Origin of the sequence: Mycoplasmopsis pullorum (assembly GCF_001900245.1) — a bacterium.
GTDB lineage: Bacteria > Bacillota_I > Bacilli_A > Mycoplasmatales > Metamycoplasmataceae > Mycoplasmopsis > Mycoplasmopsis pullorum.
This window is the reverse complement of sequence record NZ_CP017813.1, coordinates 807,398-922,740: the sequence shown is the minus strand read 5'-3', so window position 1 is coordinate 922,740 and position 115,343 is coordinate 807,398. Positions and strand designations below refer to the sequence as shown.

General features: G+C 27.7%; 80 protein-coding genes and 1 pseudogene (1 of these 81 cut by a window edge). 38 read left to right on the top strand and 43 right to left on the bottom strand.

Translation table 4 applies throughout. The annotated features are described in order from the left end of the window. Window positions 1-567 precede the first annotated feature (567 nt). The 3 genes from BLA55_RS03755 to BLA55_RS03745 all read left to right on the top strand — a co-directional run bounded on the left by BLA55_RS03755 (window position 568) and on the right by BLA55_RS03745 (window position 3,348). Window positions 568-1,821 carry a hypothetical protein gene (locus BLA55_RS03755; protein ID WP_073372743.1) on the top strand — a complete coding sequence of 418 codons (1,254 nt, stop codon included), beginning with the start codon at window positions 568-570 and terminating at the stop codon, window positions 1,819-1,821. Between the two features lie 374 nt (window positions 1,822-2,195). Further along, entirely contained in the window at window positions 2,196-2,405 is a 210-nt protein-coding gene (locus BLA55_RS03750) for a hypothetical protein (protein ID WP_073372742.1), read from the top strand. Next, entirely contained in the window at window positions 2,386-3,348 is a 963-nt protein-coding gene (locus tag BLA55_RS03745) for a hypothetical protein (protein ID WP_073372741.1), read from the top strand. Before BLA55_RS03750 ends, BLA55_RS03745 begins: the two co-directional genes overlap by 20 nt. A gap of 39 nt (window positions 3,349-3,387) precedes the next feature. On the opposite strand, the gene BLA55_RS03740 is transcribed toward BLA55_RS03745, so the two are convergent. The 11 genes from BLA55_RS03740 to BLA55_RS03690 form a co-directional block, all read right to left on the bottom strand. Further along, on the bottom strand, window positions 3,388-6,216 hold the full coding sequence (locus BLA55_RS03740) for a UvrD-helicase domain-containing protein (protein ID WP_073372740.1): 2,829 nt from the start codon (window positions 6,214-6,216) through the stop codon (window positions 3,388-3,390). Window positions 6,217-6,348: 132 nt separating this feature from the next. Further along, complete coding sequence (locus tag BLA55_RS03735) at window positions 6,349-8,154, bottom strand: hypothetical protein (protein ID WP_073372739.1); 1,806 nt, start codon at window positions 8,152-8,154, stop codon at window positions 6,349-6,351. A gap of 139 nt (window positions 8,155-8,293) precedes the next feature. Continuing rightward, complete coding sequence (locus tag BLA55_RS03730; RefSeq protein WP_157089930.1) at window positions 8,294-8,599, bottom strand: hypothetical protein; 306 nt, start codon at window positions 8,597-8,599, stop codon at window positions 8,294-8,296. 114 nt (window positions 8,600-8,713) lie between these two features. Then, entirely contained in the window at window positions 8,714-10,015 is a 1,302-nt protein-coding gene (locus BLA55_RS03725; protein ID WP_073372737.1) for an aldehyde dehydrogenase family protein, read from the bottom strand. Window positions 10,016-10,025: 10 nt separating this feature from the next. After that, on the bottom strand, window positions 10,026-10,376 hold the full coding sequence (locus tag BLA55_RS03720) for a hypothetical protein (RefSeq protein ID WP_073372736.1): 351 nt from the start codon (window positions 10,374-10,376) through the stop codon (window positions 10,026-10,028). Next, window positions 10,363-11,058, bottom strand: coding sequence for a 16S rRNA (uracil(1498)-N(3))-methyltransferase (locus BLA55_RS03715; RefSeq protein WP_073372735.1), 696 nt, complete (start codon window positions 11,056-11,058; stop codon window positions 10,363-10,365). The genes BLA55_RS03720 and BLA55_RS03715 overlap by 14 nt, the downstream gene beginning before the upstream one ends. A 120-nt stretch (window positions 11,059-11,178) precedes the next feature. Beyond that, window positions 11,179-11,547, bottom strand: coding sequence for an ArsR/SmtB family transcription factor (locus BLA55_RS03710; RefSeq protein WP_073372734.1), 369 nt, complete (start codon window positions 11,545-11,547; stop codon window positions 11,179-11,181). Next, window positions 11,547-14,936, bottom strand: coding sequence for a DEAD/DEAH box helicase (locus BLA55_RS03705; RefSeq protein WP_073372733.1), 3,390 nt, complete (start codon window positions 14,934-14,936; stop codon window positions 11,547-11,549). The genes BLA55_RS03710 and BLA55_RS03705 overlap by 1 nt, the downstream gene beginning before the upstream one ends. Beyond that, on the bottom strand, window positions 14,929-15,222 hold the full coding sequence (locus BLA55_RS03700) for a hypothetical protein (protein ID WP_157089929.1): 294 nt from the start codon (window positions 15,220-15,222) through the stop codon (window positions 14,929-14,931). The genes BLA55_RS03705 and BLA55_RS03700 overlap by 8 nt, the downstream gene beginning before the upstream one ends. Before the next feature lie 397 nt (window positions 15,223-15,619). Then, window positions 15,620-16,759, bottom strand: a complete 1,140-nt coding sequence (locus BLA55_RS03695; protein ID WP_073372731.1) for a hypothetical protein — start codon at window positions 16,757-16,759, stop codon at window positions 15,620-15,622. 396 nt (window positions 16,760-17,155) lie between these two features. Beyond that, the gene (locus BLA55_RS03690; RefSeq protein ID WP_073372730.1) at window positions 17,156-24,595 is read right to left on the bottom strand and encodes an MGA_1079 family surface serine endopeptidase; all 7,440 of its coding nucleotides are present in this window, start codon (window positions 24,593-24,595) and stop codon (window positions 17,156-17,158) included. A gap of 171 nt (window positions 24,596-24,766) precedes the next feature. Between BLA55_RS03690 and BLA55_RS03685 the strand changes: the two genes are divergently transcribed. From BLA55_RS03685 to BLA55_RS04530, 8 genes are all read left to right on the top strand, one after another. Continuing rightward, window positions 24,767-25,924, top strand: coding sequence for an MnuA family membrane nuclease (locus BLA55_RS03685; RefSeq protein WP_073372729.1), 1,158 nt, complete (start codon window positions 24,767-24,769; stop codon window positions 25,922-25,924). A gap of 152 nt (window positions 25,925-26,076) precedes the next feature. Continuing rightward, window positions 26,077-29,274, top strand: coding sequence for a type I restriction endonuclease subunit R (locus BLA55_RS03680; RefSeq protein ID WP_073372728.1), 3,198 nt, complete (start codon window positions 26,077-26,079; stop codon window positions 29,272-29,274). A 71-nt stretch (window positions 29,275-29,345) separates the two neighbouring features. Then, window positions 29,346-30,908: a type I restriction-modification system subunit M gene (locus BLA55_RS03675; RefSeq protein ID WP_073372727.1), complete on the top strand. Its 1,563-nt coding sequence runs from the start codon at window positions 29,346-29,348 to the stop codon at window positions 30,906-30,908. Beyond that, window positions 30,908-32,170: a restriction endonuclease subunit S gene (locus tag BLA55_RS03670; RefSeq protein WP_084107691.1), complete on the top strand. Its 1,263-nt coding sequence runs from the start codon at window positions 30,908-30,910 to the stop codon at window positions 32,168-32,170. The genes BLA55_RS03675 and BLA55_RS03670 overlap by 1 nt, the downstream gene beginning before the upstream one ends. After that, on the top strand, window positions 32,167-32,802 hold the full coding sequence (locus BLA55_RS04365; protein ID WP_220096406.1) for a restriction endonuclease subunit S: 636 nt from the start codon (window positions 32,167-32,169) through the stop codon (window positions 32,800-32,802). Before BLA55_RS03670 ends, BLA55_RS04365 begins: the two co-directional genes overlap by 4 nt. 71 nt (window positions 32,803-32,873) lie before the next feature. Beyond that, on the top strand, window positions 32,874-34,436 hold the full coding sequence (locus tag BLA55_RS03655) for a type I restriction-modification system subunit M (protein WP_073372725.1): 1,563 nt from the start codon (window positions 32,874-32,876) through the stop codon (window positions 34,434-34,436). Then, complete coding sequence (locus BLA55_RS03650; protein WP_073372724.1) at window positions 34,436-35,674, top strand: restriction endonuclease subunit S; 1,239 nt, start codon at window positions 34,436-34,438, stop codon at window positions 35,672-35,674. The genes BLA55_RS03655 and BLA55_RS03650 overlap by 1 nt, the downstream gene beginning before the upstream one ends. Then, a complete protein-coding gene (locus BLA55_RS04530; protein ID WP_084107673.1) occupies window positions 35,667-36,257 on the top strand; it encodes a restriction endonuclease subunit S in 591 nt (196 codons plus the stop codon). The genes BLA55_RS03650 and BLA55_RS04530 overlap by 8 nt, the downstream gene beginning before the upstream one ends. Before the next feature lie 256 nt (window positions 36,258-36,513). Here BLA55_RS04530 and BLA55_RS04205 read toward each other — a convergent pair whose 3' ends face one another. After that, a complete protein-coding gene (locus tag BLA55_RS04205; protein WP_084107671.1) occupies window positions 36,514-38,955 on the bottom strand; it encodes a PfkB family carbohydrate kinase in 2,442 nt (813 codons plus the stop codon). 176 nt (window positions 38,956-39,131) lie between these two features. Here BLA55_RS04205 and BLA55_RS03615 point away from each other — a divergent pair, with 176 nt between their 5' ends. The 3 genes from BLA55_RS03615 (at window position 39,132) to BLA55_RS03605 (ending at window position 51,652) form a co-directional block, all read left to right on the top strand. After that, entirely contained in the window at window positions 39,132-40,727 is a 1,596-nt protein-coding gene (locus BLA55_RS03615) for a PTS transporter subunit EIIC (protein ID WP_073372722.1), read from the top strand. A 257-nt stretch (window positions 40,728-40,984) separates the two neighbouring features. Further along, window positions 40,985-46,213, top strand: a complete 5,229-nt coding sequence (locus tag BLA55_RS03610; protein ID WP_073372721.1) for a GA module-containing protein — start codon at window positions 40,985-40,987, stop codon at window positions 46,211-46,213. Window positions 46,214-46,429: 216 nt separating this feature from the next. Next, window positions 46,430-51,652 carry a GA module-containing protein gene (locus BLA55_RS03605; protein ID WP_073372720.1) on the top strand — a complete coding sequence of 1,741 codons (5,223 nt, stop codon included), beginning with the start codon at window positions 46,430-46,432 and terminating at the stop codon, window positions 51,650-51,652. A 151-nt stretch (window positions 51,653-51,803) separates the two neighbouring features. On the opposite strand, the gene BLA55_RS03600 is transcribed toward BLA55_RS03605, so the two are convergent. Genes BLA55_RS03600 through BLA55_RS03575 form a run of 6 tightly spaced genes read right to left on the bottom strand, consistent with a single transcriptional unit; the run spans window position 51,804 to window position 57,349 of the window. Beyond that, complete coding sequence (locus BLA55_RS03600; RefSeq protein WP_073372719.1) at window positions 51,804-52,862, bottom strand: DUF3137 domain-containing protein; 1,059 nt, start codon at window positions 52,860-52,862, stop codon at window positions 51,804-51,806. Between the two features lie 25 nt (window positions 52,863-52,887). Beyond that, entirely contained in the window at window positions 52,888-53,229 is a 342-nt protein-coding gene (gene rbfA, locus BLA55_RS03595; protein WP_073372718.1) for a 30S ribosome-binding factor RbfA, read from the bottom strand. A 9-nt stretch (window positions 53,230-53,238) separates the two neighbouring features. Next, window positions 53,239-54,303: a hypothetical protein gene (locus BLA55_RS03590; RefSeq protein WP_073372717.1), complete on the bottom strand. Its 1,065-nt coding sequence runs from the start codon at window positions 54,301-54,303 to the stop codon at window positions 53,239-53,241. A 16-nt stretch (window positions 54,304-54,319) separates the two neighbouring features. Beyond that, window positions 54,320-55,375, bottom strand: a complete 1,056-nt coding sequence (locus BLA55_RS03585; protein WP_073372716.1) for a hypothetical protein — start codon at window positions 55,373-55,375, stop codon at window positions 54,320-54,322. Between the two features lie 55 nt (window positions 55,376-55,430). Then, window positions 55,431-56,375: a hypothetical protein gene (locus tag BLA55_RS03580; protein ID WP_073372715.1), complete on the bottom strand. Its 945-nt coding sequence runs from the start codon at window positions 56,373-56,375 to the stop codon at window positions 55,431-55,433. Window positions 56,376-56,413: 38 nt separating this feature from the next. Next, complete coding sequence (locus BLA55_RS03575; protein ID WP_073372714.1) at window positions 56,414-57,349, bottom strand: RluA family pseudouridine synthase; 936 nt, start codon at window positions 57,347-57,349, stop codon at window positions 56,414-56,416. 231 nt (window positions 57,350-57,580) lie between these two features. Between BLA55_RS03575 and BLA55_RS03570 the strand changes: the two genes are divergently transcribed. The 5 genes from BLA55_RS03570 to BLA55_RS03550 all read left to right on the top strand — a co-directional run bounded on the left by BLA55_RS03570 (window position 57,581) and on the right by BLA55_RS03550 (window position 63,221). Beyond that, window positions 57,581-57,844 (top strand): HPr family phosphocarrier protein, encoded by a 264-nt coding sequence (locus BLA55_RS03570; RefSeq protein WP_073372713.1) that lies wholly within the window; start codon window positions 57,581-57,583, stop codon window positions 57,842-57,844. 49 nt (window positions 57,845-57,893) lie between these two features. Further along, window positions 57,894-58,838, top strand: a complete 945-nt coding sequence (locus BLA55_RS03565) for an ABC transporter permease subunit (protein WP_157089927.1) — start codon at window positions 57,894-57,896, stop codon at window positions 58,836-58,838. Next, window positions 58,813-59,907, top strand: coding sequence for an ABC transporter permease subunit (locus tag BLA55_RS03560; RefSeq protein WP_073372711.1), 1,095 nt, complete (start codon window positions 58,813-58,815; stop codon window positions 59,905-59,907). The genes BLA55_RS03565 and BLA55_RS03560 overlap by 26 nt, the downstream gene beginning before the upstream one ends. Window positions 59,908-59,916: 9 nt before the next feature. Then, window positions 59,917-62,064: an OppA family ABC transporter substrate-binding lipoprotein gene (locus BLA55_RS03555; RefSeq protein WP_073372710.1), complete on the top strand. Its 2,148-nt coding sequence runs from the start codon at window positions 59,917-59,919 to the stop codon at window positions 62,062-62,064. Between the two features lie 71 nt (window positions 62,065-62,135). Continuing rightward, on the top strand, window positions 62,136-63,221 hold the full coding sequence (locus BLA55_RS03550; protein ID WP_073372709.1) for a M20/M25/M40 family metallo-hydrolase: 1,086 nt from the start codon (window positions 62,136-62,138) through the stop codon (window positions 63,219-63,221). A gap of 32 nt (window positions 63,222-63,253) precedes the next feature. Here the strand turns inward: BLA55_RS03550 and BLA55_RS03545 are convergent, their stop codons facing one another. Then, the gene (locus BLA55_RS03545; RefSeq protein WP_073372708.1) at window positions 63,254-65,881 is read right to left on the bottom strand and encodes an MIP family Ig-specific serine endopeptidase; all 2,628 of its coding nucleotides are present in this window, start codon (window positions 65,879-65,881) and stop codon (window positions 63,254-63,256) included. 305 nt (window positions 65,882-66,186) lie between these two features. Here BLA55_RS03545 and BLA55_RS04420 point away from each other — a divergent pair, with 305 nt between their 5' ends. The 3 genes from BLA55_RS04420 (at window position 66,187) to BLA55_RS03530 (ending at window position 71,280) form a co-directional block, all read left to right on the top strand. Further along, window positions 66,187-68,847 carry a lectin like domain-containing protein gene (locus BLA55_RS04420; RefSeq protein ID WP_235631831.1) on the top strand — a complete coding sequence of 887 codons (2,661 nt, stop codon included), beginning with the start codon at window positions 66,187-66,189 and terminating at the stop codon, window positions 68,845-68,847. 346 nt (window positions 68,848-69,193) lie between these two features. After that, window positions 69,194-70,258 carry a hypothetical protein gene (locus BLA55_RS03535; protein WP_073372707.1) on the top strand — a complete coding sequence of 355 codons (1,065 nt, stop codon included), beginning with the start codon at window positions 69,194-69,196 and terminating at the stop codon, window positions 70,256-70,258. Beyond that, a complete protein-coding gene (locus BLA55_RS03530) occupies window positions 70,222-71,280 on the top strand; it encodes a transglutaminase-like domain-containing protein (RefSeq protein ID WP_073372706.1) in 1,059 nt (352 codons plus the stop codon). Before BLA55_RS03535 ends, BLA55_RS03530 begins: the two co-directional genes overlap by 37 nt. Before the next feature lie 326 nt (window positions 71,281-71,606). On the opposite strand, the pseudogene BLA55_RS04585 reads toward BLA55_RS03530, so the two are convergent. From BLA55_RS04585 to BLA55_RS03450, 16 genes and pseudogenes are all read right to left on the bottom strand, one after another. Next, window positions 71,607-71,868, bottom strand: a pseudogene (locus BLA55_RS04585) (IS1634 family transposase); the annotation flags it as partial. A gap of 141 nt (window positions 71,869-72,009) precedes the next feature. After that, a complete protein-coding gene (locus BLA55_RS03520; protein ID WP_073372705.1) occupies window positions 72,010-73,056 on the bottom strand; it encodes a Fic family protein in 1,047 nt (348 codons plus the stop codon). A gap of 370 nt (window positions 73,057-73,426) precedes the next feature. Then, window positions 73,427-73,600, bottom strand: a complete 174-nt coding sequence (locus BLA55_RS04300; RefSeq protein WP_157089925.1) for a hypothetical protein — start codon at window positions 73,598-73,600, stop codon at window positions 73,427-73,429. Window positions 73,601-73,608: 8 nt separating this feature from the next. Next, the gene (locus BLA55_RS03515; protein WP_073372704.1) at window positions 73,609-74,085 is read right to left on the bottom strand and encodes a hypothetical protein; all 477 of its coding nucleotides are present in this window, start codon (window positions 74,083-74,085) and stop codon (window positions 73,609-73,611) included. 18 nt (window positions 74,086-74,103) lie between these two features. After that, window positions 74,104-74,565: a hypothetical protein gene (locus BLA55_RS03510; RefSeq protein ID WP_073372703.1), complete on the bottom strand. Its 462-nt coding sequence runs from the start codon at window positions 74,563-74,565 to the stop codon at window positions 74,104-74,106. A 118-nt stretch (window positions 74,566-74,683) separates the two neighbouring features. Beyond that, window positions 74,684-75,037 (bottom strand): ribonuclease H family protein, encoded by a 354-nt coding sequence (locus BLA55_RS03505; protein ID WP_073372702.1) that lies wholly within the window; start codon window positions 75,035-75,037, stop codon window positions 74,684-74,686. Window positions 75,038-75,054: 17 nt separating this feature from the next. Continuing rightward, window positions 75,055-75,324 carry a hypothetical protein gene (locus BLA55_RS03500; protein ID WP_073372701.1) on the bottom strand — a complete coding sequence of 90 codons (270 nt, stop codon included), beginning with the start codon at window positions 75,322-75,324 and terminating at the stop codon, window positions 75,055-75,057. Between the two features lie 49 nt (window positions 75,325-75,373). Then, the gene (locus tag BLA55_RS04200; RefSeq protein WP_084107667.1) at window positions 75,374-76,303 is read right to left on the bottom strand and encodes an adenine-specific methyltransferase EcoRI family protein; all 930 of its coding nucleotides are present in this window, start codon (window positions 76,301-76,303) and stop codon (window positions 75,374-75,376) included. 9 nt (window positions 76,304-76,312) lie between these two features. After that, the gene (locus BLA55_RS03485; protein ID WP_073372700.1) at window positions 76,313-76,819 is read right to left on the bottom strand and encodes a hypothetical protein; all 507 of its coding nucleotides are present in this window, start codon (window positions 76,817-76,819) and stop codon (window positions 76,313-76,315) included. Window positions 76,820-76,856: 37 nt separating this feature from the next. Further along, window positions 76,857-77,579, bottom strand: a complete 723-nt coding sequence (locus BLA55_RS03480) for a hypothetical protein (protein WP_073372699.1) — start codon at window positions 77,577-77,579, stop codon at window positions 76,857-76,859. 504 nt (window positions 77,580-78,083) lie between these two features. Beyond that, complete coding sequence (locus BLA55_RS03475; protein WP_073372698.1) at window positions 78,084-78,983, bottom strand: hypothetical protein; 900 nt, start codon at window positions 78,981-78,983, stop codon at window positions 78,084-78,086. After that, window positions 78,970-79,596 (bottom strand): hypothetical protein, encoded by a 627-nt coding sequence (locus tag BLA55_RS03470; protein ID WP_073372697.1) that lies wholly within the window; start codon window positions 79,594-79,596, stop codon window positions 78,970-78,972. The genes BLA55_RS03475 and BLA55_RS03470 overlap by 14 nt, the downstream gene beginning before the upstream one ends. A 330-nt stretch (window positions 79,597-79,926) precedes the next feature. After that, a complete protein-coding gene (locus BLA55_RS03465) occupies window positions 79,927-83,037 on the bottom strand; it encodes a hypothetical protein (protein WP_073372696.1) in 3,111 nt (1,036 codons plus the stop codon). Between the two features lie 191 nt (window positions 83,038-83,228). After that, window positions 83,229-84,740, bottom strand: coding sequence for a hypothetical protein (locus tag BLA55_RS03460; RefSeq protein ID WP_073372695.1), 1,512 nt, complete (start codon window positions 84,738-84,740; stop codon window positions 83,229-83,231). 49 nt (window positions 84,741-84,789) lie between these two features. Further along, entirely contained in the window at window positions 84,790-87,993 is a 3,204-nt protein-coding gene (locus tag BLA55_RS03455) for a coiled-coil domain-containing protein (RefSeq protein ID WP_073372694.1), read from the bottom strand. A gap of 439 nt (window positions 87,994-88,432) precedes the next feature. Continuing rightward, a complete protein-coding gene (locus BLA55_RS03450) occupies window positions 88,433-89,260 on the bottom strand; it encodes a DNA-methyltransferase (RefSeq protein WP_198763818.1) in 828 nt (275 codons plus the stop codon). A 1,588-nt stretch (window positions 89,261-90,848) separates the two neighbouring features. On the opposite strand from BLA55_RS03450, the gene BLA55_RS03445 reads away from it, so the two are divergent. The 15 genes from BLA55_RS03445 to argH all read left to right on the top strand — a co-directional run bounded on the left by BLA55_RS03445 (window position 90,849) and on the right by argH (window position 108,360). Then, on the top strand, window positions 90,849-91,169 hold the full coding sequence (locus BLA55_RS03445; protein ID WP_157089924.1) for a hypothetical protein: 321 nt from the start codon (window positions 90,849-90,851) through the stop codon (window positions 91,167-91,169). A 28-nt stretch (window positions 91,170-91,197) separates the two neighbouring features. Continuing rightward, on the top strand, window positions 91,198-92,091 hold the full coding sequence (locus tag BLA55_RS03440) for a hypothetical protein (RefSeq protein WP_073372692.1): 894 nt from the start codon (window positions 91,198-91,200) through the stop codon (window positions 92,089-92,091). Between the two features lie 270 nt (window positions 92,092-92,361). Further along, entirely contained in the window at window positions 92,362-92,541 is a 180-nt protein-coding gene (locus BLA55_RS03435) for a hypothetical protein (RefSeq protein ID WP_073372691.1), read from the top strand. Between the two features lie 197 nt (window positions 92,542-92,738). Then, window positions 92,739-93,080, top strand: coding sequence for a hypothetical protein (locus tag BLA55_RS03430; RefSeq protein WP_073372690.1), 342 nt, complete (start codon window positions 92,739-92,741; stop codon window positions 93,078-93,080). A 184-nt stretch (window positions 93,081-93,264) separates the two neighbouring features. Continuing rightward, window positions 93,265-95,172: an Mbov_0396 family ICE element transmembrane protein gene (locus BLA55_RS03425; RefSeq protein WP_073372689.1), complete on the top strand. Its 1,908-nt coding sequence runs from the start codon at window positions 93,265-93,267 to the stop codon at window positions 95,170-95,172. 15 nt (window positions 95,173-95,187) lie between these two features. Next, window positions 95,188-95,652 carry a hypothetical protein gene (locus BLA55_RS03420; protein ID WP_073372688.1) on the top strand — a complete coding sequence of 155 codons (465 nt, stop codon included), beginning with the start codon at window positions 95,188-95,190 and terminating at the stop codon, window positions 95,650-95,652. Window positions 95,653-95,671: 19 nt separating this feature from the next. Next, window positions 95,672-96,151 carry a hypothetical protein gene (locus BLA55_RS03415; RefSeq protein ID WP_073372687.1) on the top strand — a complete coding sequence of 160 codons (480 nt, stop codon included), beginning with the start codon at window positions 95,672-95,674 and terminating at the stop codon, window positions 96,149-96,151. Between the two features lie 19 nt (window positions 96,152-96,170). Further along, a complete protein-coding gene (locus tag BLA55_RS03410; RefSeq protein WP_073372686.1) occupies window positions 96,171-96,473 on the top strand; it encodes a hypothetical protein in 303 nt (100 codons plus the stop codon). Continuing rightward, entirely contained in the window at window positions 96,460-98,889 is a 2,430-nt protein-coding gene (locus BLA55_RS03405) for a helicase HerA domain-containing protein (protein ID WP_073372685.1), read from the top strand. The genes BLA55_RS03410 and BLA55_RS03405 overlap by 14 nt, the downstream gene beginning before the upstream one ends. Window positions 98,890-98,904: 15 nt before the next feature. Further along, the gene (locus BLA55_RS03400) at window positions 98,905-99,861 is read left to right on the top strand and encodes an MSC_0882 family membrane protein (protein WP_073372684.1); all 957 of its coding nucleotides are present in this window, start codon (window positions 98,905-98,907) and stop codon (window positions 99,859-99,861) included. Between the two features lie 67 nt (window positions 99,862-99,928). Beyond that, window positions 99,929-103,174, top strand: coding sequence for an AAA domain-containing protein (locus tag BLA55_RS03395; RefSeq protein WP_073372683.1), 3,246 nt, complete (start codon window positions 99,929-99,931; stop codon window positions 103,172-103,174). A 64-nt stretch (window positions 103,175-103,238) separates the two neighbouring features. Then, the gene (locus BLA55_RS03390; protein ID WP_073372682.1) at window positions 103,239-103,739 is read left to right on the top strand and encodes a hypothetical protein; all 501 of its coding nucleotides are present in this window, start codon (window positions 103,239-103,241) and stop codon (window positions 103,737-103,739) included. A 251-nt stretch (window positions 103,740-103,990) separates the two neighbouring features. Then, a complete protein-coding gene (locus BLA55_RS03385) occupies window positions 103,991-105,085 on the top strand; it encodes a hypothetical protein (RefSeq protein WP_073372681.1) in 1,095 nt (364 codons plus the stop codon). 642 nt (window positions 105,086-105,727) lie between these two features. Continuing rightward, window positions 105,728-106,966 (top strand): argininosuccinate synthase, encoded by a 1,239-nt coding sequence (locus BLA55_RS03380; RefSeq protein WP_073372680.1) that lies wholly within the window; start codon window positions 105,728-105,730, stop codon window positions 106,964-106,966. Further along, window positions 106,966-108,360, top strand: coding sequence for an argininosuccinate lyase (gene argH / locus BLA55_RS03375; protein WP_073372679.1), 1,395 nt, complete (start codon window positions 106,966-106,968; stop codon window positions 108,358-108,360). The genes BLA55_RS03380 and argH overlap by 1 nt, the downstream gene beginning before the upstream one ends. Window positions 108,361-108,400: 40 nt before the next feature. Here argH and BLA55_RS03370 read toward each other — a convergent pair whose 3' ends face one another. The 7 genes from BLA55_RS03370 to BLA55_RS03340 all read right to left on the bottom strand — a co-directional run bounded on the left by BLA55_RS03370 (window position 108,401) and on the right by BLA55_RS03340 (window position 113,215). Continuing rightward, window positions 108,401-109,945: a PTS sugar transporter subunit IIC gene (locus BLA55_RS03370; protein ID WP_073372678.1), complete on the bottom strand. Its 1,545-nt coding sequence runs from the start codon at window positions 109,943-109,945 to the stop codon at window positions 108,401-108,403. An 81-nt stretch (window positions 109,946-110,026) separates the two neighbouring features. Beyond that, window positions 110,027-110,299: a PTS sugar transporter subunit IIB gene (locus tag BLA55_RS03365; protein WP_073372677.1), complete on the bottom strand. Its 273-nt coding sequence runs from the start codon at window positions 110,297-110,299 to the stop codon at window positions 110,027-110,029. A 21-nt stretch (window positions 110,300-110,320) separates the two neighbouring features. After that, window positions 110,321-110,767, bottom strand: a complete 447-nt coding sequence (locus BLA55_RS03360) for a PTS sugar transporter subunit IIA (RefSeq protein WP_073372676.1) — start codon at window positions 110,765-110,767, stop codon at window positions 110,321-110,323. 14 nt (window positions 110,768-110,781) lie between these two features. Further along, window positions 110,782-111,180 carry a hypothetical protein gene (locus BLA55_RS03355; RefSeq protein WP_073372675.1) on the bottom strand — a complete coding sequence of 133 codons (399 nt, stop codon included), beginning with the start codon at window positions 111,178-111,180 and terminating at the stop codon, window positions 110,782-110,784. Beyond that, window positions 111,173-111,853, bottom strand: a complete 681-nt coding sequence (locus BLA55_RS03350) for a hypothetical protein (RefSeq protein ID WP_073372674.1) — start codon at window positions 111,851-111,853, stop codon at window positions 111,173-111,175. The genes BLA55_RS03355 and BLA55_RS03350 overlap by 8 nt, the downstream gene beginning before the upstream one ends. Further along, a complete protein-coding gene (locus BLA55_RS03345; protein WP_073372673.1) occupies window positions 111,853-112,572 on the bottom strand; it encodes a hypothetical protein in 720 nt (239 codons plus the stop codon). Before BLA55_RS03345 ends, BLA55_RS03350 begins: the two co-directional genes overlap by 1 nt. Then, the gene (locus tag BLA55_RS03340) at window positions 112,559-113,215 is read right to left on the bottom strand and encodes a hypothetical protein (RefSeq protein ID WP_073372672.1); all 657 of its coding nucleotides are present in this window, start codon (window positions 113,213-113,215) and stop codon (window positions 112,559-112,561) included. The genes BLA55_RS03345 and BLA55_RS03340 overlap by 14 nt, the downstream gene beginning before the upstream one ends. 314 nt (window positions 113,216-113,529) lie before the next feature. On the opposite strand from BLA55_RS03340, the gene BLA55_RS03335 reads away from it, so the two are divergent. Continuing rightward, window positions 113,530-114,381 (top strand): class I mannose-6-phosphate isomerase, encoded by an 852-nt coding sequence (locus BLA55_RS03335; protein ID WP_073372671.1) that lies wholly within the window; start codon window positions 113,530-113,532, stop codon window positions 114,379-114,381. 82 nt (window positions 114,382-114,463) lie between these two features. On the opposite strand, the gene BLA55_RS03330 is transcribed toward BLA55_RS03335, so the two are convergent. Next, window positions 114,464-115,343 carry the 3' portion of an SPFH domain-containing protein gene (locus tag BLA55_RS03330; RefSeq protein WP_073372670.1) on the bottom strand. 41 nt of this gene lie beyond the right edge of the window, so only the last 880 of its 921 coding nucleotides appear in the window; its start codon lies beyond the right edge, outside the window; it ends in the stop codon at window positions 114,464-114,466.

Sequence of the window (115,343 nt, the reverse complement as noted above, 5' to 3'; positions counted from 1 at the left end):
GATGTAAACCAATTTTGTTGGACGCAATAGTGATTGACAACTTGATGAGATATACAAAAATCTATTTACTCATCAGATATAGATTATTTAGCTTGACCAAGATGATGATAAAATGAAAAGACTTCACACAAATGAAGTCTTTTTTAATTTTAAATTATTCAAAATCATCAGCAATTTTTGTTTTTGACTTAGATTGATTTGATGTAAAAATAACTATCACAACCATAAAAACGAATGAGCGATAAGCACAAATAATAAATAATATTAGTGTTTTATAGTGTATATGAAAAATTTTCATATTAGTTCAATTTTTTAGCAATATTTTTTTGGTTTTTGACTTTTAATACTCGTTATATATATATATATATATATAATTAAAATGAAAGGTAAATCAAAATAAAATTATTGATTTTGTTTTTGAGTTTTTCGCATATACCAAACCTTTCTAAAATTACGAAAAAGTAAGTTTATTAAAACGAATATGCAATTCATTCAATCTTTAACTAAATAAAAGGAGAATATTATGAAAAAATACTTTTATTAACTCTTGCTTCTTCACCTATTTTTATGATACCTATTTGTGTCGCACAAAAATGTACTAAAAAAGAAGAACCTGTTTCAGAGAAATCTAAAGAAGATGTTAAACCTGAAAAACCAAAAAATGATAAGCCAGATACTCCAAAAGAACCTGTTTCAGAAACACCTAAGGAAGAAGTCAAACCAGATACTCCAAAAGAACCTGTTTCAGAAACACCTAAAGAAGCAGAACCAGACAGTCCAAAAGAACCTGTTGAAAATCAACCAAATTCTACACAAGATTCTGAACCAGAAAATAAATGAAATCCTTCAAAATCAAAAGATAATAAGAATCAAAAGATTAAAAATAAATTGTTCGAAAAACTTATTAAAACTCTAGAAAAACGTTATCCAGAAAGTTATGATTGATCTAAAGCTAGTGAAGTTGAAATTGCAAAATATCTAGTAAGTAAAGTTTTCTATGATCAACAAAAATATTCAAGTACTCATGGAAAATTAAGTCTCAGTTTAGAAACAAGAATTTCAAAATTATTAAATGGTGCTGATGTAAGTTTTAGCAATCGTGTATACAACGTAACAATGGTAAACAAAATATCACTTAGAATTGATAAAGTTTTTGAATTCTTAAGACAAATAAAACAAATGAAAGGTAAGAAACTTCATTTTTACTTTGAATATTCTGGTACACTCCTAAGTACAAATAATCAATTCGATTGAAAACAAAATATTACTTTAATGATTTATTTTGAAAATACAGAATTACCAAAAATTTCATCATTCAATGAAGCAGAACAATTATTTAAAGAATCAAATCTTTCACATATGGAATATGACACCAAAGTTGAAAATAATACATTATATGAACAACCATACGAAATGGTAGTTTTCACTTTTAATAGTCCAAGTGAATATAAAAATGCACTTATAGAATTAAATTCTCTTTTTGTTAGTTTAGGTGTCAGAAGAAAGATTCCTTACAGATTTAAAATTTGATCTAAAAAACTAGATTTTGAAAGTGAAAATTCTATCTCTATTACCGACACATCAAAAATGTCTTGATATAATGCTAAATGATCGATTGGTATTAACATTAGTTTTTTTGAAGGTATTAAATTAAAGGACATATCAGTAGCTTTTTCACTTCGAAAATACCAATATGTTGATAAATTTATCCAAACTAATTTCATTTGAGATATTAAGGGAACATTTGTTTTAAATCTATACAAAAAATCTATTTACTCATCAGATGTAGATTACTGAGCTTGACCAAAATCATGATGATAAAACAAAAAGACTTCACCATAAATGAAGTCTTTTTTAATTTTTGATTTAGATTATTTTATCGTTGAAAAAATAAAATTTGACCATTCATTTCAAGACGCAAATAAATAAGGCATACAAAAATTTTATTCTCAATAGGATATATGAAAAAAATTTCATATTAGTTAAATTTTCTTTGCAATATACTTTGGTTTTTAACTTTTAAGGTTCATTTAAAATATAATTAAAGTGAAAGGTGAATAAAATAAAATTCTTTTGTTAATTGTTTTATGATTCATTTTATCATATACTAAAACCTTTCTAAAATTATAAAAAGTAAACTTATTACAACAAATATTCAATTCATTCAAGTCTTAGTTGAATGAAAGGAGAAAAGTATGAAAAAAATACTTTTATTAACTATTGCTTCGTCTTGCTTTTTCATGTTACCAAGTTGTGTTACAGAAAAATGTGCTAAGAAGGAAGAATTTTCTGAGGAACCACCAAAGTTCTCAGATGATTTTCCTACATGACCACCCTTTATCGATCGGCCATGGTATGAATGAAATCCTGAAAAACCAAAAGATAATGAGAAATCAAAAAAATAAAAATACCAGCTATCTAGAAAAACGTTATCCAAAAGAATATGATTGATCTAATGCTAATGAAATAGAAATAGTAAAATACCTAATTGGTAAAAATTATCATGATCAACAAGAATATTCAGTAGATAACTTTGGAAAGTTAAATACTAGTTTAGTAACAAGAATAAATAATTTATTAAATGTTTCTAATATAAGCTTTAGCAATCATGTTTATAACACAACTATGTTACACAAAACAATACTCCGAATTGATAAAGTTTTTGAACATTTAAGACAAATAAATGAAATTTATAAGGAACAAATTAAAGATAAAAAAATTCATTTTTATTTAGATTATTATCGGCCACATCAAAATAAACACAGAGAATATGATTACACAAAATTTATTAGTTTAACAATTTATGTCGAAAATTCAGGATTACCAAAAATTTCATCATTTAAAGAAGCAGAACAATTATTTAAAGAATTAGATCTTTCACATATGGAATATGATACCAAAACTGAAAATGATACATTATATGAACAACCATATGAAATGTTAATTTTCACTTTTAATAATCCTAATGAATATAAAAATGCACTGCAAGAATTAAATTCACTTTTCTCAAATTCAGGAATTACAAAAAAGGTTCCATTTAGATTTAAAATCTGATCGGAAAAATTAGATTTTCAAAGTGAAAAATCTGACTCTATAACTGATACTTTAAAAATGTCTTGATATGACGCTAAATGATCAATTGGTGTTAATGCGAGATTTCTTAAAGATATTCCTTTAAGTAATTGATTATTAGTTTTTCCTTTTGAAAAGTGTCCTCACATTGACGAATTTATTCAAACTAATTTTATTTGACTTTATCATGATGGAACATTTCTTACTGATTTGTACAAAAAATCAATTTACTCATCAGATGTAGATTACTGAGCTTGACCAAAATCATGATGATAAAACAAAAAGACTTCACCACAAATGAAGTCTTTTTTATTGCTAAATGTTTCAAAAATCATTGAGTAATTTCGGATTTTCTTGAATTAACTGATCAATTTCATCAAAATCAATAAAAAGAGTGATGAGTTGGTATAATGCTTGCACATCAGCTAAAGCGTTATGAGCATCATATTCAATACCAAAATAACTACACAATTTTGGTTGACTATAAGAAGCAAGATTCGGTTTTAACTTTTTAAGTAATTTGATACTATCTAAAAATACAAAATTTAATATTTCTAAATCATATTTTTTGAGGGCTTTTTTTAATACTCGCATATCAAAAGGAGCATTGTGAGCAATAATGATATATTCACCATTAAAATATTTTTTGATTTTATCTCACTGTTCTAAAAAATGCGGTGCATCGATTAAATTGCTTGGATCAACATTGACATATTCTCAAAACAATTCTAAATTCATATCATTATCAATTTCAAAATATAAATTTTGAGTTTCAATGATTTGATTATTTTGAATAACTAAAAAAGCTAGTTGAATTGGAATTTGATCATAATGTAGCGTTTCAAAATCTAAAATGACATATTTATTTGATTTTTTTTGTTCAATTATTAAATTCGAACTAGTAAAATTAATTGAATTTAAAAAATCCTTATCAACTAGGTCAATTAATTCTATTTTTTGTTTTAATTGTGTATCTTTTTCAATATTACTGATTTGAGATGTCAAATTATTACTTAAAAGATTTAAGTGTTTAAAATAGCAAACATAGTCGAAAAATTCCGCGTCACTGAGTGAATTTTTTGGATTCAAATTTAAGAACGATCGAAATAGAATATCAACTATTTCATAGGTAGATTCATCATTAATGACTAATTCATAAGCGACATTTTTACGCACATTATAGACGACAAATTTATAATCTTTATATTTTTCATAGTCATTTTTCAGCATCAAAAATCGATAGGTTATCAGTTGATAAAAATGATCAATTTTAGTTTCGTTGGTGAATTTAAACTCATAAACTATTTTATTGACATGATCAATTGCATCAACATCACCAACTAAGGTAAAATCATATTTTTTCTCATGATAAGAAAATCGAACTTCAAAATCACAATTTTCAATTTCTAATATATTATCTAATAAACTATTTAATAAAACAAATTCATTAAAATTTAATCAATTACACCTATCATAGGTGATTAAATTTAATTGAACGATATTCCCAGATTTTAAAATCATATAAATCATCGTAATATAAAGCAAAGATTGAATATCTCTTGATGATTGTAATTTAGCTAAAGCAAATTCGATATTCTCCAAAATGTTTGAATCAAAATTAATTTTTTGTTTTGGATTTTTCGAAAAAAGACGCATTTTTAAATAACTTTGAAAATGTTGAACAAAAAGATTAATATCTTTCTTGATTAAATACAAAATTGAAATTAATGTTCCATTAATATTTGACACATCTTCTTTGATACTCTTATTGAGTTTTTTCAAATAAATAAACGAATTAATGCTATTGAGTGATTTAGCATTTATTTTAGTCTTATCAGTTTCAAAACTTTGAATTGAAAATTTACTTTTGATTAAATTATCAATCTTAAAATCTAAAAATTTAATAATTTCAGTACAATGTGACGATTCTTTGCTTGAATTTTCTTGCTCATCATTCAATTTTAGAATCTTTTCTAGGCTCAAGCGATTATGAAAAGTCACATAAGGATGCTCAAGTAAAGTTTTTTTGTCAATTCATTGCATAAACTGATATTGATCATCGTGAACTAATCATAATTCTGTTTTTGCACGAGTTGCCGAAACATAAGTAACATTCATTAATTCGAACTTATTCGCATCAACTGCAAAATGTTCATAGTAACTTTCGTCAAAATTAAGCAAAAAGACAACTTCACGCTCAAGTCCTTTGGTTTGATGAAATGTCGAAATTACTAATTTATTCTTAATTAATTCCAAATCAACTAATTTATCAGTCTCATTTGAACTAGTAAAAATCGCGATTTCCTTATTTCCATAGAGAATTTCGTTAATTTCAATAATTTTCTTTATTAAGAGATTAATATAATTAGTTTTAGTCGTTGGAGTTAAAACAAAAATATTTTCTTCACCATATTCATGAATTTTTTTACAAATTTTGCTTGCTAATGCAGTTATTCCTTCGTTTTTATGATTGTTATTCCGCACTAGTAAGTAATTAATTGATGAGTAAGAATTAAGTCGACCAGATTTAATTAACTGTTTTTTAAAAAAGATATCATTAAGAAAAGAAGCGATTTGACTACTTAAACGATAACTTTTACTTAAAGATAGGAATTTTCACTCATGTTGATTAACGAATAATTTATCTGCATGAGTCAAAAACCGTGAATCTGCACCTAAAAATTGATAAATACACTGTCTTTCATCACCAAGAATTAAAATTTGATAATTTTTGTTTTGATTATCGTTCATTATTTTTAATAAGAAATGATAATAAATCGGTGTTAAATCTTGAGCTTCATCAATTACGATCAAATCATAATCAATGTTATTGCTAGTTTTATTTTTAGTTAATAATTCAACTAAACCATCATCAGTATTAGCTTGAACGTTATAAATATTTTGAGCAAACGAGTGAAAGGTGAAAATATCAATGTTAAACAATTTATTCGAAATAATTTTTTCCTGCGTTTCGTCTTTTAATTGTCGATTATAAGTAAAAAACAAAATCTTTTTGTCACTTAATAACTTACTAATTAATAAAACTGTGGTAGTCTTACCACTTCCAGCAACAGCACTAACTTTAACATTAAATCCTTGTTTGAGTGCTTGATTGATTAAAAATTGTTCATGTGAAATTTCCATACTTACTATATTATACGGTTAAAAGTAATTTTTGGTGTCGAAAATAAATCTGCTTGACTCAGCAAATTTGAACTTTGCACATTCGCTGATTTATCCGTATAAGCAAAATAAAAAAGTCTCCGAATGGAAACTTTATTTTGTACGCTTTAAGAATTCACGCATATCAATTCATTCTTTTGATGTTGGAAAATCTTTTGAGTAAGTAAAATAGTAATAAACATTACGCATTTCTTGTTTATTTGCTTCAAAAGCTTTATCAGGATCTTTATAGTGAATGTCACGTTTAACAATGTTGAATGTGTTCGATAAAGGGAAGTTTTGGATATCAACAAATCATTTGACTTTATCATTATCTCAATTAAATGATTCCCTTAAGAAAGTCATTGTCGAAAGTAAGACAGTAGTTGTTCCTTGTATTCCGTAAAGTTGAGTTTTTGAATTTCCTTGTTCATCAAATAAGATTGATTTATTATTCTTGATATTTTCATAATCAACTAGAAGCATGTTTTCTCAAGCAATTCCTGAATTTAATAAAATTGCATCATTTGCATTTTCACCAAGCAAGTAATTTAAGTAAGTTTTTGAATCTTCAAGATTATAAACAGGATGAAGTTTGAAGAAATAGTTATATTCTGATTTTGGATATAACTCTTGAATTTTTGCGAAGAATTCATGAATTTCATCTAATGCATATTTTTGTGTTTCGAATCTTCATTGACCCTCTTCAGTTTTTCTAAACAATGATGATCCCATGAAAATGAGATTTTTCTTGTTTGAATCATAGTTTTGTGATCCTTCAATAATAAAGTCTAAGAAACTACGTTCATATAAATTATTGACTTTTAAATAAGTATCATTGATAATTGAATCAGGTAAACCAAGATATTCATAGATTGTTTTAGGATTTAGTGGATATGCATTGATGTTTAATTTTGCTCAGCTCATATTATTTTCATCGAATTTATCATTCATTTCAATAATATAGTTTTTGTTTAAGTTGTAAATTTTAATTTTGTCATCTAAACCATAAAAGAAATGGTAATTAATTTTTAAATCTAAACCTTCGCTAGTTTTAAATTCGTTTCAATATTTTAATAATTCTTCACGTGTGTAGTGAGTTTTTTGATTTTTACTTCATGAAATATAATTATCTCTAATAAATTTATAAGGTTGTGCGTTTCCATCACTTAAAATAGTGATTTTATTTGCATGCTTGATGATTCAATTTCTTAATTCATCTCGCATTCCGATAAACGAAATATCTGGAATAAAAAAGTCAAAAAGTTGCACACCTGCATCTAAATATGGTTTTAAATATAAAAGTAGTTCGTTTAAACTTCTAGGAAAAACGTTGTATGGATTTTCTTGATCAGAAATGTATTTAGTATCTTCAAGAATTAAAATCCGTCCTTTATCAATATCAACTTCTTTATTTTCTTTAACAATATCACCATATTGTGTTAAAAGAGTATTAAAGTCAAAACGATTATTTTTTTGTAATCGCTTAGCATAATTTCATACTGACGCATCAACTAAATAAAGATTATCATTGTATTTGTAGTCTAAATTTTTACTTAATTCTAGTTGAGAAATTATTGAAATTAAACCTGAAATGAAAACTTGTGCAGCATTACGATTTATAAAAACTGATGGAATGTCATTTTGAGCTGATTCAACAATGTCATTGAAAAAACTGTAATATAAACTGTCTGCATTTTGTTTTCAAGTTAAATTTAAACTTGTGCTATTTACTTGTAATTTTTCCTTAGAAATAGGATCATTTACATAAGGAAGTTTGATCTCATCTTTTGGCTCGCTTGGTTTTTCAGGTTCAACCGGTTTATCTGGTTTTGTTTGTGATTGATTGTAGCAACCAGTTGCTGATGGTACTAAAATGCTTGTAGAAAGCAATGATAAAGTGATGAATAATTTCTTCATACCAAAATTTTAGTTTTTTTTTTTTTTTTTTTGTAAAAAAACATAAAAAAACTCGAAACATGGAATGTCCATATTTCGAGTCCTAGTTTAAATTGAAAATAATTCCAGTTTACTAGAGCGTAATGATTCATTTTGTTTTTTATTTTCTTGTTAATTTCAAAATAACAGCAGATGCTCCACTTAGAATTGTGAATCCAGTTGAAGCTCCGATTAAATAAACTCAGATTTTTAATTTTTGAACGGTCGCAACATAAACTTGTCTTAAATCTTGAGAACTTAAATTAAATCCATAATCTTGATTTTCAATAGAACGAATTTTATCACTTGTGAATGTTAATGTTTGAAATTCGATAATTCAAATCGTAGTAAAAAATAAGAATAAGAATAATGAAGTTAAACTTATTGCGACAAGAATTTTAATTAATTTTGTATTTTTTGTTTGCATATCATAATAATTATATAAATTTTTTAGTTTACTTTTTTTTTTTTTTAGCAAATAACCAGCATTTTTGTTCTTAATAAACCACTTTTTTAACTTTTTAGTTAAATTTAGTCAAAATTACAAATCTGAAAATTCATTAAATTTTAAGATTAATTTCAAAATTTTAGTTTTTCATGTTTTATAAGGATGAATTTTAAAAGTTTTATAAGGATCAAAATAAGTTTTTACATATGAACTTTTGACGCTAAAAATTTCATATGAAGCCTTACCACGGTAACGACCAAAACCACTTTGTTTGTAACCTCCAAAACTTAAACTATTATCATCTAAAATTGAAATAGTTGAATTAATCATGTAGTTTCCAGCTTTAAATTGTTTAAAGAAATTTCAATCATTTTTATTATTAGAAAATAAATAAAAAGCAAGTGGATTTGGATTTTGATTATAAACGTGTTCAAATTCAGAAATTTCTTTATAAATATACATTGGAGCAACTGGTGCAAAAATTTCTTCGTGATAAATTTCGTCAGTTAAATCATTCGTTTGGACAATTTGAGGTTTAATTTTTAATAAATTAAAATCAGCTTTTCCATCTTCTAAATAACTCATCACACGTGTAAGAGTATGTTCGTTTACTAAATGAGCAACATTGTTTCAATCTTCTTCACTTTGGAAAAAGTCATCGATTTTTTTATTCAATTTTAGTGAAAAAGTTTGTGCGACCTTTGCATCGATAAAAATATAATCCGGAGCAACACAAGTTTGTCCACCATTAAGCATTTTTCCGTAGAAAAATTGTTCAACTGCTAAATCAATATTAGCATATTGTGTCACGATAAAAGGTGATTTTCCACCTAATTCAAAGCAGTATTCAATATCATGTTTGTCGATTAATTTTTTCAAATTGCTTGCTGTTTTTGAGCTTCCGGTAAAAAATAGAAAATCAATTTTATGTGATTCAAACATATCTGCAAAGGTGTAACTATCATCAACTTTAATATATTGCTCTTGTGGATCTAATTCATTTAAAATCTTTTCAATAACTTTTTTCGATTCTAAAACAAATGGATGTAATTTTACTACGTTAGTATTTCCTGCAGCAATCGAACCAGCAAGCGGAATAAACAATAAATTGATTGGATAGTTTCATGAATTCATAATTAGCACGTTACCACGCGGACTATAAACATAACCTTTTTTTGAAAAAATTGGTAATTTTGCTAATTTTACGTCTTTATATTTTCATGTATGTTTAATCAAATAATTTATTTCACGTACAACTGGATAAATTTCACTAAAAAGTGTTTCATGTTCCGCTTTATTTAAATCTTTTTGCAAAGCAACTGTAATTTCATCTTGATATTTAATAATTATTTTTTTTAAATTCTTTAATAATTTAATTCTAATTTGATAGTCCATTTTGATTCCTTTATAAGTTGTTTGAATAATCTTTAACTACAAAAACTGTAATTAGTATTGCGACACTTACTATTAAAATCACTAAAAAAGTAAAAAGTGGCATTAATTTTCGCAACGTTTCTTCAGATTTCATTTTGTCAAAAACTTTATTGTTCGCAACCAAATCTGAGTCCTTAATAACACGAGTGCTTAGTTCATTTAGTAATTTCTCACATGAGGTGATAAACTTTTGACGTTTAGCAATTTCGCCTTTTCGTTTAACTTTAACTAATTTGGTTTTTTCTTGGTCAATTGTATTTTTAACTTTAATGACAAATAAAGTACGAAATTCTGAATATGATACTTTTTTATTTTTCTCCATGATTTTCTCCTAATTGTGCAAGTAAATAAATTGAAGCAGTTTCAGCACGTAAAATTCTACTTCCTAAACTCACAACATGATATCCATTTTCATGTGCTTTTTCGACTTCAGATTCAGAAAATCCACCTTCAGGACCGACTAAAATAATAATTTTTTGGTTTTTTGCTAATTTGGTCAAATTTAGATTCAAATAATTATTTTTCTCATGTGCAATAATTTTTAAATCAGCTTGAGTTTTTAAAAAATCACTGTATTTATTAATTTGCATAAGTGTTGGAACCTTGTTACGAAATGATTGTTGTGCTGAATTTAGTAGAATCTCCTCAAAACGAACTCTTTTGCGTTCAAATTTGAATTTTGCAAGTTCTGAATCAGTGTTTTCACTTCAAATTGGTACGATTTGGTCAACTCCTAATTCGGTCGCTTTTTCTAGCAATCACTCAAAACGGTCGAGTTTAATAATTGCTGCTGCTAAAATGATTTGATATGGTAATTCGTGGTTTTGATCAATTGAATCTAAAATTACTCCTTTACCATTTTCATAGCGACATAAGTAAAAATTATTCTCAAAAACTCCGACAAACTCTTTTTGTTCCAAACGTAGAACTTTAAAATGTTTTTGTGCTTTCTCATCAAAAAATAAAAAATTATCTTGTTTGTCTATAGCGAAAAATCTGTTCATTTTCTTATTATAGCAAACACGGTAAAATTCGAGTTAATTTCGACTAATTTACTTAACTTGCAAACACAAAAAACACAGAATCCAAATAATTCTGTGTTTAAGGTTTGATTTTATAGTTTTTTACTCATCATCACAACATTCATGAACGCAATTTTCATCATTTTTTGTAGCGTGAATTTCTAAAACAGCACAAGCACAAGTGAATTTATCATAACAGTGGTCTTGCACGATTAAACTTAAATATGAATTAAATTTTGTCCGAAAATTATCATTTAATTTGTAAAAAATTTCGTGACCATTTCGCACATAATCGACAATTTTTAGTCGACGTAATTCCATAAAGTGTTTGGAAATATTAGCTTGTTTTTTGTTTAGCAATTCGACAAATGTTTGAACATTACATTCATTTTTATCACATGAATATAAGTGAATAATTAAACGAATATTCGTTTCGTTAGAACAAATCTTAAAGAATTTTTCTAATTTCATTATTGTTTTTTGTTTGTTGTTTTACTTTTGTTTGATGATGAATTTTTGCTTTTGCTATTTGCTGAGCTTTTTTTCTTATTATTTGCTGAAGTTGTGGTTGTTTTTTTAGTTGTTTTAGCTTGAGTTTTAGCTTTTTCTTTTGCTAATTCAGCTTCTTTATCTTGATCATCTAGGAAAATTTTTCATTCTTTAGTCAAGGTTTCAGAATCTTTAACTTCGACATCTTCTAAAAATTCTTCTTTTTCGAATAAATCTTCAGGCTCTTCGTTTTCTGCAGCAAATTCAACACCTGAAAATTCTTGAATTTGACTAGCACTAAATCAATCTAGAATGGTTTTTTTATCACGTAATCAAATTACATCGTTTAAAATTTTGGTATCGTAGTGTTTTGATTTTAAGAATTTGAAATAATCCTTAAATAAAACATAAGCTTCATAATCATTTGCATAACTAAAGTTATCAAATAAGAAACATTTATATGGTTTGTTGTCGACTAAAACAACTAAATCAATATAAATTGTACCAACTGGATAATTTTCAACCATCTTAACATTCATATATGGTTTGATAATTTCTCCAATAACCGATTTTACCTCTGCAACTAAGTTTGAATTGATTTTTAAAGGAGCTTTTGGTTTGTAACGGTTAACTGAAGTTTTAAGTAGTTCACGACGTTCGTTGTTGGTTTTTTCTAAGAATAATAATCATTCTCTAAATAATTTAGTATCTGCAGAATTGTGATAGTTATTAATATCACTTGATTTAATAGTTTTAATGATTACCATCTTATCTTTAGCACGCGAAATTGCAACGTTTAACGCATTCATTCCGCCTGGACGTCCAACATAAGTTGAGTGAATTTTTGAGTTTTTATCATATGCGATTGTTGCAACGACTAAATCCGCTTCATCACCTTGAATATTTTCAATGTTTCGGATCATTAAGCGACCTTCTTCTAAAGCTTCTTCAAGATGTGAGTAGTTTTGATAAATTAAATTGGTAATATAGTCGCATTGTTTAGCGTTAAATGCTAATAAAATGATCTTTTTATATTTATTAAGGTTTAAATCAACAATGTCAATAGCTACTTCAGCTTCAACCACGTTACGGTTATCTTCTCAAGCACCATTTACTTCAATAACTTCGATCGCTTCGCTGTTTGCTTTGTGTGCTGAATCGATAACATCAAGCGATGATTCATAGAAATATTTACTTGAGAAAGTCATTAAGGCCGCGTGATTTGAACGGTAGTTTTTATCAAGCAAAATGCTATAAACACCAAGCGAGTGAGCATAATCTAAAAGTGATTCAACATTACCGAAAATTGAATCATCGGTAGTTCTAACTCTAAATCAATTTGATGGTTTCATTTGTTTTTCATCACCAGCTAAGACCTTAGTTTTTGCTAAATATAGAATTGGTAAACCTTTTTCGATGAAAATTTGTGATGACTCATCCATAATTGCATAGTCAAATTCTTCTTTATGTCAAGCACTTAAGTCGGTATCTGGTGTTGCAATAATAATCGGAAATAACTCTTTAATTAAAGAACTATAACGTTTAATAAATTTATATGGTTCTAAATTACCAATCCGCACCGATGCAGCAAATTCACTATATAATTTACGTTTTTCAGGACTAAAGTTATTAACTTTATTAAAGACTCTTTCTCCAACGATGTTTTTAATAATTTGAATGTCAGTTTTTTCGTCACTTTCCATTTCTGGTAATAACTCTAAAAATTCACGTAATCAAGCAATATCACTTGGATCAAGATTTCTGAATTTAATTACTAATTCAGCTAAACTACCTTTAAAATCGTTTAAGTTACGTTCAATTTGTAATGCGATAGTTCTTAAATTCTTGTAATTTTTAAAATAATGTCACAAGTTAACACGATTTGCACGCATAATTGATTTATAAATATTATTATTAATTGGTGTGTATGGATAAATAATATTAGCTGGTAAGGTCAAAATATAGTCAATATCGTCATTTGTTAACTTATCTAAATTATTATATAAGTAGAAATAAGCTTCTAAAATTTCACTATATTTTGGATTTTCAGCAATTTCAGCTACCTTATCAACTCAACGACGTTCATCATCACGTATAACTTTAATTGGTTTAATTGAGTATGATTCTTCAAAGTATTCTAAAAAGTTTAGATATTCCTTAATTGGTTTGTAAAAACTTTTTTTCCGCATATCTTTAGAGGTAAGAATAAATAAACAAAACATTCTTAAGTCGCTCATTCTCTTACGGATAACCTCTAAAGCAGCTTTCTTTTGCGAAGCAACTATCCCAGTTTTACCATAAACTAAAATATTAGCTAATAGGTTAACAATTGTTTGACTCTTACCTGTCCCAGGAGGCCCTCAAATGATGGTATTTTGTCCCAGTGCGGACACAATCGCTTTATCTTGTGAATAGTTGGTTGGAGTAATTTTAAATAGTCCCACACTCGGATCGAAGATGGTATTTTTGATCCGATATTTATAAATATTTTTATTGAATTCAATGTCAAAAATGTTGTCAATTTCGTTTTTTTCAATGATTTCTTTCATTCTGTTACGAGCGTATCCGCCTGATGGTAGGAAAATTCCGAGTGTAATCCCTGGATGGAAATTAAGTGTTAAGTTTTTAATATCTTCGCTACGAAATCTTTGGAATGGACCTTGAATTGATTGTGGAATTTTAAAAGTTTGACCTCAAATTTTAGCTAAATAGTGAACTAATTCACTAATGCTTTTAGTTGAATAATCAAAATCAAAATGAATGTTAAATCCGGCATTATTTAAAATAAAAATTAACTTTTCATTAACTTTAATATCACCGTTACTCAATAAGAAAGGACGACCATTTTCAAATTCGATTACCACTTCTTTAAAAAACATCGGTGCATAGAAAGTTTTATCATCAATTACTAATGAAACATATAAAAAACCTAAATGCAATGGTCAAATATTAATTTCGTCATTAATTTCACGTGCACGATTAAGTAAGAGTTTTCATTTTAAGGTTGATTTTTGAAAGTCTACACGAATCTTTTCGATAATCTTGCTTTTAGTTGCTTCAAAATTATTACGAAGTTGTACCTTTGCACCATCACTAATATCTTGGTCGTTCTCGTGCAATAAATGCAATACTTCTTCATAAGTTTGAGCAGTTTCCATTTGACTTAAAAGTTGAAGTAAATTGACTTCAAGTAGTGGAAATTTAAATCCTTTTGAACCATAAATAAAGCTAAAAGCGTTTTTACCAAAGAATTTATAAAAGTCGAAAAAGTACTTATTATTAATCGTGGTAAAAACTGTTGCATCATTTGGTGTAATTTCAAGTAAGTTATCTAAAATAACTTTGTAACGTCCTTCATCAGCATTAAACATTATTTTCTCCTTTTTGTTTTAACAACTCTTGCGCTAAAACTGGTGCATATTCATTTAAAACAAGTGAAATTTTGTTTGACATTACTACTACACCGGTAACATTTTTAAGTTTTTGTAATTCTTCAATTGCGACTTTAGATGCATCAGCAACAGTGATATTGGTACGAATGTGTGTGTTACTTATACTTAAAATTGATTCCTTCGGAATAATTGCATAAAATTGTTCCATTTTAAATGGTAATTTATTTGCAACATAAAATGAATTCTCAAGATTACTATTCTTCATTTTTGTTCATTTAATTCAAATTAAACCAAAAGTAATAATGGTTAAAAAAATCATTTTTATCTTATCTTTTAAAAGCATAAATTAATTATATTAAATATTAAATTAGTTTAATTGATTAAGTAAATTAAATTTCAGATTCAGCACAAATATACTCATTTAAAAGACAAAAGTGAATTTTTTGCTAAATTTAGTTGTTTTTGTTACTAATATGAAATTTTTTCATATACATCATAAAACACTAATATTTTTTTATTATTTACACTTATCACTCATTCGTTTTTATGTTCGCAATATTTATTTTTAAACCAAATGAATCTAAGTTAAAAACCAAAAATTACTGATGATTTTGAAGAATTTAAAATTAAAAAAGACTTCATTTGCGCGAAGTCTTTTCATTTTATCATCATGATCTTGGTCAAGCTCAATAATCAACATCTGATGAGTAAATAGATTTTTTGTATATTTCCTCAAGTTGTCAATCGCCATTGTATCAAACAAAATTAGTTTTAACTAATTCGTCAATGTGTGGACATTTTTGAAAGAAAGGAACGTATAATAACAACTTACTTCATTCAATATCTTTAAGAAATTTTCGATGAATTCCAATTGATCATTTAGCATTATATCAAGTCATTTTTTCAATATTTGTTATAGAATCAGAACTTTCTTTACGAAAATCTAATTTATTAGTTCAAATTTTAAATCTAAATGGAATTTTATCTTTGATACCAAGACTTACAAAAAATGAATTTAACTCATCGATAGCCACTTTATAATCACTAGGTTTAAAAGTAAAAATTGTCATTTCATATGGTTGTTCATACAATGTATTATTTTCAACTTTTGTATCATATGTCATATTAGAAAGGTTTAATAGTTTAAATAATTCTTCAGCATCTTTAAATGATGAGAATTTTGGTAATTCAGATTCTTCAATATTAATTGTTAAAGTAACATATTTTCGTCAGTCTTCAGTTATGTTTTTATTTGTATTTGCTTGATAATGCTCTAAATAAAAGAATATTTTTTTGTTTTGAATTTGATCATTGTAGATATCGTTTATTTTTCTTAAATGATTAAAAATTTCATCTCTTTTAAGTGTTATTCTGTGCAACAATTTTGTATTATATTCATTTACATTAAAACTAATATTAGAATTATTTAACAATTCTTTTATTCTCAATTGCAAGCTATCGCTTATTTTTCCAAATTCACTTGAATATCTTAAGTGATCTTGAAAATTCTTTGCAATTAAAAAATTAATAATTTCTTTTTCATTTGCATTGGATCAATCAAAATTTTCAGGATATTGTTGCTTTAAAGAATTATCATGTTCATTTTCATCTTTTTCATCCGAGTATTTATTATCAGATAAATCGGGATGTCATAAACCAACAAGATCAACAATAGGAGGTCAAATTGGATTTATAGGCTTTTTTTCTTCAATAGTTTTAACTTCTATTTTTTTGTTCATAACGCAATTTGTCGACATAGAAACAAAAGGTAAAATTAATGATAACAAAAATATTTTTTTCATACTATTCTCCTTTTATTTAGTTAAAGATTTAATGAATTGCATATTAGTTTTAATAAACTTACTTTTTCGTAATTTTAGAAAGGTTTGGTATATGCAAAAAACTCAAAAACAAAATCAAGAATTTTATTTTGATTACCTTTCACTTTAATTATATTTTAAATGAACCTTAAAAGTTAAAAATCAAAGTGAATTACAAAAAAATTTGACTAATATGAAAATTTTTTCATTTGTATCATTAATGGCAACACTAATCGAGAATTTCATATTTTATTCCTGTTATTTTATTAATTTGTCGAGCCATCACCAAATCACTTAAGGTAAATTCACCTAATTAGCCACAAAAATACAAAAAATCTCTACCAATTAGTGATAGAGATTAATTGTGAAGAATAAAATTTATTTTTGATTCATTTTTTTAGAATCAGTTAATCAATAAACGGGCTCAATTGTTGGATCTCAAGCATTTAATTTCATAATATTAGATGCTGCTGAGTTGATATTAGCAATATCTAAAATACTTTGGTCCTTTTCTACAGTTCCATAGTAGTTAAATTCTCATCATTTTTTATTTGATTTTTCAAAAATATTTGAGTATCCAAATCACGCAGTATATGATTTTCAACCTATTGCCGAGTTAACTAATGAACTATAGGTACCGTTTGCATCAACTACACCGGTACCACTGTTTCCACCACGCACGAAAATTGGAGTAAAGTTTTTGTTACGTTGATTTGAAGCACCAAAGAACTCACGATTGTCATTTATATTGCTACGGTTAACAATATAACCACCTTGATTCTTAGCAGGGAAACCAACAAAAAGATGTCCAGTATAATATTCAGCTTTAGTTTCTCAAGTACTGTTGTTACTTGAATTTAAGTGATCGACGCTATAGTGAATATTATCTTTACTATAGTCATTAATGTTAAGATTTGGTAATTTTAATAAATTAGTGTATCACAAGGCTGCTTCCAATTTTCCGCTCGCTTTAGCACTTTTAATGATTTGATCAACATCGATCAGGAAAATTGTACTGTCAAATTCTTTATTTGTGATTGTTGCGGAATTATCGATTTGATTCTTACCAGTTCAAAAGATAAATGCTTGTGTTTCAATTTCATATGGTGATTCAACCAACGGATAACCACTATCAACATTATTTGCAAAACCATTAGAAGTAATTGTTAATTTTAACTTGTGATTTCAAGCTTGCGGAATTGGATTTTCAACATAACCATTATTATTTATTACGTGGTTATTCGTAATAACATACATTCTTTTTTCATTTGGATCACTACTTGCTTTACCAAGCACAACGCTTGAACCATTACCATTAATTTCTAAAACACGGTTAAGTTGTTCTCTAACTTTCGGATTTTGGTAATTATGCATAATTTCCATGTTCAATTTATATCCTTCATGAAATTTATAAGGTAAGTTTTGGTTTGGATCATACTTAAATAATGCTTCATTATTGTAACGATCGTTATAAATAATAAGCGGTGTATTTTCTGATGTGTAACTCATATTTGCATAATCAAATTTATTGCTAATACTATTATTAAATGTTTCATTAGCTAGATCATTGATGTATTCAATTGTTGCTGTTGCACCATAAACTAAATCGAAAAAGACAGCTTTTTCTGGAGAGAATTTAACCGCATTATTAGGATCAAAATCAAATTTTTGCATTGTTTTATAGATGTTTTGACCAAATACTTTGTAAGTACCATTATTAATAATTTGATATTTGAATTTAATACCGTCTGCTGTTAATTCAAAGCTAATTTGGTATTCAATTTGTATTCCACCAACATTTTGAGTTACTCCATTTTGGACGATTTTGCCAGAAGTTTGTAGTTGCGTTCAATCAAGAGTAACATTTAAACCTTGATCATGATTTAAAATCCGGTTAATTCGATTCTCATCTAAATATGCAATGTTTGTGTGGAAATGCAAATTAATTTTGGCATTTGAAATATTTGAACGTTCAAGAAGTGGTGCATAATAGTCTTTTTTGAATAATCATTCGACACCATTTTGTTGCTCATTTAAGTCAAAAATTACATCTTTATAGTCGAATTCAACACGTCTACGGCGTAAAATTTTTGCATTATTTAAGAAAACTTTTTTCATTCCATATTGCACGCTAAGACGGTTTAAAAGTTGGCTGTAATTAAAATCTTGCGATGCATTTATCGAATCATTAAAATTACTAATTTCAAATCAAGTATCTGATTTGATTTGATCATTTTGAGTAAATTCGCTTGGTGAATATGCTAAACGTACAAAAACAGAATCAGGAAATTCATCTAATTTTAACGCGTTGCTTAATCTGTATTTTCCATTCGTTCCAAATAATTGTTTCATGGTTTTATCATGGTATTGAAGGTCAGACGAAACATTAATAAAATTATTAGCTAAAGTATTATTTGTTACCGTACTAAAGAAATCATCGCGACTCATTGAACGAACTAAGGTTTGATTAATTTGTAAATCATTGAGTGTAATGTTATTCAATAACGCTTCTTTATAGGCATCTAGAGCATAATCATTAACTAAATTTTGTAATTCAATGCGATGTTGTGTATTATAACGAATGTTTGTGTTTTGTTTATTAATGAATCCTAATTTAAACGAAAGTGTTCCCTTATTGGTGTCACTATAATTTGCTTGAACATCATAATAATAGATAAAGTAATTTGGTTTTAAATCGACTTCAATATCTACTGCAGATTCTTGGTCGTTAGGATCATGAATTGAATCTAACACTAACACTTCAGCAGCATTATTAACCGCACTCGGTGAGTTAAATCTCAATAAATAATTTAATTTATCGTAAGCTTTTTGTCGAGCGAGTAGAACCGGATCTAGTAAACGTTTACTATCACGAGTGAGATTGTATTCAAAATCGGTACTGTTGATTTGATTAATTTTAGTCATAATGTTAGGCTCAGGAGCTTCAAAAGAATTTCCTTGAAAATCTGCATCAGTGAATCATTCACCATTTGCCGGTCTAATATCACCACGGTCTAATTTGCGAGCACCATGTAGTGTATAAACAAATGTTTTCATGTCTTCCTGAAAGACACCATTTTTATATAGACCAAATTGTAAGTATGCAATTCCGTTTAAATCATCTGACTTAAATGTTTGCTGGTCACGTTTTTCTTCAGGAACTAGTCCAATTGAGTACTCACCATAACTTGGTAATTTGTATAAATTGTTAAATTCAGATCACACTTGTGAAGCAAGTAAGTGTGAATGTGTTTTGTCACTTACAAATTCAATATCTCTAAATATTTCACTAATTTGATTGTTTTTAATTAAATTGTATGCATATAGTGCATTAACTTCTTTTGGTGCTAAGAATGAATCTCACACAAAAGGAAATTCAATAGTTTTACCATCTTTGCTTAGTTTTAAGATGAACACTAAATATTGCAAGTTTTCAACTGGATTAGTTACAGTATTATAAATATAGAATTTGTTGGTATCACTTGCTGGAATAAAATCAGAAAATCCGACAAAATCTCATCCATCTAAGTCCACATCAAAGTTATCCAAAATAACTTCTTTGAATAATTCATGTTTTAAATCATCATTTGCTGCTAATCTTCTTAAATCTAAAGTAGAATATTTACTATTTGATTGAGCAATTCGATTTGCTTCAGATGCAAAATACGCTGCAATTCCATATTTATAATCTTCATTAATAGTAGCACGGTTTAAAAATTTTTCTTTTGGTGTAAATGTTACATTATAAGCATCTTGACCAAAGTAAACTTGAGTATTATTTTTGTTGTTTGGATCGCCTTCGTTGTTTTTAATTTGTGCATCTAAATTAACAAGAGTTTTAAGTATTTTTCCTTTATATGAGACTTGCACATTTGCTTTAAAACCAATTTGATAAACTTCACGCTCAACTCTTGCACTACTTGAATCATTTGCTCTGACGTTTCTTGGTGTTTTGCTAAAGGTATTTTCTAAAGAATTAAGATCAATTGAGTAATCAAAAAAACTTTCTAATTTCGAGTATTTTGGACGGAAAATTAACTTTTTCAACTCTTCATTTTGCAACATTTTTTGGTCGTGAATTAAATTGAGTAATTTGTAATTGATTTCGAATAATTGATCAAGATTTAGATAACTAATTTTATTAATTCGATTTTCAATATCATTTTGTGACACAAAATTTCTTTGATATTCAAAATCTAAGTCGTCTTTTGTGACTCTAAAAGTAATTACTGCTTCGTTTAAATTTTCTGGTGAAACTTGAATATTTTTAACTTCTAAATTCGCACCTTCTTGATTAGATAAGTCTAGATAATAATTTGCATTTTTAAGGTTTAAACTTAAAGCATAGACTTTAATATTTGGATTTTTCGCTAATGAAGTACTTAAATTTGGTGTGTAACTTCGATCTAATGCTTCTCTTAATTCTTGTTCACGATCAGCTAAAGTTTTTTCTTTAAAATCACTAATTTGGCCATTTTTTAGATTTGAATAAATTTCTTTATTTTCAACACTGATTTTACGTAATTGATATTCAAAAGTGATGGTACGATTTTCGGTACTTGCACTTAGAATTCTTAAATTGACTACACTACTATCTTGTGGTAAGTCATTAAATACAATATTTTGTACATCAGCATTTTCAGCATATGTTTGCGAAGCTTGTGGATACTCAAAAGTCGGTGTAGCATTATTAAGTTTATCTTGATCTTTTGCTCAAATTTCTTCTTTATTGATTTGTTTTTTAAAACCAGTTACTTTAAATTCTTTTACATTGCTAATAATTCCTGAATTAGCAAATTCAGGTTTGGTTGACTCAAGGTTAAAATTCACTAGTACTCATCCTTGTGAATCATCACTTTGAATTATTTGGACATTTGTGAGTTTAATTTCTAAATCATTTTCAATCACAAAATATTGATCCAATTGCGATTGCGAAGCTAGGATTGATTCTTTATTTGGATAATCTATTGTTACATTTAATTCATTAATTCGTTGTTTTTCATTTTCTTTAGCTCTTTGTTCTGAGCTTGCTTGAGTTAAAAAACCACTAATTGAGTCTTGAAGCACATCACTTTCCACATTTGTTAAATTATCTTTAGTTGAAACTAATTTATATTCAAATTCAAGAACACCATTAACATCATCAGATCTAATAATGTTTGTAACTACAATATTTGCATCATTTTGCGGATAAATTGTCGCAACAATATCTTGAATTTGCACTTGTGAAGCTTTGGTATTTTCTTTACTTTGATTTTCTCTTGCAAACGCAAAAGCTTTACGAATTGATGAATTAGATGCAATTTCATTTAAACGATTCTTCTCAATTTGTGCACGTTTATTTCACGAATCAAAAATTAAGGTTGCACTTTGATAGTTTTGAGTGATTAATTGCGGATATTTTTGTGATTGAATTTTGTAATTAATCACTAATTCTCCGGTATTATCATCAAAACTTTGTTCTTGAATGTCATTTAAGTTAATTCATAGTTCTGAATTTACTTCTAAATTACGTAATGAAACAAGCACTTCGCTTGGTAGTAATTGTGATTGATTTGGATACGTAATAGTTAAATTAGTAAGTTCGTTAATTCGATCTAGTTCTGTTTTAAAACCAGTAATTTTATCATAATCATTATTTTCGCTTAAATCTTCATCGACACTAATTAAAATATTAGGATACTGCAATGATTTAAGAATATATGATATTTTAATTTTTCCGTTCAAATCATCATAAATATAAATGTGAATGCTTTCAGGTTCAACTTGCACTTTTTCTTGGTTTAAGTCAAAATATTCATTTTCACGTTTAATTTTAAAGACGATTTGATTAGTTTGGAGGTTATTTTCAATTGGTAAAATGTTCGCTTTATCAATATAATTTGCAACTAAGTTATTTTTAATATTTTCTAGTCTAATTAATTCTCGTTTTTGCAATGAATCTAAATTCAAAATTTGAACTGTTTTTTGCACTGAACTCGAGACATCACTTAAGTTTTCTTTAGTAGAAACTAATTCGAATTTCAATGTAATGGCACCATTTAGATCATCATAAGCACTAATTTCTTTTAATTTAATAGCAGCATTAGAATTTACTAAATCCATTATATTTAAGTCTGATTCGATAATTTGTGATGGTAATTTGTTTAAACTTTCATCCTTGATTGTTGCTATTTCGTTATCTTCTAAAGAATTTCAGATTCGATTTAAACGAATTTGCTCACTCAAAAATCCTTCTAAAGTGTAAGTCAAATCACTTCTAATTTCATTAGTAGAATTGTTTTGGACGCTATAAGAAAGAGTTAAAGTACCATTTTTATCATTTGCACTAAGAATTTGTTTGCTATCCTGAATAATTTCTCAATTATTATTAGCACTGCTAATTGATCAATTCAAGTCATTAGCATTAGCAATAGTACTTGGTAAATTGTTTAATTGATCGCTGTTAGCACGAATTTGAACAGTATAATGATTTTGGTTTTCGATTTCTTGATCAGTTAAAAAGTTTTCAAACTCAATACTATTTTTATTTTCTGACATTACAAAAATATTTTGATTTGTAATGGTATCTAAATTTGCGCGAGTGGATTTAATTCGATATGTAACTACTAATTCACCTGTAGAATTGTTGGTTTGATCAATAATAAAATCAATTATTTCAATTTGATTATTTTTTAAAACTTCTTCATCAATAACAAAATCGCTAGTTGAAATATAACTTGCTTGAGTTTGATGTTTATCAATATTTGTATTAAGACTAATTAATGAAGTATCTTTTTTAAAATGTTCACTTAAATTGTCAATACGCTCTTGCTCACTTAAATAATGTTTTGTTTGTTCACCAATAATTAAACTTTTAAGATCAGATTCGACTTTATTAAAGTTTTTACGTGTTGAAATTAACTTATATTTAATTTCTAATAAACCTTTATAATCATCGTATCCGCTAATTTCGCTAACTTCAAAAGTAGCATTTTGGTCATCTAAATTTAATGAAAAATATGAATGTCAATTATCTAAATTAATATCACTTGCTAAAATTTTTGTGTTTGTAATTTCTGAAGTTAAATTTAACAAATTCAAACGATTTTTTTCTTGTTTTAAGTCATCTTCGCTTATGTCTCTTTGATTTTTAAAACCTCGAATTGTTGCATTTAATTTTTGTTTTTGAAGGAATTGTTGAAGTTCCGGTTTATTAATTGACATTGAATATGAAATTACCAAAGCATCATTAGCATAGTCTTTTTGGACAATTTTTAAATCAGATAAAACAAAATTAAATTCTTTTTGGACCTTATATTTAGTTAGAAAATCACTTTGAGCTGATGAATTTATGTGTGTAATCGAATCGATTTGAACTTGGTTTAAAGTTGTTTCTGTTTTATTTGTATAATCAAATTCAAACTTAAGATTTGCAAATTCTTTTTGCATTTCTTCAATATATTGATGACTTAAAAAACCACTAATTTCTACTTCTTTTAGTTCGCTAGTTAAATTATCAGAACTTAATTTATAACTTAGCACAACACTTGAATCGTTAAATTTTTTAACTGATAAATCGATTACTTGAGCATTTAGATCATTTGGAGCAATTTTGATTGTCAATTTTTGAATTTCAAAATCATTTGGAAATATTTTTTCCTTGTTTTTATAGTCAAATTCAACACCAAGACTGTTTAATTTTTCTATTTTTTCTGCTTGAGTGTCCCCAGGTTTTTGTTTTTCTCCGCAACCAGAAGCCCCTACACTTGGGACAGCTACAGCAAGAGAAATAATCCCAGCACGAGCAATTGTTAAGAGAATTTTTTTCTTACTCATTATTACCTACTTTGCAAATTATAAATATTAATATTTTAATTATAAAACAGGTAATATTGTGTTTTGAAAAATATAATGAAATTTCATTTAATGTGTTATTTTTATGGAAATTTAGTTCTTTTATAACTTGTAAATACGTTTATAATTGATATTAAACTCGGAAGGAACGAAATGAAAAAGAGAAGAAATAAAAAAGCAAATACTGCAATTTCTTTAATTAGCAGTTTAATCGCTTTAGGAGTTGTTGGGACAGCAACTTATTTTGGATATGATAAGTTTTTTAAGAAAAGTACTCAAGAAACTAAAAAACCTAGTACTTTAGTACCTGAATTTAAAGACTTTGTCCCTCTAGCTGAAGATTCAATTCGTGTGATGAATTGAAATATTTTGAACTTTGGTGGTAATGAAAACTCAAAGAAATTGTTACCAAAAATTAACAATATCGTTAAAGCAATTAAATATTCAAACGCAACTGTGGTTGGTTTTACTGAAATTAATTATATTGACCCCAAAGACCGCAAAAGTGGTGTAGTGAGCGACTTAGAAGATATGCAAAGTTTACTTGGAGGAGATTGAAAATTTATTGTTAATGATAGTGTTGTAAATCCGAAATTCCCTAATTCAAAGGAAAATTATGCAATTTTCTATAATTCAAAATTAGTTGAATATGATAATTTTAAAGAAAATGTAACAACTAAAAATATCTACACTAGACCACCATTTTTAGCTCGTTTTAAAGTTAAAGAAAACGGTTATAAATTTTATTATTCAATCGCTCACTTTGACGCACCAGGGGCTAATGAAAAAAATGGAGAAGTTTTAGACTCGCAATACAAACCAAATGGTACACAAGAAATTACTGAGGCAAAAAGTGTTTATGAATTAATCTTTAAACCAAAAGAAAATGAAAACATTGATATTATTTTTGGTGGTGATACAAACTTATACCAAAAATCAAATGAAATATTCGAATCATTCAGTAAATATGGTGTTTTAAGTGCTTATACTGATTTTGAAAACCGTTTAAATGATCAATATTACAATACAAGTTTAAGTAAATCGAAAAACGGTGTAGTTAAACGTAAATATGCAAATCCATATGATAAGTGATTATATAAAGATTTTGGTATCAAAAATATCAATCAAAATCCTGATGCATTATTCAAAATTGATATTGTAGGACTTTATAATCTTAAAGTTTGAGACAAACAAGATGACATTAAAAAATGAGAATCAGCAAAGAAAAATTTAAGTGATAAAACTGATTTAACATTAGCAAATTTAACAAGCGACCACGCTCCAATTATTATTGATATCAAATTCAAATAAAAACAGCAATAAGCAAATGTAGCTCAATGCTGTTTTTTCTTTTAACTTTTTAACAATTTTGACGAATCTTTGCACACTCAATAAAAGAACAGACGTTAAATTTTGTATAATTACTAAAATAATATTGAAAAGATATTTAGTAGGAAGTTTATATGCAAAACTACAAACAGATTATGGAACGTAACAATGATACGGTTGTTGCTGATATTTCTCTAATTAGAAACAAAAAAAGAGATCAAAAATATCAATCCGAAGTCGAATTAGAGCAAAGTTTTATTAACATTTTAAAATCTCAAGGATATGAATATTTGTCAATTGATAATGAAGAAGCTTTGATTCAAAATTTAAGAGCACAAATTGAAAGACTAAATAATTATAAATTCCAAAGTGAGCAAGAATGAAATCGTTTTTTTAATGAAATTTCCTCAAGTAAAAAGGGAATTAAAGATAAAACTGAAATTATTCAGCAAATTAGAAAATTTAGCATCAAACTAGATAATGGAACTTCAAAAAACATTAAAGTTATTGATGCTAAACATATTCATGATAATCGTTTACAAGTGATTAACCAATATCAAGCTAATAACGGAACATATAAAAATCGTTATGATGTTACAATTTTGGTTAACGGTCTTCCGCTTGTGCATTTAGAGCTCAAACGTCGTGGTTCAAATCTTAAGGAGGCTTTTAATCAGATTCAAAGATATCAAAGAGAAAGTTTCTGAAGTGAGAGTGGACTATTTGAATTTATTCAAGTTTTTGTAATCTCAAATGGTACAGACACTAAATATTATTCAAATACTACTAGAGAATTAGCTAAAAAAGCTTCAAGTACCAACCAATTAGAAAATGAAAAAGTTTTAAGAAAAAATATACAATCTTTTGAGTTTACTTCATATTGAACAGATGAGAAAAATAATAAAATTCATGATTTAATCGATTTTGCACAGACATTTTTTACAAAAACCACGATCTTAAATATTCTTACTAAATATTGTGTTTTTGACTCTAATAAAATGCTTTTGGTTATGCGTCCATATCAAATTACGGCCACAGAAAAAATCATCAAGAAAATTATTACTTCCAAATACGAAAAAAGTGAAGGAACAATCCAAGCTGGTGGTTATATTTGACACACAACCGGAAGCGGTAAAACACTAACTTCTTTTAAAACAGCAGAACTGATTCAAAAAATTCCTGAAATTGACAAAATTCTCTTTGTTGTTGACCGTAGAGATTTAGATTATCAAACAATTCGCGAATACAAACGTTTTTCAAATGAATTTGCTGCTGGAGTAAAGAGCACTAAAGATCTTGCTCAACTTTTAAATTCTGATGTTTCAGATGCAGAAGATAAAAAAGTTATTGTTGTAACAATTCAAAAATTATCCAACTTTATCAAGCAATACGATAGTGCTAAAATTTACAATCAAAATATAGTATTTGTCTTTGACGAATGTCACCGCTCACAATTCGGTGCAATGCATAAAGCAATCACTAAAAAATTCAAAAAATATCATTTATTTGGTTTTACAGGAACACCGATTTTTAGTCAAAACTCAATTTTTTTCGATCATGCAAATAATGCTTTGACTACCGAGGATCTTTTTGGACAAAGACTTCATACATATACAATTGTTAATGCAATTGATGATGGTAACGTTTTACCTTTTAAAGTTGATTATGTAAACACAATCAAACTCAAAGACGTAGTAACAGATAAAAAAGTTACAAATATAGACACTTATGAAGTTCGTATCTCAAACAAAAGAATATCAGCAATCGTCGAGTATATTTTAGAACACTATGATCAAAAAACCAAAACTCATGAAAAATATCTTTTCGATAGATTAATAAACACAAATGAACTAACTAAAAATCCTAAAGCTAAAGAGAACAAAAAATCAAGTATTCTTCGTGGTTTTAATTCTATTTTTGCAGTAGAAAATATTGATTTTGCTAAAAAATATTACTTGGAATTCCAAAAACAAATCAAAGCAAAAGACAAAAAATTGAAAGTTGCTACTATTTTTACTTATGCTCCAAATAAAGAAATTCAACAATTTGGTGAATTTGATGATGAAGATTTTACAAAATTTGTTAATCTACAAAAAAGTGATCGTGATTTTCTACAAGAAGCGATCAATGATTATAATTACATGTTCAACACATCATATAGCATAGATCGCGAAGATGGTTTTCAGAATTATTATAAAAATGTATCACTTAAAATGAAAAATCGAGAAATTGACATTTTAATTGTTGTTAATATGTTCTTAACCGGTTTTGATTCTACAACATTAAATACTTTATGAGTAGATCGACCATTGCGTCAACATGGACTTGTTCAGGCGTTTTCAAGAACTAATAGAATCTTAAACTCAATCAAAAGCTATGGAAACATTGTAACTTTTAGAGATATTTCAAAAGAAACGAATGAAGCAATTGCACTCTTTGGTGATAAAAATACTAAAGAAATTGTGCTTCTAAAAACTTATAGCGATTATATTGAGGGTTATACTGATAAAATAACAAATAAAAAAATCGAAGGATATAAAGAATTAACAACGAAGCTTAAAGCAAAATTTCCGATTGATGATCCACAAAAATTGGATGAAGTTTTATTAACTAAAGAAAACAAGAAAGAATTTATTTCACTTTTTGGATCTGTTTTACGTCTTAGAAATATTCTTAAATCGTTTGATCAATTTCAAGAAGATGAGGAAACTTTTTTAGATAAGAGATCACTTCAAGACTATAGTTCACGTCAATGAGTTATTTCTGAAGAAAATGAAAAAGCAATTAGAGATGGAAAAGAAAGTATCATCGATGATGTTGTTATTGAACTTGAACTAGTTAGACAAGATGAAATTAATATCGATTATATTCTGAAAATAGTTTCTAGTGATATTTTGAAAAAGAAAAATACAAAAGACATTCAACATAACATTGAACGTTCAATTGATTCAAGTTCATCCTTAAGAAACAAAAAAGAACTTATTTTTAAATTTATTGAAAAGATGAATGTCGAAAATAGCTCACTGCATGAACAAAATAGTGAAGAAGAAGCTGAAAATCAAATTAATGACGATTGAAATAAATATACTGAAGAAGAATATAATAAAGAACTAACAAATATTATTGAAGAAATGAATCTTTACAAAAATGAAACACAAACTTACATGAGCGATTCATTTGCTAACGGCGAAATACGCTTTGAAGGCCCTGGTCTAGGAAAAACAATTAAAGAAAATTATTTCAATAAAAACAGAAATCCAAAAAGAAAAAAAGTATATGAAAAACTCAAACAACTTTTTGATAAATTTAGAGGTTTAGTTTTTCCAGAATAATTTGAAGTAAAATGTAAAAATTTTATTGCTTGTTTTATTTATAATGAATTTGAAGATTTGGAGAGGATAAAATGGACAACAAGAAAGAATTAGAACGTAGTGAATTACAAAAAACAATTTGAAATATAGCTGATAAACTAAGAGGTAGCGTTGATGGATGAGACTTTAAGAACTATGTTCTAGGTGGAATGTTTTATCGATTTTTATCTGAAAAAATTACTTATAAAATTAATGAATCTACCAAAGAAGATGATCAAGATTTCGATTATGCATTATATCAAGGAGAAATAGATAAAGAAACAATTGATGGAATAGCTAATGATTTAGGTTTTTTCATTAAACCAGCTGATCTTTTTACTAATGTTGCAAAAAATGCAGAAAACAATGAAAATCTTAATGAAACACTTGAGCGAATTTTTCGCTCAATTGAAGATTCAGCACGTGGAAAAGCTAGCGAAGAAGATTTTAAAGGTTTATTCCAAGACTTTGATGTCAATAACAACAAATTAGGTGATACTGTAGTTAAAAGAAATAAAACCTTGACTTCGCTTTTAAAAGGTATCGCAAGTATGAATCTTGGTAATTTACAAGATAATACAATTGACCTTTTTGGTGATGCTTACGAGTATTTGATGGGGATGTATGCTTCAAATGCAGGTAAAAGTGGAGGTGAATATTTTACTCCGCAAGAAGTAAGTAAATTGCTTGTTAAATTAGCTATTGGTAATAAAACTAAAATTAAGAAAATTTACGATATGTGTGCTGGTTCAGGTTCATTACTTTTACAAGCGGTTAAACTTTTAGGTACTGAAAATATTAAAAATGGAATTTACGGACAAGAAAAGAATGTTACGACATATAACCTTTGTCGGATCAATATGTTTTTACACGATATTCCATTTGATAAATTCAAAATTTATTGTGATGATACTTTAATTCATCCGCAAGGAGATGAATATGCTCCTTTTGATGTTATTGTTTCTAATCCACCTTATTCAATTAGTTGAAACGAAAATGATGATAAAACATTAATTAATGATCCTCGCTACCAAGGACCTGGCGTGCTTGCTCCTAAATCAAAAGCTGATTGAGCTTTTATTTTACATAGTCTTTATAATTTATCTGAAGATGGAACTGCTGCTATTGTTTGTTTTCCTGGCATTATGTACCGCGGTGGTGCTGAACAAAAAATCCGTAAATATTTAGTTGAAAACAACTATGTTGAAGCTGTTATTAAGCTGCCTGATAACTTATTTTTCGGAACAGGAATCGAAACATGTATTTTGGTGTTAAAGAAAAATAGATTTGATTCAAATGTTACATTTATCGATGCATCAAACTTCTTTGTCAAAATAACAAAGAAAAACAAATTAACAGAGCAAAATATCGAGGATATTTTGCAAATTTACAACAATAAAAAAGATGTTATTAACTATTGTAAAGTTGCTACAAGACAAGAAATTGAAGATAACGATTACAATCTTTCTGTTAATTCTTACGTTGAAAAAGAAGATACAAGAGAAGTTATAGATATTAAAAAACTTAATGCAGAACTTAAAGAAATTGTTGCCCGTCAAGCTGTTTTACGTGACGAAATCGATAAAATCATTGCTCAACTCGAAGGAGAAGATTAATGAAGTTATTTGAAGAGTTAATGGAAAAAGAGTTAGCTTCTAACAATTCTAAAGTTGTTAAAAAGAAATTGTATGAAGTGACTATTTGAGACAAAACATTCACAGGTTTATCTAAAGAGAAACAAATAAAAAATAATGTTAAATATGAATATTTATTTGCTAAAGATATCGAAAATTTAAAAGATGAAAACGGTGATATAAAAATTCTTACAACATTTCCATCTAACTTTTTTACTTCTTCTGAAAAATATAAAAACCAAATTTATGATCAAGAGATAGTGGCAATTCCTGGCGGTTCTTCAACTATGCATATTCAATATTTCAAAGGGAAATTCATAACAAGTGATAATAGAATTTGCCAATCATTTGACACTAATGTTTTAAATACAAAATTTATTTATTATTTTTTCCACTCAATAAAAGATGTTCTTTTCAGTTTCTATAGAGGAAGCGGGATTCAACACCCATATATGCCTGGTATTTTAAATATAGAAATACCTATTCCGCCTCTTGAAATTCAAAACAAAATAGTTGAAATTCTTGACAAATTTACCGAGTATTCAGCGGAGCTGAAGGCGGGGGACGAGCAATATAAATTTTATAGAGACAAATTGTTGTCACACAACAATTTGTCAAATGATGCAAGCATCAGTGGAATAAAATCAAATATAGCAAAAGTAAAGGATTACATTGATTATATTCAACCAACGAAATTTATTGTAAAAAGTGATAAATACAATCCTGAATTTAAAACTCCCGTTTTAACTGCTAATCAAAAATTCATTTTAGGGTATACAGATGAAAAAGAAAATATTTTTCATTCAAGCAAAGAAAATCCTGTAATAATTTTCGATGATTTTACAACAGATTTAAAATGAGTAGATTTTGATTTTAAAATTAAATCTTCAGCTATAAAGATATTGACACCTAAAAACAGCAATATTAATATTAAATACTTTTATTATTGATTAAATTTCATCCGCAATTCAGAAGAATCATCAAAAGAACACAAAAGACATTGAATATCTGTATTTGCAGAAAAATCATTTACATTACCTGCTCTTTCGGTTCAAAATAAAATAGTTAAAGTCCTTGATAATTTCGAATCTATTCTTAAAGATTTAAATATCGGACTTCCTGCTGAGGAAGTTAAAAGACAAGAACAATACGAATATTATCGTGATGCTATCTTTAAATATCTAGAAACCGCTAAAGTAGACATGAAACCTGCCAACGAGAGAGAGAGAGAGACCGCGGAATAATTAAGGTACTCCAATTTATCTTTGAAAATATTAAAATAAATTTAGATTCTTTATCTGATGTAAAAGTAGGAGAAATAATAACAAAAAAGGATGTTATAGAAAATGGTCTTTATCCAATAATAAGCGGCGGAATTGAACCACTAGGATATGTAGATAAATTTAATAATTTAGCTAATAGCATAACCATTTCAAGAGCAGGGACTGCGGGTTACGTTAATTTCATAAAAACGAATTTTTGATTAAATGATAAATGTTTTGTAATAAAACCAAACTCTGAAATATTCAACAGTAAATATATTTTTCATTACTTGAAAAATAATAAAGATGAAATAGATAAAATAATAAAAAAAGGTACAGTCAATACAATAGGAATAAATGATTTAAAAAATATTAATTTGATTTTACCATCTCTTAAAATACAAAACAAAATAGTAAAAATTCTTGATAATTTTGAAGCTATCTGTAAAGACTTAAATATTGGTCTTCCAGCAGAAGAACAAAAAAGAAAGCAGCAATACGAATATTATCGTGATGCTATCTTTAAATGTTTAGAAACAGGAAAAGTAGACACGAAACCCGCCAACGAGAGAGACCGCGGAATAATTAATAGAGGTTTAGTTTTTCCAGAATAATTTCAAGCAAAATGTAAAAATTTTATTGCTTGTTTTATTTATAATGAATTTGAAAATTTGGAGAGGATAAAATGGACAACAAGAAAGAATTAGAACGTAGTGAATTACAAAAAACAATTTGAAATATAGCTGATAAACTAAGAGGTAGCGTTGATGGATGAGACTTTAAGAACTATGTTCTAGGTGGAATGTTTTATCGATTTTTATCTGAAAAAATTACTTATAAAATTAATGAATCAACCAAAGAAGATGATCAAGATTTTGATTACGCTTTATATCAAGGAGAAATAGATAAAGAAACAATTGATGGAATAGCTAATGATTTAGGTTTTTTCATTAAACCAGCTGATCTTTTTACTAATGTTGCAAAAAATGCAGAAAACGACGAAAATCTTAATGAAACACTTGAGAGAATTTTTCGCTCAATTGAAGATTCAGCACGTGGAAAAGCTAGCGAAGAAGATTTTAAAGGTTTATTCCAAGACTTTGATGTCAATAACAACAAATTAGGTGATACTGTAGTTAAAAGAAATAAAACATTAACTTCGCTTTTAAAAGGTATCGCAAGTATGAATCTTGGTAATTTACAAGATAATACCATCGACCTTTTTGGTGATGCTTACGAGTACTTGATGGGGATGTATGCTTCAAATGCAGGTAAAAGTGGAGGTGAATATTTTACTCCGCAAGAAGTAAGTAAATTGCTTGTTAAATTAGCTATTGGCGATAAAAGTAAAATCAAGAAAATTTATGATATGTGTGCTGGTTCAGGTTCATTACTTTTACAAGCGGTTAAACTTTTAGGTACTGAAAATATTAAAAATGGAATTTACGGACAAGAAAAGAATGTTACGACATATAACCTTTGTCGGATCAATATGTTTTTACACGATATTCCATTTGATAAATTCAAAATTTATTGTGATGATACTTTAATTCATCCGCAAGGAGATGAATATGCTCCTTTTGATGTTATTGTTTCTAATCCACCTTATTCAATTAGTTGAAACGAAAATGATGATAAAACATTAATTAATGATCCTCGCTACCAAGGACCTGGCGTGCTTGCTCCTAAATCAAAAGCTGATTGAGCTTTTATTTTACATAGTCTTTATAATTTATCTGAAGATGGAACCGCTGCTATTGTTTGCTTTCCTGGCATTATGTACCGCGGTGGTGCTGAACAAAAAATTCGTAAATATTTAGTTGAAAACAACTATGTTGATTCTGTTATTAAGTTACCTGATAATTTATTTTTTGGAACAGGAATTGAAACATGTATTTTGGTGTTAAAGAAAAACAGATTTGATTCAAGTGTTAAATTTATTGATGCATCAAGTTTCTTTGTCAAAATAACAAAGAAAAACAAATTAACAGACCAAAATATTGAAGATATTTTACAAATTTACAACGATAAAAAAGATGTTATTAATTATTGCAGAGTTGCTACAAGACAAGAAATTGAAGATAATGATTACAATCTTTCTGTTAATTCTTACGTTGAAAAAGAAGATACAAGAGAAGTTATTGATATTAAAAAGCTTAATGAGGAACTTAAAGAAATTGTTGCACGTCAAGCGGTTTTACGTGACGAAATTGATAAAATCATTGCTGAACTTGAAGGTGAAGAATAATGAAGTTATTTGATGGATTATTTATGGATAATTTTGAAAAAGTAAAATTTCAAGATTATGCAATTTTTGTAAGAGGATTGACCTATAAAAAATCTGAAGAAACAAATGATCTTGGTGGAACGCCGATAATAAGAGCTGATAACATATTATTAAATAACTATAATCTGGATTTAAACAATATGAAATTTATTGACAAAAGCGTCAATATACCAGATAATAAAAAAGCTTTAAAAAATGATATTTTAATGTGTATAAGTTCCGGATCTAAAACACACGTAGGGAAAATCGCTTATGTAAATGAAGATTTAAATATTCCTTTTGGTGGTTTTATTGCGGCAATTAGAACTAAAAGTAACTTATTAAATAATAAATATTTGTATTACGTTTTAAATTCTAATATTTTTAAAGATCATTTATCTTTTTCACTAAATTCTACAACAATAAATAATATAAATTCAAACATAATTAATACCTTATCATTCCCTCTTCCACCTCTTGAAATTCAAAACAAAATAGTTGAAATTCTTGACAAATTTATCGAGTATTCAGCGGAGCTGAAGGCGGAGCTGAAGGCGAGGGACGAGCAATATAAATTTTATAGAGACAAATTGTTGTCAAACAACAATTTGTCAAATGATGTTAATTTTTTAACAAAAAAATTAAGTGAAATAGCACAAATAAACATAGGTAAGCAACCTTTTAAAAACGATATTGTTGAAAATGGACTATATCCCTATATGAATGGTGGAATAAATAAAAGTGGAAATTCCACAAAATTTAATAACACTAAAAACACAATTATAATAAGCCAAGGTGGATCTAATGCTGGTTATGTTCAATGAATGTATGAAGATTTTTATCAAGGATCTCATTGCTATTCGTTAAAAATTATTTCGAATGAAATTTTAAATAGATTTTTATTTTTCTATTTACAATCTAATCAAAATAAAATATTCGATTTAGTTCAAGGTAGTGGAATACCAGGATTGAAAAAGACATCTTTATCAACATTAAAAGTATCAATACCTTCACTTAAAACACAAGAAAAAATAGTCAAAGTACTTGATAACTTTGAAGCTATCTGTAAAGACTTAAAAATTGGACTTCCTGCAGAAGAGAAAAAAAGACAAGAGCAATACGAATACTATCGTGATGCTATATTTAAATATTTAGAAACCGGTAAAGTAGACGCGACACCCGCCAACGAGAGAGAGAGAGAGAGACCGCGGAATAATTAAGGTACTTCAATTTATCTTCGAAAAGATTGTTGTTGATGTTCCATTAGACTTTATTTCTCATATTAAAAGAGGAAGAGTCATTAGTAAAGAAGAAATTCAAAAAAATTTTGGTTTATTTCCTGTTTATTCTTCTCAAACAGAAAATAACGGAGAGCTTGGTAAAATTAATACATACGATTTTGATGGTGAATTTTTAACTTGAACAACAGACGGAGCTAAAGCATGAACTATTTTTTATCGAAAAGGCAAATTTAGTATAACTAATGTTTGTGGTTTAATAGATGTTTGTGTTGATTTTGTTTCTATTAAATATCTATATTACTTTTTAACATTAAATATGAGTAAATATGTCAAAAGAGAAACAGCTAACGCAAAATTAATGAGCAATGTTGTTTCAAACATCAGAATTTCATTACCTTCACTTAAAATACAAAACAAAATAGTCAAAGTACTTGATAATTTTGAGTCTATTTGCAAAGACTTAAATGTCGGTCTTCCGGTTGAAGAACAAAAAAGACAGCAGCAATATGAATATTATAGGGATAAGATTTTTCATTATTTAGAAAAGTTAACTAAAAAGTAAAAAGTTCGATATAAAAAGTACAGGCAATATGCTTGTACTTTTTCTTCTTAAGAAGTTTTAAAAATATTTCTTGAGTAGTCCAAATAAATTCAGAATTCCATAAACTAATAAAAAGGAGATTAGACCGACACAAGCCGGGACAACTATTCAACCGTATCACGGAAATGCAGATTCTAATGCGTAATAAATTATCACAGAAAATCAAATTCCAAAAGCAACTCCAATTATGAAAAATATTAATGAAAAAAGGACGAATTTATTTTTTCAAAAGTTCTTCATTAAATTTACTTTCTATTTCATAAACTGATGGCAATGATTCAATTGCACCGTGTTTTTGAATTACAAATGAAGCACAAATATTTGATTTAAAGACAATGTGTTCAAAATCTTCAATTTTTAGATTTGTAAAATCAAAATTGTGTTCAATAAATTGAGCAATAAAGTATCCAAAAAATGAATCACCAGCTCCAGTAGTATCGACTACTGTTGCAGAAATTGTCGGAATAACTTTTGATTGATTATTGATAAATACTAATGTTCCTTTTTCTCCAAGAGTAATTAAGAATAATTTGTTCTTAAATTGGTTTAATTTTTCAATTTCATCTAATTTAATATCTAAAACTAACTCCAATTCTTCATCAGATAATTTAATAACGTCTGATTGATTAATAAAATTAATAGTTTTTTCTTTAAAATCATCTAATTGAGTTGAATAGAGAGCATCACGATAATTTGGATCAAAAAAGACAATTTTGTTAGTTTTTTTAGCTTTATCTAATAATTTTTGGTAAGTTTCGTATAATTCACCACCTAAAAAAGCGGTTGCTGATGATAAAACCAACACGTCAAATTCTAGATTTTCAGATAATTTTAAATGTGCATCTGCCCCTCTTTGGAATTCGAAATTACGTTCACCATTTGGATCTAAAATAACATTAGCTACGGTAGTAGCTTGGTTAATTTGTTCTAAAAATTCTTGATTTAATTTATTCGTTTCAAAGAAATTTTTGATTATGTGTCCGTTTTCATCGTTTCCAATTGTCCCTAGAAAGTAAGTTTTATCATTTAATAATTGAATAGCCCCAGCGACGTTTAAAGGAGCACCACCAACTTTTTTAAGTTTCCCCTCAACTGTGTTGTACTGGTCGATTAAAGCTTCCCCAGGGAGAATTACAATTTTAGATTTCTTGTGAGTTTGATTAAATTCCTGTAATTCCATAATTTCTCCTTTTGCATTTTCAATTTCTAAATATTTTTGACCATTAATGAAGTATTTTGAACTAAAAACTTCAGCACCATCATTAATAAAAATTTCAATAAATGAGTTATCAATAATAATTTCTAAATTATTAATATTTTCGACTTTTCTTTTGTAAATTAAACCAGTGTCCACCGCTTCTAAAATTGACATATTTGAACGATCCGCAACTAAAACATCATTTTCATAAGCGAATAAAATATCATCATTTTGTGCATTTGATAATCTAATTTTAAAGTCATTTTGCGTCTTTAATTTAAGTAAATAAGGTTTATGTTCAAGTAGGATTTTTTCAGTTTTAATTTCTTGTGTACTTTTGACCAAATTATCTATTAAATAAGGTTTTTGGTATAAATGATTATTCTGAATTGATAAAATTCTTGGAAAGTTTAAATGGTGAGCGTATCCATGTTTAAATGTTGCTATTTCAAAATCTTGCGGTTTAGCTGCTCAACCTTGATAAATCACTTCTTGCCCTGGTGTATTATTAAATGTTTGACAAGCATAAAAATCAAAACCTAAGTCTGAATGTTGTACTCAATAAGTGTCAAATTCACATTTTTGAAAGTCCATTTTTCCTATTAAAAATAAAACGTGGTCATTCTTTTCAAAATCATTTAAGTAATATTTTTGTCCCTGGGTTGAAAAGCTTAAAACATCATAACCATCCAGTTTAAAGTAGATTGGACACTCATACATATAAGCATCAGGTGTTGCGAAATTATTAATTTTTAAGGTACCAAGTAATTTAAAGTTTGAATCATGTTGCTTTGAAGAATAAATTGAAATTGCACCTTTTTTCACATCTTTTAGTTGTGCACCATGGAATAGATAATAGTTACCATCTTCATAATAAGGAAATGGGTCGCGAAAGTCCCCAGTGTAGACGTTTTTGTCCACATTAAACAACACTTTTTTAGTTAAAAACTGAAGTTTATTTTCGTCAAATTCACACATAATTGTGGCCGATCCGCGTTCAAATTCAGTTTCATTAAATCATTTTTTAGTATTACCGGTATAATAAGCGACTAATTTACCATCAACATTAATTGCTCCACCACTAAAAACTCCGTCAAAATCTTCTGCGATACTTGGAGTAATTAAAATTTCTAAATCTTCGTATTCTTTAAAATCTTTGGTTCGGTACGCACTTCAAAGTTTTGTTTTGTGCATTGCAATTTGCGGTACGTTTTGATAAAAAATGTAGTAATAACCTTTAAAATAGATTAATCCATTTGGATCATTCATCAATCCAGCAAAAGGACTTAGGTGGATTGCATTTAAGAAAGGACTCGCATTTCTTAATTTTTGATTAATTTTGATCTGAGAAGTGTTTTTAAATGCAAAACGGTTCGCATAATAGTCTTTTTTAGCTAATTTTTGCATTTTTTCAAGTTCTTGATTATAGTAATTAATTTTTTCTTTTTTTGAATTAAACATAAAACCTACTTTTAATTGTCTTAAATTTTCGCAATAAATTATATCTGGTTTTTAATCTTAATTAATAGATTTAAGCTTTTTAAAATGATTCCACTTATTCTTTGTTTGTGTATTTGAATCAAAAACATAATATTTTATATTATGCTAAAATATTTTGCGATTATAGAAAGGAAATTATGAAATACGATTGAAAAGAGATTAGCTCTCAAATCGACCAAGGTGTTGGTGGTGAAACAAACATTAAAAAAGTTTATCACTGTGCCACCAGATTTAGAGTAGTCGTTGAAGACGTAAATCTAGTTAACAAAGAACAATTGGAAAAAATTCAATTAGCCAAAGGTGTTAACATTGCTAATGGTGAAGTTCAAATTATCTTTGGTGCTGGATTAGTTAACAAAGTATTTGAACAATATCAAAAAGTTCACAACGTTTCTTTAGCACAAGAAACTAAAACTAAAACTTTTAAATGAGACAAAGGTGTTTCATTTAAAGATAACTTATTTTTAAATACTAGATCAGCAGTACGTGCATTTGCTGAAATTTTTATCCCTTTAATTCCAATTTTTATTGCCGGAGGGATTTCTTTAGCCTTAAATAGCTTTTTAGGAGCTCTTGGTTCAAATAACTACAGTGTTCAGGGATTAATGAAATTCTTTGACATTATTGGTGGAGGAATTTTAGGATCTTTACCAGTCTTTGTTGGTTATACAGCAATGAAAAAATTTGGTGGAAATCCATTTTATGGTCTTGCAATTGGTGCGATTATGGTTGCACCATCACTAATGAATTCTTGATCACAAAGTAGCTATGCACTAGCAAATTTAGGTGAAAAAGTAAGTCCAAAAGACTTAGATGTTCAAAATATAGCATACACATTATTTCCAAAAGAATGAGGATTCTTTAACTTCTCGTTAATTGGATACCAAGCTCAAGTTATTCCAGTCTTAATGATTGTTTACTTAGGATACTGAATTGAAAAATTAGTAACTAGATTCTCACACGAATCATTCGCAATCCTAAGTGTTCCACTTGCAACTGTAATCGGGGCTGTTTTCTTTGGATTCTGAATTTTAGGTCCAATTGGACGTAGCATTTCAGATGGATTTGGATGATTATTTAGCAAAATCTGACATTACACAAACTTTCCATTCTTTGGATTAGGTGGAGCAGTTATTGCATTTATTTATCCATTCTTGGTTATTACCGGATTACACCAAGGTCTTTTACCAATTGAAACAATTTTAATTGCTAATACTACAAATGAAGGTGCAGCGATGACTTGAATTACACCGATTGCAACCGTATCAAATATCGCTCAAGGTATGGTAGGATTTGGATTGTTAATCGTGATGTTAACTTATAAGTCAGATAAACAAGTTTCAAAAGTTGTTTCTTCATCAGTTTCAGCTAATTTAGGAATTACTGAACCAGCATTATTTGGGGTTAACTTACCACTTAAATACCCTATTTTATGTGGTGCAATTGCTTCAGCATTTGGTGGATTCTGATTAGGAATGAGTCAAACATACGCCAACTCGCTAGGATCAGCTTCTTGAATTGGAAATGCACTTCAATTCAACTGAAAAATAACTGAAGGAGAATTAGCATATTACTCAAAATTACCATATAACTTCGTTATTCATGCAACAATGTCAAACGGTGTAAAAATGGTAATTGGTAACTTAATTACTTCAATTGTCGCAATTGTTTCAACAGTAATTTGAACTAAAACACTTGGAAAAAAAGAATTCCAAAAATGAATTGCACAATAGTTAAATAAAGCTAAAAACAGATTAGATCTCGACTAAGATTTAGTCTGTTTTTTTATTTCTTTGGAGCTTAAAGAAAAATTTGTGAAAATCTCTCACTTCTGCAAAAAAAAAAAAAAAAAAGATTAAAATTTAAATAGGCATTATTAACTTATTAAACTAAAGTTTAAAAGTTCTCTTTTTAGAAAGTTTTTTGGACAATGTCGATCATTTTCGAACTAAATAAGAATTTTATTAATTTTCATGATATGAGGTAAAAAATGAAAAAAATGAAAATAGTTTTAGGATCATTTGGAATTATCACTATTGCATCCCCTGCTTTAGTGCTTTCGGCTTCAACTAATGAAACTGATTTAAATGACGTCTCTGTTGTTGGTGAGATACCGCTTTCAATTGCTTTTGCTGATAAAAGTAAAATGACTTTTACAAATCCACAGCACTATCAATACAACTTCAAAGATGGTACTCTTAAAAGCAACTATTACTTTAATCAAGGTTTTGATAGAACTCTTTATGGTAATACAGATTATTCTATTGCAACCATCAAAATGAAAGGTGAAAGAGATAATAAATTAGAAAATCAAGATCTTTGATACGAAAGTGAGCAAGAGTGAGAAGTTACGTTTAACCGAACCGCTCCATTCTTAAAAATCGAGGGATATGATTTTGATATGTGAAGCTCTTCACCACGCTTTGGTATTGTATTATCTAAAGCACTAGAATTTGTGGAAGACAGTGTAGAAATTACAGTTTATAAAAACACTCAATCTGAAGAAGTTTATAAAACACTAAAAGCTCCAAGAATCACAAATAATCTTAATGATCTTGAGTTTAAGATGAATAATATTGTTAAAGACATTCCGATTCCAAACAAATATAATTCAGAATGATTGGGTTATTTAACTAGCTACAACAGATGGACATCTTCACTTGTTACTTGAGAAGGTACTTGAAGATTAGAACCTACTTGACAACCTAATGTTAAGTATGCAGATCTTTTAACTGATTGACGTAACGGTGCTAGTGCGGATTCGCAACCAATTAGAGCTTACTTTATAGATCACTGAAGAAGTGAACTTGAAAATCTTATAAATCAAAAAGGTGGTAATAGGTTTTTATATCCACCTAAATCAATTGTTGATGGAACTGTTAAATCAGGTAATAGCTGACCTAATAATTGACAAATGAGTAAAAAATTCCAAGATAACGTAGGTACAATTCTTGGTTTTGGTTACAACACCGGTCCAAAACCTGCTACAGTAGATTTCAACGATCAAAACTGATTTAAAATTACATTTAAAACTCGTAAAAATCAATTGATGTTTGATAATAAAAATACTGGTGGATTAGCTTATGTAATGGCCGGTTGAACAACATTTGATAAAAATGTTAATGTTTATAGTTTTAACTGAAAAGCAGCTGATGTTAATCCTGCACGTCAAAACTATTCAATCGACATTAAAGAATACCGTGAAAAAAACGTTGAATATAAATTACCTGAGTCGGTTAAATTTACATTAGTTAAACCTAAAGGAACAGATCAAGCAGGAGTTCAAGTTCCTGATAGCGAAATTAATTTAGATGTAGATAAAAAAAGAAGAAATGTCGACACTTGATATTCACGTACTTTTGGTTCAATTGATTTGGAAACTGCTAGAGATTTTTGAACTACCAAAACAACTAATGATAATCCTGATGTATTCCCTACTTGAACATTAAAAACTGAAATTAGCAATTTTGAAGAAGATATTTGAGATATTGAAATTTCAGATGCTCAAGTTGATCCAAAAGATCCAAACCGTTTAATCTTTAATGCTAAATATGTAATTAATGATTTTAAACTTAAGAGACTTAAAGCTAAAAAATTCGTTGAAAATCCAGCTAATTTTATTAATCTAAATAAAGCACAACGTGAAGAATTTGTAAGATTAGTTAAATTAACTCAAAATGAAGAACAATTAAAAGAATTAATTGATATTGATAACCAAAATAACGGAAGAATTAAAGATGTTGATTCAAAAATGGAAGAGTTAAATCTTTTATTTAAAAAATCAGCTGACTTTAGAAGACATAATCCTTCATTTAACAATTACGACCAGACATACAAGGATACTTTCAATGCAGTCTTAAAAGATGTTTTTCGTACAAAAGAAAGTAAGATGGTTACTACTTCTGCAGTTCAAAATGAAATCGACAAGATTAAAACTCTTTGAAATTACTTTGATACATTAGAAAAAATTAATCAATTAAGTAATTTATCACCTGCTCAAAAAACTCATTTTATAGATCAAGTGAATGAAGCAATGAAAAATGATGCTTCTACTAACGACAAGAAACTTTCAGTCTTTAATGATGCTTTAACCAATGCTCAAAAAGTTGATTCAGTAATGAAAAAACTTCAAAAAATGATTGAAAAATCAGAAGCTGCTAAAGCTGACACAGATACATATGATACATATGAAGAAGCTTCTAAAAAAACATTTGAAGAATCATTGCGAAAAGCTAAAAATGAAAAAGATGCAGCAACAAACATTGAAACTCTTAATAAGTTATACAAAAACTTAAAAGAAGCATACAATGGTTTAAACACTGCAAATCCTGAAAATAATTTAAAAGATAAAAAAGATGAAGCGATTTCGTTATTAGATCAATTAAAAAATATTAATGAAAAACAAAAAAATGAGCTTGAATTAAAAATTGAAGAAGCAACTTCACAAGATGAAATTGACAGAATAATCAAATCAAAAGAAGATAATGGAGTTACAACTCTTGAAGGTTCTGCAAAAGACTTAGATGACAAAATGAAAGCTCTTAAAGAGTTAATTAAAGAATCAGAAACTTTAAAAAATAGTAACGATATCAAATATACTCATGCTGATAAAGATAAACAAGATGCTTTCAAAGAAGCGATTGATCATACTAAAAATGCTTTAAGTTCTTTAGATTCGGAAATTGCTAATGCAGTAAAGGAATTTAATGCTCTAGATGTTGCCAAACAAGCATTAAATGGTGAACAAAATCTTAAAAATGCAAAAGATCAAGCTAAAGATTTAGTTGCAAATCTTGAAAACTTGAATCAAAAACAAAAAGAAGCAATTAAGAATTTCATTGATTCAAAAAATTCAATTCATGACGTTAATGAAATCATTAACAAAAGTGAACAAGAAGATGGATCAGTAGTTATTAGCGGTCCAGCTAAAAATCTAGATGATGCAATGAAAGAATTAAGAGCTCAAATTGGTAAATCTCAACTTGTTAAACCAACTAATAAATACAATAAAGCAGATCAAAACCTTAAAGATGCATTTGATCAATCATTAGCAGGTGCAACTGCAAAAAGAGATGAACAAAACGACAATAACAATAATAATACAATCGATTTTGACAGTGAAATTGCTAAAATAAATCTTCTTAAGGATGAACTTAAAAAAGATACTGCTGCATTAAATGGTGTGGTTAGTGTTAAAGATGAAATTATTCACGAAGTTGTAACAGATAATAATCTTACTATTGCTGAAAAAGATCAATTAATTGACTTGTTAGACGAAACTGAGGATAATGCAAAAATCAACGAAATTAAAAGTTTCAAAGATCAATTATCTGATAAAACCAAAGAATTAAGAGAGCTACAAGAAAAAGCAAAAGAAATCAAAAATAGTGACGTCTATAAAAATGCTGATGATGACAAAAAGACTAATTTAAGTAACCAAATTGATGAAAATAGTGCATTTTTAGATGATACAACTAATGATGAAGAATACTACAACAATCACGAAAATGTAAATGATATTTTAAATGAAATTGAGAGATTAAAACAAGAAACTCAACAAGCAATTGATCAATTAAATGTTAGTGCAAAAGCTAATCGAGATCAAGCGCAATCAAATGCAATTCTTTCATTAGATGATTTAACTTATCTAAATAATGCTCAAAAATCTGACTTCATTTATGAAATTCAAAATGCAACAGTAATTAAAGGTGAGCCAAATTCAATTGAAGAAATTGTTAAACAAGCTAAATTAGTAAACGACAAAATGCGTGAATTACACGAATATGTCGAAAATACAGTTCAAAAAGGTAATGATTCAGATCCTTATTTAGATAATAATTACATTGACGCAGATCAAAAATTAAAAGATAATTTCAAAGAATCTTACGAAAAAGCTCTTTATAACTTAAATAAAGATACTGGAAATAACCTTTCAGCAAGTGAAATTGATGAACTATTAGTTAAATTAAAACAAGATTACGAAGCTCTAAATGGTAATCAAAGACGTACAGAAAAAATTAAAGAGCTTCAAGATTTAATTGATAAGGAAGAAGAAGTTCACAATAGTGTAGATTATCAAAATGGTGAGTCTCAAAAACAAGAAAATTATGACAATGCAATTCAAAACGGTAAAGACATTGTTAAAGACTCTGACAAACATAATTTAGATCAAATTCAAAATGCAATTGATCAAATTAAAGAAGCTAAAAAAGATTTAGAGAATAGTAAAATCGATGTTAAAGATCAAATTAACAACCTCGAAAACTTAAGTGATGCCGAAAAAGAACATTTTAATGAATTAGCTGATGATGCTACTACAAACACAGAAGCTGAAAAAGTACTAGATGATGCTAAAGCTCACAATAAGAAAAAAGAAGATTTAATTAACTTTGTTAAAAGTCAAGAACACTTAAATGATTCAGATAAAGAACAATTAATTGACAAAATCAAAAATACAGAGTTTAAAGATGATAGTCAATTAAACAACGTCAAAAACCAAGTCTCTGAAGTTGATAAGTTAATTGAAAAATTATTAAATCCTGAAACTAACACTAAATTAAGCGACGCCGAAATTGATCAAATTTTAGACAAAATCAAAGAAGCTGGAATTAATAATGAAGATTATGCTAAAGTTGGACAAGCTCTTAAAGATCTTAAACAACTTCAAGATGCATTAGATCAATATCGAAATTCAACTATTTCAGTTCCAGAATATCCAGTTAAAAAATCTTATTTAGAAGAATTGATTAATCTATTAAGTCATTCACAACTAAAAGATCCTAAGATTCAAGCAGCTTATGATAAAGTTAAAGAACAACAAGATAAAATCGCAAAAGTAGGTCAAATAGAAATTAATCTTGTTGATGCAATCATGAAAAAAGATAAGCAAATGTTTGATCAAAACATGAATAAATTAAAATTAGTTGATCCGCAAAAATACGCTGAATTTAATAAAGAATTAGATGAAATTAATTACTTTGAATTAGTTATAAAAGATTACAATGCATTAGTTGATGAAGAAATTAAAAAACTTGCTAACTTAACTCAAAAAGATGCTTCAAATGTTATTTTCGGTGCTGCACAAAATCACTATGAAGTAATCAAAGGATTGACGATTAAAGATAAATTAAGTGTATGATGATACATTTTATTAGCTATTTGAGGTGTGCTTACTATTCCGTTTGTTTACCTTATTGCTAAAAACAAAAAATCAAAATAAACCAAATTAATTAAACACAGAAACAAAACTTCTGTGTTTTTTTCTTTTTGGTTGGCTATCAATTTTGCCAATAGAGCAGCATTACAGCTAATTTGGTAAATCGAAGTTTAGATTTGCAAATTCGTAAAAATCGATAAAATTTAATATGTATTTATTATTAATTAATATATATTAATTAATACCACAGAAATTAGGTAAATTTTATTGAGGTAAAAAATGAAAAAGATGAAATTCATTTTAGGTTCTATTGGGCTAATTACTGCAGCAGCTTCAGTAATTACTCTTTCAGCAACATCAAATGCAGATCAAATGAACAAACCAAATTCAATTGATTATGTGAATAAAAATAAAATGACTTTTAGCAACCCAAGACACTATCAATATAATTTTAAAGATGGAACTTTAAAGGACAATAACTACTTTAACGAGTGATTTGATCCAATCACATATGGTGCTGCGGATTATTCGATTGCAACTGTTAAATTAAAAAACGAGTTAGAAAATTATAAATCTTCAAATCAAGATCAATGATACGAAGATGAACAAGAATGAGAAATGACATTCAACCGTGTTCCAACTTTCTTAGTTAATGAGCATCCAAGCCAAGGAAAAAACATTTGAAGTAACGATCCGCGTTTTGGGATTGTAATTTCAAAAAGCTTGGAATTGGTTGAAGGTAGCATGAAAATTACCATTTACAAAAGTACTAAATCTGAAGAAGTGTATAAAGAATTCAATGCTCCAATACCGATTTCTCCAAAAGATCGTAATACTAATACTGACGATCCTGATCCTAATGGTTTTTATGATTTACAATTTAAACGTGACGATATTATTACCGATATTCCAATTCCCAACGAACACGGTTATGATTGAAAAGCATCATTAACCGATTTTAATCGTTGAACTTCTTGATTAGTCACTTGAGAAAATAAACCTTGACGTCTTGAACCGACTTGAGCAGTTAACCGAATCTATAAAGAGTTGTTTTATTCATGAAATAATGGATATGGACCAGATAATCAACCAATTCGTGCACACTGAAGTTGAGATTGAAGAACTGAACTTGAAGAAAACTTAGAGCACCGTAGGAATCGTTTCTTATATCCACCGCGTGATATGGCTGAGGGTTCAATGGATACACGAGAAGGTTGACAACACAGCAAAAAATTACAAGATAACATTGGTACCATCTTTAGTTTTAGATACAACACTGGTTTAAAAAGTCTGATACATGATTATACCGATCAAAACTGATTTAAAATCACATTCAAAACTCGTAAAAACAAATTAATGTTTGATAATAACAATGCTGGTGGACTAGCATATGTAATGGCTACATTTACAACATTTGACCGTAACACACACGTTTATAGCTTTAACTGAAAAGCAGCTGATATTAATCCACAAACTCAAAACTATTCAATCGATGTTAAGGAAAGCATTAGTGGTTCAAATGAGTATCCATTGCCAAAATTAACTTATGACTTAGTTTTAAGTGACTCCACTGGGACAACTACCAAAGTTATCCCCGGTGGGACACTTGGATTAAAATACCAAGCAGCACGTGAAAAGGCACAGGAATGATACTCGCGTACTTACAATTCTTTAGATTTGGGCAAATTAAAAGAATTTTGAAGTGATGGTGAAACTAATCTTTTTGCTCAATGACAATTAAGACCAAAATTCGGTGATTTTGAGGATGATTTTTGAAAAATTAAACAAGTTGCTAAAATTGATCCAAATGATCCAACTCGTTTAGTTTTCGATGTTGAGTATTCTATTGATGAATTTAAACTTGAAAGAATTAAAGCTTATAAAGCGGTTGCTGATTTTAAAAACATTAATGTGTGACAACGTTCAACATTCCAAAATATGATTAAACGTTCAAATGATATTAATCAAATTCACGAATTAATTGACGTCAATAATGACAATAATGGAAAAATTAAAACCATTGACCAAAAAATGGAAAAATTATGAGCAATTGTTAAGGATGCGGACAAATTCCAAAATAGTAATTACTTTAATAGTTACGATCCAAAATACACCGAACCATTTAAAGAATCGATTAGCGAAATTAAAAAAGCTCTCAAATCAAACTTCTGAGAACCAGATATTGATAAAAGTATTGCAAAAGTTGAAACTTTATACAAATACTTTAAATCTTTAGAAATGGTTAATAATTCAACAGATTTAAGTGACAAACAAAAAGAACACTTAAAAAAGGAAATTAATCAAGTAATTTCAGCTAGTGAAGATCAAAAATCAAGTCAAGTTAAAAATCAAGAGTTAGATAAATTATTAGACGAAGCGACACAGCTTGATGATTTAATGCACAAAATCAATGATTTAGCAGATAAAAGTGAAACAGCTAAAAACTCACAAGATTACAATCAAGCAGACCAAAATCTTAAAGATCAATTAAATCAAGCATTAGAAAATGCTAAAAATGCAAAAGAAGAATTTAGTGTCGACAAAGTTAAAGAGTTATATGATTCATTAAAAGATGCTTATGATAAAGTAATTGGTAACAAAGCACTAAATGACTTAAAAAATCAAGCTAAAGCCGCTTTAGATTCATTAATTTATCTTAATCAAACACAAAAACAAGACACTTTATCTCAAATTGATAATGCAACTAGCGATGAAGAGGTTCATTCGATTATCAAAATTGGTGACAATCCGAAACAAAATGTCGATTTAGTTAATGATCAAATGCAAAAATTACGTTCATTAATTCAAGTTGCTCAAAAAATTAAAGTGCCTGGTAACCAAAATTATGAACAAGCCAAACCTGATGCTAAAGTAGCTTTTGATCGAGCATTTGCCAAAACACAAGATCAATTAGAAAGTTTAAATGACGACTTAAATAAAGTTAAAGCATTAGTAGATGAATTAACAAGTGCAATCGAAGCTTTAGATGGAATTAGCAATTTAGACGCTGCTAAGACTAAAGCGATCGATCAAATTCGAAATTCAAGTGATTTTATCCACTTAAATGCATTGCAAAAAGATTATTTAGTTGCTCAAATTAATGCAAAAAATAGTCTTGACGGAATTAAAGCAATTGTAGATTATGAATCTAATAATGAAGGTAGTGCTAAAGAGTTGGATTCATTAATGAAAGAATTGCAAGATGAATTGCAAAAATCTCAAAAAATTCAAATCTCTGGTAAATACTTAAATGCAAGTGTAGACAAAAAATCCGATTTTGATACAGCTTATGCAAATGCTAAAGCAGAATCTGAACGTCGTATTGATGCTGAAGTAGCTGCACAAGTAACTCAACAGTTAAAAGCTTCACGTGAAGCGTTAGACGGAAGTGTGGACCAACGCGAAGATTTGATCAATAAAGTTACAAACGATGAAAATCTTTCAGATGCTTTAAAAGAGAAAATTAATGAATTAATTAATAATGCAACTGATAAAGAAAAATTAAAGCAAATCGACCAATTAGTCGATGCATTGTCAACTAAAATGCAAGAGTTAATTGCAATTCAAAACAAAGCAATCGAAACTACAAATGGAGCAGAATACAAGAATGCAACTCCAGTTACACAAAAAGGTTTAGATGATCAAATTGTAATCAATCGTGGTTTTATTGAAGATAATACAGCGAATGAAGAATATTACAATTTAGAAGATGTTTCCTTAATTAATAATCAAATTTACAAATTAATTAATCAAACCAAAGAAGCAATTGATGCACTTAGATCTGAATCGCAAAACAACTTAAATCAAGCTCAAACTACTGCTGCAAATGAGTTGTATCAAATGATTTATCTAAATGATGCTCAAATGAATGATTTTGCAAGTCGAATTAATTCAAGTGATTCAATCGCAAATAATATTAATTCAGTTAATGAAATTATTCAAGAAGCACGTAAAACTAACTCTCAGATGCATCAATTATTTGATTATGTTGAAAAAACAATTGAGAAAGACAACAACATCAATCCGTTACAAGAGCATAAATATCTTGATGCTGATACTAAGTTACAAGAAAACTTTGCCAATGCATATCGTAGAGCAACCTTACTTTTAGATAAACGAAATGGTTCGAATTTGTCTGAATCTGAGGTTTTTGATTTATATAATTTATTGCACGAAGCTTATAAAGCTTTAAATGGAGACGATAAGCGTGATGCAAGAATTAGTAAATTAAATTCATTAGTTGAAGATGCTGAAAAAGTACGTAAAAGTTCAAAATATCTTGACGTTAACGCTGAAAAACAAAAAGCATATGATGAAGCGATCGAACATGCTAAAGAAATCTTGAATAACCAAAACAACTATTCACTAGATGAAATTGAAGAAGCAATCAAAAAAATCACACAATCATTAGATATTATCGAAAATAGTAAAGAAGATGTTAAAGATCGAATTGACGAATTACCTAATTTATCAGATTCAGAAAAAGATTACTATAAAGATTTAGTAACTGAAAGCGAAAACATCGAAGCGGCTGTCGAAATTAATGAACAAGCAAACCGTATTAATGAGAAAAAACAAGATTTAATCGACTTAATTAATAAACAAAATAATTTAAGTGATCAAGATAAAACTGATTTAGTCAACCAAATTAGAAATAAAACATTCAACCACGTTAGTGAGTTCGAAGAAAAAGAAAAAATGATTACTGAATTAGATGAGTTGATTGAAAAATTAACAAATCCACTAATCAACACTCGTTTATGAGATGATGACATCAATTATATTTTAGATAAAATTGACCGTTCAGGAATCTCAAATCTGGATTATGTGAAAATCGGAAACGCAATTAAAGACTTAAATAAAATTAAGGCAGCATTAAATGAATTTGATGATTCAAATGCAAAATCTGAAGAATTTCCAAAAATTAGAGAAAAATTAATTACAGCAATTAAAGAAGTTAACGAATATGAAATTGCTAGTCCAGATATGCAAGCTGTATATGAATTAATTAAAAAACAAGATAAATTAATCAGTGAACTTGCATACGCAGAAATTGAATTAGTTGATGCTTTATTAAATAAAGATAAAAACACTTTTGAAGTCGCTTTAGGTAAAATTCAACAAATTAAACCTTGAGCATTTGCTGATTTTAAAGACAGTTTGGACCGAAACAATTACTTTGAAATTGTAAATAAAGATCATGATCAAATTACTCCTGAAGATACTTCGAAATTAAACAAAATTCTTAAAAAAGATGCTACAAATGTTATTTTTAGTGCTTTAGATCTTGTTAAAAATAATTCAAATTCAAATAACAATTCTAACAACAATAACACACCTAAAATCCCTGAAGAGGGAAATGCAAATAACGAAAATAAAAATTCTCCTGATGATAAACAAAAAGGCGATGGACTAAGTGCTAGTTGATTTATTCTCTTAGTTCTTTGTTCATTAGGACTTTTCGGAATCGCTTATCTATTATTCAAAAAATTCAAAAACTAAAATCCAAACACAGAATTATGATTCTGTGTTTTTTGCTTAAATTAAAGCTTTAGTATATGTCGCTTACTATCCCCTTAAATGTAGCTCACTATATACATGCAGAATACAAAACAAAAGACACCTATTACAGGTGTCTTAAGTGTTGAATTAATTAAATATATGAACTGATTGTTATAAGACTTAATAAGAAATAAATTGAGTATGAGTCCGTAATCAAATCAGAATAAATTGATCGACATCATTTTGTCAAGTCACCACGGAATTTAGTGTCTAAAAGCATAATTCCGTTATTTTTATCTAAATCAACGTTGATTTGAATATAGTCATAAGTTGCATAAAGACTGATAAATTGTTTACCAAAACGAATTCCTTTGGTGTCGTTATATCTTTGGTTTGCAATTTCCATAAAAAGTGGTGTTGCAAGCATACGAGCTTTAACTTCATTATCTGAATGCATATTGAATCTTTTGTTAAAATCAGGATTTTCTAATTTAATTGGTTTTAGACCGTGAAGAAATTTATCGTTATATTTTTGATTTAACATTGAAAAAGCGAATTTTTTATCTTCATCCATACCTTCGATATCAATATTAAAATATCCGCTATTACGGTAGTAAACTTGTGTTGTTTTACCATTATGTACGACTCATTTTCAAGTTACACAGACAAAATAAGCAACAAATTCATCAGAAATTAAGAATTTATGAATTGGTCAAATTCTAAAAATAGTTGCACCACTTGGAATATACGGACTACGATTTAAAGTTAAGAATTTTTTAGTAAAAGGAGTGTTTTCTAAATTGAATTCAATACCTAAATATTCGACATCCTCGATTTTATTAAAGATATTTGAATATAATTCAAATTCATTAATTCTAGCTTTTAAATAACGTTGTGCTTCAGCTTTATAACGAGCTAGACCGTAATAAATTATCAGTGATAAAATTAGACTCAGAATAAAAAATAAGATAAATGGAATTTTAAAACTACTGTAATTAAACCTAAAACAACAGTAAATAAAAACAAGTGTTAGTCCGATTAATAATGCATCAGCAAGAAAAAACCAAATTTGAAATTTTTTGATAAATTGACTATATTTATTTACATTATTTAAACTCTCTGCAGCATTTTTATGAATATAATCAAATACCGGACTACCAATTGATGATTCGTATTGGTCAAAAGGGATATAATCTTTAACTCTTTTCATAATTACTACCTAATTTTATTGTTTTTTATTTGTTTTCTTCTTTAATTTCACGTAAAATCTTGTCAATTTTATAACCATTTTCGCTGACTTCATCTAAAAAGAAGTGAATTTCAGGAACTTTTCTTCATTTTAGTGAACGAGCTAAAACAGTTCTAACGTATCCTTTAGAATTATTTAAGGCTTCCAATCCTTTTTGCTTGTTTCCGTCTAGAACTACGAATACTTTTAAATGTGATAAGTCAGCACTTAAAATTACATCAACAACAATTGGATTAATAATATTAACATTGGTTAAATCATTAGTCACAATTGATGAAACTAATTGTTGTACTTGTGATTGTTTTCTTAATAGTGAAATATTATTCATGTTTTCTCCTTAAAAAATTTTTAGTAAATTAGCTTTTAAATCTTTTAAACTTTGACGACATTTACTAATTTGTTTATCAATTCCATTAACAATATCGATAATTTTTTGTTGTTCGGATTTTTTGTCAACAAATGATTTTAATACTTTTATCGATGTTCATTTTTTGGTTAAATTCGCAACAGCTGAGCTGTAATATTTATAATCATAACCTCATTTTTGATATAACTTAATGATTTTTTCTAATAAATTGATTCCACTCTTAATATCTAACTCATTTGGATTCATTTTATTAAAATAATCATTTAAGTTGAGTTGTAAATTAACTTCACTTTCAATTATGCGACGTTTGGTGTCGCTTAATTTAATAATTTCATTTTGGATCTTAATTATTTTTTGTCTAATTTTGTTTAATTTTTTGATTTTTGGTTCGAGAGTAGTTCAATTTTGCTTAATATAATGCAATTTTAAAACATCATCCCGATTATAATATGCTAAATCTGAAGTGATTTTAGAAACATTTACCACTTTTTTTAATTCGTCTTTTTTATAATACTTTTTCTTAAAGTAGCAATATAGAATAAAACCACTGTAACTTGCCATTACTCCCGTTTTACCGCTGTGAACAACGCTGGTGTACATTTCATCTTTTAAATCAAGTGATTTAAAATATTCAAAATAATCATCGCTAAAGTTTCCACCTTTGGTGATTAATTCTAATGAAATTTGACTTTCTTTATATAAAGCATATGTCGGAATGTTAAATAATTTAGTCGTAATACTATTTTCTAGATGTGGATTTCAACCGATAAATTTGACATTTTCATTATTAATTTCAAATTCTTTTTTTGTTAAGCTACGAATATCATGAATTAATAGTTGTCTTAATTTTTCTAAGTGATTTGCACGAGTGGCATCGCTAAAATTAAGCATTGACGTCTTAGTTTTAAAATGATTATTTTGATCATAAGCTCCGATTGTATAAAAAAATGGAAATTCACTTAAATTAGGGATTACGCGATTCAAATACGGATTCGAAATTGCTTCAAAATCGATGTAAAATTCATATTTTGACATACTTAAATTTTATACTTTAATAATTGAAAATATCATTAATATTTTGATTTATTTGAATAAGAAGCTTCGAAATTTCATATTTTGTTTGAATTGATTCGTGTTTATATATTTTTATGAATTTGGAATCAGTAATTCAACTAATATTTAAAATCACTTCTAAAATTTGATCGGATTCGATTTTGTGAGAATTTAAAATTTTTAATGCATCGTTTAATTTTGCATCTCATTGTGATAATGTATTGTTTTTGGTGTTTTTAATTTCACGAACCGACAATGTCAATTTAACAAAAGCAACCGTAGAAAAAATAGTCACTATATCTCAAAATGAACCATTAACTAGTGCATCAATAATTCTGTTTTTGTCTGCGTAAAGTTGCAAAGTGTATGAAAAACAAAGTGATAAAACAACTAAGCACACAAAAATTACTAATCAAAATAGAATGACGTAAAAATTGGACAATGAAGGCGCTGAAATTTGTTGTCTGGTCTTAATTAATCGAATTATATCTTTTTCCAATTCAACAATTTCGTGTAATTTTTGTTGTGACTTAGCGACATTTTTGTTTGCATTAATACTTAAAATTTGAGCATTAAAATTGAGATGATTAAAATCTTTTTTGGTTTTAAATTCAATTTGATTTTTTAGTGTCTTGTTATTTTTTTCAGGAAAATAACTCAATATTGCTTGAATTTGCTCATCTTGTGGATGAAGCTTTGCAATATGAAAAACTTTTGAACGAGAGAGTAAATAAAGCGAATAGCTATAAATTAATACAAAAATAAATCATATTCCGATTACTGAAGTAATTATTATGAAAACTAATTGCATCATATTAGTTACGACTGCTCATCCATCATATGGTCGAAATAAAATAAGCACTAATCACAAGCTAAAATTAACTAGTGCAGAAAGAAAAAATAAGACAAATAAACGAAAAACTTTACTATTAATTTTTTCCAGCGGAATGATTTTACGCTTGTTGTAATATTTTAATAATTGTTGTTTATTTTTAACCAAAATCATTTTGAATAAGTCGCTAAAAGTACTTAATCAATCAAAAATTTTTTTCATTTTACTCCTTATTAAAAAGCAAAACAGAGACATGCAATATCTCTGTTTAATAAATTTATTTTACAATTTCTGCATCTTCTTCGTTATTTTGATTTGATACATCAGTTTTTTTTGTAAATTCATAAATTTTTTCAGCTAATTCTTCTTTACTTAAATTCTCATATCCAAAAATATTTAATCTACGAGCCATTGAATGTAATGTTGCATTTGGTAAAGATAATAATTTATCAATTGTTTTTTTCTTTTCGTCATTTGCAGCTTTAGCAGCTTTTACTTCAGGATTTTCGTTTTGATTTTGTTGAGCAGCTTGATTTGATTCAGAATTTGATTCTTGATGAGTTTCTGGTTTTTCACCTCAATATGTCCCAGTAAAAGGATTGAAGTTATCTCCAAAAATACCACCACGTTTTCTGAGTTCTTCAAGCATTTGGTCACGTTGCATTCTAAATGTAACTTCCATGAATAATTGTTTAATTTTTGTAACGCTTTTTCCAACTAAAAAGTAAGAAATAACACCAATTAAACATGCAGAATAGTAAAGATAGTGACTATTTGGTAAAGTTTGGAAGTAGTTTTTAGCAAAAAGAACTTCACTTATAAAAATTCAACCAAGATAAAAAATTAATAAACTAAACATTGATGTTAATCTTGAGAAACTTTTTAATGCATAAGATCTCACTACAGTTGCTAAAAAGTACACAAATATACAAAATGCAAAAATAGCACTTACTGCATATCTAGTTAAAATAGTTTGAAATACTTCATTTGCAGCAATAATAGCAGCATCTGAGCTTGCTTTATTACTTTCGTAAAAACTTTTAAGTTGTGTTAGGTATGCACTTTGATCAAGTTTAAATCACAATAATGAACCTAAAATCATTCCAAATAGTAAGAATAGGATTAGTGCATAACTAACTATTCAGATACGAAATGATTTTTTTTCATGTTTTCAAAGTTCAGTAATTGTTTTAACTTTTAGAAATTTTGAAACATCTATCATAAATATCTCCTTTTATAATATATAAAATTATATAGTTTTTATGATTCAATTTCACTTTTTTCATTATTTATAAAACTATCAAAATCAAAGTCACAAACATCAAATTCTTTCGGTGGTTTTGAGAATAAAATAATTTCTTCTTGAGTCTTTGGATGAGTAAATTGTAATTTATATGCATGTAGTCTTTGATTGAATTCATCAACTTTTTTTCCATAGACCGGATCACCATAAACTGAGTTCTTAATATATGCTGCATGAACCCGAATTTGATGTGTACGACCAGTTTCTAAAGTTGCTTTAACCAATGACATAGGCATGTGATTTAAGTAGAAAGTTTTTAAAACTTCTAAATGAGTAATTGCATTTTTTGAATTGTGGTTAGTCACAGTCATTTTTTGACGATTTTTTGTATCACGTCCAATTGGTAAGTCCAATTTAATTTTACTACTGCTTAAAAGACCTTCACAAATTGCTAAATAACTACGTTTAATTTCGTGTGTTTTAAAATATTCAGCTAATTGTGTGTGGATTGCGTTATTTTTAGCAATCATTATTAGTCCCGAAGTGTCTTTGTCGATTCGGTGAACTATCCCCGGTCTTAAAAGACCGTTGTGATTTGATAAATTATTTTTAAAGTGGTACAGTAAAGCATTGACTAAGGTATTGTCATGGTGTCCCGGTGCGGGATGGACCACCATCCCAGATGGTTTATCGATTACTAAAATGTCTTCATCTTCATAAACGATTTTCAATTCGATATCTTGAGGATCGATTTTAATTTCTTTGTCTAATAATCTAACAACTTCGATTTCTTGTCCTTCACGAACAATGTATTTTGGTTTAATTACATTGTGTCCGTTGACAAAAACAGCTCTTTGTTCAATTAATTCTTTAATATCATTACGTGAAATATCACAGTGATTTGAAATATATTTATCAATTCTTTCTTTGTATGTAACTGTTAATTTAATCATGATTGAAATTATAACAAATCATAAAAAAATGATTTTACGATTAATCCGAAAATCTCGTCAAAGATTTTTTCATATTTTTTACAGTATTTTAGATTGATTATGTTAATTTTGTTCCATAATCGTAACATTTAAAATTTAATGGTATAATTTACTAAAAACTTAATTATTTGAATATCTAATCAAGTGTTATTGTTTATCAATAACTAAAAAATAAACAAATAGGAGATAAATATGAAAGAATTTACATGTGTGATTGCTGATCCTATCGGATTACACGCAAGACCAGCTACAATTTTAGTAGGTACTGCAGCTAAATTTAAGTCAGACTCAAAAATCGTTTCAAACGGTCGTGAAGGTAACTTAAAATCAATCATGAACGTTATGGCTCTTGGAGTAAAGCACGGAGCTACTGTAACAATTAAAGTTTCTGGTGATGACGAAGAAGATGCAATGGTTGCTATCGAAAACGCTTTAAAATCAAATAACTTAATTTAGTTCTTAAAAAAGGTGCTTTTTGTTGCACCTTTTATTTTTAGAAAAGTTAATGCAAAAGAGTCTTTCAACGATATTTTTAAGAATATTGTTAACTATTGCTTCTTTGTTTGTGATTGTAATTATCACTCATTTATTCCTAGATTATGCAATGAACACAACACAAACTAGTGTCGAGATTTATCGTAATTTATTTGTTTTTTTATTTGATATTTTAATTTTTAAATTTGGTAATTTAAGGAACCACTTTTTACAACTTAATTATTCTGGTGTTACGCAATTATTTTTTAGTTATTTTAAATGGAGTCTTGCTTTAATTGTCCCTTCGGTGCTTCTGGGGACAATCTTAGGATTCATTTTAGGTTATTTTAGTGCAAAACGTCAAAGTTTTTGATTCAACTTATTCCTGAATTTCTTTATTTTTAGTTTCGCAACTTTACCAATTTTTATAATTATTCCTATTATTATGGAAATATCTGAAGCATTAGATATTCCAATTCAATTTATTGAACCTAGTGATTTAGGTTTCGGTTTTACACTATTAAGTTTAATGTTGCCAATCTTATTAATGAGTATTCAAATTAGTGGTATTTTCGCTTTATACGTAAAGACACGTGCGATCGTAATTTTGAATAGTACTTACGTTTTATACTGTAAAACAATTGGATTGAGCGATTTTGCTATTTTTAGAAAAGCAATTTTTAAAAATTTATGTTTATCCCTACTGGGGATACTTACAAGTCTTATCGCTTTAAGTTTAAGTTATTCGCTGATTATTGAACGTCTATTTCAAATTAAAGGTCAAAGTGTGATTTTATTAAATGCATTCGAATGAAAGGAAATTGATTTAGTTACATTTTTAATTCTATTTTTAGGTTTTATTTTATTTACAATGCAATTTATTTTTGAAACTTTAGAAGAAATTTTAAGAGACCAAATCCAATTTAGAAAACTCAAAAAGAAAGGTAAATATGGAAAAGCAATTCAGTTTTGTTAAAAATAAAAAAGATTTTGATAATTACCAAAATACAATGCAAAGCAATGAATTTAGACTTTTTCTAAAACGTTTTTTCAATTCAAAAATCAACTGATTTCTTTTTGGTTCTTTGGTTTTAATCTTTTTCGCATTAATTATTTGCGTAATTTTTTCTAAATATAGTTGAAATACAGCTGTTTTAGATTCAAAATATGCTTACAATTTACCATCATTTTTCAATCCTAAAATCACTGTGAGCGTTAAACCGAATTACGAATTAAGTAATTTGCAAGCGATGCAAAATTACGGTGAATTTAAAATCGAAAAAATTCAATACGTTAATGATTTAGCTAGAGTAACATTTAATCCTTATAAATTAATTCAAGCGATCCGAATTTATAATCAAGAAAAACCTGAACAATTAATGACTTTTTTTGGTACCAATAACCTAGGAATAGATAATTTTAGTTTTTTTAATTATTCTTTTTTTATTACTATTTTAATAGCTTTTTCGTCAGCTTTAGCTTCATTAATTTTTAGTTCAATTTTAGCTTGTTGCACACAATGATTTTTCTCAAAAATTCAAAATTTTTCGAATAATTTAATTCTTTCAATCGCTCTATTACCAAGTTTAATTGTCGCTATTTTATTCTTTAATTTATTTGGTTATTCGCACGCAAAAGCATTTTGAATTCTTTTTGTCATTTCAATACCAAATTTTTACTTTAGTTGTTTAGTTAAAGCAAAAGCAATTTACAATAGTGATTATATAAAAGCTTATATTGTTAGCGGCTTAAGCAGTAATCAAATTATTTGAAAAATTACTTTTTGACAAATTTTAAAGTTTAATTTTGCATTAGTTAGTGATCAAATGTCACTATCAATTACCATCCTAGCTGCTTTAAGTTTTTTTAATGTTTCAGGAATTTTGCAAAACGCAAACATAGGTAATGTTTTTAAAGGTGTAATTGACAATTTTCAAAATTATGCGTTTTCAATTTATGTAATTATTAGCACCATTATTTTCATCTTACTTTTAAAAATAAATAGTATTAAACTTTTTATCGCTTGAAATCCGGAATTAAATTAAAGGAGCTGTATGAAATTAAAAAAAATATGATGTCTACCTTTAGCTTCAATCCCTTTTGCAGCTGCGGTTTCATGTGTGTATACAGGTGATTATGTTTCGTATCACGAATATAGTAAAATGTACAATGCAGCTAATAATTTAATTGAAAATGATTTTAAGTTTAATCAAAACAAGTATCTTGAAAATGAAATTGATAATTTGAATTTTGAACCGATTTTCAAATATCATTTTGACGATAAAATGACCTATGATTACTTAAATAATTACGTTAAAAATCCAACAAAAAAATATTTAAAGTTCTCGCTTGCTCGAAGTGTTTTACTCAAATTTTCAAATCAAACACAATTTATTTATGATAATGACGAATATGATACAAATAATATCGTTCCGGACATTAATTCTGGTTACTCAAAAAGTATTTATTCAGTTGATTCAGTTGAAAAAAATTCGATAAATAATTCATTTTTTATCGAAAATTTAGCTAAAGCTGAATCGGTTGTTATTAACCTAAATCCGGTTAATTATGTAGATTCTAATGGTAATTTAAGTGCTTTTGAGTTAGTTGGGGACGATTTATTCGTTTCATTTAATAGCCCTATAAATAAGGAGTATAAGGAAAAAATAATTGAAAAATATGGTATTGAAATTAGAACAAGTGATCATAGTGTCCAAATCAGTTCAACCAAATTTAAGTTAGCTGATTTTATTTTTGAAGAGTTATTGAAAAACACTATTTTTAATCCTATTTCGACTCAATACCTAAAATCTAAAAACATCTCAATTGAAGAATATAATCCAAAATTAAGTGAAAAATTATTTTTAACACCATATTTATTGCATGAAAATTCAATTGACAAACAAGTTTATATTAAAAATCAGTTTTATGTTAACTCAGATTTTGTCCAAAAAGCAAATAATTTAACTAAAATAACTCTTAAATTTCAAAACCTACCAATTGATAATGAAACATTTAGAATCCAACTTTTTAGAGGATATCGTCAAAGACTTGTTTCGGAAGCAAAATTGAATGTTTTTAACTCGCTCCAACAACGTGAAATCATTAATAACGCAAGTGCTTATGGTTTACAGAATGACAATTCGATCATTTATAACCAAAGTAAAATGAATTATTTTTATAATTCAACCTTAAATCCTAATTTGGAAAATGATTTTAATAAAAATTACTTAAATTTAGTTTATGGTGGAATACAAAACGAGAATAGTTCAGAATATTTTTATGCCAATTTAGAATCTTATTTATTCAGACTGTATTTGAATGAAATTGTTAATCCTTATTATTTTGCTCAATTACTTAATCAAAATGACATAATTAAGAATTCAGCATATCCTTATGCTCAATTCTTTAAAAAAGTTGACCAAAGTAACTATAAAAATGTCGTTGATGCACTTTTGTGAGTTGATTCATATAATATTGGTGATCTAAATTTAACTAAAACAATTCAAAATATTACTTTAAATGATAAAAATCAATCATTAAGTTTTGAGCACTTATTTGATTTTAAAGTTAAATTATCGAGTCAAAATTTTGAATTTATTAGGCAAAATTTAAAAGATTTATTAGATCGCTTTTATTCAGAACATAAATTAAATGCTCAGATAGATAAAATTTCATGGACTTTACCAATTTTTCAAGACCAAAGCGAATTATTAATTAATGCTTATCAAAAACTCAAGGAATTCTATAATTTTGTTGATCCAAGATTAGATTTTAATTTTAAATTTGTTGATTCTGATTATTTAACAAAATACAATTCAACCTATAAATATGGAGCAAAAATATATTCTAATAGCAAAATTAGTAATTATTTTGTCCAAATTTTAAGTCAAAAAGATTTCCAAAGAGCACTTGTGTCAAATCATGCAATTTTTATGTATCCACAATTAAATAAATTTATTGAATGATTCAAGCAAAATAATGATTATGAAAATCAAATTGAGCAATATTTAAGCAACTTAAGCACTTATGAACAAATTGAGTTGGTTAATGCTTTCTCAGCCTTGGACTTAACTCCAATAACACATCAAAGTGTAATTAATATTAATAGTTTTGACCAAGAAATAGTGCAAAATTACTATCAAAAACCACTCAGCGACACCAATTATGTCAATTTTGAAGATATTAAAATCATCAAGTAAGATCTTGGAATGTTTTATGTCTAATTGTCTTTGTTATATAATTTAACAAATCAAAACGAAAAAGGAGAAAAATGTCAGATTATAAAAAAATTGCTGATCGTTTAGATCAGTATATGCAAATTGAAGCTATTTCAAGATATGAAGAACCTGTTGTTGAAGCTTTAAAACAAAATATTGTCAGTGATAATTTTGAATATTCACGTGACCACATGGGATCTTTAATTATTCATAAACCATCAAAAAATCCTAATGCACCTAAAGTTATGATTGCTGCACACATGGACGAAGTTGGTTACTTAGTAAGAATGATAAAAGAAAACGGTAACATTTTAGTTTCAACAGTTGGAGGAGTTTGACCAAGTGTTGTAATTGGTACTAAAGCTAAAGTTGTCACAAATCGTGATAACAAAGAATACTATGGTGTATTTGGACACACATCAATCCACATCATGGAACGTGATAAATTTTCAAAAGCAATTACTGCTGATGAATTATTTGTTGATTTAGGATTCAATTCAGCTAAAGAAGTTGAAGAAGCTGGTATTGAAATCGGTGATAGAATCTACTTAAGTGGTGAAACATTACACTTACCAAATAACATTATCGGTGGTAAAGCGATGGATAACCGTGCTGGGGTTACTGCACTTGATTTTATCGCTAACAATGTTAAAGATTTAGATTTAGATGTTGACTTGTACCTAGTAGGGACAGTTCAAGAAGAAGTAGGGACACGTGGAGCTAAAACATCAGTTAGTTTAATTAATCCTGATGTTGCTTTTGCAGTGGACACTGGGGCTAGTCACGATACAACCGGATGCAAAGCTGGGACACCTGTGTTAGGAAAAGGAGCTGCTGTACTTGTAAAAGATGGTGGTACTTTAATTGATCCAAAACTTTTTGAATACGTAATGAAAGTTGCTCGTGAAAAAAACATTTTAGCATATAAATATATTGCTGAAGGTGGTGGTACTGATGCTGCTGAATTACAATACGCACAAGGTGGAGCTGCAACTATTACAATTTCAATTCCACAACGTTACTTGCACTCGCCAATTGGTTACGCTTCTTTAGTAGATATTGATGCAACAATTAATTTAGTAACCGAATTCTTGAAATCATTTAACGCCGAAGAATACAACCAAATGCGTTACAAATAGAAAAAATCAGGATGAACAAATCCTGATTTTTCTTATCCGAAAAGTCTTGTGGTATAGTCACTTCCGTAAACTTTGCTTAATTGCTCGCGGTATGAATTTAATTGGTGTGAGTACTTACTTTTATCACTACCGTCAATTAAGTTATACGGATAAATAGTACCATTATTAGTACTTCACACCACATCATTTGTAAATGGAGTTATTAAAGTTGTATGCAATGTACGATACTTATTATCATTATCAAGTACAACGGTAAAATCATTACCTACACTTGCAAATAGTAAACCAATTGGTAAACCTTGTTCATTAATTACTAATGAACCACTCGCACCTCCACGTACACGATTTGATTGTGCACTTTCAAAAGCTAAACCGTAATAAGCTGGGACAATTTCATCATTAAAACGGTTACCATGATCAGCCACTTCGCGATTGTGGTACTCATTATGTGTTATTCAAATTACACGTCCATTCTTAACATTGTCCCGGTTTTCGTGAGTATCTAATTGGTCTCATGGTGAAGAAATTAAGACTAAATTCTTTTGATCAACAATCGGATATCCATAAAAATAAATTCTCTTTGGTGCTATATTTCAGTCATTGTCACCATATGCATTTGTGATATATTCATCTAAAGTCTGAGCTTTTTCATATGTATCAATATCATTTAAAACCTTGAATTCTTTTTCACCAATTACGTTATAAATAAGATTAAAACCTGAACCGTAACTATTTTGTGCATAAGGAAAATTATCAGTCATTAAGAATTTATTAGAACTATTTTCAAATCGTTGAATTGATTCATCAAGTGTTTCGATTGATTTTAAAATTTGTTTAGCTACTGCAAATGCATCAGTATTAGGTTTAAAAATATTTTTTGGTAATTTATTAAAGTCAAAATCCATTTCCAAGACAGCGAAATCAGTATAATGGTTTCGACCATCATATTCATAATTTGCATTATCCATAAAATTACGAGCTAAGAAAAAGTTTCTTGGATAATTTTGTTTCTCTAATGTTAAATATTTAAAATCAGCTCCAGTTTCACCGCTTAATTGCTTGGTAAATCCTAGAATCATCGAATTTATTTTTTTAACTCTTGCAGATTGAACGTATTCTGGTAAATCATTGTTCCCAAAAATGTCCGCAGCGACATGATAATTGGTACCAAAATACAATTTATAATGACGATTTTCGACTTCTTTATAGTCTAATAACCAAATTGTCCCTGCCGAGAACGATCCATCATCAAAAGTTCATGTGAGACTAAATGAACGATTTTGAATTAGGGATAAATATTCACGATTTGAACCGTACTCTAAGGAAGCATCTCCATCTGAACGCGAATCAAGAGTCTTAGCGTTTGGATGAGTTTCGTAATAATAAGCACTAGTATTTTCATAATTATTATCAGATTCATTCGTGGTTGAATCTGTCTGATTTGAATCGTTAGCAACATCGTTTTGATTATTTGTTTCTTCATTTTCAGTTGATGAATCTACATTTACTGAGCTTTCGGTATCATTTGTTTCTTCATTTTCAGTTAATGTGTCTACATTTTCTGAATTTTCGGTATCATTTGTTTCTTCGTTGATAATTGGATTATTCCAATTTGATGTTTCGTTTATTTCACTATTATTCTCATCATTAGATTCTGAATTTGCATTTTCATTATGTTGTGAACTATCGGATTTTTCTTCTCTGGAAGACTCTGTACTCATTATTTCATCACCTTGTTTATTTTTATCCTCGACATTAGAATCATCTTTTTCTTCAATTTCAGAAGCGTTCTCATTTAAAAGGTTTTCATCGGTAGATGTATTGCTTTGTGTATTTGTAGAATCATTTAATGTATTATCATTTGTATTTGCAACTTCTGAATTAGATAAATCTTCGCTTGAATTAGCATTGGATGTTCAATTTTCTTGATCAGAAATATCATTTTCATGCTTTTCTTCTGAATTTGAATCATTCTGATTATTTGTGCTATTTTCGTTTAAGGTTTCAGAATTTGGATTTTCTACTAAAACTGAATCATTATCATTAAAATCAGATTCATTATTTTCTGAATTATTGTTATTAACTTCAGGATTTGATTCTGCATCGCTAATTGATTTTTCTTCATTTGTTACAATATAATTATCGGTATCACTTCTTTCAGAACCATCCTGATCAGATTTAGTTGTATTTTCACTCACAGAATTATTATTTGAATCATCAAGTTCTGAATTTTTATTGTTATTTTCATTCGAAGAATTTTCAATTTCTGATGAATTAGAATCATTATTCAAAATAGGATTTGATTCATTTGTGTTTGAACTTGAATCAATTACATTATCCTTTTGATTATTTGAATCTTTTTCATCTGCATTATGCGAAATGGTTGAATCGTTTTTTTGAGAATCTGACTCATTTATATTTGAGTTTTGATCACTTGAAGGAGTATCTTTATTTTTTTCTTCTCCAGAATTGATTTTTTCATTAATAGCGGAATTATCATTTTCATTCTTTGGATTCTCAGGTATATTATTATCGTTTTTTTCTACGATTTTTTCATCTTTCTTTCTATTAAAACATGAAATTGAAGCAGAAGATATTAATATGGTAGAAGCAATTAAACTAACATTCAACAAATTAAATTTAACCTTTTTAAAATTCATTTTTTTCCTTTTAAAAAGCCTGAACTTTTTTATTAATTGAACTTATAATCAAATTTAATTTTTAGATTAAAGTCTTATAAAACAAGTTTAAAAGTCAAAGCTTTATATATTATTAATTATATTATATGTTCCTGTTGAAAATCTACAAACAAAACAAAAAAGATTAACTTCTTGTTCACCGACTCACTTTTTGAAATATCTTAAATTAACAATTAAAAACCTATAAAATAAACAATATTTTTTCAACAATTTGAGTTTTATTAAAATACTTTATAAAAATATTAATATTTATTTAAAATAAATATATGAGATTCAAAAATAAAAAAATATTAACTAGTTTATTGGTTAGCCCAAGTTTATTAATACCTTTTAGTGTGATAAGCACAACCACATCAGCTGATTCTGACGCACCAAAATTAGAACTTTTTAAAACTAAAAGTGCAAAAGAAATTGCAAAAATGGAATTTTTTGATGCAAGAGAATACAATTTAGTTACTAATGTTAAACATCAAGGACATGAAGGTCTTTGTTGAGCATATACAATTGCTTCAATTTTAGAAACTAATATGTTAAAAAATAATATAGGTAATTACACTAAAAATTCTTTAGATATTGATGAACATGCAATTGATTACATAAGTAATAGTTGAAATCACAATGCAGATAAGTTAAATTTAAATCCCGATGCTAAAGAATGAAAAGGAATTTTAGGTGAAGGAAATTATTTATCTCACGCATTTAATGGTTTAATGAGAAATACGTCCCCAATTGCTCAAACTAATCAAAATGAGTTTCCTAATTTTGATAATCCTACAATTGCCAAAATTAAAAATGCTGTAAAAATTAATCATACTGTTGATGATATTAAATTAGCGATTGCCAAATATGGTTCTGTGGGAGTTGCTTATGCTTTTAACGAAATGAATTTTGGTTCTAAAACCGTTTGATACAACGAACCAAATTCAATTATTGAAACTAAATCACTTGAAGAAAGAAAAATCAAAAATCATGCTTCAGTTATTGTAGGTTGAGATGATACTTATTATCAATCTAATTTTGAACCTGAAAGACCGAAACAAAGAGGTGGTTTTATAATTAAAAATAGTTGAGGAACTAAAATGCATGGTCAGGGCTACTTTATGCTTTCATACGATTCATTAGATTTAATTCATGAAGTAATGGCAGTTGAAGTAGAAAATAATAATACATATCAAAATACTTACTATTATGATACAAAAAATTCATTTTCTTTATTTGCAACCATTGATACTAATGAAAGAACAATGGCAAATATTTTTCCAGTTAAAAAAGCAAATGATGAAATTGTAGAAAAATTAAAGTCAATTAATTTTGCACTCAGAGGCTCAAACATTACTGCTGAAATCAAAATTTATGTTAAAAATTCTTCAATGTCTAATCCTGAAGATGGTGAATTAAAATTAACTCAAGAAGTGCAAATTCCAAATTCTGGTGATAAAGGATTTTATACAATCGATTTAAATGAAGAAATTATTTTAAACAAAGGTCAATATTTTTCAATCATAGTTGATGTCACTAACAAAGGTGAACAAAACGTTGATTTGATGGCGAGTGATGAAACTAGAGAAATTTTGAGTTTTTATAAACATAATAATCAATGAGTAAATAGCAAAAAAAGTTTTGTTGTATTTGGAATTAAAGCTCATACTCTTGAAGTGCCAATTAATGAATTAAATAAAGGCACAGCAGTTAATGAAGAAAATAAAGAATTAGAAGAAAGTTCTGAAACAAATACAAATAATAATCCTAGTGAATCAGATACAGAAAATAATCCACCTAGAAGTGATCACAGTGAAAGTGAATCAGAAAGCTCTGAAAGTGATGTAGAAACAGATACAGTAACTAATATTGAAGAGTCATCAGATAGTGAAATTTCAAGAGAAGAAGAAATAAGTTCTCCAAAAACTAATGAATCTGGAACAGAAGCGGATTCAGCATCTCAAGATAACAACAAACCTACAACAGAAGATTCTGCAACTGAAAATAAAGATGCAGCAAATGAAAATCCAACACGCGATCAAAGTAATTCAAACCCTGAAACCGAAGAGGATCAAATTAATGATTCTTCAACATCTGAATCACAACCAAATGATCCAGTCGAAACAGGAGAGCAAGCTAATTCAAGTTCAACTACTAACGAAAGTTCAACTATAGAAAAAAATAATTCTAATAATGAAAAAGAATTAGAAGAAAGTTCTGAAACTAATACAAATAATAATCCTAGTGAATCAGGTACGGAAAATAATCCACCTATAAGTGATGACAGTGAAATTGAGGTAGAAACAGATACAGTAACAAATATTGAAGAGTCATCAGATAGCGAGATTACAAGAGAAGAAGAAATAAGTTCTCCAAAAACTAATGAATCTAGAACAGATTCAAGTTCAGAAGAAAATAATCCGATTTCAAAAGAATCTGATGCATCTAATGTTGAAGACAGTAGTTCTCCAATAGCTGAAGATACTACTGATGAAAGTTCATCGGAAGATGAAATTAATTCAAACTCTGAAATAGGAGCGGATTTAGCATCTCAAGATAACGACAAATCAACAACAGAAGATTCTGCAACTGAAAATAAAGATGCATCAAATGAAAATCCAACACGCGATCAAAGTAATTCAAACCCTGAAACCGAAGAGGATCAAATTAATGATTCTTCAACATCTAAATCACAACCAAATAATCCAGTCGAAACAGGAGAGCAAGCTAATTCAAAACCAACTACTAATGAAAATTCAACTATAGAAAAAAATAATTCTAATAATGAAAAAGAATTAGAAGGTGTTTCAATAGAATCTGAAAAATCTAAAACCAATAAAATACATGTTATTTTATGAAGTATTTTAGGTGTTTCAACTGGAATTATAACTTTTGGTATAGCAACTTTCTTTATTGTTAAATTAATTAAAAAAAGAGTTAAAAAATAATTTTAACTCTTTTTTCCGCATTTCCCGCTTACGAGTTTTTTTCTAAGTTTGACACTTTTGAAACTAAAACACAACGAATAACTCTACAAAATAGAATTGTTCGTTATTTTTTAATTTCAAAAGTGTTAAACTTAGGAAAACGTTATTATAGGTGATGATGGATATATTAAGGATTTTTATGGTGCATGATACTACGGTACTAAACCAAGTAACATTGATAGTAGACCAAGAAGTTCGATTTTTGAAATTGCTGAAGTGCAAATTACAAAATAATAATTTTGTAAAATAGCATAAGAAATAATTAATTCGATTCTTTCTTTTTTGTATTTTCTTTTAAAATTAAAAAATGAAAAAGAAAATAAAATCAATTTTAACTTTTAAAAGACCATTGTTGTCAATGTTGTTTTATTTTGGTACCATTGGAGTTGTTGGAATTTCAATAATTACTCCTTTAATCCTAAAAAATAAGAAAAATAATTCTAAAAATCCTATAGAAATAACCACACCACCTGAATTAAAAACACCTATAAATAAAGAAAAACCTACTATTTCACCTGTTGAATCACCAAAAGAAGAACCAAAATCTGAGAAAAGTATCGAAGAGTTAAAAAAAGAAGTTTGAACTTTGGTTCGAAAATATATTAATGATGATTTTTCTTTTGAACAAAATCCTCAAAACATTTTTATAAGCTTTCTTTCTTATGGTTATATAGAACAAGATTTTTTAGAACAATGAAAAAACAAAAACATTGATAATAATGATAGATTTTTAGAAGCATACAAGAAAGATAACGATTTCTATAGATTTATAAAACAAGATTGATTAATCTATAAATTAGAACAATTGAAAGAATTTTGGACTACTTCAGAACATTTATTCTCACAAATTGAAGCACGTTTAGACTTATTCTTAAAAGCAATTAAAGGTGAAAATATTTCATTTATAGACAGATATTCAAAAAGAACAATCAAAGTACAATGAGGTGTTGACAATCATGATAATTGGGGCTTAAATCCTGAAAAATTTTATTCAAATAATCTTTATGAATTAGAATTAGATGGTAAATTTTTATTAAATGTTATAAAAGAATATGAAAAATGAAAATGAGTAAAAGTAGAACCTGATTCCAATCCGGACCGTTATAAAAATATTAAATTTGAAAAACTGGTCACTTCTAGAAATCCAATAATAAATGAAATATTAAAACAAGATGAAAATTTTATACTTATAGGAGATTATAAACCATATTCATTTATCTCAAAAACAGACGAAGAAATAGAAAAAATATTAAATGATGATGAAACTTATGACAATTGAAAAAACCAATCAGATTTAGAAAAAAAATATTGAAATTTCACTAGTAATATCAAATTTTGAAACAACTCATTTATAGAAAAAAATGACAAATAAATGACACAATAAATTATTTCGAAAACTTAATCACAAATCTATCATTTAATAATATAGATAAAAATAAATTTTATGATTATAATCCAAAAACAAAAGATGCTATATTAATTTCGTCAAGAATGGGATCATCATTTTGACCTGAATTATTTTATGAAAAACCTAATATTTTTGTTGGTTTATCGCATAAAGGTCGACTAAGTATTATAAAAGTTGATGAAAATGTAAATAATAAAACGAAAAACGATATAAAAATAAGTGAGATAATTCCTATTTCTTACAATAAGAATAAAAATTTATATTACTTAGATTATGCTAAAAAATATAAGGAATGACGACAAAAGTGAGAAGAAACTTTACCTAAAATAATCAATCCTAATTGAAGTGATGAACAAAAAATAAAAGCCGTTTCATTTTTCATAATCACGAATGTTGCTTACAATAGTACAAACCAAAGTTTTGAATATGCAGAGGAATTCACCTATGACGGATATGGTTTTATGACTCCTTTTGCATTATTCGATAGAGACAAAGAACTACAATGTAATGGATATACGCAGAATTTCGCTATGGCTATGTCATTACTAGGTATACCAGTGCGACAAATAGGTGGAGATATTTATGAAAAAAGTTCTTTAGCTAGTTCGGGACAACATGCGTGAAATGAAGTTTTTGTTGATGGTAGATGAAAAGTCGTTGATTTAACTTGAGCAGATAAATTAGAGACACCATTAATATACGAAAGTGAAAAAACAAAATATAGAGAAATTGATTTAGACTATGTTATGGCAGAACGAAATGATCCAATTTGAAATACAAGAAGATTATTTTTTGATTCCTACATTTCAACAATTTTTAAATACAAAAATCCTAAAGAGTACGAATATGTTGACTTACCAGAATATTTCACCAACACTCCAGAAGAACAACCAACTTGAGAAGAATGAGTAAATTCTGATAGAAATTTAGATATAATTATTGATAGACGACTTATCAAACTTAAAGATACGAATAAATTAATATAAGTATAATTTAATAATAATTTCTATAGCAAGCACAAGCAATTGTACTTGTTTTTCATACTCAAGTTCAAAATTTCCATCTTGGATGACCAAATCATGCCTCAATTGAAGCAAAAACACGTCTAATAGCACGATTTAACACATCAGAGTGAAAATTTTATACCTTTTAAGAATTCCAAGCACATTCTCACCTATTTAAGTGAATATATTGACGAGTTACAAAGCACAACACTTGAGTCACAAAAATCATATGATAGTGATCCTAAGTTTGACACTTTTGAAACTAAAACACAACGAATAACCCTACAAAATAGAGTCGTTCGTTGTTTTTAAATTTGCTTTTCATATATAGTAAGTTTTATATCATTGTATTTTCCTATTGTTTCTAAAGGTTTTAAACCAAGAACCTTTAATATAGTTTTAAAATCATCTGTTTGTTCAGATTTTATGCATGTTTTTATCATCGGTATGATTGACACTTTTTGATTCTTAACTGCTTCAATTATTTTTTTAGTAGGAATCGGAAAAAACACAGCATTCTAAAATGAATTCTAAATATCTTTGAATCGTTAGAGCTAAAAAACAAATTAAAATTTGTTAATATATTTATATATTAGGAAATCAATAATACTAAAAAATTGCAAAAGCGTCAAACTTAGGACGAATACGCCTTATTTGTAGTTGTATTCGTTTTTTTCTTCATTACAACTTGGAAACGTAGGAAATATTGATTTATTTTAGTCTTATGTATTTTATAGCTTTACCTATCCCTTCTCTTTTAATTACTTTCTCTTCTACCAGCTTTCTTAATGAGTTTTCTATTGAACTAAGACTAAGATTAGGACAAAGCTCAACAATATCTTGTTTTGAGAATTTTTCTATTTTCTGATTAATTGCTTTTCTTACAATTTCAATCGGAGGTAATTTTTCTTCAATAATTGAAAAGCGATCTTCAAACGCTTTATAAGCAGAAAGAATAATACCTAAAATATATTTCAAAAAAGGTAATATATCTTCTTTTTCATTATGTCAATTTAAACCAGATTTTGCTAATGAATCATAATATTCAAATTTACTTTTGGCTATTATCGATTCAAGTGATATATATCTACCAACATAAAAATCGCACTTATATAATAAGAGCGTTGTAAGTAATCTACTCATTCTGCCATTTCCATCATTAAAAGGATGAATGCACAAAAAATCATGTATAAAAAGAGGTATAGCAATTAAAGGATCTAATTCTCAGTTCCCTATAACTTTATTAAATTCATCACAAATATCATCTAGTGCACTTGATGTTTCGAATGGAGAAAGAGGTGTAAAAACAACTTCAGAATGACCATTTTCATAAGTAGCAGTAATATAATTTTGTACATTTTTAGTTTTACCAGCAAATGGATTATTTAGATAACTAAACATAATTTTATGCATTTGTAAAATGTAATTTTTAGAAACAGGGATAACATCGAAATTTTCATGAATAAGATTTAAAACATCTCTATAACCTATGATTTCTTTTTCATCCTGATTTCGCGGACTTGTTTTTTCTTCAACTAGTTTTTTTATTCTAGTGCTAGTTGTAACAATACCTTCAATTTCATTTGATGATTCTGTACTTTGTATTTTAGCTATTTCAACAAGCTTATTCAATTGTTCAGGTTTTTGTTTTAAGAAAAATTCTTCCTTACCTTGGTATTTATAAATTCCACTTATTAAGCTTAATACTTCAGAATCTCATTTTACATCTTTGAATTTAGAATAATTAAACTTTCTCATTCTTTCCCTTTCTTTTAGATATTTACCCTTAAAATATACCATAATTTAAGGGTAAATTTTAGATATAAGGGGAAAATCTAACTTCAATTATGCTTTTTAAGCAGTGTGTACTACCTATTTTAAAATCATTCACTATTTTATACCGAATCTCAAAATATCCTGCATTTCCAAGTTGGAGACTATTTTTTGTACTTTTTAACCACTAATAACTAGTAAGAATAGAGTCATAATTTAATTAAATTTTAACTTATGAATTTTAATTTTACTGATTTAAAAACTTCGTAACAGTAAACATCACTTAAGATTGTCTACTATTACGAAGTTTTTAAAATATTGAATTTTTTGATTTTTTTGTGTTAAAAATTAAAATTTACATTTTATCTAGATTTTTCATTACTTGTTTAAATTTTTCTCAATCTCCGTTTTCTTTCATATATTCAACTAATTTATGATCATTTTCGATAATTTGTTCTCTTGTTGGTAAATCACCAGCTTTAGCAGTCCTAAAAACAATATTTTTTACCTTTTTTGACTTGTTTTTCATAGATAAATTTAACCTTTTAGGTGTTTAAATTCTTTAGTAAATTCATACTCAAATTCTTGGTTGAACCGTTCTAAAAAATCACTAATAATGTAAAATTCGGCACTGCTAAGTAGTTTATAGGTGTTGTTTTTGTATTTTGAACTAAGACGTTCGAATTCTTCATCATGATACTTAGAAAAGTAAGTAATTTTTCTTGCTTCATCCCTTGCTAAATCATCATCGTAAATATTAACCAATCCATCAACCATATCACTAATGTCCTCACCCATTAGTTCAAATAACTGTTCTAATGATTTGATTCTTTTCTTTAGTAAATTCACATTAATATAATCAAAATAGGTTAGAGCTGCGTCAAAAAGTCGCACACTTTTTCAATTTGCGAATTTGGTTGTGGAATTAACAATTTTCTTGGTGAGTTTTTTTACTCGACTATCGTCAAATCAACTATCAAGTAAATTTATTGCCTTTTGTTTTTCAAATTTCATTTATCTCCTTTTTTCATTTTATAAATCAAGTTCTTTCGTGAATTCTTTTTTAAATTGATCGTGAAACTCAAATAAGAAGTCTTCGATCATGTGATATTCTGCATGTTGTAAAACTTTGTAAATTGTTCTTTTTGGTGGTTTAGAGTGATAAGGACATTCATAGTCATTTTCTATTAAATAATCCATTTTTGCAAATGCATCATCTTTTAAATGAATACAGCGAATATTGATGTTACTTTCAGCAATATCTGGTATTTCATAATCGAGTTTTTCAAAAATTTCATCTAATAAGTTATTTTCACTTTCTTGTATTAATGTTTTTAAATAATCAAAATACTCAAAAACTCCGATTTCAAATGGTACGGTATATATTTCAGGTATATGAGAATTTTGCAAGACTGTTGATTTTAAAGATTGCTCTTTATCGTTTTGATTTCATTTTTCAAGTAAATTTAGTGCTTGTTCTTTTTCAAATTTCATTATTCAATAAGCTCCTGTTTAAGTTCGAATATTAAATCCTTTGTGAATTTAATTAGAAAATCATAAAGAATATAACTTTCTGCTGCTTTGATTCAATCGATTAATTGAGTTTTTGTTTTTATGATTTGATGTAATTGATAACCTTTTTTGGTCAAAAGGTAATCCATTTTTGAATTCCAATATAATCAAAGAATAAGATTAATTTTTGTTTGTTATTTTTAATTGCTCATTCTATAGCTTTAACAGTAGCACGAATTTCACTAGCAACATTACGATAAATAGTAAGTGAATCATCAAAAACTTCGCTAAAAGCATTTTGTTCTTTATTAGTTTTAAGAATTAGTCCATAAGCATAAATTGATGTACACTTGTCAATTAATTTTAAGCTTCCATCAATAAAAGCAATTACTTCATCATCTTTTAAATTAGCAATTCGTGATTCGATATTTTGATTAATTTCATCTTTATTCACAGGATTCTCGTTTATTTTTATATTCTCCGCATTAAGTTATTAATTTCTTTAATAATTACTTTGGTTTCAGTTGTTTCAACTGCGATTAATTCATCTAATACATCAACTAATTTTTGATATTGTTCAATGACCTTATCTTTGATTCGATTTGGGATATTTTTATCTGCTTTCATTGTCGAAATTTCTTGCTTACGAAAATTAGACATAGTTGTAAGTCAATAAATTTGGTCTGAAACAGTTTTTAAATATTCTTGTTTTTCGTTTAATTTAATTAATTTTTCATTCATTAATTTTGCTCCTTACTATAAATTTTTTTGTTTATATGATTTATGATTCTTAAAGTTCGATTCCTTTATTTGGATTTAAGTTTTTAATAATAATTCTTGTATAGCAAGTTTTACCATTAATTTTTACATCACCACCCCCGTGCTTTTCTAAATACCTGCTATGTCCAATAATTTCAAATTGCTCGGGGTTATATTTTTGTAAAAAGGTAATAGGAACTCCTATTAGTCCGTCATAATCGTAAGGTATATCTTTGGTTTTATCAACGTTAATTGCGTCATAGTTATCGTATTTAGGGTATTTTTCAGGGTCATATTTTTCAGTAAGAATTAACTTTTCTTTCTTATCAACATCTAAGTTAGTAAATCAAATACATACTCCTAAATTAACAGTTTTATTATCTACGGTAACAAATCTTCTAGGAACGGTATAACCAATTCATAATTTATTTTCCATAAATAAAGGAAAAATCTTTTTATATGCAAGTGCATTTTTATTCCCTATAATAAGAAATTTCAAATTACATTCAAATAAAACATCGATAAATTCCCTAAATAAACTAAATGGAGGATTGGTGATAACAATCCCATCAGGTTCTCTTTTAGCAAATTCTCTTATCGCAATTTGAAAAGGTCGTCCCTCTCCCCCAGTGTTAGGGTTATAATGTGAAAAATAAAGTTTGTTTTGTCAATTAGAATTAAGTCCAATATTGGAATTTTTCGCTCTTAGAAACTGAGAAAAAGCAAAATTGTCATTAATACCTTTTACAAAACCTTTTTCTCTATATTCTTGTTTTTGTTCGTTTGTTAAATCTTCATAGTCTCAGTCGCAAGGACAAAGAATCGCTTTTCCTTTTAACTGACTTTCGTATTTTGATAATTCACTTGCTACATCTTCATATAAAGTATAAAATTCATCGTTTTTCTCTTTTTTAGCACGGTTCATATTAGCATTTTTATATTGTTTAGTTGTTATTATCAATTCTCCTTTCTATGGTAAGTTTCATTCCATTAACATTTCTTTTTGATTTTCTAATTCAAGTTCTTTGTTAAATTCTGCTTCAAAACGTTTACTAAATTCAATTAGAAAATCATTTATTAAATGATAATTTGCTATTTCTTCTAATTCTTTTAAATTAAGCTCTTGGATTCGTTCGTTTGTTAAATGTTTTTTATCTAATAGATATTCAATTTTTTCATTTAATTCAAATCAATAACCGGTTGAATCAGAACTAGTACTGAAATAATCTGCGATGTTCTTTATGTTGTCATTAACTTCTTTAAAGGACTCTCCTAAGTCAATTTTTCTTTCTTTTTGTTCTTTTATTACGTCTCTAACAAATCAAAAGTATTGAAATCCATATGTATAATAATAGAGACTTTCCATGTAAGGAAAAAGTTCATCCTTTTTTAAAATTTCATCTCTAATAATTGACACTTTTTCTTCTTGTTCTCATTTTTCAAGTAAATTTAACGCTTGTTTTTTTGTGAATTTCATTTTTATCCTTTTTTTATTTTTGTTGTTTTAAATCTTTTTATTTGTTTTGATAATCATTTTTAAATTTCTCAACAATTTCCTTAATTAAAGATTGCGGAATATCGCTTCGTTTTTTACGTGAAACGGAATTCAGATTCTTATAATTCTTAACTTTATTAATTTGTAAATTCAAATCGATATTTGAAAGGAAAATTGTTGGTTTTTTAGGAAAATTCTCATCGTAATTTCCATAAAAAGTTAAATTTTTAATATATTTTTGACTAAAATTAAACATTTTTCAAATTTTGCTTGATTGAGGATTTTCAATTACAAAATATTTTGGTTTGTAATATTTAATAATTTCAGCCGTAGCAAGTGCGGTACTAAAACCGTTTAAGAACAATTTAACTTTCGAAATAGGATTGCGAATTTTGGATGGTTGTGCTTGTAAATTATGTTTGTCATAAAATTCAAAATTCTTAAAACTAATATTAGTTTTGTATTCTTGAATTTCAACATTTTCTACAAAGGTCGTATTTGTATTTGCTCGACTTCAACTATTACATGGTGGTGAAGCAAGAATAATATCTGGTAAAGGAAGTTGATTTAATTGCTCAAATAATTGATTATTTAAAATTGATAAGTCAATTTGACGGTAATTTTCTTTATGTTTTCTTATTCCGATACTATAAATTTCAAATTCGTCTTTAAGACTATGATAATAACAACGATTCATATCGTCAAATAGATCTCAAATTACAAATTTATTATTTGAATTCATCTCAAATTTCCTGTTTTTTTTAGGTAAAAATCATCTAATTTATTTGTTTTCATTTACTACTTTTGTTGTTCATCTTTTGTAAAAATTTACAAAAGACAAAACTCATTATTTGGATTAATTTTTTGGTTTTGCGTTTTTCATTTCGGTCATCACTAATATTATAATGGAATTATTTCCATATATCACAAAATAGATCTATAAAAGCTAGTAAATAATGTTATAAAAACATTCTTCAAATATTAAAATGATTTGTTTTTTTGTATTCAATAATTTATTAATTCATATAAGAATGTCTCTCACTATACCTTTAAATACAATTTAGAATTTATACATTTAACGGTTATTATAAAAATATAAAAAAATACCAATATCTCTATAAATTAGAGACTTTGGTAAATTATAAAAACATTGAAAATACAAATATGAGGTTTTAAGAAAGGTAGAAAATAAATTGTAAATTGCGTAAGTCTCTACAATATAGAGACAAACGAAAAACCTTTGTTGTTAAATGCTTTTACTAAGCATATTTTTAATATGTAGTTTATAGATTTCGTCAATCAAATCACTATTAGAAAAACCTAAAATGGCAGTGTTTCTTTGAGCTAGTTTATTAAAGTCAATTTGATTGATTAAACTTAATAAATACTGATTATTTGTTTTAATAAAAAGATATTGTCGATTTTGGACTAAATCTTTTGGATTGGTTATTTTGAGTGAATAATCATAATAACCTTGTCGATGGACGGCGAAATTTCACTCGTATACGTCCTTTTGAAAATACTTTAAAGTATTTTTTGTGTTGTTATGGATAAACAACTTTAAATCATCGATTTTTAAGTTATTGCTTCTTTTTCTTTGGTCGCTAGCAAGACATTTAAAGTTTTGGTTTACTCAAATTTGGAAAACACATTTAACGTCATATTCACGATTATTTACTAAAAAAGCGTTTTCTTCTAAATCAATGGAGAAAATCAATTTGGCAGTGTCTTTAATTTTAGATTGTGTTTGATATCGTTTGAAACTTCTGGGTAAAATCATACAAACCACATCACAAAAGTCTAAACATTTATTAAGAAACTTAATCGCTAAATCACCTTTAAAACCAAAAGGTGGATTAGTGATAACAATATTGTTCTTGCGATTTTTAATAAATTCACTAATGTCTAAGGTTAAAAAATCTTGTTTGTGGATCAAATAATTTCCTTTTGGTTCGACGTCTCAAGCTTTCACTTGTTTTTTCACATCAACTCCAGCTTGTTCGAGAGCACTAATGAAATTTCCGGTTCCACCAGCTGGTTCGAAAAAGTTTTTATCTTTTAAATTTAATAAATTATTAACTAAATTAACTAATTCATTAGCTATTATTGGATTAGTGTAAAATTGGTCGAAATTATTCTTCTTCATATTCTTCTACTAGCTCTTGTAAAGTGTTAAAAACGTTGTCGACTCATTTCATTTTTTTGGCAAAGTCGAAAATATTGAGATTTTCATCATTACCAAAAATAAATTGCCGTGAACTTAAAAAATCAGTGCGAATCTTTGGATAAATACCAAAAGGATTATAAGGATTATTCATTCTTTGAATATCTCTTAATAATTTCTCTAGTTTTTGCTTTTCTTTAAAGTTAGCAAAATGTTTAATCATTTTATTTCTGATTTCATTTGAAATATAGTCATTTCCAAAGAATAATAATGGTGTGTTTGTCTTTTCACGGTTGGCAAAAAGATAAATCGAATTACCTTTTGGAATATTACTATTTCACTTTGGAGTGGTCAATGAATTTACCTTATTGGAAAACTTAATTTCTAACGGAAAAATGTAATTTTTGGTAAAAATTAGAAAATCTGGAAAATTTTGTGATCCAAAAGGTTCTTTGATGTAAAGATGGATATTGGAATTTGAATTAAAATATTGCTTAAAAGGATTTTTGATAAACTCAATCATTTCCTTATCTAGAATATTTTTTCTTAATTCTTTGGTAATTTCAATAAATTCCTTATTTTCTAATGATAACATCTGTTTAATCGATAATACAGCATTTGGATCAAGAGATGATTTATTAAAGGAATTTTTTTGAAGTTTTTTCTCGATAAATTCTTCAAATTCTTCTCCGCTATTACCATTATTGTTACTTGAAACAATTTCTTGAAGTGTTTTAATAAAGAGAATTGTTCCTAAATCTTGTTCTTTATCTCTAATAATTCCTCTTTCTAATTAATTCTTTTTGAATTATTCAATCAAAATTAATTAAATTCTTTATTTTTTATCAAATTTGGTTTTTATTTTGTTTTAAGTCATCGATAATATTATAATGGAATTATTTCCACATTAGTAAAAAATTAGAGATTATTTTAATGAGTCAACTTGTTTTCTCTTGTCTTTATTTTTTCTTTTTTCGTGAATAAGGAATAAACCTGTAAGACACATAGCAACTAAAAAGAAATTAATAGTTAAAACAATTAAAGATGTTTTAAGAGATTTAACTTTTGAATTTAATTTAGTAATTTCTCTGTCTTTGGCAACAATTTCAGATTCTTTGTTTGCTAAATTATGAGTCAATTCGATAACTTTTTGGTTCATTTGAGTCATTAAATTCTCAAATTTTTCTTTAAAATCACTTCCATCTACTTGAGTAATTCCAAGAATTTGTTTAAGATTTGATTTTTCAATAATGTCATTTAAAATGCGTTCAAATTCAATTTTTTCACTTTCATTGACATTATCTTTGAATTCACTAATTTTATTAAATGCGGATCTTATGTTGGAGTTAGCATTTTCTAAGATATTAGTCATATTAGCTAAGTTTTCAAGGTTGTTAATGTCTTCTAAAGTTTTTGAATATTCATCGACTTTCGCTTTTAATTCGGCAATTTGTGCTTCTAATTTACTAATTCTTTCATCTTTTGTCGAATTTTGATTATTTAATTCGACAATTTGTGATTCTAATTCACTAATTCTTTCATCTTTTGTCGAATTTTGATTATTTAATTCGACAATTTGTGATTCTAATTCACTAATTCTTTCATCTTTTGTCGAATTTTGATTATTTAATTCGTCAATTCGATTGTCTTTGTTAATCCCTTGGTTTTGTAAACTCTCAATTAATGCTTCTAATTCTGATAAATTATCGTTATTAATATTATCGTTTTCAATAGTCGGTTCTGACGCAAAAAATGTTTCTCAATTTTCTAATGTAATACCATCAAAGCTGCTATTGTATTTTTCAAAACGAGTTTTTCAATTTTCTAAATATCTTTTAAATACAATAATTTTTGTTCTAAATGTTCGAGCAGGTTGTGATTCATAAAACCACCAACTTCATGACCCCAGTCATTCACGAAAATTGTCATTAATATGAAAAATTTCTAATTCTGCAGGAATTCCCAACAATTTAATAATTGGTATTGGTAGTTTTAAATAATTTTCAGTTCAACCATATAGCAATTTATCTGTTTTATTAGTTGCAGCAATTTCATCAAATATATCAATTAAATTAGTTAAGATTTTTACTGTTTCATCTAAATCTAATATTTTTGATTTTGGTGAATTAATGGTATAGTCAGGATTCCATGAATCCAAACGGACGTAATCAAAGTTATCACGATCATTTCACGAACGCAATCCTAAAGGATCGTCTAAGTTAAAAAAGTTTAAAAAATGAGTATTAGCGACATCATCGCTTTGGTTAGCTACAGCTGGTTTACCAAAAGCAGAATATGAATTTAATTCATCATCTCTTGAATTTAAGATGTTTAATTGTCAAAAAAATTCGTCTTTAGTAGTAAGCGCATCAAAGAATAAAGCTTCAGGAGTATCAAATTTTGCAGCGCTCAAACTTTTGATAAAGTTAACGAAAAACTTATCTTTATTTCCTTGAATTTCAGCATTATAAAAAGTTTCAAAAGAATTTTTAATCAATTCTCTAAATTTTAATGTTCTTTTTCAATAAGGTTCATCTTTAAAAATTGTTAGGTTTGGATTTCTATTTCATAATTCTCAGAAAGAACCTTTTAAGATATCATCACTATTTTTAATAAAAAAATCGTTATTATTTGATAAAACTGATGGAATAACTACTGTATTAAATGAATTAGCGTAAGAATAAGTGTGTTGATTATTATCTAAAACAAAAAAAGTTTTGTATGAATTAACAAAGTGAGTAACAAAATCTTCTATTATCGGTGAGATAAGATTTATTTCTTCTTTAAAAATAAAAGGAGTATCTTTCTCAAAAGTCTTAGTCTTTTGTCAAGTTAAAAAGGATCTTGTGCAACTTGATAAATATATAAATAATTTTTTGTATTTTTCAGGGTCTTGATTATTATCAACTATAAATTCTGATTTTTCACTAATCATTTCTAAAGGAATTTGTTGCATCCGAACAAGAAAGTCAAAAATATATTTAGAAAAAGTTTTGTAAGTTAAAGATTGTTCCTGAGGTTTTTTATCCATAAATTCTGGAATTCTATTTTTTGATAATTTTTTTATTTTGTCTAAAAATGGATTTAAAAATTGAATCATTAAATATGGAACATCTGAATTAAAAATTAAGATTTCTTGCTGAATCGATTTGTATATTTCCGAATTACTAAATAATATATCGTCAATTGAATTTATTCATTCACGTTTAAAGTCTGAAATTAATAATGTTTCTTGGATTTTTCTTAATGCTTCTATAATACTATTAATAGGTCTGTTTCTATAAATGAACTTTAATATTGAAAATATTTTTTGAGAATCATTTTGATATTGGGTTGTGATATTGTCTAAATCAACGTCATCAATTTTAATTTTTCATGATTCATCAGATATAATATTTTCTAAATTGGTAAAGCTAAATGAATCTCACTTATTTCCTGTAATTGCTTCGGTGGGTAATTTTGAAAATTTTTGATAAATGATTTCTAATTTTTCCAAAAAGTCTTCATTTCAAATCAAAAGTCCATTAGTTAACAAATATTCAATTTCATTAGATTTATCAATATATTGATTGTATCAATTTTTATTTAATCTAATATCAAGTAGAATTAGTTGATGTAAGTATTCTAAAACTTTTGATTTATTTCTTGATTCACCTGATTCAATTTTTGTATCTTCAACCATTTCTGCAAAAATTTGCTCTAATCGAGCATCAAAAATTTTTATTGCTAAATTGAAATATTTTTTTAAATATTTCATTTGAAATGTTGAATCGGACTTATAATCATAATATCTTGAATTTAACGCATAATTAATTGAGTTTTTTAAATCATTAATTTCATTTGAATAATTTGAATATTTTGTTTCTCAATTATTAATTTTTTCTAAAATTCAATCCTTAAACTCTTCATTTGTTTTTCCAGTGCTAAATGTCTCGTTAATATCTTTTTCACTCGTAGCACTAGCTACTATTGGAGAAACAAGCACAATAGGAGCTAGTGCAGGTAATATAAATTTATATCTTTTATTTTTTCTCATTTACTTCCTTTTTTGGTCATTTTATAAAGTCATTTTTAGTTTTTGGTCGTTGTTAATATTATAATGGAATTATTTCCATATTAATAAAAATCGATGACTTTTTTACAATTAAATAAGAAATTTTAAAGAAATTAAAAAACGAATAGATCATTTTAAAATCTATTCGTGTTTCATCGTTAAATTAGTGTAAATTATTCAAATTTGAATTCGCTTAAGTCATCACTTGTGATACTAATATAAAGTGGTTGTTTAGGATCTTGATTTAAGTAATCATTCATTGGAACTAAAACAAATTTATCAATTCATTCGTTTACTTGTTCATAAGCACTTAAATATTTAGTATTTCATTTAATTACTTTATTTTCGTAAATTTCATTATTTTGTCTAAATTTATCAGCAAAAGTTGCGTCAATTACATATAATTTATTATCAATTTTGTATGTGTTATTTATGTGAGCAAAAATTTCTTTGTTAGTTTTAAAGCGATACTGACTTTCAAAACCGACGTCCTTGTATCCTAATAAATTTAATGCGATATACATATAAGCACTATACCCTTGACAAAGGAAATTACTTACATCATTTTTAAGCGAAACAAATGTTACAGCATTTCATCTGTTTTGTGTCGTGTAATCATTTTTATACACTAAATATTTTGCTAATGCTTTAGTAGTTTGCTCTAAATTTCAGTTTTTATTAACTATTGTCCCGATGCTATTTTTAATTAATTCTAATGATTCATCAAGTAATTTCTTACCTTTTTCCATCATTAAATTTCATTCATCATCAGACATATTTCTAGTGTGTTCAAAAGCACTTTTTCTTTTTACGATAATTGGTCTTATAGAATTAGCTAATTCATAAATATAATCAATAATATAATCGATGTGATTTCGTCCATTTCTCTCAATAAAAGGATCTAAATTATCGTATGAAAAATGCGATGTATCTACTAATTCAGCTTGCGGAACAACCATTCACGCATCTCGAGTAAATAATTGATAATGCTTGTTTAACTCATCAATGATTTCATTAATTTTTTTATCAAAATAAGTATCTTTATTTCTCATATAAGATTTTTCAAAAAATGAATTGTATTCTTTTTTGATTAAATCTCATTTACCACTTCAATCTAAATTAGATACATCTAAAGAATTGAATTTTTTTAATTTTTCTAAAACGTCTAATTTTGTTAATTCATCAATTTGTTGTAGATCATCAAAAAAATACTTTTCAAAATCATTAAATCTATCAGAACTGAAAATCATATTGTTATATTTCAAAAGGTTATAAACAAATTTTTCTAAAAATCAATTTTCTTTGTCATGAGAAATTTGAAAATAGTTATTAATTTTTAATAATTCATCTTTTCATTCTGTATAGAATTTTTTTAAATCAGAATTTACAATTTTAGAATAATTTTCATCATAAAATGTTTGGACTTTTTCATGAAATGTTTTTGTATATTTTTCTTCTAAACTATTTAGATAATCAACTGGACTTGATAATTCTAAAAACTCATTTTGAATTTTTTTAATAGATTTTTCATATTCAATTTTAATTTCATTTATCAAATAATCTTTTTTTGTATCTTTTATATCTTTTTTCTTTTTTACTGTAGTAGTGTTAAAGCAACTAGTGCTAATTAATGGAATACTAGTAGATAAGAAAAGTACATAAGACAACAATTTAAACTTTTTCATTTTTTTACCTTTAAAATATATTGATAATATATTTTAATTATATTATTTTTTATGGTCGAACTAATATAATTTCTTTAATAGGTTTCATAAATTGTTCTGGTAATAAAATGGAATCGAATAAAACTAGTTCATTATTGTAAGTGCTAGTAAAATTGTTAAAACCTGATTTATTTTCTTTGTCGAGAAACGCTATATATTTTCTTATTTCGTTATTTTTTCCATCGCTTAGCGGACCTACTCCGATAGTTTCTGTTATTGTAAAAGTAATAGAAGTAGGTGTTTTAGAATATTCTATATTGATATTTTTTGAATATTGAACAGATCTCTTGCTCATTTGAAATCCGTGTACATCGTCTCGATAAGCAACCACATCTTTTTCTACTTTATTATAACCATAATTATACCCATTGGTAACGTATTCAGTTTTCTTTTCCGTACGAATTACACTATAATCTCTAATTTTTTGACCTACTGTAAAATATGCAAAATAAGAATTATCATAAAGAGCAACCCTTGATGTCTGTGTTCATTCTTGAATTGTTTTAAAATCGTTACCAATTCTAAGTCTGTAATTTTTTATTTCATCAAAACTATTAAAGTTAATGGTAAATTTGCTTTTTGCTTGACTATTAAAATTATAGAAATATTTATATTTATCTACTTCATCGATATTACCTCAATTAGCTCGTTTTGTTAATGCTCATTCAGAGTCTAAGCGATCTACATCTTTTCCAGACATATTATCCCCTGTACCTATTATTGTCTCCGCTCTAGCAATTTCCCTTGATTTATGAGATTCTGTTTCGGTACCAAAAATGACTTTATGATTTCACATCGACCCTTGAAGTCGTTTTAAGTCTTGGAAATTTTGCTCTGCTATTTCGTATTTAGATTTATAGTCATCTCTATCTCTAGTCAATTGTTGAATTTTCGCGTTTAAGTTATAAATATAACTACCAGCTTTAGCATCAGCTCCATCAGTACCTAAATCATAATCTGGATTATCTACACCGGTTAATTCAATTAATCTAGCTTTTACTTTTTTTAGTTCTTCATCTGAGCTACCACTTGGATTTGGATTAACTTGATAGTATCTGTCTCTTCAGTAGGTTACGTCATTTAAAGCTCGGTCTCTTTCTCTAGTAAGTGATGAAATTGAACTCTGTAAACGTGAATTTTCTCTTTCTAATTCTTCAATTCGTGCTTGTTTTTGACGGTTTTCCGCTCTTAATCTTTCTAATTCTTGTGAATTTCCTGTAGTATCAATTCTGTAACGCTCATTTTCTTCTCGTAATCTCTCAATTTCAGCATCTTTTTCGCTAATCTGATCATTTAAGTGTGAAATTTCTTGTGATTTAGAGCTAATTTCTTGATTTTTGCTTTGAATTTGTGAATTGAGATTTGAAATTTGTTGGTTTAGTTGTGTTGCTTGTTCTTTTAAGGTGCGAATTTCATCATCTTTTTCTGCTAATTCATCTTTCTTTTCTTCTAATTCGCGTGCTACTTTATTTAATTCAATCCGTTTTGCTGCAAATTGTTGTTCTTTGTATTTTAATTTATCATAAAGAACTTTAATATAACTACCATTAGCAGCGTTTTCTCCGTCATTTCCTAAATCAAAATCATGCTCGGTATTACCATAAAGAGCTAATAATTTAGATTCAGCACTAGCTAGTGATAATTTAAGATTCTTAATTTGATCACGTAATTCTTTAACAATTCCACCAATAGCATTTTTTTCATCAGGTTTTAATTCACTCTCAAGCGGTGTTTCTCCAACTAATTCATGATATTTAGTAGATAATGTTTCTAATAAAGTCTCTAAATTAGTATATGAATTTGCTAAAGCAACCAAATTTTGAGTTTTTGCTTGATTTAAAACATCTAAATTGTGATTTGCTTTGTCCTTTAATGACTCAAAAAGTGATAAGAATTTATCATATTCATCTTTTTTGACGGTTCCATTTTCAATTAATGATGTTTTGAAATCATCATCAGAAAGATCTAAGTATTTAGAATATCATTGAGCTAATTCATCATCAGTAAAATTGGAGATATCCCATTTTGAGTTAATTGTAATATTTGTTAATTCATCATCGCTAATTTCATCATTGTATTTTTTGATTAAATTGAGTTTGGTTGTTCCATTTTTAATCAATTCTTTCATATTCTCTTTACTAAAAAGAGATTTTAGAATTTCATCGTATTTTGCTTGATCGTCAGCAGCAGCATTATTTTTCGCTTCCGAGATATGAGTACCAAGATTTTCATCAACTGAATCAATTAAAACGTTTTTAGTTTCATTAACTTTAGCAATTAAATCTTTTAAGCTTTGACGATATGACACAATACTATCTAATAAAGCATTTTTATTTGCTTCTTTGTCTGCGATTAAGGTTGCGATTGTTTGATTATTTTGATTAATTGTTTCTTTTTGTTGTTCAATTAATGCTTCTAATTGAGCAATTTTATCATTTAGATTACTCAATTCTTGTTTTTGTTCATCGATAATTCTTTGTTTGGTTGCATTATCACCCTCAATTTGTGCGATTTTGAATTCTAATGCTTCTTTTTGTTTTTGTGTCTCAGCGATTAAATCCTTAATTTGTTGTCTTAATTTTGAGTTTTCGCTATTTGATTCTTCTAATAACATCTTAATTCGCTCAATATCAGAATTAGCTGCTTTAAGTTGTTCATTTAAGTTCTCAATTTCAGCATTTTTATTCGTAATTTCATCTTTCAGACTTGAGATTTGACCTAAAGCATCTGCTAATTGAGCTTTAAATTGTTCAATCTCGCTGTCTTTATCATTAATTGTATTGTCGCGGTCTTGAATTTTTTGACGTAGAATGTAAATTAAGCTTCCACTAAGAGCTTTTTCTCCGTCAACTCCTAAATCATATGTTTCACTTTCGCTTCCGGTTAATTCATATAATTTATTACGATGTGAATTAATTAATTTTTTTGCTTTATCTAATTCATCATTTAAAGCATCAATTTTTGCTTGTTTTGATTCTAATTCATTCTCAAGACCATTAATGGTGATTTTCAGATTTTTTGCTTCAGTGCTTAATTGATTAATAGTAATGTTATTAAGTGAAATTGTCTTTTTCGCTTGACAATTTTTAACTAATAATGGTGGGATTACAATTCCAGCTACTACAACTGCGGTACCAAAGATTGCGAGCGGGATTTTGCTGCGTTTTTTCTTTTCTTTGGTTTGTAATTCATCATTTTGAGATTTATTTTTCATCTATTTTCTCCTTTGATCTTTTTTTATCTTTCTTTTATAAATTCATATAAAAGAAAATCAATTATTTTTTTCTTATTAAACTAGGACTCAAAACATTGAATGTCCATATTTCGAGTCCTAGTTTATATTTAATTTCTTTTGTTATTTTCGTTTTTTATTGTCGCTTATATTATAATGGAATTATTTCCATATTTAACAAAAATTATAGATACATAACTAAAAATAATCATTAAAAAGAGATTTAAAATCAGATTGGGGATGAATTTTTAATGAAAAACAACTAATTTTTTTTAAATTTATTACATTAATGTAGTGATTTTTAAAAAATAAGTCGATTTATTTTAAATTTATTACATAAATGAAGTAAATTAAAAAATACGAAACACATTGGTCTCGTATTTTATTTTGTCATATTTTGGAAAAATATATGTTTTAGAACTTAAAAAGTTAATTCCTTTTCAAATATTTTCTCACTTTGATGCTCAATTCTCTCTTTTGCGATCTCAAAATAGGCTTTATCTTTTTCAATTCCGATAAATTTTCGACTTAACCCTAAAGCGGTTACTCCGGTAGTCCCTGATCCCATAAACGGATCAAGAATTATGTCGTTCTCATTAGTATGAATCTTAATAATTTCCTTTAATAAGGACAAACTTTTTTGAGTTGGATGGATAGTTTTTTCTTTTCCAATTTCTAGACTAGTTTCTAGGCTAGTACTAGCCAAGAAATGATCCTTTAAGAATTCAGGCTGAATATAAATAATTGCATTTGCATAATTTCCTAAATCGTCATTTGGTTTGTTAAACACTCATTTAGCACCTTTTTTAACTCCTCAGATTGCGAATTCTTTATCTTGAACATATCTAGGATTTACATTTCGCGGCATAGGGTTTCTCTTTTTTCACACCAAAATGTCTTTAACCGTAATATTATTCTTTGTTAATTCATCAATTAAGTATCTAATATAGAGATATGAACAAAAAATTATGATACTTCCATCTGATTTTAAAAGCGGTACATAATCTTTGATTCAACCAAATAAATCAAAATTTTCATCTCATTCTCCAAAATGAATTCCTTGACGTTTTGCTGATTTTAACGTCTTAAAATTATTTTCTTTTGAAATATTGTAAGGTGGATCTGTTATTATGTGATCAACCATCATTTTTTGTTCTTGAAATTCTTTGATGATTTTAAACGCATCATCATTATAGATTTTTCATTTTTGCTCATTTAATATTTTGATCGGTTTTATTTCTTGAGTCACGATTAATTTTTCTTTCTTTTAATTTTAGTGCGAGCAATATAAAAACTTAAAATAAATTTATATCTTTTATTTTTTCTCATTTACTTCCTTTTTATTCAATTTTGTAAAGCGTTTTTGGAATTTTGGCGTTATTAATATTATAATGAAATTATTTCCATAAATTAGAAAAATTAATAATAAATATGAGTAAATGAAATTTAATATGAATCATTTTTAAATGGTTCATTTTTTTATTTTTGGTTTTAATTATTTCTATATATACGAACTATTATTTGTCGTACTAATGTCGGTTAATGTACCGTACTAATTACAAGTTTTAAAGTTTTGAATATCTCTAATTTATAGAAATAAAAATCAATTTTAAAGTTCTTAAATCTATAAATTATTAAGACGAAATCTTATTTATTTGTCGCTCACTATACAAATATTTATTCCTTTAAATATCTCTTACAAATACCTTATTTTGTTCATGTTTTGACGTTTCAATATGATTTAGAATTGTTATTCTTTGTCGTTTATCTATCGTCCTAATATAACATCTATTACCACTCAAAGATCTTATTGTTGTTGCTGCATAACCAAAAAATAATTAAGCTATTAAGTCATTATCATTTATTTAAAAAATGTTTAATTAATTTATATTCTTAAAAAATAAAATTCACTAATATCTCTATAACATAGAGACTTTAGTAAATTTATTTAAAATATATAAATTAATTATAAAAATAATAATGATTTGATAAAACTATTAATTTCAAATTATTGTTATTAATATATTACATATATCTAATTAAGATATCTATCTTCTTAATATATATCTAAAGATCTAATAAAGAATATATATTAAAAAATATTCTATTAAAAGATTTATTAATGTATTTCTAAATAATTATTAATGTTTCATATTAGTAATATTAATAAATATTCTCATCTAATACTTCTAATTAAAGCTAGTTAGAATTCTATTGTCTTAAAGATTATTCTAAAAAGACAAGGAAATATTAAATAAGTAAGAAAATTAAATATAAAAGTCCTAAGGGGGTAACCCCCCTCCTTAGAATTGATTAATAGGAAAAAATAGATATTTCTTATTAAAAGTCTAAAGTAGAATAATTGTTAATATATCTCATCTAAAATAGAATCTTAATTAACATTAGTCTTATCGTCGTATTAATTAACACAATCATTAGAATTGATAATTCAAAACCATAATTAGCGGTCGCAAATCTCTCAAATGACGATTTCGAAAAAAATGAAAATATTTTCACAATGTTTTAAAATCTGGTGTACAATTAGATTGCTGATATCGTTTCCACATCGAAAAAATAATAGAAAAAAAGCGTTTTTTATTTTGGTCTGGAAATATTTCCATTATAATTATGATGTGGTTACCACAAAAAGGGGATCAGAAAGTGAGAATATGAAAATTAACAAAATATGGAATCTCAATTTTAAACGAATCTTGAATTATGACAAGAAACATATAATTGTCCGTAAATAATTCGCTGATGAAAATCTCGCACCATCGGTTGGGGATTCAATTTCACGGTTTGAATCAGATTTGGATGCTTTTATTGAAAAAGTTTCAATGATTCAAGATAATGACAAATTACGAGTTACAATAGCTACGCAAACATATTTATTTGTCCTTTGTTATGGTCATTTGAATCGTTCGATGACTTTTGATGAACAAGTAAATGCCATGAATGATTGACTAACAAGGTTAGCGATCGTGACGTGTTTACGGATGATCGACTTTACTAAGGACGTATCAAAAATGAGCGTGAATGTACCGAAATTATTGAGTGCTTTTTTAAAATCATTTGTATTTGGTTTTTCTAAAGGTTTTTTTATCTTATCTGATATACCTTTTCAAATTGAAGATATCGCAACAACCTTAGAAGCATAAGGTTGTTTTTTATTAGGATAAATTCAAAATGCAACAAACTAGATTAGTTAATATGTGTCTAATTCATCAAAGACGCTTTGATAAAAAACCACTCTCTAAAGAAATTGCGTCAATTCAAAGAACGTGAAACAACAGTGTCTTGTCTAACGACTTAGTTGAGATTGCTCAAGCACTTGCTAGTGGTAAGACCGTGTGATTTAATACCAATCGACTTGATACGATTATTATTGACATCGATCGTTCAACTTTAGCCTTTAATGATGCAATTAAACTGTTACATCAACACAAGAAAATCGTTCCTGATATCGCTTATGAAAGTTTCTCCTCAAATCCAAAAACCAATACACATTCTTATCGAATGATTTTCTTTATCAATCGCTGCATCACCAAAAACGAATATCTTAATTTCACGCTTGAAGTGTCGAATTTGCTTTCTACTGACGTTGATTTTGCGTTTTGTAACAACACCAAACAAATCTGTTTTGGTACCAACAAAAAAGTTTTTATTAACTATAGTGGACCTAATTGAGACAACCAAGTCAATAACATTGAACTCCAAGACACTCCACCGCAGCAAGAAACACGGTATTTAGGTAAGATTAACACGCGAGACAAAAGTATCTATGAGTTAGAACAATTGAGTTATAACGACTTTAAAATGCGTTTAAACATGATTCTGGCTAAACGGATTCACATTGGTTATGACATTTGCTTGCGTTGGTTCTTTGCTGAGTCGTTTAATTTGGATAAACAACAACAAATTTTAAACTTAGCTAGTTTAGACACACAGCACAAAGTAATGCAAATTGCCAAACGTCGTTATCCGTCATATGCATATAAACTCTTTAAACCGCACGGAAATTTCTATTCCCTTTATCAAGAGAATCATAATTTATTCCAAAAAATTCAGAAAACGAGGTAAACAACGACAAGAAGATATTACACTATCACAGTTTTTGACTCTCAAAAACTCAAAATTCCATGAAAAATTTGACATAAGATCAAATTAAAACGATTTGGATCAATTCGACAAGAGATTGTTGATTTAGAAGCTTGAAGTACCTATAAGGATCAATATTTACCGGAGTGACTAATTAGCAACTTCTTCGAAAAGATCATTTTGCATACCAAAAAAGGTAAACGTGTGTTTTACGTGGACTTAAGTGAATTACCGCTGCTCTTTGGTGCTTAAATGCGAAAAATCTCTGCGATGTTAAAACATTTACAGAATACTTACACTAAATTACGTCGAACACATGTTAGTATTCCACAAACCATTTTTGAAGATGCAACAAAGCACAAAAACGAAATTAACGATTATCAAAAAATTCAACCAATTAATAAATTTGAATCAAAAAACGAAAGGAGATAGCAAGTGACGAAAAAGAAAAAGTTATTTGCAATCATAGGTTCAACCTCTTTCAAAAACAAATAAGAATACGAAAGCAACTATAATGGTTGCTTTTTTTGTTCCCTTGTGTCGCGAATTCCAAAAATCTCTTTAATTTTATATGGAATTGTTTCCATAAATAGTATAATAGAGAAAAATAAATTTATAGGAGGTCAGTAGTGGATACATTAATTCACAAATTAGCAAATACTTCTGAAATGGATTATGAAGGAAGTAACATTAAAAGAGGATTGACGACATTTAAAGAATACTTTAATGGTTTATTTAAAGATGTTAGTTCAACTGTTCAAACCTTTGGAAGTTTAACACTAACAATCATCGCAACTATTTTTGCTGGTTACTTTATTTTTAAATTAATTAAAACATTTAAAAATAGAAATTTAGCGTCAGATAGTTCGAAAAACATTCAAAAATCATTCTTGATTAATGGAATTGGTTTAATCTTGTGTTTAATAGCTGTGCCAGCTTTTATCTATTGATTCACATTAATTGGATCTTAAAAAAGAAAATATTAATTGATAATTAAAAAACGAAAATAGAAAGGATTTAAAATTTTTTTCTTGACTTTATAACCTTATAGCTTATGGTTTCTTTAATCTCTTTTGGTTTTTAGTACGGTTTTTCTGAATTTTAGGATTATTAATCAATACCATTTTTGAAGCTGTCTTTTTAAAAGGTGTTAACTTGGTTCTATTTGGAAAACTTAATCCCGAATGATCAGACATTTCTTTTAATAACACTACATTTATTTATTCATTGCTTGCACTTGTGTGTTTTGTTGTCTTGATGGTTATCATCTTTTTTGTACTCAAAAAATACGCTAACAGCGAAAATGGATATGGAAATTTAATTCGTTCACTCAAGAAAATACCAATTATCGCTCTTATTTTTGTCTTAACTCCATTTACCGTTTATACCTTGAATCTAGCAGCAAATGGAATTTTTTGACTTATTTCAAGCATTACCAAAGCTGAAAATGGATCAATTGCGAGAGAAGAAATTTTCAATTCGTCATTAATGAAAATTGTATGACACAAAGCCGGTTTGTGAGATGAGTGAACTAATGATGAAAAAACATGATGAAATAGCAAGATAGAATACACAATTAACGGAAAAAATAATGATTTATTCTTAAAAATTGAAAAAGACTATTTTGATAACTGAAAAGATGGTTCCGGAGTGGTCTTAATTGTTAAAGCAACATTATTTGCTCTTGGTACGATCACATTTTTGGTGGTGTGTTTAAATACTATCATTCAAGTAATTCAACAAATTTGATGAAAAACAATTTCCCTACCGATTATTATCCCCTCGATTATGCGAGAAGATGATATTCATTTTAAAAATTGAATTAAAAACTATTTTGGACATTTCGCTTATTTCGTCGGAGTCTCGTTTGTTTATTCGTTTTTCGCAGTTACAATTAATTTTGCTTTTCAATTCAACGATGAGATTTTGGTCAAATCAGCCAGTTTTGTTAAACCTTTTGCTTGATTTACTGAGTTATTGTTATTCTTATTTTTTGCTTATTCATATATGACGAGTTCGTTTAAGTTTTTGGATAAAATCATCATGCATTTTGGTTTAGAACTTGACCCGCCGACACAATCACCATCATTTGCATTTATGAAAAAAATGAATCCAATTCGTGCTGTTAAAGGTGGAATTAAGAAATTTAAGAACCGCAAACCGCAAATTAAGAGCAAGGAGACTGAAGTCGATGCTAAAGCAAAAAGTACTCTTAAGAATGAAAATAAGCGAACCATTAGCGATGGTAGAACACAAAAGATTAATGCAACCAAGACTGATACACAGAAATTAACCAATTCAACAGCTCTAAAAAACCGTAAGAGCAAAGCACAAGAGTTGTCTCAAACTCAAATTAATCCCGCAGTTGTGTCAGATTCAACACAAGTAGCGACTACACCAACTAAGGTAGTCAAACCAAAAACGACTCGCAAAGCAAAAGCGTCAGAAGTAGATTCAAATGAGTTAATTAACAAAGCACAAGCAACTAATTCGTCGAAATTATCCAAAACAGCATCAATTAAAGATGAAACTAAGTTAATCGATAAGAATACCAATACTCAAACTGATGAGTTGAGTATGAAACAAAAAGAAAAAATTGAATATTTTGACAAATCCAAAAATGATAAGCCAGATAAAAATAAAGCTCAAAATACCAAAAACGCGAAAAATCAAACTGGTGAGATTCAAGGAACAACAAAATCAGATATTGTCTTGTTAATTGAAAAATTAGAAGAAATTAATAAAAATATTGCGAACTTGAAAAACCCTGATGAAGATAAAAGTAAAAAAGGAACAAAAGGCCAAAAAGTCACCGTCAAAGTTCAAGCAGACACAAGCGATAAGAGTGACAAAGCAACCAAAACCAAAAAAAGTGATACCAAAGCTAAAGCAACAAGTGAAAGTGACGCATCTAAAGTCGATAAAGCTGAAGCAAAAGTTAAAGCAAAAGCTAGCACTAAAAAAGTAGTCGACTCAAGCAGTATACCAAAAGCCCAAAATGAAGCTCAAAATGAAGCTCAAAGTAAAACACAAAAAAAAGTTAAAGCAACCAAGAAAAAATAACAATTAAAGGAGTTTATGTCAAAGGAAACATTATTAGAGAAAATTGAATCGTGAGAAAAACGTAATCAATTAAAATGAGCAATTCAGTTGATTCTGCAGTCGCTTCAATATGATCATTATCGTAATATTCGCTTCTCATTAGCTGCTGAAAAATACATTGACGTAGTTAAAGATTATTTAAAAAAAGATAATTCCAAACTTACGACCAAACAAGTTCGTCAATTAGTTGATGAAGATAAATATTTAATCTCAAAAATTGCGATTCTTTGCGTGAATAACACAGCAAAAACTCTTAAAGTTCAAGCTCTTGATAAATTAGCAATTGCTCAGATTTTAAATCTTAAGGATTTAGATGATTGTTTTGAATATGAAGATCAAAATGCACAACTAAAGATTTGTGAAGAAGTTTTAATTAAGCATTTTTTAACACGTTTTATTGAACATTTTTGATTGCAATGTTCTCTAATGAGTGGTAAATAGTGAATTTAAAGGAGTTAGAATGGAACAAAAATTACTTAAAAGTTTAATTAAATGATTAAATAATCAAAAAATTAAGACTTTGGTGAGAAAAACATTGTCCAAACACCGCAGTTTAAAACAATTCCAAACACTTGATTATTATGATTTAGCTAATGATTATGTCACGTCGTTTATCTTTGATTTTGAAGAACGAACAATTAAGGACTTAAGTTCGATGAAGTTAAATAAGCGAAACAACATTCACCGCATTATTAATTTATTCGAGCAAAATAACATCGAACAAAGTGCAAGTCAAAACAAATTACAAATTCAATATTATCAATTTCATAATTACACATTAAATAACAGAAATACCAAAGTGACCAAAAAAATAATCCAAAAAGCACAAAGATACATTATTTGTGAATTTCTAAGTCATTTTTTTGATTTATTAGTTAAAGAACTCAAGAAAGAAACGACTAAAGAAATGACAAATAATGTCTATCTTTATGAATTTTAAAAACAACTAAAGGAGTTAGATGTTACAACCAAGAAAATTATCAAGTAAAAATATTTCACTCTTAAAAGGAATTAATTTAAGAGACACAATCTTTATTGGTCTGTTTGCTCTTTTGTCATTGTTGATTTGAGTCGCGACTTATTTTTCAACTACCGTCTTTTTTGATTGAATCATTGGTGCACTCAAGTGACAAGTTTTAATTGGAATCATCTTTGTGGTGCTATTTTTCTTTAAAAAAGAGTCCAAACGCTTATACGTGTATTTATATCAAATGTTAATTTTCAAAATTAAAAAGAGAAAATGAAGTTATGAAAATAAATAATCCAATTATTAACATTAGTTCCATCAATGATGATGGAACCATTGAAATTGATAACAAAAAATATGTTTTATTCGACTTACAAGGACTCAATTTTTGGTCGTTTGACACACATACACAAGAAGAATTTATTAAAAACATTCATAACTTATTTAAGTCACTCAAATTATGAAAATTTAAGATTTTGAAAATCAATTTCGAAAATGATTTAAAAGAAAATAAACAAAAATTAAAAACTGTAATTGAATCAGTGATTGCTCAATACAACTCAGCTCCGCGGAGTGTGAGTGAGAAAAAAATCTTAGAGAATAAAATCAAATATTTTGACTCGGTCATTAGTGATATTGAGACTTTAGAATCCAGTAATGAAGAATTAATTAACAAATACTACATTTTAGCCGAAATTAACACTAAAGAATCTTATTCATTTTGAATCCGCGAAAAAGAAGATTTATTCCAAAGTGCGAATTTACACATTCAACAAATTAAAGATGCCGGTGAAATTGAAAAAGTATTTCATTTTTTAGCTTTGCAACCATTTAAGCAAAGTGTACAGATGGAAGAATTTAGTGACTATATTAAAATCAACGATAAATATCTTTGATGCTTCCGTATCGAAGACTTTCAATCGATTTTGTCAGATTCATTCTTGTTTGATTTCATGTATTACAACAGCGTCGGAACACAAAAAATTAACACTAACTTTATCATTGAATATCTTGAGTTAGATGAAGAAAGCAAAATCAAGATGTTAAATAAGGTTTCGCGGATCTTACGCTATGAAATGGATGAAACTAATAAAGATACTGAAGCATCGGAAATTGGAATTGAACAACAAGCCTTGCAAAATTTAATCAATGAGAATGCTCAATACAAACTTGGGTTTTTTGATTGTAATTTCATCGGTTGTATTTCATCACACGATTTAGCCGAGTTGCGAGCAATTCGCAATAAAGTGATTTTCGAAGCAAAGAAAAATGGAGTCTTAATTAATGTGTCTAAATACGAACAAGGTGACTTGTACAAACATTTTACACTTCAAACGCTTTTTGATCTGAACCAAAGCGTTCATACATTCTCAACCTACAACATTGCGCGTTCGTGAGCATTTTTATCATCATACTTTAATGATAAAAACTATTTAATCCTCGGTCGTAATCGTAATGATGGTGGTGTGTTATTTTTTGATAACATGCTTAAAAGCGAAAAACGGATGAGCTCATCAATGTTTTTCATCGGAAAAACCGGTTCAGGAAAAACCACCGCAATTAAAAAGTTCATTAATTATCATAGTAGTAAAGGTGATTCGATTTTCTTAATCGATCCTAACAATGACTATACCAAATTAACCTTAGAAAATGGTGGTTCGGTAGTCGATTTATCCGATCCGCTCAATTTTAAGATGAATGTACTTGAAATTAAACCAGAGTTGTACCAAGATCCAAATACCAACCAAATTATCCCAACACCAATTAAACAATTAATCAACTATAAGATTAAATTCTTAAATGGTCTATTTAAGTTAATCGATCCGAATTTAGAAAATATCGATTTGGAATTAATTGAACGAACCATTAAATGAATTTTTAAGGAAAAAGGATACTATGAAGCGGAAGCGGACTTATCGCAATTAGACCAAATTCGCATTCAAGACGTTATTGACGTCTTAAAAGTGATTAATTTAGAAGTTTTATCCGATTTTGACTTTTCATTCTATAGCGAAGAACAACGTAAAGGTGTGTTGCGGTTTTTACACCACAATTTCGCCGACAACGGTGACTTTGAATTTTTTAACACCTATGATAGTTTTGAAATTGAAAGTACTCTAGTTTCATATAACATGCAACAATTATTAGCTAAAACCGGCGGGATTCCAACTAAGGAAACAAGTATTTTATTTTATCTTTTGATTTATCAAATTTCTTATTCAGTTATCGAAAACTTAAAATACAATCTTAAAACCTTTGGAATGGAGCAACAAAATAAATGAAGAGCAATTGTAATTGTAGTCGATGAGATGCATAAGTTCCTTGGTGGAGCTGCCGGAGTGCTATTAGTCGATTTCTTATTTGACTTAATCAAGACCTTGCGGAAATACTGGGGACTCCTAATTTTAGGAACGCAGTCCTTTAAGGATTTTACTTTGAATAAGGAAATGGAAAGTAAGACCAAACAATTGCTCGAACAAACGCAATATAAGTTCATTTTAAAGGTTAATCGTGACGATTTAGAGAGTTTTAATAACTCTTTATCAAACGATTCGAAACTGCTAGAATGAGAGCAAAATTACGTCAACAACGCACACCAAGGGGAAGCTTTATTCATGTGCGATGATACCGACAAATATCCGATTTCGTTTTTATATAACGATTATGAAGAAGATTTATTTTTTACACAATTAAGTTCCAAAACACACTAACACAAAAGGAGGAAGATGAAATTTAATCCTACTACATTTTGAAAATTCAAAAGCAATAACAAAAGTGATTCCGCACCGCTACAAACAACCAACGTAGTCAATTCAGTTGTGCAAAATAGTCTCAACATGAGCAACTCGCACAACTCAACTGTCCCAGGGGACACTCAAGACAATTCAGAGGGACAAATTCCAAAAAAACTCGTACCACAAAATCTCTCTTATGTCATTGGAATCGTTAATTTACAGCGTAAAACGTCATTACTCTTGATCTTAATTTCGCTCTCATTTTTAATTACTAGCGGCATTTTGATTGGATGTTGAATCGCTAAATTGCTAGAAAATACATTTTTTGGTATGACCAATTTAAAATTTCTTTTACCGTTGATTTTATTAATTTCGTTGTTTTCACTTGTCCATTTTAGTTTGAAATATCGTTTTATCAAACGACTATTAATTTCACTACGTGAAGATGGAAAACAACAATTTTACAATGGTACCAGTGCACTATTCTACAAAGAATATAAGAAATTGAATTTATTGCAATTACACCTTAATTGAATTTTAGCTTATGTAGTCACTTTTTATGGTTTATTCACGTTAATCGTTTATTTATTGCGTCATACGGTAATTGATGCAGGTTCCGTTGATGGAAATTATCATATTCAACTAAATATTTCACAAATGTTATTCCAAAGTTTTGGTAATTTGAACACCTTTAGCTTGATTAATTTATTAATTATTATCATTTTTAGTGCATTTATCGTAATGTGAAAACTCATTATCAATTACAAAAACAAACTAATTGTTGCGACATTCCAAGAAGATTTTTATCAAATTGAAAAATTAGTTGATGAGCGGAAAAACATTTTAAACCGTAGATATTTTATTGGTTATGTGATTTTGTCAATTATCGCATTAATTCCTTTGGCAATCCTTTTGTGAAAATTTATTCGAAAAATGATTAAAAAGTAATATTTTGGACTTAATTTGAACTAATTTAGTTATTTTTAATTTTAAAGCAACCAAAAAAGGAGGATAAATGGCTCTTTTTAAAAAGACACAAAACTTGATTAATATCGATGCGAAATATCAAAAATTACTTAATAATTTGCTCGATATTCAATCTAAAGGTGATAATGCTATTTTTTATCACACATCTAAAATAAATCAGGATTTGTTAAAAATCCTACCAAAAAAAGAAGTCAAAAATATTTTCAATAGTAAAGATTTTGAATACGAACTAGAATCTCCAGAAGAAAGAAACGCGACCATTAAAGCGAGTGATTGTCAAAACTTAGACACTTTACTTAAATGATCACAAGAAACAAACACTAAAATCACTAAAAAAGATTTAAACCTATTAAAAAGCGATTTTGATTCAAATATAGAGTCATTCGTCGAAAAAATTAATAATAAAAACTCATCATTTTATAAAGAATGAAAAGAACATATTAATCGAATACAAGAAATTTATACTGAAACTGGTATGTGACCGCTTTTTATTGGTTCATGCTTTATTAAGTATTCAAATGGTGCGGATTTTTCTTTTTATGCTCCGCTTTTACTTAAACCAATTAACGTTTCAATTCGACGCAACAAAGTAGTGTTTAGCTCGCGTGAAAATTCCGTTATCTTTAATGAAAAATTGCTTTATGCGTTAAATAAAGTCACAAATAATGCTTTACCAAATTTAGAGAGTTTTGATAATAACTCGCTTAAAGATGCGGTTGATAAAACGCTCGAAACCTTTAAAAAAGAAGCAAAAAACTTAAATTTTGACGATGATATTGAGTTTATCGCACCACTTAAGGAATACATTAAGAATTCCGAACAAGAGATTTTTTCAACCTTAGAAATTAAACCTGGAGTCGCTTTAATCGTTTGTCATCCCCTAGGGAATACTTTACGTGAAGCACTTTATAACCTAATTATCAGTAAAAAAATTGATAACTTGATTCAAAACGATTATTTAGTTAATCACGAACATCAAGTAATAAATGATGTAGTTGAAAAATCAAAATTAATTCGGATTATGTCAACCGATTTAACACAAGAAAAGGCAATTGTTGGTTCCTTGTCCAACTCAGCTGTGATTGTTGGTCCGCCTGGGACAGGTAAGAGTCAAACCATCGCCAACATCCTTGTCAATATTTTGGAAAATAATAAGCGAGCACTCTTTATTTCACAGAAAAAAGTTGCTTTGGATGTAGTGCTCAAGCGTCTTGGTAAGTACTCAAATTTAGTTTTTCAGTTTTTCGAGTCAAATAAATCAACTAAGTACGAAAAAACCTACTTTTATAAACCACTCTATGAATTTTATAATCAGATTCGAAGTGTCAATGATAATGTGTTGATACCAAAAAACGAAGAAAAATTTTTCAAGACTATTGAAACAAATTATTTTGAGGCCAAACAAGATTTGATTTCGTCCCCTAAAAAGGACTTACGAGCTTATTTTCGAATCAAAAAAGCTGGGGACATTGAGCGACATTTAGAAGATATTAAACTTTTTTATTCGTTATTTGAAAACAATTTTAATACACGAAATGAGCTAAAAACTTATGCTCAAATTTACGATAGTAAAAATCCAATCAAGAAAAAACATTTAAGTCAAAGATTAAATCAACATGATAATCAATGGTATAAGAGTTTAACACCACTAAAATACAGCAAAGAATTTCGCGTTAAATGTCGTAAAGCAAAAGCTATTAAGAACTTATTTAAAGGTAATTTAAGCAATTTTGACCTTAAGGACTTCATTACAATTGGATCGATAATCAACTTTAATACCTTACGCAAATTTGACCTATTAGAAAATGAATATCGTGATTTTATTGATAATAAAAATAACCAAAATACCACACCGGAGCAATTAGAAAACATGTCTAAACGCGTGTCGCTCACTGCACGCAAAAAACTTGAAGCGTACAAGCAAAATGAGTCCAATAACGTGGTGGTTAATACCTTTTTAGGTAAGATTTCACGTGCTGAAACCACTCCGTCATTGTTTGTAAATAAATATAAAGACCTTTTAAAAGAAATCTACAATATTTTTGTTGGTACTCCTGAAATTTTGGCCAATTTCATCGATTTTGAAAAGGATCATTTTGACTACATTATTTTTGATGAGTCATCTCAAATTTTCCTTGAAAAAGCTCTACCATTTGTTTCGCTTGCGGACAAAGTCATCATCGCTGGTGACACTCAACAAATGCAACCAACTAACTGATTCAACAAGAGGGACAATGAAATTGAAGACGAGTACAGCGTGGACAAGGTTGTTTCGATTTTAGATTGAGCATTACAAAATAATTTACCAAAATTTTTCTTAGAAATGAATTACCGTAGTAATGCATCGGAATTAATTCTCTTCTCATCAAAAGAATTTTATGAAAGTCGACTCAAGGGATTAGATTATTTTAACGCATCAGATTTAGATTCGATCCTAGTTTATAACACTAAAGGAACTTGAAAAGACAATAAAAATGATGTTGAAGCTAAAAAAGTGATCGAATTAGCCAAAAAATATCTTGTCGAAAACAAATCGATGATTATTTTGACTTTTAATCGTAAACAGCAAGATTATATTCGTAGTTTAATCGCTAAAAGTGAACCAAAACTCTTTGAAAAACTTGAAGACGGTATTTTATTGCGTAATTTAGAAAATATTCAAGGCGATGAAGCTGATATTGTAATTGTTTCAATTGGATACACAAGTGACGCAAAACTTTCAAGCACCTACATCGGTACCGGAAATGGACGTAATGCGTTAAATGTTGCTATTACACGAGCAAAAGACAAGTTAATTGTGGTTAAATCAATCAATAATGAAAATGTCATACCAAATAACAACATCAATTTAGTAACTTTTAAGGAATGACTTAAGTTTTTAGATTTAAGTACCACAGCAAAGAAGAATTACACAATTTTAGAACTTGAAAAACAAGATCAAAAGAAGAAAAGTTACTTTGAAATAGAAGTAATTGATTGAATTAAAGCACAAGATTTCGCTAATCGTATCGAAATTGTCCCCAATTATGCAATTGGTTCTTATCCAATCGATTTAGCCATTTTAGATAAGAAAACTCAAAACTTTTTAGTCGGAATTAGTTTAGACGATACAGCAAATTCCGAAAGTTTTGAAGACATGTTAGATCAAAAGAAAAAGAATGATTTTATTAGATCAAAAAATTATCCAATTGTTAGAATTAGTAATTTCAAGTTTGAAAGCGAAAATAACACATACTTAAACAAATTAAAACTCGCCATCGACTCAAAAAAATAAACGACAAAATTTCAATATATTCAGAAAACGTTTCCATATATTATGAAAAAAGTTTATAATATTGATGCGAACAGGAGGTATAAAAATCGAAAAAGAACAAACAAAACCAAAAAGAAGTATCTTTAGAGGAATTAAAAGTGGTGTGTTGGGAATCTTAAGACAATTTTATCTTTTTGCAATTCCATCATGCTTATTCTATTCAATTATGTTTATGATTTGAATTTTAACTTATGCATTTATGAAAGTTAACTATAAAATAATCGCCTTTGTCACTATTCCTTTGATCAGTTTCTTAATCGTTTCAGTAATTTTAAATGGCAAGAAGCCAAAAATTATTATCGCAGTTATTTTATCTTTATTATTTTTAGTTGGAATGATTGCTTTTGTTCATGCATTCGTTTTAAATTCACAAGTAAATACATTGTTTATAGTCGCATCACAAGATATTAAAACCTTGATGCGAATAAACATTATCTTAGCAGTAACATCAATATTTTTTGCTTTAATTGCTTATTTTATTCATCAGTGAAACATTTTCAAAGAATTAACCAAAAAAGCAAAATAAAAACTCTAAATTTATAACTTATACACCTATAGCATAGGTTAATATGTTCCTATTAAAAAACATAAACAAAATTAAAAAATAAAAAAGAAGTAATTAGAAAATATAATTCGTTTGTGACTGAAGTGTCCTAAAAGACAACTTCAGTTTTTTATTTGTCGCTTTTTTAATAAAATTAATATATGTGAACTAAACTTAATTCAACCTTACAATATGAGAGAATAAATTGCTTCACTGTTGCGACATGAAATCAAATGCAAAAAGAGTTTTATGAATCAAAACAAAGGATTCAAAATAAGATTTATTTTCATTGTAAAAGAGAAAAAGAAATTATTTCATTTAATCAAAAATACGTTTTTACAATCTATTGTTATAGTCAAAAAATCAATGGTAAAAACAAAGTTTTTAAGTATATTCCAATTCCAAATTTGGCCTGAATTAGTGCTGAAAAATATGATCGAGCATTTGTTTATGAAACCTTGTGCTCGACTTTTTTAGCTAATGCAAATCTTTCGTCGTTGAATTTGATTTGTAATGTTCCGTCACGATCATTTTTATATATGAGTAAAAAGAAATTAATTGCTCAATATGAAAAATTCTCACAAACACAAAATTCTTTGAAATCTAAAGCAGGAATTCAGCACAAGGTGAACATTGATATTCATCTTGATGATTTTTATAAGACGGTCGTTATTAACAAAAATAATCAATTAGTTGCTTTTCGTTTGGTCTATTTTAAGTTTTTGAATTGTCACAGCAATGAAATAATTAAAACCAAAATTCACATTTATCGATTAAATCAATTCAAAACGCATCATGAGTTCGTCACAGAATTACAAAAACAAATTAGTCATTATGCGTCTAATATTAATCAAATTAATGTTTTATCCGATAATGCTCGTGTGTTTAAGAAAATCGCACACAGCTTAGGAGCAAAACATATTCTTGATTCATTTCATTTTACTAAAGCATTTTTTGATTTGTTGCTGTTTCGTAAAAACGAAACACATTATAAATCAAATCGTCACTGAATTAGTAAAATTGAACAAAAGCACAATTTTAAGCTCACTCAAACATTTCAGAAATTACTTAAAAATAGAGACATACAACAAATTATTAAATATTTGAAGAATTTTATTGTGCAGTATCAAAGCTTAATTCCTAGTTCGAAAATCAGACAAATTCAATCCTTTATTAACAATTATAAAAACAACATTTCATGTTATATTAATAATTACACTTGCGAAGCAGAGTCAATCGTTTCTAAGATAAAATATCAAGTTTTTAAACCTAAAACAGTATATTCAATTGAATCTCTGTTTTTTAAAATAAAAATTTTGTGTCCTTAGCATTAGTTTCGGTATCTTTGTACCGATGTTTTATTATGTTTTTTTATTTTAACTTTATTTATGAGTCATTTATAATATAATTAAAAATATAAATGAGTGAATTATTTTAATCACTTATGTCCACCATGTTTTTGACACTCTCAAAATTTTTCGGAAAATTTCGATTCACAGAACCTCGCATAATTTAAGTTGAATAAAAAAATTATAAAACTTCTCAAGTTAATTAATAAATGATTGTGATTATATTTTTGTTTTTTCCAAACTTATATATAATTTATTGCGTTAATTGAATATTAACTCGAAAAAGGAAAGGGATAGAAATGTTTATTAATTCAAATAATCAAAACAATAAACAAGTGCAAATGTCACAAACATTTGCTTCTTTCCTTTCATTGCGACGTGTAGTTAATAATTCAAATCTTCGCTAGATTTATTTTTTTTCTATAATAATTTTTATTTTTAAATTAAAAGAACAAATAAAAATGCATTTTTTATTTGCTTTTTAAGTTACAAAAATCACTTTTTATCCAATAAAAACAAACTAATTTGTAATTGAGTTTGCATTTTTATTGACATCTATATCTATTTTAAATTTATAACTACATTATTATATACGCTCGTAAATGAAAAGGAAAACACAAAATGAATACAACAAATAATCAAAAACAACAAAAAGAAAGAATTTTATTAGCTTATTCAGGTGGTTTAGACACATCTGTTATGATTTCATGACTTATGGAAAATTATGATTGCGAAATTGTCGCTATGTTAGGTGAATTAGGGACACAAACAAATCATGAAGAAATAACACAAAAAGCACTTAAATGTGGTGCTGAAAAAGTCTATATCGAAGACTTAAACGAAGATTTTATTAAAAATTACGTTTATCCAACACTTAAAGCAAACGCAATATATGAAGGAAAATATTTATTAGGAACTTCAACTGCAAGACCATGTATTGCAAAAAGAATGATTGAAATTGCAAAACAAGAAAACTGTACTGCAATTGCACACGGTTGCACCGGAAAAGGGAATGATCAAGTTAGATTTGAATTAGCAATTAAATCACTTGCTCCTGAAATGAAAATTATTGCTCCTTGAAGATTTTGAGAAATCAAATCAAGAGATCAAGAAATTGAATACGCACAAAAAAGAAACATTCCAGTACCAGTAACTAAAGAAGAAAATTACTCAAGAGACCAAAACATCTGACATTTAAGTCACGAAGGAATGGATTTAGAATTTCCGCAAAACACACCAAAATATGATTCATTATTAAAATTTGGCAAAAGTCCCTTTAAAGCAAAAGATGAAGTGACTGAAATTGAAATTGAATTTAACAAAGGTGTCCCAGTTAGAGTCGACAATGTGACTGGGGACGTCGAAATGTTAGAATACGCAAACAAAATCGGTGGAGAAAACGGAATTGGGATTATTGACATCGTTGAAAATAGACTTGTTGGTATGAAATCGAGAGGTGTATACGAGACCCCAGGCGGGACAATTTACTATGCTGCTCACAGAGAATTAGAACTTTTATGTTTAGATAGACCAACATTACACTATAAAGATTTAGTTGCTCAAAAATACTCTGAATTAGTTTATGATGGAATGTGATTCCATCCACTTAAAGAAGCATTGGACAAATTTGTTGATTCATTAAATGAAAACTTAACTGGAGTTGTAAAACTAAAATTATATAAAGGTAACGTAATTCCAAATGGTATTAGTTCACCATACTCATTACATGATGAAGAATTATCAACCTTTAATGAAGATCAAGTTTATAATCAAGGTGATGCAACTGGATTTATTAATCTTTTTGGACTTTCAAGTAAGACAATTGCTCAAATGAAAAAGAAAAATGAAGGACAAAAATAATGTCAAAACTTTGAGCAGGACGTTTTAGTAAAGAAACTGATTCACTAGTAGATCAGTTAAATTCGTCAATTAAGTTTGACCAAAGAATGTTTTGTGAAGACATTGACGGTACCATCGCACATGCTAAAATGTTAAATCAAATTAACATTTTAAGTTCTGAAGAATTACAACTGCTTGAGCAAGAGTTGTATAAAATTAAAAATCAAATCATCTCAGGTGAATTGATTATTGATGAAAATGCTGAAGATATTCATATGTTTATCGAAGCTGAATTAACCAAAAGGATTGGTGATATTGGTAAAAAAGTCCACACTGGTCGTTCAAGAAATGATCAAGTAGCTGTGGATTTAAGAATGTACCTTAAAAAAGAAATTAAGTTTTTACAATCTTTGATTTTAAATTTAATTAAAGTTTTAAAAAATCAAATTAAAGTTAATCTGGACACAATAATGCCTGGTTACACACACTTACAAAAAGCACAAACAATAACCTTTGCTCATCACTTATTTGCCTATGTCGATATGCTTTTAAGAGATTTTCAAAGATTAAATAATACTTACAGCATGATGAATTATTCCCCACTCGAGGCCGGTGCACTTGCAACTTCAACTCATCCTTTAAAGCGTGTGTTTACCGCTCAAGAATTGGGATTCAATGGCGTAATTCTTAATTCCTTGGATGCAGTGAGCGACAGGGATTATGTAATTGCACTTGCTTCTGATTTATCAATTTTGATTATGCATCTCTCAAGATTTAGCGAAGAAATTATTTTGTGATCAACCAATGAATTTAACTTTATTACTTTAGATGACGCTTATAGTACCGGTAGCAGCATGATGCCACAAAAGAAAAATCCTGATATTGCAGAACTCACTCGTGGAAAAACCGGAAGAGTTTTTGGTAATCTGATTAGTTTGCTAACCATTATGAAAGGTTTACCACTAGCTTACAATAAAGACTTGCAAGAAGATAAAGAAACTATTTTTGACAGCGTTGACACTTTAAAACAAATTCTACCAGTCTTTAGTGCTATGATAGCAACTTGAACAGTAAATAAAGAAAAAATGTTAAACAGTGCTAAAAGCGGATTTTTGAATGCGACTGATTTAGCTGATTATTTGGTTAAAAAGCAAATTCCTTTCCGTGAAGCACACCACATTGTTGGTAAAATTGTGGCGTTAGCATTAAGTTTAAACAAAGAAATCAATCAATTAACTTTAGCTCAATTGCAATCGATTGACTCACGAATTGAATCAGACGTTTTTGGTGCAATTGACATTTATGCCTGTGTTAATGCGAAAAATATCATCGGTGGTCCAAGCATCACACAAAACACACAAAGAGTTAAAGCGCTCGAGTTAATTATCGAACAATACGAACAACAAATTAAATAAGAAAAAGACGGTTGATAATGAACCGTCTTTTTTTATTTAATTAAGCAACTTTAACTTCTTTGTTTTTTTTGAATAATTTTGAAATGAAACCATCCACCATTAATCCAAGGTAAATTACAAATGGAGCAATCATACCAGCTCATTTGTTAATTTTTCCTAATAATCCAGGAACAGCACCGATGATGTAGTCAGTGTCACCTCAGTTAAGAGATGAAATACCGTCTTGTTCTTTTGGAGGTACTAAAGCTTTAAGAACTTCGCTTGTAGCAGGTACTCAATTTCCAAGAAGGAAAATTAAAGGAACGATTGTAATAATTAATCCATGTACAAATGGACCTACAATAGCACCAACAATTCCACCTTTAACGTTTCCGAATACCCCTGAAGTAGCTCCTAAGAAGAAGTGAGGAACTAATCCAGGTAAAATAATTAAGATTGATGAGCTAACTTTGTTTAATCCGATTGTAACAGCCATACCAATTAATCCGGCTGCGAAACTTGAAATGAATCCGATTAACACAGCATTTGGAGCGTAAGGGAATACAACAGGACAGTCAACAGCAGCTTTAGAGTTTTTAATTAATTTATCTGAGAAAGCTTTGAATGTTGGAACAAGTTCACCGATAAATAATCTAACCCCAGAAAGCATAATTTCAACTCCAGCAGTAAATGTAAAGGCTTGAACAAACATTGTTACAAGTCAGTTACCACCTGAAATTGTTTCGTAGTATGGTAAGAATGTGTCACCTTGTGCAGCTAAAAAGGCATCTTTTTCTGTACCACCTAGTGCTTCTGCTCATTTAGCAGCATTAAGTTGATATTTAATACCACCAGGTAAGAATGCGAACATATAGAAAATTAAAATTGTAATTGATAAAGAAACTAATGAGTTTCTAAAGAAGTAAAGTGATTTAGGGAATTTAATTGATTCTGTTGAAAGAACTTTTCCTTTCATCAATTTACCGATACCTTCTCCGATGTATCCGCTAAGTGCGTAACCAAATCCACCTGTGTGACCAAGACCGATTTCGTTAGTTCCAATGATCATGTTCATGTGTCTTTGTTGTAAAGCAGGAGAAATAACCATGTATGATGCTAATAAAGCAGCACCAGAGAATAAAATTAGGAAGAAATCAGCAGTTTGTTTTGGATCAAATCCTAATGTAATAAATACAGCAGCAATCATAAGTGATGTATAGAACAACACGTGACCTGAAAGATATACGTATTTGAAACGTGATGTTGCAGCTAAGATTAGGTTAAGAATCATACCTACAATCATGATGAGTGAACCAACATTGGCAATGTCAGACACATTTGTTAAAACTCCGGCAAAACCGTCGTTGTTAGGAATAACACCTTTTAATCCATAGGTATATTCAAAAACTGATTGGAATTTACCAAGAGATCCAACAAGAACTCCAGCTCCACCACCTAAAATTAAGAATCCAATTGTAACTTTAAATGATGAAATTAGAATTTGTGAGAAACTCTTACGTAAAACAACCGCACCAATCAAGGTGAAAATACCAACAACGAAAGCAGGAGTTGATAAAAATTGTTTTATAAATTCAAGAAAGAACATTTTTCTCCTCAATTCATTAAATCTGATATAATTGTTTTAGGAATAGCAGCCACAAGGCTGTTTTTTATTTGGATTATTCGATTATAATCCTAATTTTTCTTTTAATTTTTGTGTTAATTCATCTTTTGAAAGGATGTTTATTAACACAATTTTTCTTTCTTCTGGAAAGTCAAGTGCAGGTGCAACGTCAGCTCCTACAACAACATAATCAACACCATTACCAGTGAATGATGAAACATTTGTGTGTTCAACTGAATCGTATTCCACACCTAAAGAATCTAAAACCATTTTTGTGTTCATTTCAACTAATAAAGATGAACCTAAACCAGAACCACATACTGTTTGAATAACCATTTTTTCTCCTTATTTGCTTTCTTAAGCTTTATATTTATCGATTAAATTTCAAAATTCTTCAATATTTTTAACTTGAAGAATTTCCTTTTTGAACTCATCATTCATGAAATAATGACTAAATTCTTGCAAAATATTCAAGTGACTAGAAGAGTCAACAGCCGATAATGTAACAATAATACGTGCTTCCTTATCTTCTTGGTTATTGAATCTTACAAAATCATCCAAAATCATTACACTTGTACCATTTTTAAGAGCATAATCACCAGGTGCAGCGTGTAATAATGCTAATCCACGTTCTAAAACGTAATACGCTCCGAATTGTTTAGTTGATTCTAAAATTGCATCAGCTAAAGTTTGTTTAGCATAACCATTTTCAACTAAAATTTCAACTCCCTTATTTATCACTTCAACTCAATCTAGTTTGTCATTGACATACTTTGTCATTTTTGGATTAAATAGATTTGACATTTTTTACTTACTCCTTATTTTTTTACTCAGAACGCAAGGGAAAGAAACATCAGCAAGACACACAACATAGCGAATGCTCAAGCTAAAACCACAACTACTCCTCATTTTCGAGAAGTGGTTGCTTTAAATTTCTTTGGTTTTGGTAAACCCTTGATGATCCAGAATGAATTTGGATTTTTTTCTTCATCCGAAACATCTAAATCAAAAATAATATCATCACCTTGATTTTGATTTCGCTCTTTTAGTTGATTTAATTTATTTTTCTTAAGTTTATTTAATTTATTTTCGAACTCTTCTAAAGAAATAGAATCTAAATTGTTTTGTCAATATTGCAAATCATCAGAATCCATGTCATAAACATCGCGGAAAATACTTAAATAATGTTCTTTAATTCGAATTTCATTTTTATTCATCTTTGCCTAAATTTTTAAATCAGATTCCGAAACTACTAATTGGTCATAATAACGAGGATAAAAAAACATTTAAGTATTCTTTGCGATAAAATAAAGCAACACTATTGACTGTTTCATAATCTTCTTGAGTTGAAACTTGTCATTGTAAAAATTCTAACGTTGAGAGCATAACGAGATTAATTACTTTTTGATTAACAAATAATACAATTGCGAATAATGCTATATTTAAAACAAATAAGATTATTGATATTATTCAAAGATTAAAAAATAGTGTTCAAATTATGTTTAAATTAAAGATAAATCATATTCATTTTGCACTATATTCAAGGTAGGTATTTGTTTTTGTAAATTTCGAAGCTAAAAATGCTCGCGAAACTACTGTAAAACTATAATAAGGATCATTGAATGAATTATTTGTTTTTGGTAATACAAGAATTTTTTGTTTTTCTTGATTTCAATTGAGAAAATAATTGTTGCTAAATTTAAGACTACGTTTGCAATTTTGTTTCAATAAAATTTCTTTAGCTAGAGCTATTGAAGTTGATTTTAATTTTAAATTTGAATCTTTATAAGCTTGTAATTTAATAAAACGGTAGACAAAATAATAAATAAAATGAATTAAGAAAAATGCGATTGCGACTGCTGCAGTGTAATAATTGAATTCTAAACTCATTATTTTTTAGTCACTTTCATTTTAATCAAGTTACGAGAATTAAGTTTATAGAGTGCGTCATTGATAATTTCACTTGGAATTGCACAATCATTTTGAGCAATCAAGTTATCCATCACTTCAGTTACATCTCAAGGAGTTGTAGTGCAAAAATCGGTCGAATTTTTCATTTCATGCACCTCATTTTGAATCAAAATAAGGTTACGGATTTTGAAATTATCATTAAAAAGACATTCCTTGATAATAAATTTATTGATTTGGTTATATCATTTTAAATCAATATTACTATCGCGTTTGAGTTTATCAGAAGCGATTCCTTTATAAATACCACTGTGATCGATTTTGATTACATTTTTTGGTTTAGCTTTTACTAGATTGGAAACTAAAAATAAATTATTTTTATAGGAAATTAAAATTGGTATAAGCGAGTAATTAGTTGTTGAGTATTTGTTTTTAAATAAAATGTTATATAAAACTTTAGTATTTGGTGTAGCTGAAATATCTAATGCAATATCATTCATTTTTGGATCAAGTGAACCGATCTTTTTGTTCTTTTTGGTAATATCACCTTCTTGTTTGGTCACGATCCGTCAAATCAGAATTGCGATTGCAATTAAAATCATCAAACCACATAAAACTCAAAATGCGTATCCAAAAGTATCTAAATTTTTAAAATCTCAAACACTGTTTAAAGCATTGATTGTTATTTTAGTCTCTTTCAAGGTCCACCTCATTATTTCAATAATCCATGAAATTTTCGTATTTCTCGTGTGGATAGTTAAGAATTATCGATCCACCAACTGCAACATTAACATTGACTTGTTTGAATAAATGTGCATTCTCTACTCTTAAACCACCATCACTAATAATCATCATTTGTGGTTTACTTTCTCTTATTTGTGCAACTTTGTCTAAAAGTGTCGGATTTAATTTAACACCGGTACCACCGATTTTGTCAATTGTCATCAATACTACAAAATCACAAGCATTAATTAATTCTGGATCAACTAAATTATGAGCTTCGATCATAATTCCGAATTGAATTGGTTGGTATAGTTTTTTTAATTTATTTAATAAATTAACATCAGCTTTGTCCATTGGAAAAGAAACACGTTGAATTTTCATTTTATGAATTTGTGGTAAATAAATTTCAATATCATCAACCATTGCATGAATATCATAATTTAACTCAGGATATTTATTTATAATATAGTCAATAGTTTGAAAATTTAAACCAAAACTAGGTGCGTAATGATAATCAACTAAGTCAAGATGAATATATTCTAAACCATCATGAACTAACTGATCAATTTGTGCTTCTGCTTTAAATAAATTTAAAGCACATAAACTTTGCGAATATTTCATTTAAGCTCCTTTCAAATGGTAATAAAACTGCTCCTATACCAATAAATATTTTAAATTTTTATGTGGTTTTTAAAATAACTTTCATTCGAATTAAATTTTCTTTCAAAGTCAAAAATATCATTTTTTAACTAAATATTTAATATTTATGTAAAAAATCGTTTATTTTTCTCGTTTTTGATTTTTAGAAAATTTTTTATAAATTTCAAATATATGGAAATTTTTCATATTATGTGGTATTTTTTTTAAAGAAAATTAATATTGCAAATCTTGTTCAATTATGTGATTAAATAAATATATAAGAGAAATGAGGTTATATGAAAAAAATTATTCCGTTTAAAGTTGAAAAAATCTGAGGTTATGAGCTATGATTACGTAGTCCACTTAAAGGAAAAGAAACCTACTATGAAAATGGTAGAAAAACCAAAGATGGTTTATTAATCAAAATCATTCAAGCTGACGAACCGCTTTCAATTCAAATTCATCCAAGTGATGGAGCTGCTTATGATTTAGACGAAAGAGAAAAAGGTAAAGCTGAATCATGATTTGTTCTAGATGCGGATTGAACATCAAAAATTGTTCATGGTATGAGTTTTTGATATTGAGATACTTTCGATGAACTAAATCGCGAAGAAGAAGAAATGGACTTTCGAATCATTAAAAATATGAAAAAAGTCAAAGAATACTTCAATGTGCGGAGAGTTAATAAAGGTGAATTTATCGATATTCCTGCTGGACGTATTCATGGTTTAGGTTTTAAAGGTGCAGCAAATATTCGTGTCATTGAAGCTCAAACTCCAAGTGATTTAACTTATCGCATTTATGATTATGATCGCGTTGATTCAAAAACTGGTAAACCACGTGACTTGCATTTTGTAGATGCTAATTTCTCATATGAATATCGTAAAAATTTATGCTTGATTGACGACGAAACACGACCTTTAGAACATGGTAAATTTGATGGTTTTGAAAATGATTTTTCACAACAATTTATTATTAGTAACCACGCTCCAACTGATAAAGCTTGAAGAGCTGGATATGTGATAACTCAAAGTGACAAAGATGAATATGGATATTGCCTTTACGAAGTCAAAGCTAATGAAATCTTTCCAGAAGGTTCAATTTACTTTATTGCTCCAAGATACAAAAAAGATTTTGATGTCTTTTAAAAAAATCTATAACTAAATTTGACTAATAACACTGTAAAACAATGAAAAACAAAAAAATCAAGGTGCTACCTTGATTTTCTTTTTATTTATCTTTTGTTTCTTCTTTAAATATTTCTGCTGCGGTCACCATAGTTGAAGCAATTGATGAAAGATTTGGAGGTAAAATGATTTTAGTTGAATTTCCATTTGCTAAAATTCCAAGTTGTTCAATAGCTTTTAAATTTAAAACTTCATTTGAAATATTACTTGAGTTTAATAATTCAATAGCTTGTTTTTTACCTTGAGCTTCTAAAATACTCTTTTCTTTATCAGCTTCGGCTTTTAAAATCATTTCACGTTTTTCAGCTTCAGCGTTTAAAATTTTACTTTCTTTTTCACCTTGTGCTTTTAAGATTTTACTTTGTCTAATTCCCTCAGCTTCTAAAATTTGTGCACGTTTATCACGTTCAGCTTGCATTTGACGAATCATCGCTTCTTGTACTTCATGCGGTGGAGTAATATTTTGAATTTCAATCCTATTCACTTTGATTCCTCATGCATCACTAGCATTATCTAAAATGTTAGTTAATTTTGAGTTAATCATTTCACGAGAAGTTAATGATTCGTCTAACTCCAACTCACCAATTAAATTTCTTAAAGTTGTTGAAGTTAAGTTTTCAATCGCACGAAATGGTTGTTCAGCACCATAAGCAAACAATTTTGGATCAGTGATTTGTAAATAAACAACTGTATCAACTTTAATTGTTGCGTTATCTTTAGTGATTACACTTTGAGCAGGGAAGTCAAAAACTTTTTCCTTAATGTTATCACGCACTACGATTTTTTCAAAAAATGGTATTAAGAAACGAATTCCACGAGTAAGAGTACGATTATATTTTCCAAGTCTCTCGACTACATAAAAATCACGTTCTGAAACAATCTTAAGTGTTTTTCAAAGGATTAAAACAATTAATTTTAAACCA